Annotated in this window: 107 protein-coding genes and 4 pseudogenes (2 of these 111 cut by a window edge); 49 read left to right on the plus strand and 62 right to left on the minus strand. The window is 70.4% G+C overall.

What is annotated here, in order from left to right; genetic code table 11:
• The 3 genes from AB0L71_RS04740 to AB0L71_RS04750 all read left to right on the plus strand — a co-directional run.
• On the plus strand, window positions 1-69 hold the 3' end of the coding sequence (locus tag AB0L71_RS04740) for a helix-turn-helix transcriptional regulator (protein ID WP_365237815.1). Its footprint begins 810 nt before the window's first position; 69 of the gene's 879 nt are visible here — the last part of the coding sequence; its start codon lies off the left edge, out of view; the stop codon is at window positions 67-69.
• Window positions 66-275 (plus strand): DUF397 domain-containing protein, encoded by a 210-nt coding sequence (locus AB0L71_RS04745; RefSeq protein ID WP_365237818.1) that lies wholly within the window; start codon window positions 66-68, stop codon window positions 273-275. The genes AB0L71_RS04740 and AB0L71_RS04745 overlap by 4 nt, the downstream gene beginning before the upstream one ends.
• Window positions 276-409: 134 nt before the next feature.
• Window positions 410-1,015, plus strand: a complete 606-nt coding sequence (locus AB0L71_RS04750; protein ID WP_365238355.1) for a flavin reductase family protein — start codon at window positions 410-412, stop codon at window positions 1,013-1,015.
• Here the strand turns inward: AB0L71_RS04750 and AB0L71_RS04755 are convergent.
• From AB0L71_RS04755 to AB0L71_RS04765, 3 genes are all read right to left on the minus strand, one after another.
• A complete protein-coding gene (locus AB0L71_RS04755) occupies window positions 1,005-2,342 on the minus strand; it encodes an MFS transporter (protein ID WP_365237821.1) in 1,338 nt (445 codons plus the stop codon). The genes AB0L71_RS04750 and AB0L71_RS04755 overlap by 11 nt on opposite strands.
• Before the next feature lie 182 nt (window positions 2,343-2,524).
• The gene (locus tag AB0L71_RS04760; protein ID WP_365237823.1) at window positions 2,525-2,905 is read right to left on the minus strand and encodes a VOC family protein; all 381 of its coding nucleotides are present in this window, start codon (window positions 2,903-2,905) and stop codon (window positions 2,525-2,527) included.
• Window positions 2,906-3,120: 215 nt separating this feature from the next.
• Complete coding sequence (locus AB0L71_RS04765) at window positions 3,121-4,365, minus strand: MFS transporter (protein ID WP_365238358.1); 1,245 nt, start codon at window positions 4,363-4,365, stop codon at window positions 3,121-3,123.
• 171 nt (window positions 4,366-4,536) lie between these two features.
• Here AB0L71_RS04765 and AB0L71_RS04770 point away from each other — a divergent pair, with 171 nt between their 5' ends.
• From AB0L71_RS04770 to AB0L71_RS04780, 3 genes are all read left to right on the plus strand, one after another.
• Complete coding sequence (locus AB0L71_RS04770) at window positions 4,537-5,523, plus strand: helix-turn-helix domain-containing protein (protein WP_365237826.1); 987 nt, start codon at window positions 4,537-4,539, stop codon at window positions 5,521-5,523.
• 271 nt (window positions 5,524-5,794) lie between these two features.
• Window positions 5,795-6,046, plus strand: a complete 252-nt coding sequence (locus AB0L71_RS04775; RefSeq protein WP_365237828.1) for a DUF6400 family protein — start codon at window positions 5,795-5,797, stop codon at window positions 6,044-6,046.
• The gene (locus AB0L71_RS04780) at window positions 6,030-6,275 is read left to right on the plus strand and encodes a hypothetical protein (RefSeq protein WP_365237831.1); all 246 of its coding nucleotides are present in this window, start codon (window positions 6,030-6,032) and stop codon (window positions 6,273-6,275) included. The genes AB0L71_RS04775 and AB0L71_RS04780 overlap by 17 nt, the downstream gene beginning before the upstream one ends.
• A 64-nt stretch (window positions 6,276-6,339) precedes the next feature.
• Here AB0L71_RS04780 and AB0L71_RS04785 read toward each other — a convergent pair whose 3' ends face one another.
• Together AB0L71_RS04785 and AB0L71_RS04790 are read right to left on the minus strand one after the other, a co-directional pair.
• Entirely contained in the window at window positions 6,340-7,389 is a 1,050-nt protein-coding gene (locus AB0L71_RS04785) for a Zn-dependent alcohol dehydrogenase (RefSeq protein ID WP_365237835.1), read from the minus strand.
• 118 nt (window positions 7,390-7,507) lie between these two features.
• A complete protein-coding gene (locus AB0L71_RS04790; protein WP_365237837.1) occupies window positions 7,508-8,422 on the minus strand; it encodes an SDR family oxidoreductase in 915 nt (304 codons plus the stop codon).
• A gap of 83 nt (window positions 8,423-8,505) precedes the next feature.
• Here AB0L71_RS04790 and AB0L71_RS04795 point away from each other — a divergent pair, with 83 nt between their 5' ends.
• Window positions 8,506-9,432 (plus strand): cyclase family protein, encoded by a 927-nt coding sequence (locus AB0L71_RS04795; RefSeq protein WP_365237840.1) that lies wholly within the window; start codon window positions 8,506-8,508, stop codon window positions 9,430-9,432.
• Between the two features lie 98 nt (window positions 9,433-9,530).
• Here AB0L71_RS04795 and AB0L71_RS04800 read toward each other — a convergent pair whose 3' ends face one another.
• The 4 genes from AB0L71_RS04800 to AB0L71_RS04815 form a co-directional block, all read right to left on the minus strand.
• Window positions 9,531-10,070 (minus strand): ATP-binding protein, encoded by a 540-nt coding sequence (locus tag AB0L71_RS04800; protein ID WP_365237842.1) that lies wholly within the window; start codon window positions 10,068-10,070, stop codon window positions 9,531-9,533.
• A 517-nt stretch (window positions 10,071-10,587) separates the two neighbouring features.
• Window positions 10,588-11,526 (minus strand): acyl-CoA dehydrogenase family protein, encoded by a 939-nt coding sequence (locus AB0L71_RS04805; protein ID WP_365237844.1) that lies wholly within the window; start codon window positions 11,524-11,526, stop codon window positions 10,588-10,590.
• Between the two features lie 7 nt (window positions 11,527-11,533).
• Window positions 11,534-12,694: an acyl-CoA dehydrogenase gene (locus tag AB0L71_RS04810; protein ID WP_365237847.1), complete on the minus strand. Its 1,161-nt coding sequence runs from the start codon at window positions 12,692-12,694 to the stop codon at window positions 11,534-11,536.
• Between the two features lie 7 nt (window positions 12,695-12,701).
• Window positions 12,702-13,895, minus strand: coding sequence for an amidohydrolase family protein (locus tag AB0L71_RS04815; RefSeq protein ID WP_365237850.1), 1,194 nt, complete (start codon window positions 13,893-13,895; stop codon window positions 12,702-12,704).
• 157 nt (window positions 13,896-14,052) lie between these two features.
• Here AB0L71_RS04815 and AB0L71_RS04820 point away from each other — a divergent pair, with 157 nt between their 5' ends.
• Complete coding sequence (locus tag AB0L71_RS04820; RefSeq protein ID WP_365237853.1) at window positions 14,053-15,630, plus strand: AMP-binding protein; 1,578 nt, start codon at window positions 14,053-14,055, stop codon at window positions 15,628-15,630.
• 61 nt (window positions 15,631-15,691) lie between these two features.
• Here the strand turns inward: AB0L71_RS04820 and AB0L71_RS04825 are convergent, their stop codons facing one another.
• Together AB0L71_RS04825 and AB0L71_RS04830 are read right to left on the minus strand one after the other, a co-directional pair.
• The gene (locus tag AB0L71_RS04825; protein ID WP_365237855.1) at window positions 15,692-16,213 is read right to left on the minus strand and encodes an EF-hand domain-containing protein; all 522 of its coding nucleotides are present in this window, start codon (window positions 16,211-16,213) and stop codon (window positions 15,692-15,694) included.
• A 77-nt stretch (window positions 16,214-16,290) separates the two neighbouring features.
• Window positions 16,291-16,665 (minus strand): STAS domain-containing protein, encoded by a 375-nt coding sequence (locus AB0L71_RS04830; protein WP_365237858.1) that lies wholly within the window; start codon window positions 16,663-16,665, stop codon window positions 16,291-16,293.
• 241 nt (window positions 16,666-16,906) lie between these two features.
• Here AB0L71_RS04830 and AB0L71_RS04835 point away from each other — a divergent pair, with 241 nt between their 5' ends.
• Together AB0L71_RS04835 and AB0L71_RS04840 are read left to right on the plus strand one after the other, a co-directional pair.
• Complete coding sequence (locus tag AB0L71_RS04835) at window positions 16,907-17,497, plus strand: sigma-70 family RNA polymerase sigma factor (protein ID WP_365237861.1); 591 nt, start codon at window positions 16,907-16,909, stop codon at window positions 17,495-17,497.
• Window positions 17,494-18,831 carry a zf-HC2 domain-containing protein gene (locus AB0L71_RS04840; protein WP_365237864.1) on the plus strand — a complete coding sequence of 446 codons (1,338 nt, stop codon included), beginning with the start codon at window positions 17,494-17,496 and terminating at the stop codon, window positions 18,829-18,831. Before AB0L71_RS04835 ends, AB0L71_RS04840 begins: the two co-directional genes overlap by 4 nt.
• Window positions 18,832-18,862: 31 nt before the next feature.
• Here the strand turns inward: AB0L71_RS04840 and purU are convergent, their stop codons facing one another.
• From purU to AB0L71_RS04860, 4 genes are all read right to left on the minus strand, one after another.
• Window positions 18,863-19,741 carry a formyltetrahydrofolate deformylase gene (gene purU, locus AB0L71_RS04845; RefSeq protein WP_365237867.1) on the minus strand — a complete coding sequence of 293 codons (879 nt, stop codon included), beginning with the start codon at window positions 19,739-19,741 and terminating at the stop codon, window positions 18,863-18,865.
• Between the two features lie 28 nt (window positions 19,742-19,769).
• Window positions 19,770-20,216, minus strand: coding sequence for a hypothetical protein (locus AB0L71_RS04850; protein WP_365238361.1), 447 nt, complete (start codon window positions 20,214-20,216; stop codon window positions 19,770-19,772).
• A 279-nt stretch (window positions 20,217-20,495) separates the two neighbouring features.
• Window positions 20,496-21,953, minus strand: coding sequence for a hypothetical protein (locus AB0L71_RS04855; RefSeq protein ID WP_365237869.1), 1,458 nt, complete (start codon window positions 21,951-21,953; stop codon window positions 20,496-20,498).
• A gap of 299 nt (window positions 21,954-22,252) precedes the next feature.
• Window positions 22,253-23,635, minus strand: a complete 1,383-nt coding sequence (locus tag AB0L71_RS04860; protein WP_365237872.1) for a transcriptional regulator — start codon at window positions 23,633-23,635, stop codon at window positions 22,253-22,255.
• Between the two features lie 559 nt (window positions 23,636-24,194).
• Here AB0L71_RS04860 and AB0L71_RS04865 point away from each other — a divergent pair.
• Window positions 24,195-25,298: a hypothetical protein gene (locus AB0L71_RS04865; RefSeq protein ID WP_365237875.1), complete on the plus strand. Its 1,104-nt coding sequence runs from the start codon at window positions 24,195-24,197 to the stop codon at window positions 25,296-25,298.
• A 334-nt stretch (window positions 25,299-25,632) separates the two neighbouring features.
• On the opposite strand, the gene AB0L71_RS04870 is transcribed toward AB0L71_RS04865, so the two are convergent.
• The 4 genes from AB0L71_RS04870 to AB0L71_RS04885 form a co-directional block, all read right to left on the minus strand.
• Window positions 25,633-26,676, minus strand: coding sequence for a hypothetical protein (locus tag AB0L71_RS04870; RefSeq protein ID WP_365237878.1), 1,044 nt, complete (start codon window positions 26,674-26,676; stop codon window positions 25,633-25,635).
• 31 nt (window positions 26,677-26,707) lie between these two features.
• A complete protein-coding gene (locus tag AB0L71_RS04875; RefSeq protein ID WP_365237881.1) occupies window positions 26,708-28,369 on the minus strand; it encodes a DNA/RNA non-specific endonuclease in 1,662 nt (553 codons plus the stop codon).
• Window positions 28,370-28,880: 511 nt separating this feature from the next.
• The gene (locus AB0L71_RS04880) at window positions 28,881-31,094 is read right to left on the minus strand and encodes a S1 family peptidase (protein ID WP_365237884.1); all 2,214 of its coding nucleotides are present in this window, start codon (window positions 31,092-31,094) and stop codon (window positions 28,881-28,883) included.
• 55 nt (window positions 31,095-31,149) lie between these two features.
• On the minus strand, window positions 31,150-31,692 hold the full coding sequence (locus AB0L71_RS04885) for a hypothetical protein (protein ID WP_365237887.1): 543 nt from the start codon (window positions 31,690-31,692) through the stop codon (window positions 31,150-31,152).
• A 394-nt stretch (window positions 31,693-32,086) separates the two neighbouring features.
• Here AB0L71_RS04885 and AB0L71_RS04890 point away from each other — a divergent pair, with 394 nt between their 5' ends.
• Complete coding sequence (locus AB0L71_RS04890; RefSeq protein WP_365238363.1) at window positions 32,087-35,452, plus strand: ALF repeat-containing protein; 3,366 nt, start codon at window positions 32,087-32,089, stop codon at window positions 35,450-35,452.
• Window positions 35,453-36,282: 830 nt separating this feature from the next.
• On the opposite strand, the gene AB0L71_RS04895 is transcribed toward AB0L71_RS04890, so the two are convergent.
• Window positions 36,283-37,170, minus strand: coding sequence for an alpha/beta hydrolase (locus AB0L71_RS04895; protein ID WP_365238365.1), 888 nt, complete (start codon window positions 37,168-37,170; stop codon window positions 36,283-36,285).
• A 765-nt stretch (window positions 37,171-37,935) separates the two neighbouring features.
• Window positions 37,936-38,628, minus strand: a complete 693-nt coding sequence (locus AB0L71_RS04900) for a metal-dependent transcriptional regulator (RefSeq protein WP_365237889.1) — start codon at window positions 38,626-38,628, stop codon at window positions 37,936-37,938.
• 200 nt (window positions 38,629-38,828) lie between these two features.
• On the opposite strand from AB0L71_RS04900, the gene AB0L71_RS04905 reads away from it, so the two are divergent.
• Window positions 38,829-39,590, plus strand: a complete 762-nt coding sequence (locus tag AB0L71_RS04905; RefSeq protein ID WP_365237892.1) for an SIS domain-containing protein — start codon at window positions 38,829-38,831, stop codon at window positions 39,588-39,590.
• A gap of 90 nt (window positions 39,591-39,680) precedes the next feature.
• Here the strand turns inward: AB0L71_RS04905 and AB0L71_RS04910 are convergent, their stop codons facing one another.
• Together AB0L71_RS04910 and pdxH are read right to left on the minus strand one after the other, a co-directional pair.
• Complete coding sequence (locus AB0L71_RS04910) at window positions 39,681-41,048, minus strand: PAS domain-containing protein (RefSeq protein ID WP_365237894.1); 1,368 nt, start codon at window positions 41,046-41,048, stop codon at window positions 39,681-39,683.
• Between the two features lie 363 nt (window positions 41,049-41,411).
• On the minus strand, window positions 41,412-42,038 hold the full coding sequence (gene pdxH / locus AB0L71_RS04915; protein ID WP_365238367.1) for a pyridoxamine 5'-phosphate oxidase: 627 nt from the start codon (window positions 42,036-42,038) through the stop codon (window positions 41,412-41,414).
• A 219-nt stretch (window positions 42,039-42,257) separates the two neighbouring features.
• Between pdxH and AB0L71_RS04920 the strand changes: the two genes are divergently transcribed.
• From AB0L71_RS04920 to AB0L71_RS04930, 3 genes are all read left to right on the plus strand, one after another.
• On the plus strand, window positions 42,258-43,367 hold the full coding sequence (locus tag AB0L71_RS04920; RefSeq protein WP_365237897.1) for a citrate synthase 2: 1,110 nt from the start codon (window positions 42,258-42,260) through the stop codon (window positions 43,365-43,367).
• A 191-nt stretch (window positions 43,368-43,558) separates the two neighbouring features.
• Window positions 43,559-44,881 carry an ATP-binding protein gene (locus AB0L71_RS04925; protein ID WP_365237899.1) on the plus strand — a complete coding sequence of 441 codons (1,323 nt, stop codon included), beginning with the start codon at window positions 43,559-43,561 and terminating at the stop codon, window positions 44,879-44,881.
• 55 nt (window positions 44,882-44,936) lie between these two features.
• Window positions 44,937-45,455 (plus strand): RloB family protein, encoded by a 519-nt coding sequence (locus tag AB0L71_RS04930; RefSeq protein ID WP_365237900.1) that lies wholly within the window; start codon window positions 44,937-44,939, stop codon window positions 45,453-45,455.
• 37 nt (window positions 45,456-45,492) lie between these two features.
• Here the strand turns inward: AB0L71_RS04930 and AB0L71_RS04935 are convergent, their stop codons facing one another.
• The 9 genes from AB0L71_RS04935 to AB0L71_RS04975 form a co-directional block, all read right to left on the minus strand.
• A complete protein-coding gene (locus AB0L71_RS04935) occupies window positions 45,493-46,071 on the minus strand; it encodes a TetR/AcrR family transcriptional regulator (RefSeq protein WP_365237902.1) in 579 nt (192 codons plus the stop codon).
• Window positions 46,059-46,793 carry an enoyl-CoA hydratase family protein gene (locus AB0L71_RS04940; RefSeq protein ID WP_365237905.1) on the minus strand — a complete coding sequence of 245 codons (735 nt, stop codon included), beginning with the start codon at window positions 46,791-46,793 and terminating at the stop codon, window positions 46,059-46,061. The genes AB0L71_RS04935 and AB0L71_RS04940 overlap by 13 nt, the downstream gene beginning before the upstream one ends.
• Window positions 46,790-48,370: a 4-coumarate--CoA ligase family protein gene (locus tag AB0L71_RS04945; RefSeq protein ID WP_365237907.1), complete on the minus strand. Its 1,581-nt coding sequence runs from the start codon at window positions 48,368-48,370 to the stop codon at window positions 46,790-46,792. The genes AB0L71_RS04940 and AB0L71_RS04945 overlap by 4 nt, the downstream gene beginning before the upstream one ends.
• 103 nt (window positions 48,371-48,473) lie before the next feature.
• Window positions 48,474-49,637, minus strand: a complete 1,164-nt coding sequence (locus AB0L71_RS04950) for an acyl-CoA dehydrogenase family protein (protein ID WP_365237910.1) — start codon at window positions 49,635-49,637, stop codon at window positions 48,474-48,476.
• Complete coding sequence (locus tag AB0L71_RS04955) at window positions 49,634-51,670, minus strand: biotin carboxylase N-terminal domain-containing protein (protein ID WP_365237912.1); 2,037 nt, start codon at window positions 51,668-51,670, stop codon at window positions 49,634-49,636. Before AB0L71_RS04955 ends, AB0L71_RS04950 begins: the two co-directional genes overlap by 4 nt.
• Window positions 51,671-51,678: 8 nt before the next feature.
• Entirely contained in the window at window positions 51,679-53,277 is a 1,599-nt protein-coding gene (locus AB0L71_RS04960) for a carboxyl transferase domain-containing protein (RefSeq protein ID WP_365237914.1), read from the minus strand.
• On the minus strand, window positions 53,274-54,995 hold the full coding sequence (locus AB0L71_RS04965) for an acyclic terpene utilization AtuA family protein (protein ID WP_365237916.1): 1,722 nt from the start codon (window positions 54,993-54,995) through the stop codon (window positions 53,274-53,276). Before AB0L71_RS04965 ends, AB0L71_RS04960 begins: the two co-directional genes overlap by 4 nt.
• The gene (locus AB0L71_RS04970; RefSeq protein WP_365237917.1) at window positions 54,992-55,798 is read right to left on the minus strand and encodes a TIGR03084 family metal-binding protein; all 807 of its coding nucleotides are present in this window, start codon (window positions 55,796-55,798) and stop codon (window positions 54,992-54,994) included. Before AB0L71_RS04970 ends, AB0L71_RS04965 begins: the two co-directional genes overlap by 4 nt.
• A gap of 175 nt (window positions 55,799-55,973) precedes the next feature.
• Window positions 55,974-56,555, minus strand: coding sequence for a winged helix-turn-helix domain-containing protein (locus AB0L71_RS04975; RefSeq protein WP_365237920.1), 582 nt, complete (start codon window positions 56,553-56,555; stop codon window positions 55,974-55,976).
• A 103-nt stretch (window positions 56,556-56,658) separates the two neighbouring features.
• Here AB0L71_RS04975 and AB0L71_RS04980 point away from each other — a divergent pair, with 103 nt between their 5' ends.
• Together AB0L71_RS04980 and AB0L71_RS04985 are read left to right on the plus strand one after the other, a co-directional pair.
• Window positions 56,659-57,903, plus strand: coding sequence for an MFS transporter (locus tag AB0L71_RS04980; protein ID WP_365237923.1), 1,245 nt, complete (start codon window positions 56,659-56,661; stop codon window positions 57,901-57,903).
• Window positions 57,904-57,945: 42 nt separating this feature from the next.
• On the plus strand, window positions 57,946-58,644 hold the full coding sequence (locus AB0L71_RS04985; protein ID WP_365237926.1) for a class I SAM-dependent methyltransferase: 699 nt from the start codon (window positions 57,946-57,948) through the stop codon (window positions 58,642-58,644).
• A 67-nt stretch (window positions 58,645-58,711) separates the two neighbouring features.
• On the opposite strand, the gene AB0L71_RS04990 is transcribed toward AB0L71_RS04985, so the two are convergent.
• The gene (locus AB0L71_RS04990; protein ID WP_365237929.1) at window positions 58,712-59,614 is read right to left on the minus strand and encodes an EamA family transporter; all 903 of its coding nucleotides are present in this window, start codon (window positions 59,612-59,614) and stop codon (window positions 58,712-58,714) included.
• A 261-nt stretch (window positions 59,615-59,875) separates the two neighbouring features.
• Between AB0L71_RS04990 and AB0L71_RS04995 the strand changes: the two genes are divergently transcribed.
• Window positions 59,876-60,808, plus strand: coding sequence for a LysR family transcriptional regulator (locus AB0L71_RS04995; RefSeq protein WP_365237931.1), 933 nt, complete (start codon window positions 59,876-59,878; stop codon window positions 60,806-60,808).
• A gap of 37 nt (window positions 60,809-60,845) precedes the next feature.
• Window positions 60,846-61,163 (plus strand): DUF6221 family protein, encoded by a 318-nt coding sequence (locus AB0L71_RS05000; RefSeq protein ID WP_365237934.1) that lies wholly within the window; start codon window positions 60,846-60,848, stop codon window positions 61,161-61,163.
• A 465-nt stretch (window positions 61,164-61,628) separates the two neighbouring features.
• Here the strand turns inward: AB0L71_RS05000 and AB0L71_RS05005 are convergent, their stop codons facing one another.
• Window positions 61,629-62,306 carry a class I SAM-dependent methyltransferase gene (locus AB0L71_RS05005; protein ID WP_365237936.1) on the minus strand — a complete coding sequence of 226 codons (678 nt, stop codon included), beginning with the start codon at window positions 62,304-62,306 and terminating at the stop codon, window positions 61,629-61,631.
• Between the two features lie 92 nt (window positions 62,307-62,398).
• Window positions 62,399-62,857, minus strand: a complete 459-nt coding sequence (locus AB0L71_RS05010; RefSeq protein ID WP_365237939.1) for a hypothetical protein — start codon at window positions 62,855-62,857, stop codon at window positions 62,399-62,401.
• A 335-nt stretch (window positions 62,858-63,192) separates the two neighbouring features.
• Between AB0L71_RS05010 and AB0L71_RS05015 the strand changes: the two genes are divergently transcribed.
• Both AB0L71_RS05015 and AB0L71_RS05020 read left to right on the plus strand, forming a co-directional pair.
• Entirely contained in the window at window positions 63,193-63,972 is a 780-nt protein-coding gene (locus tag AB0L71_RS05015) for a helix-turn-helix transcriptional regulator (protein WP_365237941.1), read from the plus strand.
• Window positions 63,973-64,119: 147 nt separating this feature from the next.
• Window positions 64,120-65,016 carry an aminoglycoside phosphotransferase family protein gene (locus tag AB0L71_RS05020; RefSeq protein ID WP_365237944.1) on the plus strand — a complete coding sequence of 299 codons (897 nt, stop codon included), beginning with the start codon at window positions 64,120-64,122 and terminating at the stop codon, window positions 65,014-65,016.
• A gap of 283 nt (window positions 65,017-65,299) precedes the next feature.
• Here AB0L71_RS05020 and AB0L71_RS05025 read toward each other — a convergent pair whose 3' ends face one another.
• A complete protein-coding gene (locus tag AB0L71_RS05025) occupies window positions 65,300-65,815 on the minus strand; it encodes a DinB family protein (RefSeq protein ID WP_365237946.1) in 516 nt (171 codons plus the stop codon).
• 103 nt (window positions 65,816-65,918) lie between these two features.
• Window positions 65,919-66,206 (minus strand): annotated as a pseudogene (locus tag AB0L71_RS05030) (nucleotide disphospho-sugar-binding domain-containing protein); the annotation flags it as partial.
• Window positions 66,207-66,418: 212 nt separating this feature from the next.
• Between AB0L71_RS05030 and AB0L71_RS05035 the strand changes: the two are divergent.
• The 4 genes and pseudogenes from AB0L71_RS05035 to AB0L71_RS05050 all read left to right on the plus strand — a co-directional run.
• On the plus strand, window positions 66,419-68,176 hold the full coding sequence (locus AB0L71_RS05035; protein ID WP_365237948.1) for a protein kinase: 1,758 nt from the start codon (window positions 66,419-66,421) through the stop codon (window positions 68,174-68,176).
• A 184-nt stretch (window positions 68,177-68,360) separates the two neighbouring features.
• Window positions 68,361-68,723: pseudogene (locus AB0L71_RS05040) on the plus strand (transposase); the annotation flags it as partial.
• A 168-nt stretch (window positions 68,724-68,891) separates the two neighbouring features.
• Complete coding sequence (locus AB0L71_RS05045) at window positions 68,892-69,275, plus strand: peptidase inhibitor family I36 protein (RefSeq protein ID WP_365237950.1); 384 nt, start codon at window positions 68,892-68,894, stop codon at window positions 69,273-69,275.
• A gap of 263 nt (window positions 69,276-69,538) precedes the next feature.
• Window positions 69,539-69,736 (plus strand): annotated as a pseudogene (locus AB0L71_RS05050) (IS5/IS1182 family transposase); the annotation flags it as partial.
• A gap of 25 nt (window positions 69,737-69,761) precedes the next feature.
• On the opposite strand, the gene AB0L71_RS05055 reads toward AB0L71_RS05050, so the two are convergent.
• Window positions 69,762-70,379, minus strand: a complete 618-nt coding sequence (locus AB0L71_RS05055; protein WP_365237952.1) for a transposase — start codon at window positions 70,377-70,379, stop codon at window positions 69,762-69,764.
• Between the two features lie 261 nt (window positions 70,380-70,640).
• Between AB0L71_RS05055 and AB0L71_RS05060 the strand changes: the two genes are divergently transcribed.
• Window positions 70,641-72,212 carry an amidohydrolase family protein gene (locus tag AB0L71_RS05060; protein ID WP_365237955.1) on the plus strand — a complete coding sequence of 524 codons (1,572 nt, stop codon included), beginning with the start codon at window positions 70,641-70,643 and terminating at the stop codon, window positions 72,210-72,212.
• Here the strand turns inward: AB0L71_RS05060 and AB0L71_RS05065 are convergent.
• From AB0L71_RS05065 to AB0L71_RS05075, 3 genes and pseudogenes are all read right to left on the minus strand, one after another.
• Window positions 72,199-72,432: a hypothetical protein gene (locus AB0L71_RS05065; RefSeq protein WP_365237958.1), complete on the minus strand. Its 234-nt coding sequence runs from the start codon at window positions 72,430-72,432 to the stop codon at window positions 72,199-72,201. The two genes, AB0L71_RS05060 and AB0L71_RS05065, sit on opposite strands and share 14 nt — an antisense overlap.
• Before the next feature lie 353 nt (window positions 72,433-72,785).
• Window positions 72,786-73,136, minus strand: a complete 351-nt coding sequence (locus AB0L71_RS05070; RefSeq protein WP_365237961.1) for a hypothetical protein — start codon at window positions 73,134-73,136, stop codon at window positions 72,786-72,788.
• A gap of 59 nt (window positions 73,137-73,195) precedes the next feature.
• Window positions 73,196-73,300, minus strand: a pseudogene (locus tag AB0L71_RS05075) (AraC family transcriptional regulator); the annotation flags it as partial.
• Between the two features lie 167 nt (window positions 73,301-73,467).
• Between AB0L71_RS05075 and AB0L71_RS05080 the strand changes: the two are divergent.
• Both AB0L71_RS05080 and AB0L71_RS05085 read left to right on the plus strand, forming a co-directional pair.
• Window positions 73,468-73,752 (plus strand): hypothetical protein, encoded by a 285-nt coding sequence (locus tag AB0L71_RS05080; protein WP_365237964.1) that lies wholly within the window; start codon window positions 73,468-73,470, stop codon window positions 73,750-73,752.
• Complete coding sequence (locus AB0L71_RS05085) at window positions 73,749-74,147, plus strand: PIN domain-containing protein (RefSeq protein ID WP_365237967.1); 399 nt, start codon at window positions 73,749-73,751, stop codon at window positions 74,145-74,147. Before AB0L71_RS05080 ends, AB0L71_RS05085 begins: the two co-directional genes overlap by 4 nt.
• Before the next feature lie 736 nt (window positions 74,148-74,883).
• Here the strand turns inward: AB0L71_RS05085 and AB0L71_RS05090 are convergent.
• Genes AB0L71_RS05090 through AB0L71_RS05100 form a run of 3 tightly spaced genes read right to left on the minus strand, consistent with a single transcriptional unit; the run spans window position 74,884 to window position 76,474 of the window.
• A complete protein-coding gene (locus tag AB0L71_RS05090; RefSeq protein ID WP_365237971.1) occupies window positions 74,884-75,723 on the minus strand; it encodes a helix-turn-helix transcriptional regulator in 840 nt (279 codons plus the stop codon).
• Window positions 75,720-76,256 (minus strand): DUF6879 family protein, encoded by a 537-nt coding sequence (locus AB0L71_RS05095; protein WP_365237973.1) that lies wholly within the window; start codon window positions 76,254-76,256, stop codon window positions 75,720-75,722. The genes AB0L71_RS05090 and AB0L71_RS05095 overlap by 4 nt, the downstream gene beginning before the upstream one ends.
• On the minus strand, window positions 76,256-76,474 hold the full coding sequence (locus AB0L71_RS05100; RefSeq protein WP_365237976.1) for a hypothetical protein: 219 nt from the start codon (window positions 76,472-76,474) through the stop codon (window positions 76,256-76,258). Before AB0L71_RS05100 ends, AB0L71_RS05095 begins: the two co-directional genes overlap by 1 nt.
• 389 nt (window positions 76,475-76,863) lie before the next feature.
• Here AB0L71_RS05100 and AB0L71_RS05105 point away from each other — a divergent pair, with 389 nt between their 5' ends.
• Window positions 76,864-77,436 carry a S1 RNA-binding domain-containing protein gene (locus AB0L71_RS05105; protein ID WP_365237979.1) on the plus strand — a complete coding sequence of 191 codons (573 nt, stop codon included), beginning with the start codon at window positions 76,864-76,866 and terminating at the stop codon, window positions 77,434-77,436.
• A gap of 78 nt (window positions 77,437-77,514) precedes the next feature.
• On the opposite strand, the gene AB0L71_RS05110 is transcribed toward AB0L71_RS05105, so the two are convergent.
• Window positions 77,515-78,528, minus strand: a complete 1,014-nt coding sequence (locus tag AB0L71_RS05110; protein WP_365237981.1) for a zinc-binding dehydrogenase — start codon at window positions 78,526-78,528, stop codon at window positions 77,515-77,517.
• Window positions 78,529-78,638: 110 nt separating this feature from the next.
• Here AB0L71_RS05110 and AB0L71_RS05115 point away from each other — a divergent pair, with 110 nt between their 5' ends.
• Window positions 78,639-79,223 (plus strand): TetR/AcrR family transcriptional regulator, encoded by a 585-nt coding sequence (locus tag AB0L71_RS05115; protein WP_365237984.1) that lies wholly within the window; start codon window positions 78,639-78,641, stop codon window positions 79,221-79,223.
• 179 nt (window positions 79,224-79,402) lie between these two features.
• Here AB0L71_RS05115 and AB0L71_RS05120 read toward each other — a convergent pair whose 3' ends face one another.
• Window positions 79,403-80,278, minus strand: a complete 876-nt coding sequence (locus AB0L71_RS05120) for a MarR family transcriptional regulator (RefSeq protein ID WP_365237987.1) — start codon at window positions 80,276-80,278, stop codon at window positions 79,403-79,405.
• Between the two features lie 408 nt (window positions 80,279-80,686).
• Window positions 80,687-83,548: an FAD-binding and (Fe-S)-binding domain-containing protein gene (locus tag AB0L71_RS05125; RefSeq protein WP_365237990.1), complete on the minus strand. Its 2,862-nt coding sequence runs from the start codon at window positions 83,546-83,548 to the stop codon at window positions 80,687-80,689.
• A 350-nt stretch (window positions 83,549-83,898) separates the two neighbouring features.
• On the opposite strand from AB0L71_RS05125, the gene AB0L71_RS05130 reads away from it, so the two are divergent.
• From AB0L71_RS05130 to AB0L71_RS05165, 8 genes are all read left to right on the plus strand, one after another.
• Window positions 83,899-85,425: an ATP-binding protein gene (locus tag AB0L71_RS05130; protein WP_365237993.1), complete on the plus strand. Its 1,527-nt coding sequence runs from the start codon at window positions 83,899-83,901 to the stop codon at window positions 85,423-85,425.
• Window positions 85,422-85,850 carry a roadblock/LC7 domain-containing protein gene (locus tag AB0L71_RS05135; protein WP_365237995.1) on the plus strand — a complete coding sequence of 143 codons (429 nt, stop codon included), beginning with the start codon at window positions 85,422-85,424 and terminating at the stop codon, window positions 85,848-85,850. The genes AB0L71_RS05130 and AB0L71_RS05135 overlap by 4 nt, the downstream gene beginning before the upstream one ends.
• Window positions 85,847-86,209 carry a DUF742 domain-containing protein gene (locus AB0L71_RS05140; protein ID WP_365237997.1) on the plus strand — a complete coding sequence of 121 codons (363 nt, stop codon included), beginning with the start codon at window positions 85,847-85,849 and terminating at the stop codon, window positions 86,207-86,209. Before AB0L71_RS05135 ends, AB0L71_RS05140 begins: the two co-directional genes overlap by 4 nt.
• Window positions 86,190-86,840: an ATP/GTP-binding protein gene (locus AB0L71_RS05145; protein WP_365237999.1), complete on the plus strand. Its 651-nt coding sequence runs from the start codon at window positions 86,190-86,192 to the stop codon at window positions 86,838-86,840. The genes AB0L71_RS05140 and AB0L71_RS05145 overlap by 20 nt, the downstream gene beginning before the upstream one ends.
• A complete protein-coding gene (locus AB0L71_RS05150) occupies window positions 86,837-88,111 on the plus strand; it encodes a cytochrome P450 (protein WP_365238002.1) in 1,275 nt (424 codons plus the stop codon). The genes AB0L71_RS05145 and AB0L71_RS05150 overlap by 4 nt, the downstream gene beginning before the upstream one ends.
• Window positions 88,108-89,316 carry a cytochrome P450 gene (locus AB0L71_RS05155; RefSeq protein WP_365238005.1) on the plus strand — a complete coding sequence of 403 codons (1,209 nt, stop codon included), beginning with the start codon at window positions 88,108-88,110 and terminating at the stop codon, window positions 89,314-89,316. The genes AB0L71_RS05150 and AB0L71_RS05155 overlap by 4 nt, the downstream gene beginning before the upstream one ends.
• A gap of 94 nt (window positions 89,317-89,410) precedes the next feature.
• On the plus strand, window positions 89,411-90,529 hold the full coding sequence (gene serC / locus AB0L71_RS05160) for a phosphoserine transaminase (protein WP_365238007.1): 1,119 nt from the start codon (window positions 89,411-89,413) through the stop codon (window positions 90,527-90,529).
• Window positions 90,530-90,686: 157 nt separating this feature from the next.
• On the plus strand, window positions 90,687-91,289 hold the full coding sequence (locus tag AB0L71_RS05165; protein ID WP_365238010.1) for a Uma2 family endonuclease: 603 nt from the start codon (window positions 90,687-90,689) through the stop codon (window positions 91,287-91,289).
• Window positions 91,290-91,322: 33 nt separating this feature from the next.
• On the opposite strand, the gene AB0L71_RS05170 is transcribed toward AB0L71_RS05165, so the two are convergent.
• Window positions 91,323-91,838 carry a GNAT family N-acetyltransferase gene (locus tag AB0L71_RS05170; RefSeq protein ID WP_365238013.1) on the minus strand — a complete coding sequence of 172 codons (516 nt, stop codon included), beginning with the start codon at window positions 91,836-91,838 and terminating at the stop codon, window positions 91,323-91,325.
• A 219-nt stretch (window positions 91,839-92,057) separates the two neighbouring features.
• Between AB0L71_RS05170 and AB0L71_RS05175 the strand changes: the two genes are divergently transcribed.
• A complete protein-coding gene (locus AB0L71_RS05175) occupies window positions 92,058-92,480 on the plus strand; it encodes a hypothetical protein (RefSeq protein ID WP_365238016.1) in 423 nt (140 codons plus the stop codon).
• Between the two features lie 583 nt (window positions 92,481-93,063).
• Here AB0L71_RS05175 and AB0L71_RS05180 read toward each other — a convergent pair.
• Both AB0L71_RS05180 and AB0L71_RS05185 read right to left on the minus strand, forming a co-directional pair.
• On the minus strand, window positions 93,064-93,471 hold the full coding sequence (locus tag AB0L71_RS05180) for a DUF4259 domain-containing protein (protein ID WP_365238019.1): 408 nt from the start codon (window positions 93,469-93,471) through the stop codon (window positions 93,064-93,066).
• An 80-nt stretch (window positions 93,472-93,551) separates the two neighbouring features.
• Window positions 93,552-94,556, minus strand: coding sequence for a WD40 repeat domain-containing protein (locus tag AB0L71_RS05185; RefSeq protein WP_365238022.1), 1,005 nt, complete (start codon window positions 94,554-94,556; stop codon window positions 93,552-93,554).
• A 58-nt stretch (window positions 94,557-94,614) separates the two neighbouring features.
• Between AB0L71_RS05185 and AB0L71_RS05190 the strand changes: the two genes are divergently transcribed.
• Window positions 94,615-95,301, plus strand: coding sequence for a GDSL-type esterase/lipase family protein (locus AB0L71_RS05190; RefSeq protein ID WP_365238025.1), 687 nt, complete (start codon window positions 94,615-94,617; stop codon window positions 95,299-95,301).
• Between the two features lie 52 nt (window positions 95,302-95,353).
• Here AB0L71_RS05190 and AB0L71_RS05195 read toward each other — a convergent pair whose 3' ends face one another.
• Window positions 95,354-95,980 carry a helix-turn-helix domain-containing protein gene (locus AB0L71_RS05195; protein ID WP_365238027.1) on the minus strand — a complete coding sequence of 209 codons (627 nt, stop codon included), beginning with the start codon at window positions 95,978-95,980 and terminating at the stop codon, window positions 95,354-95,356.
• A 454-nt stretch (window positions 95,981-96,434) separates the two neighbouring features.
• On the opposite strand from AB0L71_RS05195, the gene AB0L71_RS05200 reads away from it, so the two are divergent.
• Window positions 96,435-97,244: a class I SAM-dependent methyltransferase gene (locus AB0L71_RS05200; RefSeq protein WP_365238030.1), complete on the plus strand. Its 810-nt coding sequence runs from the start codon at window positions 96,435-96,437 to the stop codon at window positions 97,242-97,244.
• Window positions 97,245-97,259: 15 nt separating this feature from the next.
• Here the strand turns inward: AB0L71_RS05200 and AB0L71_RS05205 are convergent, their stop codons facing one another.
• The 4 genes from AB0L71_RS05205 to AB0L71_RS05220 all read right to left on the minus strand — a co-directional run bounded on the left by AB0L71_RS05205 (window position 97,260) and on the right by AB0L71_RS05220 (window position 100,177).
• Window positions 97,260-97,976, minus strand: coding sequence for a hypothetical protein (locus AB0L71_RS05205; RefSeq protein ID WP_365238032.1), 717 nt, complete (start codon window positions 97,974-97,976; stop codon window positions 97,260-97,262).
• A gap of 230 nt (window positions 97,977-98,206) precedes the next feature.
• Window positions 98,207-98,860 (minus strand): hypothetical protein, encoded by a 654-nt coding sequence (locus AB0L71_RS05210; RefSeq protein WP_365238035.1) that lies wholly within the window; start codon window positions 98,858-98,860, stop codon window positions 98,207-98,209.
• Window positions 98,861-99,059: 199 nt separating this feature from the next.
• The gene (locus AB0L71_RS05215; protein ID WP_365238038.1) at window positions 99,060-99,641 is read right to left on the minus strand and encodes an isochorismatase family protein; all 582 of its coding nucleotides are present in this window, start codon (window positions 99,639-99,641) and stop codon (window positions 99,060-99,062) included.
• Window positions 99,642-99,757: 116 nt separating this feature from the next.
• On the minus strand, window positions 99,758-100,177 hold the full coding sequence (locus tag AB0L71_RS05220; RefSeq protein WP_365238039.1) for a hypothetical protein: 420 nt from the start codon (window positions 100,175-100,177) through the stop codon (window positions 99,758-99,760).
• Window positions 100,178-100,295: 118 nt separating this feature from the next.
• Here AB0L71_RS05220 and AB0L71_RS05225 point away from each other — a divergent pair, with 118 nt between their 5' ends.
• Together AB0L71_RS05225 and AB0L71_RS05230 are read left to right on the plus strand one after the other, a co-directional pair.
• Complete coding sequence (locus AB0L71_RS05225; protein ID WP_365238369.1) at window positions 100,296-101,066, plus strand: helix-turn-helix transcriptional regulator; 771 nt, start codon at window positions 100,296-100,298, stop codon at window positions 101,064-101,066.
• Window positions 101,063-101,242: a DUF397 domain-containing protein gene (locus tag AB0L71_RS05230; RefSeq protein ID WP_365238042.1), complete on the plus strand. Its 180-nt coding sequence runs from the start codon at window positions 101,063-101,065 to the stop codon at window positions 101,240-101,242. Before AB0L71_RS05225 ends, AB0L71_RS05230 begins: the two co-directional genes overlap by 4 nt.
• 42 nt (window positions 101,243-101,284) lie before the next feature.
• Here AB0L71_RS05230 and AB0L71_RS05235 read toward each other — a convergent pair whose 3' ends face one another.
• The 4 genes from AB0L71_RS05235 to AB0L71_RS05250 form a co-directional block, all read right to left on the minus strand.
• Complete coding sequence (locus AB0L71_RS05235; RefSeq protein WP_365238044.1) at window positions 101,285-102,148, minus strand: ABC transporter permease; 864 nt, start codon at window positions 102,146-102,148, stop codon at window positions 101,285-101,287.
• The gene (locus AB0L71_RS05240) at window positions 102,108-102,992 is read right to left on the minus strand and encodes an ATP-binding cassette domain-containing protein (RefSeq protein WP_365238047.1); all 885 of its coding nucleotides are present in this window, start codon (window positions 102,990-102,992) and stop codon (window positions 102,108-102,110) included. Before AB0L71_RS05240 ends, AB0L71_RS05235 begins: the two co-directional genes overlap by 41 nt.
• Window positions 102,989-103,444 carry a MarR family transcriptional regulator gene (locus AB0L71_RS05245; RefSeq protein WP_365238049.1) on the minus strand — a complete coding sequence of 152 codons (456 nt, stop codon included), beginning with the start codon at window positions 103,442-103,444 and terminating at the stop codon, window positions 102,989-102,991. The genes AB0L71_RS05240 and AB0L71_RS05245 overlap by 4 nt, the downstream gene beginning before the upstream one ends.
• A 99-nt stretch (window positions 103,445-103,543) precedes the next feature.
• A complete protein-coding gene (locus tag AB0L71_RS05250; protein ID WP_365238052.1) occupies window positions 103,544-104,065 on the minus strand; it encodes a hypothetical protein in 522 nt (173 codons plus the stop codon).
• Window positions 104,066-104,131: 66 nt separating this feature from the next.
• Here AB0L71_RS05250 and pip point away from each other — a divergent pair, with 66 nt between their 5' ends.
• From pip to AB0L71_RS05265, 3 genes are all read left to right on the plus strand, one after another.
• Window positions 104,132-105,127 (plus strand): prolyl aminopeptidase, encoded by a 996-nt coding sequence (gene pip, locus AB0L71_RS05255; protein ID WP_365238055.1) that lies wholly within the window; start codon window positions 104,132-104,134, stop codon window positions 105,125-105,127.
• A gap of 407 nt (window positions 105,128-105,534) precedes the next feature.
• Window positions 105,535-107,820, plus strand: a complete 2,286-nt coding sequence (locus AB0L71_RS05260; RefSeq protein WP_365238058.1) for a peptidoglycan recognition protein — start codon at window positions 105,535-105,537, stop codon at window positions 107,818-107,820.
• Between the two features lie 125 nt (window positions 107,821-107,945).
• On the plus strand, window positions 107,946-108,941 hold the full coding sequence (locus tag AB0L71_RS05265) for an aldo/keto reductase (RefSeq protein ID WP_365238061.1): 996 nt from the start codon (window positions 107,946-107,948) through the stop codon (window positions 108,939-108,941).
• A gap of 139 nt (window positions 108,942-109,080) precedes the next feature.
• Here the strand turns inward: AB0L71_RS05265 and AB0L71_RS05270 are convergent, their stop codons facing one another.
• The gene (locus AB0L71_RS05270) at window positions 109,081-109,611 is read right to left on the minus strand and encodes a PadR family transcriptional regulator (protein ID WP_365238063.1); all 531 of its coding nucleotides are present in this window, start codon (window positions 109,609-109,611) and stop codon (window positions 109,081-109,083) included.
• Window positions 109,612-109,700: 89 nt separating this feature from the next.
• Here AB0L71_RS05270 and AB0L71_RS05275 point away from each other — a divergent pair, with 89 nt between their 5' ends.
• Window positions 109,701-110,489 carry an alpha/beta hydrolase gene (locus tag AB0L71_RS05275; RefSeq protein WP_365238066.1) on the plus strand — a complete coding sequence of 263 codons (789 nt, stop codon included), beginning with the start codon at window positions 109,701-109,703 and terminating at the stop codon, window positions 110,487-110,489.
• 139 nt (window positions 110,490-110,628) lie between these two features.
• Here the strand turns inward: AB0L71_RS05275 and thpR are convergent, their stop codons facing one another.
• Complete coding sequence (gene thpR / locus AB0L71_RS05280; protein ID WP_365238371.1) at window positions 110,629-111,192, minus strand: RNA 2',3'-cyclic phosphodiesterase; 564 nt, start codon at window positions 111,190-111,192, stop codon at window positions 110,629-110,631.
• Window positions 111,193-111,304: 112 nt separating this feature from the next.
• Here thpR and AB0L71_RS05285 point away from each other — a divergent pair, with 112 nt between their 5' ends.
• Window positions 111,305-111,898: a Uma2 family endonuclease gene (locus tag AB0L71_RS05285; protein WP_365238069.1), complete on the plus strand. Its 594-nt coding sequence runs from the start codon at window positions 111,305-111,307 to the stop codon at window positions 111,896-111,898.
• 81 nt (window positions 111,899-111,979) lie between these two features.
• Here the strand turns inward: AB0L71_RS05285 and AB0L71_RS05290 are convergent, their stop codons facing one another.
• Window positions 111,980-112,058, minus strand: partial view of an MFS transporter gene (locus tag AB0L71_RS05290; RefSeq protein WP_365238072.1) — the 3' end only. 1,256 nt of this gene lie beyond the right edge of the window; the window shows 79 of its 1,335 coding nt (coding positions 1,257-1,335); its start codon lies off the right edge, out of view — the gene reads right to left on this strand; it ends in the stop codon at window positions 111,980-111,982.

Genomic DNA, 112,058 nt, shown 5'->3' on the forward strand with positions numbered 1-112,058 from the left:
ATCCGGGCGGAGGCTCTGAGCGCACGGGAGTCGCTGACCTTCATCGAGCGAGCGCTGGGAGAAACATGATTCGCAAGCCCTCTGCCGAGGACGACTCCGAGCTGGCGTGGTTCAAGAGCAGCTACAGCGACAGCAGCAACCCCAACGACTGCGTCGAGGTCGCCGCCACCCCCGGCTCGGTCCACGTCCGCGACTCCAAGAACGCGCCGGGCCCCCGGTTCGCCGTAACCGCCGAGGCCTGGGCCGACTTCGTGGCGTACGCCGCCCGGAGCTGACACCGCAGACACCACAGGCACCGCAGGCACCGCCCCACGCGGCGCCACGCCTCCGGTCCGCACTGGACCCCTCCCCGGCCTTCCGATCTGACGCAACGTCAGTTTCAATGGGAAGCGTGATGGGACACGCAGGCATGGCCGCCACCGCCGTCCGGTACCTCAGGTCCGTCGGCGCCGCCACCTCCGCAGGGCCGGCGCCGGTCGAACCGCTGCCGCGCCCGGATCTGCGGGCCGTCGCCGACGGCGAGCGGGCGCCCGTCGACCCGGCCGAATTCCGCCGGGTACTGGGGCACTTCGCGAGCGGGGTCACGATCGTGACCGCGCACGACCCGGAGGGCGTGGGCGCACCGGCGGGCTTCGCGTGCCAGTCGTTCGCCTCGCTCTCGCTCGACCCGCCGCTGGTCGCGTTCATGGTCGCCCGTACGTCGACGACCTGGCCGCGCATCGCCCGCGCCGGGTCCTTCTGCGTCAACATCCTCGGGGCGGACCAGGGTGCGCTGTGCCGGGGCTTCGCGGTGAGCGGGGCCGACAAGTTCGCCGGGGTGGTGTACGAGGCGGCCCCCGTGACCGGGTCGCCGCTGCTGGACTCCGTACCGGCCTGGATCGACTGCCGCATCCAGGCCGTCCACACCGGGGGCGACCATCTGATCGTGGTCGGCCGGGTGGAGGCGCTGGGGGCTGCGGACGAGGGCGAGCCACTGCTGTTCCACCGGGGGAAGTTCGGGCGCTTCAGCGCGTGAGCGGAACCCCGTCCGTCATCACCTCGGGCCGGCGCCGGATCACCAGCGCCATCAGCGCCGCCATCGCGCACAGCGCCCCCGCCGCGTACCAGACCACGTCGTACGAGCCGAACACATCGCGGGCCACGCCGCCCAGGAACGCCACCGCTGCCGCTCCCACCTGGTGCGAGGCGAGGACCCAGCCGAAGACGATGGCGCTGTCCTCGCCGTACTGCTCGCGGCACAGGGCCAGCGTCGGCGGGACGGTGGCGACCCAGTCCAGTCCGTAGAAGACGATGAAGAACACCATCGGCGGATGCACCGAAGGCGCCATCAGCATCGGCAGGAACAGCAGCGAGACACCGCGCAGGGCGTAGTAGGAGGCGAGGAGACGGCGTGCGTCGAAGCGGTCGGTGAGCCAGCCGGAGAAGACGGTGCCGATGATGTCGAAGACGCCGATGACGGCGAGCAGCGAGGCCGCGGCCGTGATGGGCATCCCGTGGTCGTGGGCCGACGGCACGAAGTGCGTCCGGATCAGGCCGTTGGTCGAGGCCCCGCAGATCGCGAACGTACCGGCCAGCAGCCAGAACGGTCCGGTGCGCGCCGCGTCGAACAGGACGCGCACGGCGCGCCTCGCCGCCCCGCGCGCCGGCGCGGGCTTCTCGACGTACGTGCCGCCGTACGGGGCGAGGCCCACATCGGCCGGGTGGTCGTGCAGCAGGAGCCAGGTGAACGGGGCGACCACCAGGGCCGCGAGCGCGACGGTCACCGAGGCGGGCCGCCAGCCGTGCTCGTCCACGATCCAGGCGCACAGCGGCAGGAAGACCAGCTGGCCGGAGGCGCCCGCGGCGGTGAGGATGCCGGTCACCAGGCCGCGCCGGGCGATGAACCAGCGGTTGACGACCGTCGCGGAGAAGGCCGTTGCCATCGAGCCGGTTCCGAGGCCGACCAGCAGGCCCCAGTAGAGCATCAGCTGCCAGGCGGCCGTCATCCAGACACTGGCCAGGGCCCCCGCCGCGACCACGGACAGGGCCACCACGACGACCCGGCGGATACCGAAGCGGTCCATCAGGGCGGCGGCGAACGGTGCGGTCAGCCCGTACAGCGCCATGTCGAGGGAGACGGCGAGTCCGATCTCCCCGCGCGACCAGCCGAACTCCGTGTGGAGCGGGTCGATGAGGAGACCGGGCAGGGAGTTGAAGGCGGCCCCGCCGATGATCGTCAGAAAGGTGACGGCGGCGACGATCCAGGCGCGGTGGATGCGCCGTCGGGAGGGCCGCGGTGTCGGAGTGCGGGCCGCCCGGGGGTCGTCGTCCCGGGCGGCGGCGCTTTCGGTTGTCTGTGTCACGTCACTCAGCATCGGGTCGGGGAACAGGTCCTCACGAGTGGCCGGAGGGACGCGCTTCGCAGGAATCGGGCCACGACCGAGGGCGGGGAGCTCGGCCTCCCGGCCCGTCCGAGGTGCGGCGCTGTCCGCCGCACCTCCTCGGCCCCCTCAGGCACAAGGCCCACACCAGGGGCGCGGAGCCGTCAGAGCGGGTTGAGGCGGGCCTTGAGCAGGCAGAACTCATTGCCCTCGGGGTCGGCGAGAACGTGCCAGGACTCCTCGCCGGTCTGGCCGATGTCGGCCGGGCGCGCCCCGAGCCTCAGGAGGCGTTCGAGCTCGGCGTCCTGATCGCGGTCGGTGGCGTTGACGTCGATGTGCAGCCGCGGCTTCCCCTGCTCCGGTTCTTCCCTGCGGCTGAGGATGATCGTCGGCTGCGGGCCGCCGAACCCTTCGCGCGGCCCGATCTCGAGCGTGCCGTCCTCTTCGCGATCGAGCACCACGAAGTCCAGGACCTCGCACCAGAACCGCGCCAGCACCTCGGGGTCGCGGCAACCGAGCACGAGCTCACTGATACGACATGCCATGGACGAAACCTGCTTTCAGCGTGGGAACTTGCCGGGGCGGTCGCGCGCGGACCTCTTGGGCCCCCGCAGTGGAAACACGCTCGGGACCGTACCGGGCGGGGTGAGCAGGTGCGAAGGGGTTTTCGGAGCCCCCGCCCGTCGGCGACCGCCGACAACGCGGCGAGGTGCGGCACTGGGGCACGCTCCCTGATCCGGCCTGATCCGAACGAGGACCCCTAACCGATCCGCTCCAGCCGCCGGATCGGCCGGGCGACCAGCAGTGTCGCCACCACCAGCGTGTTGATCACCGCTCCGGCCAGCAGTACTTCCGGTGCGCCCACCCGGTCCGCCACCGGTCCCGCCAGGGCCCGCCCCGCTGCCAGCATGAGCAGGGAGCCCGCCACGTCGTACGCGTGCAGACGGTTCAGTGCCTGGGGCGGCACATGGGTCTGGACCGTGGTCGACCACATCACCAGCCAGAACGCGGCCGCCGCACCCGCCACGAACTGCCCCGCCCCGAGCGCCGCCACCGGCAGCCCGAGGCCCAGCGCCACCAGGTTCAGGCAGACCGCGCTCAGTGCGATCGCTCCCGCCGCGAGCGGGCGGCGGGGTCGCAGGCGCAGGGCGACCAGCCCGCCGAGGACGCTGCCCGCACCGTTCACCGCCATCATCACGCCGTACATCCCCGAGCCATGCGCCTCGGTGACCTGGACGGCGGTCAGCGGGAGCATCGGGCCGACCACCGCGAAGCCGTACACCGTCCAGATCGCGATCACCCCCCACAGCCAGCTGCGGGCCCGGAACTCCCGCCAGCCGTCGACCAGTTCGGCGACGAAGGTGCCTCGCTGTGCCTCGTCCGACGGGGCCGGGGCGAGGCGCATCAGGAAGAGGCAGAGGCCGGAGACCAGGAACGTCGACGCGTTCGCCACGTACACCGCCCCGGCACCGGTCAGTCCGACGAGCATGCCCGCGAAGGCCGGGCCGGCCATGGTCATCAGCGCCTCGGAGACCCGGAGCACCGCATTGGCGCGCTGCACGTCCGAGGACACCCGCGGCACGGTGGAGGCGACGCCCGGCTGGAAGAGCGCGGCCCCCACGCCGGCCACCGCGCTGAGCGTGTACACCGCCCACAGCGGAGGGTTGCCGGTGGCGAAGGAGACCGCCAGGACCGAGGCCCCGACCAGGCGCAACGCATCCGCGAGGATCATCATCCGGCGCGGGGTGAAACGATCCGCCAGTACGCCGCCGAAGAGTACGAAGAGCGCCAGCGGCCCCATCCAGGCCGCCAGTGCGTACCCCACCGAGGAGTGCGGCCGGCCGGCGCCCAGCAGGCCCGCGGTGAGCGCCACCGGAATCATGCCGTCGCCGAAGAGCGCGATGGTCCGGGCGACGAAGAAGAGCCGGAAGTTGCGGTTCCAGAGTTCGACCGGCCCGCCATCGCCCCCACCGAGTCCCAGGTCACCCCCCAGGCGGTGTCCCAGGTCTCCCGCTCCTCCATCCAACGACCCCGCGCTCGAAGGGCGGGGAACAAGAGGCGTCACCTCTCCACGGGCGGCGGCGGGAATGCGCACGTGCTCTGCTGACTTTTCCTTCACATCAGTGACATGTACCAGTTCAAGGTCTATACCACTAGAGGTGAAGGGAGCCCGCCGATGCCGCACCGCGTCGTCGTCCTGGCCCTCGACGGTCTGCTCCCCTTCGAACTGGGCATCCCACAAAGGATCTTCGGGCTTTCCCGCGCGTCCGAGCCGCACGGGCAGGGCCGCAAGCTCTATGAAGTCGTGACCTGTTCCGTGCGCCCTCCCGGGCCGGTCCGCACCGACGCGGACTTCACGGTCGTGGTCGAGAACGGTCCCGAGATCCTGGCCACCGCCGACACGGTCGTGATCCCCGCGTCGTACGAACTCGGCCCGGTCCACGCGGAGGGCCGGCTCACCGACGAACTCGCCGCCGCTTTCGCCCACATCAGACCCGGCACCCGGATGGTCTCCATCTGCACGGGCAGCTTCGTCCTGGCCGCCGCCGGGTATCTCGACGGGCGCCCGGCCACCACCCACTGGGCGTCGGCCGACCACTTCCAGCGGCTCTTCCCCCGTGTCCGGGTCGACCCGGACGTCCTGTTCATCGACGACGGGGACGTCCTGACCTCCGCCGGGGTCGCCGCCGGAATCGACCTCTGCCTGCACATCGTGCGCCGCGACCACGGCGCCGCCGTCGCCAATGACGTGGCCCGCCGCACGGTCGTGCCGCCGCACCGGGACGGCGGGCAGGCGCAGTACATCCGGCGCCCCGTTCCCGAGACACGGTCGGCGACCACCACCTCCTCCGCGCGCGCCTGGGCACTGGGCAGGCTGGACCGCCCGATCCTGCTGCGCGACATGGCCCGGCAGGAGTCGATGAGCGTACGGACGTTCACCCGGCGGTTCCGGGAGGAGGTCGGCGTCAGCCCCGTCCAGTGGCTGACCGGACAGCGGATCGAGCGGGCCCGTCACCTGCTGGAGTCGACCGACCTGTCGATCGACCAGGTGGCGAGGGATGCGGGCTTCGGGACGCCCACGTCCCTGCGGCAGCACCTCCAGACGGCGCTGGGGGTGTCCCCCACGGCATACCGGCGCACCTTCCGCGCCCAGAGCGCCTGACCCCCGCCTGCCCCCTGTCCCCCGCCCCGGATGTTCCGGCCGTTTCCCCTCGCGCCGGGTCATGAGCTTCCTCACAGTGCCGCACCCGGAGCGTGCCGACGGCCGAGGCCCCCGACCCCCGTAACACCCCATCCATGCCGTCCGATCCGAGGGGTTCCTCCCTCCGAGGAGGAAGATCACTCCCCCGCAGAGCGACTTAGGTCACCCTTCCCCGGAACCCCGTGCGCCTGATAAGCAGGTGGAGCCCCACCGACACATCGGAAGTTTCGCCATGAACAAGGGAAATCAAGACAGTCTCATACCTTTCGCCATCGATCTCACGCTGGAGGAAGTGCGACGCCGGGCCGAGGTCGTGGCCGCACTGGGACCCGACTGGGATCCGGTCGCCGCGCTCCAGGGCGAGGAGGAGGCGTACGCCCTCCTCTACTCGGGCCTCGACGCCGAACAGCAGCGCACCTACGACCTGCTGGTGACGAACGGCGTCCTGCCTCACGAGGGACCGGGCCGTGCGACTGCCCATTGATCCGCAGGCGGACGCGGCCCGTCGCGCCTGGATGCCGTGTCCGGTCTGCGACGACGCCCGTCACTGCCAGACCTGCGCCGACCTCCGTACCTGCGGTGAGCACTGGCGCTATCTGATAGCCAACCAGGGGCCGGTCGTCCACCTCCAGTGCCCGCGGTGCACCCATATGTGGTCCGTGAACACACGGCCCGGCGTCACCCGCCGGGACAGCGGCCCCTGCGGCGACTGACCGGCCGAGGGCACCGGCCCGCGCCGGCCGCGGCAGGGACCCGGCCCGGGCCGTGCGCGAGTCCTCAGAACACCAGCACCCCCCGCGCCACCCGCCCGTGGTGCGCGTCGTCCGCCGCCTTGGCGAAGTCCTCCAACGGATAGGTCTCGGTGATGAGTTCGTCCAGCAGGAGCCTGCCCTGCCGGTACAGGTCCGCGTAGAGCGCGATGTCCCGCTGCGGACGCGAGGAGCCGTACCGGCAGCCCAGGATCGACTTGTCCAGGTACATCGACGAGACGAGGAACGACGCCTCGGCCGTCGCGGGCGGAACACCCAGCAGGACCGCCTGGCCGTGCCGGTCCAGCAGGTCGATCGCGGTACGGATGAGCTCCGTACGGCCCACGCACTCGAAGGCGTGGTCCGCGCCGTGCGGCAGGATCTCCCGCACGTCCTGCGCGGAGGTCAGGAAGTGGGTCGCGCCGAACCGCCGCGCCACCTCCTCCTTCGCCGGGTTGGAGTCGACCGCGACGATGGTCAGGGCGCCCGCGATCTGTGCGCCCTGGATCACGTTGAGTCCGATGCCGCCGGTGCCGATCACCACGACCGTGTCACCCCGGTCCACCCTGGCCCGGTTGAGCACGGCCCCGACCCCCGTCAGCACCCCGCAGCCGATCAGTGCCGCCGAGGTCAGCGGCAGAGCGGCCGGGATCTTCACCGCCTGCACGGCCTTGACCAGGGTCCGTTCGGCGAAGGCCGAGTTGGACGCGAACTGGTACAGCGGCCTGCCCTTCCGCGAGAACGGCTGTGCCGGCATCCCGATCGCCTTGCGGCACATGGTCGGCCGGCCGCGGTCGCAGTGCGCGCACGCCCCGCAGTTGGCCAGCGTGGACAGCGCCACATGGTCGCCGGGCACCACATGCACGACGCCCGCGCCGACCGCCTCCACCACTCCCGCACCCTCGTGCCCGAGCACCACCGGCGACGGGAACGGAATCGTCCCGTCGATCACCGACAGATCGCTGTGGCACAACCCGGCGGCGGCCACCGCCACCAGCACCTCGCCGGGGCCCGGATCGCGTACCTCCAGGTCGTCGACGACCTCGGTCTGCTTGCCGTCGAAGACGACACCTCTCATCTCGGCTCCCTCGGTAGGCCGAGCACCCGCTCGGCGATGATGTCCCGCCGGATCCCTTCCGCGCCGCCGTGGCGGAGGCCGGGCCCCGCGCCGGAGCGCGGCGGCCTCTGGTCCGGCCTCACGCGTTGGGCCTCGCCTTCGCCGCCGCGGCGGCCGCCATCTCCTCCAGCCGAGCCAGCATCGGCATCGGGTCCGTGCCCACCGTCCCCGGCAGGAAGTCCGCGATCCGTTCCGGGGTCCAGGCCCCCTCCGCGTACCCCGCCCGCAGCTCCCTCGGCTGGGCCCAGACCGCGATCTTCGGGCCGGCGATCGTGTAGACCTGCCCGGTGATGCCCTCCTCGCGGGCCCGTTCGCTGAGCAGGTAGACGACGAGCGCCGCGACGTCCTCGGGTTCGCCGATCTCCTTCAGCTCCATCGGCACGTTCGCGGACATCCGGGTCCGGGCGACCGGCGCGACCGCGTTCGCCGTCACGCCGTACTTGTGCAGGCCCAGCGCCGCGCTGCGCACCAGCGAGATGACCCCGCCCTTCGCCGCGCTGTAGTTGGCCTGGGCGACGCTGCCCTGGTGATTGCCGCTGGTGAAGCCGATCAGCGTGCCGCCGCCCTCCTGCTTGCGCATCACCGCCGACGCCGCCCGGAACACCGTGAAGGTGCCCTTGAGGTGGGTCGCGACGACCGGATCCCACTCCTCCTCGGACATGTTGAACAGCATCCGCTCGCGCAGGATCCCGGCCACGCACACGACGCCGTCGATCCGCCCGTACCGCGTGAGCGCGGTGTCCACGAGCCGTTGCCCGCCCGCCATCGTCGAGATGTCGTCGGCAACGGCGACCGCTTCGCCGCCCGCCGCCTCGATCTCCTTGACGACGGACTCGGCTATCTCGCTGCTCGGCTCGTCGCCCTCGATGGACACTCCGTAGTCGCCCACCACGACGCGCGCACCCTCGGCCGCCGCCGCGAGCGCCACCGCCCTCCCGATGCCGCGCCCGGCACCCGTCACGGCCACCACCTTGCCTGCCAAGAAGTTCCCCACGCCCGGCCCCTTCCCGCGGTTTCTGACGGTCCGTTAGATTCTATGGGCCATCAGGTCCACGAACACAAGCCCCGGGAGGTCCCATGTCACTGCCCGCCGAGTTCCACGAGATGGCCAAGCGGGTCAGCAACTGGGGCCGTTGGGGGCCCGACGACGAGATCGGCACGCTGAACCTGATCACCGACGCGGTCGTACGGGAGGCGGCGGCCGCCGTCCGCACCGGGCGGCGCGTCCCGCTCGCGCTCCCGCTCCAGGAGAACGGCGTCCAGAGCGGGCTGATCCCCGGGCGGATCAATCCCCTGCACACCATGGTCCAGATCAATCAGGAGATCTTCGGCCCCGGCACCGTCGCCACCAGTGACGACACCGCCGTGCTGGGGCTGCAGGCGGCCACCCACTGGGACGCCCTCACCCATGCCTCGCACTCCGGGAAGATCTACAACGGCCGCCCGGCCGCCACGATCACCGCGCACGGCGGCGCCCAGTTCAGCGGGATCGACAAGGCACCGCACATCGTCTCGCGCGGGGTGCTGCTCGACGTGGCACGCGCGCACGGCGTCGACCGGCTGCCCGGCGGCCACGCGGTCACTCCCGAGGACCTGGAGGCGGCCGAGGAACTGGCGGGGGTCCGGGTCCGGGCCGGTGACATCGTGCTGGTACGGACCGGGCAGATGCAGCTCTACCTGGCGGGCGACACCCACGGGTACTCCCATCCGTCACCCGGGCTCTCGATCCGGACGCCGGAGTGGTTCCACGCGCGCGATGTGGCCGCGGTCGCCAATGACACCCTGACCTTCGAGATCTTCCCGCCCGAGATCGAGGACCTGTGGCTGGGGGTGCACGCGCTGGACCTGGTCGAGATGGGGATGCTGCAGGGCCAGAACTGGAATCTGGAGACGTTGTCCACAGCCTGTGCGGAAGAGAAGCGGTACAGCTTCCTGCTCTCCGCCATGCCGGAACCGTTCGTCGGCGCGACCGGCACCCCGGTCGCCCCGGTCGCCGTTCTCTGAAGTCGCCGTTCTCTGAAGTCGCCGCTCTCCGAGGGAGAGGAGCGGACCGACGCGGACCGCGCCCCGGACCGGGCGCGTCCCCCCGGGGCGCGAGGTGGCTATCCGCGAGGCGTGATGACCCGTGACGGCTCGTACGCCGCACGGCCCTGGTCCGCCGTCCCCGGCGCCTGCGCCGCGCCGGGGGTGTCCGCGGTGCTCCGCCTGCGGCCACCCGGTGCCGGGACCCGGTGCGCCAGCGGGGCGCTCCGGTCGACCTCGCACCAGATGCGCTTCCCCGCACCCTCCGGCTGCCAGCCCCAGCGGTCCGCGAGACCGTCGACGAGCTCCAGGCCCCGGCCGCCGGTGTCCTCGCCCTTCGCGTGCCGCGGCTGCGGCGGACGGCAGCTGACGTCGGCCACCTCGACCCGCACGGTCCCGGCCGCCTCGGCCGCACCGAACAGCATCCGCAGCACGGCCGGACAGCCGGTGTGGACCACCGCGTTGGTGACCAGTTCAGAGATCAGCAGGATGAGCGTCTCGGCCAGCGGCTCGTCGTCTCCTATCCCGGACCCGACCAGCCTCGACCGCGCCCATCTCCGAGCCCTCCCGACTTCCGCGGGATCCGGACCGACTTCCAGCTGAACCTGAAGCACCTGCACCGCTCACACCATCCGAACCGGCGGACACATCGCCTCGCGCCTCCTCAGGGTCACGGAACGTGATTCCCTTACGAGACAGCTTGGTTGACGTACAGTCACCGCAACAAGCGCTTCGGGCATATTCCAGCGCGAAGGAGTACGCGTGCCGCATACTGTGCGACGCGCGCTGCGGGGAGTCGAACAGAGGCACTTCGAGACCGCGGGAGCCACCCCCCGGACCGGACCGGCGCCCGCACCCGGAAGGCGCGCAGGGCAGCCCTCCCGGACCGGAGCAGCCCCCTGGGCAACATCCGGACAGACCGGTTCCAATACCTCTCGCACCCCACGGAGCGTACCCGAGCCCGGCGGCGGCTCCGGCCCGTCACGAATAACGCAAAGGACACAAGCCGGTATCAGCGAGCGCCGACTGCACTGGGTGACTGCGCAGCGTGAGGCTTGGCGGGCTGTCTGTAGCATGCACACGCTCCGTATCCGCTCTCCCCCGCGTGTGCGAAGCCTCCACGGAACCCGCGCACCGTCACCGCAGGTCGGCCGCGAGCACCTCCTCGGCCGCCGCCGCCGTCAGCCACTGCCCGGAGCGAAGCCAGGCCCGCTTGAGGTGCAGATGGACGTCTGCTTCCCAGGTGAAGCCCATGCCGCCGTGCACCTGGAGACAGTCGCGCGCATTGCGGACGGCCGCTTCGTCGGCGAGCAGCTTGGCGCTCGCGATCTCGGTCCGGTCCGCCGTCACGGCCGCCGCGTAGACGGCGCTGCGGGCCAGCTCGGCACGGACCAGCATCTCGGCGCACAGGTGTTTGACCGCCTGGAAGGACCCGATCGGTGAACCGAACTGCTCCCGTGCACCGGCGTGTTGGACGGCCATCTCGATGGTCCGGGCGGCGCTGCCGAGCTGTTCGGCGGCGGCGAGCAGGGTGCCCTCCTCGCGCAGCCGCGGCCCACCGGGCAGGATCTCGCCGGCTCCGACCGGGCCGGTGAGCCGCCACAGGGGTGTGAGGGGATCGAGCGAGCGCACCTGCCGTGCCGTCGCCGGCAGCGGGTGCGCCGGGACCACCGACCGTGCCTCCTCCGGTCCGAGCACGAGCACGCCGTCCGCCTCACCGAGGTGCCCGGCCGGCCGGCCCTCCTCCAGTACGGCAACGACCGCCTCGCCCTCGGCCGCCCCCTTCACCGCACCGGCGGCGAGATGGGTGGCGATCAGCGGTCCGGGCAGCAGCGACCGCCCCGCCTCCTCGAAGAGGAGGACCGCTTCGGGCAGCCCGAGCCCGGCACCGCCCCGGGACTCCGGCAGCCGCAGCGCGAAGAACCCGGCCTCGCCGAGCTCCCGCCACAGCGCCCGGTCGACGCCTCCGCCGTCGTCGAGGGCCGCCCGCATCCGGTCCCTGCCGAACCGGCCGGCGAGGAGTTCCCGCATCCCCTGGCGCAGGGCCCGCTGGTCGTCCGAGAGCTGGAAGTCCATGGCCGCGTCAGCGCCCCTTCGGCAGGCCGAGGATCCGCTCGGCGACGATGTTCCGCTGGATCTGTGAGGTGCCCGCGGCGATGGTGTACGAGAGCGAGGAGAGCCGGTCCAGGACCCACTCCCGGTCCAGGTCGGCGGCGTCCGCGCCGAGCACCTCGGCCGCCGCCTCGTACAGCTCCTGACGGGCCTGCGAGTAGCGCAGCTTGAAGACCGAGCCACCGATGCCCGGCACGCCGCCGCCCCCGGCCGCCTGCGCCTCGCTGACGTTCCACTGGGTGAGCCGCCACAGCGCCCGGAACTCGGCGTTCAGCCGGCCCAGCCTGCGGCGCAGCACCGGGTCGTCCCAGCGGCCGTTCGCCCGCGCCTCCTCGGCCAGGGCGGTCAGGGTGCGGCGGCAGGCGACGACCTCGCCGACGAACGCCGTGCCGCGCTCGAAGGAGAGGGTGACCATGGTGACCCGCCAGCCGTCGTTCTCCGCGCCGACCCGGTGCTCGACCGGCACCCGCACCTCGTCGAGGAACATCTCGGCGAACTCGGTGGACCCGGCGAGGGTGCGCAGCGGGCGGACGGTGACGCCGGGGGCGTCCATCCTCATCGCGAGCCAGCTGATCCCCCGGTGCCGGGGCGCCGCCGGGTCGGTGCGCACCAGTAGTTCGCACCAGTCGGCGACCTCCGCGTGCGAGGTCCAGATCTTCTGTCCGCTGACCACGTAGTGGTCGCCGTCGCGTACCGCCCGGGTCCGCAGCGCGGCCAGGTCCGAGCCGGCGCCGGGCTCGCTGAACCCCTGGCACCAGATCTCCTCGCCGCGCAGCACCGGCGGCAGCCAGCGCGCCCGCTGTCCGGCCGTGCCCTCGGCCGCGATCGTGGGCCCGGCGTGCAGCAGACCGACGAAGTTCGCGCCGACGTACGGTGCCCCGGCCCGTTCCGTCTCCTCCAGGAAGATCAGGTGCTGGGTCGGGGTGGCGCCCTGCCCGCCCGCGTCGACGGGCCAGTGCAGGCCCGCGTAGCCGGCGTCGTACAGCATCCGCTGCCAGGCGGTGTCGTACGCGCGACGGCCCGGCCAGTCGTCGGGGCGCGGCTTCGCGGGCAGCGAGGGCAGCACCGACGTCAGCCACACGCGCAGCCGTGCCCGGAACTCCTCCTCGGCCTCCGTGTACGCGAGGTCCATCGCGCGCCTACTTGTCCAGGTCCAGGTCCAGCATGCGGATCGCGTTCCCGCGCATCAGTTTGTAGACGGTCTCGTCGTCCAGTCCCTCGACGTGTTCGAGGGCAACCTGCTCGGTGTGCGGGAAGGTCGAGTCGACGTGCGGGTAGTCGGTCTCGAAGGTGGCGTTGTCCCGGCCGACGACGTCGATCGACGCAACGCCGTGCTTGTCGCGGAAGAAGCAGCAGAAGATCTGCCGGTAGTAGTACGTGGACGGCGGCTCGGGGATCAGGTCGCGCACCCCGCCCCACGCCCGGTGCTCCTCCCAGACGTCGTCGGCGCGCTCCAGGGCGTACGGGATCCAGCCCATCTGGCCCTCGCTGTAGGCGAGCTTCAGCCGGGGGAAGCGCACCAGGACGCCGCTGAACAGGAAGTCCATCATCGAGGCCATGGCGTTGTTGAAGGAGAGGCTGGCCTGGACGGCGGGCGGGGCGTCCGGGGAGGCGGCGGGCATCTGGGAGCTGGACCCGATGTGCATGTTGACGACGGTGCCGGTCTCCTGGCAGGCGGCGAAGAACGGGTCCCAGTAGCCGGTGTGGATCGACGGCAGCCCGAGGTGGGTGGGGATCTCGGAGAAGGTCACCGCGCGCACACCCCGGGCCGCGTTCCGCCTGATCTCCGCGACGGCCAGGTCGATGTCCCAGAGCGGGATGATGCAGAGCGGGATGAGCCGGCCGCCGCTGTCGCCGCACCACTCCTCCACCATCCAGTCGTTGTAGGCGCGCACGCAGGCGAGCGCGACCTCCTTGTCGTGGGCCTCGGCGAAGGTCTGGCCGCAGAAGCGCGGGAAGGTGGGGAAGCAGAGGCTCGCCTCGACGTGGTTGAGGTCCATGTCCTTGAGGCGCTCGGCCGGGTCCCAGCAGCCCGGCCGCATCTCGGCCCGGGTGATCCCCTCCAGCGTCATGTCGTCGCGGTCGAAGCCGACGGCGGCGATGTTCCGCTTGTACGGGAACTTCAGGTCCTCGTAGATCCACCAGTCGGTGGGCGGCCCGTCCGGGTCCATCGTGATCACGTACTTGCCGCCGGTGTAGGCCAGTTCGCCGATGCCCGCGGTGAGCGGCTGCGGTCCGCGGTCGCGGTAGCGGGCGGGCAGCCAGGTCGAGAAGAGGTGCGGCGGTTCGATCACGTGGTCGTCGACGCTGACGATCCGAGGCAGTTCCGTCATGGTGTCCCCTCCGGCGCACACTGCACGCATCTGATGGTCCGTCAGATTCAGTTCAGGCCCTCAGGCTAGCCCCGCACCCCTGGACCGACAAGGCGCGGAGCCCTACGCTCTGCACAAGATCTGACTACCCGTCAGTTACGAGGGAACGGGGTACGCAGTGAACGAGACCGCACACTCCCTGGGCGCGTCCGGCACCCTCTGGGAACTCATCGAACGCCGGGCCGCACTGACCCCGGACCGCCCCGTCCTGATCCAGGACGACCGCACCCTCACCTTCGCCGAGCTGCGCGACCGCTGCGAGCGGGTCGCGGCCGGGCTGTGGGGCATGGGCGTGCGCCCCGGCAGCGTCGTCGCCTGGCAGCTGCCGACCCGTCTCGAAACGGCGCTGCTCTCCTTCGCCCTGACCCGCATCGGAGCCGTGCAGACGCCCGTCATCCCGTTCTACCGGGACCGCGAAGTGGCGTTCGCGCTGCGCGAGTCGAAGGCCGGCTTCTTCGCGGTGCCCGGCACCTGGCGCGGCTTCGACCACACGGCGATGGCGCACCGGCTGGCCGCCCGGGCACCCCACCCGCCGCTGGTCTTCGAGGCCTGGGCGACCCTGCCGGACGGCGACCCGTCCGTACTGCCCCCGCCGCCCACCGACGGGACGGCGGCACGCTGGATCTACTGGACCTCGGGCACCACCTCCGATCCGAAGGGGGTCCTGCACACCGACCGCAGCCTGATCGCGGGCGGCTCCTGCCTGGCCCACGCACTGCACCTGTCGGCCGACGACATCGGCTCGATCGCGTTCCCGTTCGCCCACATCGGCGGCCCCGACTACACGGTGATGCTGCTGCTGTACGGCTTCCCCGCGGTCCTCTTCGAGCACTTCGCGATGCCGGACGCGCTGGAGGGCTACCGCCGGCACGGGGTGACGGTCGCGGGCGGCTCCACGGCGTTCTACTCGATGTTCCTCACCGAGCAGCGCAAGACGCCGGACCGGAAGCTGATCCCCACCCTGCGGCTGCTGGCGGGCGGCGGCGCGCCGAAACCGCCGGAGCTCTACCACGCGGTGGTCCGGGAGATGGGCGTCCAGCTCACCCACGGATACGGCATGAGCGAGGTCCCCATGATCACCATGGGCGCCCCCGACGACACCGTGGACCACCTCGCCGGGACGGAGGGACGCCCGCCCGAGGGCATGGAGATCCGCATCACCGACGAGGACGGCAAGCCACTGCCGTACGGCACGGACGGCGAGGTGCGCCTGCGCGGGGAGGCCGTCTGCCAGGGCTATCTGGACCCGGCCGCGACGGCGGCGGCCTTCGACGCGGAGGGGTTCCTGATCACCGGTGATGTCGGGCATGTCGAACCCAGCGGACACCTGGTGCTCACCGGCCGGCTGAAGGACATCATCATCCGCAAGGGCGAGAACATCTCCGCCAAGGAGATCGAGGACCTGCTGCACCAGCATCCGGGCGTCGCGGACGTGGCGGTGATCGGCCTTCCGGACCCGGAGCGCGGCGAACGCGTCTGCGCGGTCGTGGAACAGCCGGCCGGCGCCGCCCCGCTGACCCTGCCGGAGATCACCGGCTACCTGCGGGCGGAGGGCCTGGCCGTGCACAAACTGCCGGAGCGGCTGGAGCTGATGGCGGCGCTGCCGCGCAACGAGACCCTGCGCAAGGTGCTGAAGTACCGGCTGCGGGAGCAGTTCTCCGCCCCCGGTGCGTCCGGTGACGGAGAGCTTCCCTGAGGCCGCCGGGCGGAAGGGGCGTACCCCGCAGTCCGGCCCGGCGTGATCCAGAGGAGAGGTCCTACGCGTCCGGGGCGACCACCGTGAAGTAGTCGGCGAGCGCGGCCACCGCCTCGTCCTCGGCGATTCGGCCGTCCTGGTCCGCGTCCAGGCTCCGTGCCGCGAGAGCCGCCGTCTCCGCGCTTGCGCCCAGCACCCTCAGCGCCCGCTCGACGGCGGGGACGGCCGCCGTTCCGCTGCCGTCCCCGTCCGCCACGGCGATCGCCGCGCGCAGGAACGGGCGGGCGATCTCCGCGAAGCGTTCCGGGCTGTCGCGCAGCCGTTTCACGGCCCCGCCCACGAACTCCTCGCGCGTGACGCGCTGGTCCCCGTCGACGTCGGCGATGCCCGCCATGCCCTGCCAGAGGGCCTCGGCCCCGGTGTAGAGCGCCTGGCCCCGGTCACTGCGGGCCGCCGTGCCGAACTCGGCAAGCAGCCGGGCCGCGGCGGCACTGAAATCCGCGCGATCGATGTATCCGTTGCCGTCCTGGTCGAAGGCGGCGAAGCGGAAGGCGATCTTGCGCTCATATTCTGCGCTGTCCATGCGGGGAGCGTACGACGCCGGCAGCCGCCGTGGACCCCTTACGCGCGTCACCGGTGCGACAACCCGGTGCGGACGGTTCACGCCGGGAGCGGACGGGCCTCGTCGTCGACGGCCGCGAGGCGGTCGGGGTAGACGTCGAAGAGTCTGCGCACCCCGAGGGCGGCGAGCACCCGGTTGACGTGGGAGCCCTCTTCCGCGCCGCGGGACGGCAGGATCAACCGCAGCCGGCCGCCGCAGGAGTGCATCAGACGGCGGGCCGCGATCAGTACGCCGACGCCGGTGGAATCGCAGAACTGGACCTCGGAGAGATCGAGCACCACGTCGTGGCGGCCGACGGCGACCGCGTCATGGACGGACTGGCGGACGGCGTGCGACGTCAGCAGATCCAGCTCGCCGCGTATGCACAGCACCGTCCAGTCCCGGTGCACGGTCTCGGCCACTTTCAAGGTCACGGACTGGGCCTCTCGTTCCGTGGATTCCGACGTTCCGGAATTCTCCGTTCCTTCTCGCGGCTGCCCTCGCCGCGGATTCATGAAACACCGGGTGCCCAGGAGCACACCACCAGGACCGTCGCCAAACGGCGTGTTCCCTACCATCCCGGGCCCCATCCCGGGCGGACTTGCCGCAAAGGGCACGCATCGCCGCTGCCGCCGACTACATTCGGTGTGACGAGGGGAACAGGCTGGGGGTCGCATGACGAAGAACGCACCACCCCGCTGGGACCGCAAGATGCAGCAGCGGCTGGCGCGCGGTGAGGCGGCTGCCCTCGGCGAGCTCTACGACCGGTTCGCCGCGCTCGTGCACAGCCAGGCCCACCGGATACTCGACGACGAGACCGCCGCCGATCTGGTGACCCGCGACGTGTTCGGCTACGTGTGGGAGAACCCGGACGCCTACGACCCGAAGCAGGGCTCGATGCGGTCCTGGGTGGCCCGGCTCACCCACCGCCAGTCGGTACGCCGGCTGCGCGAGGACGACGGTCTCCTCGGCCGCACGGACGAGGAGACCGGCCCCACGGCCGACACCGGTCTGGAGGAGCGGGTGCGCCGGGCGACGGCCGCGGCCCGTGCCGACTACATCGTGGCGTCCATGCCCGCACCACTGCGGGCGGCACTGGAACTCGCGTACGTCCAGCGCCGGGACTACCGGCAGACGGCCGCCGATCTCGGCGTCACCGAGGACGAGGCCCGCCGCCGGCTGCGACTCGGACTCCAGCTGCTCTCCACCGCACATACCCTCCCGCTGGAGGGGGCGTCGCCGCCCGGATACGGACGGCCGCTGTGACGGACGACGGCACGAACCGACACGAGGGCGACGACGAGGTGCGGGGCGCGCCGCGGCTACCGGGACCGCGGGCCGCCGCGGACGACCTCGGCCTCGGCGCCCTGCCCCTGCCGCCGCCCATGGAGCAGGGGACGGTCCCGCGGCCGACGCCACCGGAACCGGAATCCGCCCTGAGGCCACCGGACTCGTCGGGCCGGCCCACGGCACCGCCGCCGGTACTGTCCCACCGCGTTCTCAAGGCCCTCCTCGGCGCCTGGGCCCTGGCCGCCTGCTCGGCGGAGGAGACCGAGGCCGTCGAGGCGCACCTGACCGAGTGCGCCGCGTGTGCGGACGAGGCCCTGCGGCTGCGTGACGCGGTCGGCCTGCTGCAGACCGACCGCAGTCTGGACCTCGACCCGGCGCTGCGCTCGCGAGTGATCGACACCTGTCTGAGCCGCCGCCCGGCCGGCATCCCGGTGCCGGACTGGGCCACCCCGTTCGACGCGGAGACCGCGCGGCTCGACGCGCTGCTGCGTGACTTCGGCGACTCGGAGTGGCACGCCCCGGTCCGGCTGAAGTGGTTCGAGAACGAACGGCAGGTCCATCGCAAGACGACGGTGGCGGGCGTCATCGGCCATCTCATGACCGTCGACGGGCTGGTCGGCACCGCCCTCGGCCTGGACGTACAGCTCGGCGAAGGCACCACGGGCCGAGGCGCCGACTGGCCGCTCCTGCCCGGCGCGCGCACGGAGGCGTACTGGTCGGCGGCCCGGCGGCCGCCCACCCGTGCGGTCCGCGAGCCATGGCGCGCACAGAGCCACACCCTCATCCGCACGGTGTCCTTCGCCGGCCGCAACATCGCCGAACGCTCCGTCTCCTACGGGGACTTCGCGCTCCCGATGCGCGACTCGATGCTGGACCGCGCCTTCGAATGCTGGGTGCACGGCGGCGACATCGCGGAGGCGGTGGACTATCCGTACCCGGAACCGTCGGCCGCCCATCTCCACCGGATGACCGACCTGGCGGCCCGGCTCCTGCCCGCGGCGCTCGACGGGCGCCGCAGATCGGGGCTGGCCGGGCCCGCCCGTCATCCGGTGCGTGCGGGATCGCCGGGCCGTTCGCTGCGCCTGGAGATCGAAGGCTCGGGCGGCGGTGACTGGTACATCCCGCTGGACTCCGCGACGGCGGCCGGCTCGCCCGAGCACACGGTGGCGCAGGTCGCGCTCGACACCGTCGAGTTCTGCCGCCTGGTGGCCGGGCGGGTGTCACCGGTGGAGGCCGCAGCCGGGCAGGAAGGCGATCGTGAGGCGATCCGCGACGTCCTGTCCGCGGCGGCGTCGCTGAGTCGTCTCTGAACAGCTGTGCCCTGACCGGGGTTGTCCCGCCCTACGAGAAGACCACCGTGCGGCGGCCGTTGAGCAGGATGCGGCGCTCGGCGTGCCACTTCACGGCCCGCGCCAGCGCCTGGCACTCCACATCACGGCCGATGGCGACCAGCTGATCGGGGGTGACGCCGTGACCCACCCGCTCGACCTCCTGCTCGATGATCGGTCCCTCGTCGAGGTCGGCGGTCACGTAGTGCGCCGTCGCACCGATCAGTTTCACCCCTCGGGCGTGTGCCTGGTGATACGGCTTCGCGCCCTTGAAGCTCGGCAGGAAGGAGTGGTGGATGTTGATGATCCGGCCGCTGAGCTGCTTGCACAGATCGTCCGAGAGGACCTGCATGTAGCGGGCGAGGACGACCAGCTCGACGTTCTCCTCGCGGACCAGTTCCAGCAGCTCCGCCTCCGCGGCGGCCTTGGTCTCCCTGGTCACCGGGATGTGGCGGAAGGGTACGTCGTACGAGGCGACGAGTTCCGCGAAGTCCGTGTGGTTGGAGACGACCGCGGCGATGTCGATCGGCAGCGCCCCGATCCGGGACCGGAACAGCAGGTCGTTCAGGCAGTGCCCGAACTTGCTGACCAGCAGGACGACCCGCATCCGCTCCGAGGAGCGGTGGATCTGCCAGTCCATCCGGAAGGAGTCGCCGACCGCGGCGAAACTGGCCCGCAGCTTCTCCACGGTCACCGGGGTGTCCGCCGAGAAGTGGACCCGCATGAAGAACAGACCCGTGTCGTGGTCCCCGAACTGCTGGCTGTCCTCGATGTTGCAGCCGGTCATGAAGAGGTAGCTCGACACGGCATGCACGATGCCCTGTCGGTCCGGACAGGAGAGAGTGAGGACGTACTGCTCGGGGGTGGTCTCAGCAGGCTGCGGCACGGTCATTCTCGTAGCGTGCCACATCCGGGCCCGGTCAGGCCGCCCTGATCAGTATGCGGAGCACGTCCAGGGAACGCGGCGGAGTGTCGGGGTCCTCGCCGTCGTTGCCGGCGAGCAGCACATGGGCCTCACGGGCGGCCCGGACGGCCTCCGGCCAGCCGTGGTGCTCCATGTACGCCGACACCGGGGCGTCCGCGCCGACCTGGTGCATGATGCGCAGCACCCGGAGCACGGCGACGTCGACGAGGGCGCACTCGTTGGAGTCACGGAAGATCGTCCCGACGTACTTCTCGGCGGACCAGTTGTCCAGCCAGGTGTCCTCGACCAGGCGGTACACGGCGTCGGTGACGTCGCCGTAGCCTTCCCGGCCGGCCAGCCAGCACTCCTGGTGGAAGACGGGGTCGGAGAGCATGTGCAGCGCCGAGCGCACGTTGCTGCGCCAGCGCCACCACGGCATGTCATTCAGCGGCATGACGCCCATGGTGGAGGAGCGGCGGCCGCGACGGGAAGTGTTCTCCGAACCTTGCTGCACGATTGTCGATCGTACGTTCCCTTTTCAGCCTCCCGGACGGGCCCCTGCACTTCACCCGGATGTCACCGACCGTTGCGCGGCGTGCACACCGGCGTTACCCCGCGCGGAAATGTTCACGCCCATGAGCCGGAGGACGGTGCACTCCCTGGGGCCACGGGGGGGCTCCAGGGTGCAGCTCACCGTCGAGACCCGGACGCCGGGCGGGGCCCGGGGCCCGGTACCCCGCCGTCAGAGGTCGACGGCCGTACGCCGGGTCAGCCCGTACTTCGTCGCGATCGAGTTCCACAGCCCCGCCGCCTGCTGCTTCGCCTTGCTCGCCTCGCCGCTCTGGGCGGCGGCCTGCCGGGTCTCGGAGGTCTCCCGGGCCTTGCCGTGCTTGCAGACCTTCTTGCCGTCCTTGGCCTGGCCCGCCCACGCGGCGTAGTGTTCGTCGGCCGCGGCGGACGCCTGCCAGGCCTTGGTGAGGGAGGAGGCCAGCTGCTCGTGGTTCGGCAGCTGGTCCACGGCCAGCCCCTGGAGCCGAGTCACCAGATCACGGCGCTGCTGGGCGGCGCTCTTCAGATCCGTCCTGGCCTGGTCCAGGTCCTTGCAGTTCTTGGTCTTCTCCACGGCGCTGATGACCGCGGCCCGGCTGTTGTTGCTGTCCGCCAGCAGCTTGTCGAGCGCCTCGGCCTGCGGCTTCGCCGGATCGACCGGGGCCTGGGTGGTGGGCTCGACGGCGGGTGAACTCGCGGAGGCCACCGGCTGCTTGTTGTCCGTGCTCGTGTCGTCGCCGCCACCGCTCATCAGCGCACCCGCGCCGAGACCGACGACCGCGCAGCCGAGGACGACCGCCGCGATGAGGGTGATGTGCGCCCGGTTCTTCACCGGCCTCTGCGGGCCTTCGTCGTCCAGCGGCTCGTACCGGGGCTCGTACGGGGGCTCGTACGGCGGCTGCGGGGACTGGTAGGCGCCCTGTCGCTGCTGGGCGGGGTCCAGCCGGGGCATCTGCTGGGTGGCACCCGCGGTCGCGTCGTGGCGGAAGAGGTTGTCGAACTCCGCGGGCGGCTGCCGGTCGTCAGGGGCCCCGGGCCGGATGCCGTAGGGCTCGCCGCCGGGGACCGGCGGGATGTACTGGGTCGCCTCGGCGTCGCCGCCGTGCGCGGGCGCCTGGGGCTGCTGGTACGCCTGCGGCTGCGCTGCGCCGTTGCCGAGGAACTGGGTGGCCTCCGCGGGACTCTCCGGCGGCAGCCCGCCAGGACCGGGAGAGCCCGGCACCGGCGCCATGAACTGCGTGGACTCCGAGTCCCCGCCCCCGCCGTGCCCGGCTTCGGGCGGCAGCGGCTGCGCGTACGGCGGTCGCGGCTGTCCGTACACCTGGGGCGGCTGCCCCTGGCCGTACTGGCCCTGCCCGTACTGGCCCTGCCCGTACTGGCCCTGGCTGTACTGGCCCTGCCCGTACTGATCCTGGTCGTACGCGCCTTGTCCCTGTGCAGGCACATGTGGCTGCGGCTGCGACGAGGCATCCTGGTGCGCCGACTGTGGCCCCCACGGCTGTCCCCACGGCTGGCCGCCTGCCGGGGCGGCCTGATCTGCGGGCCCTCCTGATATCCAGGGCTCGCCGCCACCCGCGGGCAGCACGACACCTTCGTGCGCGGGCCGTACAGCAGGGAACTGCCGCTCGTCACCCTGTCCGCTCTGCGTCACCGGGACTCCTACGTGTAAACCTACGGAATCGTCGGCTCACGCTATCGGGTGGCTGCTGCCGTTCGCCAAGCGCGTGGTCCCACTCACCAGCCCTTCACAGAAGGTGTGACGTACTCCTCGCCCTCAGGGGGCGGGGATTCCGGCCCGGCCCGTCCGGTCCTTCCGGTGGCTTCCACGCCGGACCCGGCGCCCTCACGCCGCAGTCGAGGCAGGGCCCGGACGCGGTCCCCGGGTCCGGTGAGCCGGTCGGACCACGGTCCGGAGAGTCCGTCGGATCACGGTCCGGCGAGCCGGTCGGATCACGCCGCCTGGAGTTCCAACCGCGCCCCGAACTCCCGTACCGCAGGCTCTTCCTGATAGGGCATCAGCCGTTGCTGAAGATCGTCCAGGTACTCCACTCCACGGCTCGAACGCACCGAACCCAGCAGCTCCAGGGCCCGTGTACCGGTGTGGCAGGCCTGCTCCACCTCGCGCATCTGGACCTGGGCGGTGGCGAGGAGCACCAGGCCGATGCCGCGGCGGCGGGTGCGGGACTCCGGGTGGCCGTCCAGGGACTCCTTCGCCCGGCGGGCGGCCGCCTCCGCCTGGCCGAGGTCGCGGTGGCAGTGCGCCAGCTCGTCGGCGAGATAGGCGTGGTCGAAGTGGGCGATCCAGTCGGGGTCGTCCCCGGAGTCCTGTCCGGCGTGTTCCAGCGCGGCCAGCGCCCGGCCCGCCACCGCCTGGCAGGTGCGGACGTCACCGAGCAGGGCGTGTCCGCGCGCCTCCGCCGCACAGAACATCGCCTCCGCCCGCGGGGTGACCCGCCCGCGTGCGCCTTCCTGTGCGGCCCGGGCGAGTTGGGCGATCTCCCGCGGATTGCCGAGCTGCGCGGCGAGGTGGCTCATCGACGCGGCCAGGACGTATCCCCCATAGGCCCGGTCGCCCGCCGCCTGCGCCAGGCGCAGCGCCTGGATGTAGTACCGCTGCGCGAGCCCGGGTTGGCCGGTGTCCACCGCCATGTACCCGGCGAGTTCGGTGAGCCGGGCGACCGCGGCGAACAACTGCCGCCCGACCGATTCGCGGTACGCGCCCGAGAGCAGCCCGGAGACCACGCTGTTCAGGTAGTGCACCAGGACCGGCCGCACATGTCCGCTGCCGAACCGGTGGTCCAGGTCGACGAGCGCGGCCGTCATGGCCCGCACCGCCGCCACGTCCGACATCCCGACGCGGGTACCGGCGGCCCGCGCCACCTGCGGGTCGGCGCCGGTGATCAGCCAGTCGCGACTGGGCTCGACCAGCGCCGACGAGGCGATCGTCGAACCGGAGAGGAAGTCGCGGCGGCCGACGTCACTGCGCCACAGCTCACAGACCTGCTCGATCGCCCCGATCACGGTCGGGGAGAACTGCAGGCCGACGCCGGATGCCAGGTTCTTGCCGTTGGCCATGCCGATCTCGTCGATCGTGACCGTCCGGCCGAGTTTGCGGCCGAGCGCCTCGGCGATGATTCCCGGTGCTCTGCCGCGTGGTTGCTGTCCCCGCAGCCAGCGAGCCACGGAGGTCTTGTCGTACCGCAGATCGAGCCCGCGCTCGGCGCCGACCATGTTGACCCGGCGGGCGAGGCCGGCGTTGGAGCATCCGGCTTCCTGGATGAGCGCCTGGAGCCGTTCGTTCGGCTGGCGGGCGACGAGAGGCCTGGCTGCCATGTTTCCCCCTGAGGCCGCAGTGAGAGTTGACCGGATCACTGCCCGGCACATACGCGGAAAATGCACACATCCACCGAGAACATCACGTCCGTTATGTTCTTTGCTTTTCGTGTCGGCCTATGACAGAGGCCGACCGTTCGTGAGTTGCCGGTATAGGGCTACCCACCCATCGAGCACCGCCTCGCGCGCGCCCCCACCCATGCCTCCATGCGCCCCGCATGCTGGACCGACGAGCCGTGACCACGTCCGCCACTCCGGAAAGCCCGGCCGATGGCGGGAGTTGGGTCGGGAGCGGAAGAACCCAACGGGAGACCCGTACCGCGACCAGCTGCGACACCAGGCCACCCAGCCGTATCGCACATACCACCAGGATGACGTAGCCAACCAACCAACGCCACAGACCGGTTGAGCCATCACCGGCTGCGAAAACCCTGGAAGACCATGATTCAGGACTCTCCCACCGGCGGCTCATCACGGAGCCAATCCGAACTGTGTGATGATGCGCGGAAGTTGACCGGCCCTGGGGAGGAGCCGGGTGGGTGAGAAGGGTGGGGGAATCGTGGGAAAGGGTGGGGAGTCCATACCGGACGAAGAGTGGGAGCGCTTTCTTCGTGAAGCCGAGGCGGGTGCCGAGGGTGCGCCCGAGGAGCCGTCGGCGCGGGCCCGGATGGTGGCGAGGCGGCTGCGGGAGGAGACCGGCCGACCGGAACCGTGGCGGAGTCACCAACCGGCCCGGCGGCAAAGAGGCAAGGGCTGGTACGCGATCGGTCTGCTGGTTGCGGTAGCCCTGCTGGTCGTGGCAGTGGCTCCAGGGCGGGTGGTCGGATGGTTCGGAGGCGGAGGCGGAGGCGGCGAGAACGCGCCGCTCGCGGTGGAGTCGGAGCTTCCGGATCAACCGCCGCCGACGGAGGCGGCAGCTTCACGTCCGACCCTGGAGCAGCCGTTCAGAGGGTCCCCCGCGGCGCAGTGGGGTGACGGGACGGCTGGGATCGGTCTGCCCGAGGCACGGGCGACCGGGTGGATGAGCAAGGGGCGGGTCGCGCAGGCGCTCCAGAAAACACGGGACTTTCTCGCCGCGTCCAGTCTGGATCCTGGTGTGCTGCGCGGGGAGCGACCGGGGAAGGCAATCGCGTTGATCAACCCTCATCAGCAGGATGTCCAGGACTACCTGACGACCGCGTTCCGCGCACCCAGTCGCAAGAACGATCCGCTGCTGCTGTTCAGCCGGTTCGAGAAGACGAAGGTCCGGCTTGTCGGGGATGCGGTCAAGGCTCGAGGGCGGATCACGTACCGAGAAGGCAAGCGCGGTGCGGTCGAGGTGACCACCGATGTCACGTACGTATATCCGGTCGTACGCGCTGCGGCGGGAAGCGACGAAGTCGCGCGCACCATCGTGCGCCGCGAGGTGGTGATGAGTTGGGACGATCCGGCGAAGGTCGTCGTCGAGCCGGGTACGTTCTCCCTCGTCTCCTACAAGGTGGACACCACCAACGGCGGCTGCGATACCTTCACCGGCTACCTCACCCCCGAGTTCAGCGCAGAGCGCGCGGCCTCGCCCCCGGGAGACGGCCCCGAGGTCGACCCGTACGACCGGAGCATGTCGATGGAAACGCGCATGCGCGAGGCCGGCGATGCGGGGTGCGGGACTGCCACACGGTCATGAGCGGCAGTTGCAGGGAGTCAGAACTGCATCATTGGCCCACTTCGCCCCTCTGGGTACCCTCCGCTTCGACGACCCCGATGACACGGCAGATCGGCTGATATCCATCTGACCCGGCGGGCCGAGCAGTTGGGTCATCACGGCGCTCGACTTCGCGGCGGCGATCGCCTTAGCCGGCGCTGGCCTGTCCACGTGCACCGGCCCGGGTGACCGCACTTGGCCATCGGCCCGGGCCGGGAGGCCTGCAGCGCCTGCAGCGCCTGCAGCGCCTGCGAGGAGAGCCCACAACCCCGCATGAAAGTTCCTCTGCCTGCGGTTATTTGCGCGTCGGACTCGCTCACTGAATCAGTTCGATGTGCGGATGGTCGGGCGACTTCGGGCAGACGTGGAGTTGCAGGTCGTAGCCGCTGGCGATGTCGATGAGAGTGAAGTTCGCGGGCGGGGTGCCGATCAGGAGCGGAGTCGGGTTCGTCCGTTCCTCCTCGGGGGTCCAGCTCTCGCTGCTGGAGTCCCATTCCGAGCCTGCAATGGTGAGGAGCGGGATTGCCTCGGTGCCGCACTCGGGACAGGGGCGGGGCATGGGGTCGGTGAGGCCCCAGCGGGTCCAGCCGCCGGTCTTCCACCCGGGGGCGTGGCACAGCTTGTTGAAGTAGAACTCCTGCGAGGCGGCCGTGCAGGCGCTGTCCCATGCCGCTCCGGCTGTCTCCCACCGGCTCACGTCTCCCAGTTGCTGCTGCAGTTCCTCGCTCAGCTCCATGGGGTTGGGGTACTCGGTGACCTGCTCCGGTGAGAGCAGGCACGGTTCCGGGAGGTACCAGTCGAACTGGATCACGGGCGGCTCGGGCGGGGAGTCGAGGATGTCGGTGACGGTGGCGGAGGAGCGCCAGAAGAGGGTGGTTCGGGGGTGTGCCTCCGCGTGGTCGCAGGGGCACCACAGGACCTGGAGGAGATCGGCTTCAAAGGGGTGGCTCGGAAGAGGGACGTCGCGGGCGTAGAGCTGGGCCACGGGAATCATGGGAATCGGGCCGTCGAACCACGGGCGGCCCGCACTGAGCTTCTTCTCGGTCTCCAGTTCCTCGGGCGTGATCGTGGGTGCCTGGGGGTCGCGGAGCCGCCGCTCGGCCGCTGCTGCACGGTTGCGACGCAGGAGCCGGATGTCGTCCGGAGAGTGCATCACGCTTGCCGCGCGACTGTCGTGCGGCTCTTCGCAGTGGGGCCAAGGCTCGCCGGAGGGCCACAGGAGCGGCCCGCCGACGGAACTGTCACGCACGGACGGAGACCCAGGCCGGGGATGCAGCCGGGTCGCCGTACGCGCCAGCGGGGCCAGTTGAGGGAAGAGCGCGATCACGTCGAGTGGCCGCGGCGGGGTGGAGAAACTCATTCTGGCTCCCGATGGCACGAACGGGGTGGGATCAATTACCCAGGTTGAACAACCCAGTGTCGCTCTTGGTGTTGGGGACGTAGACGTTAGGGAACAGCTCCTCAACCGTCCCGTTCACCCGTTCGACATCAGCGTTCATGGTGACTCCGACAGGGATCGTGCTGGTTTCGTCCTTGTAGACGGGCGTCACCTGGTAGAAAATCGCGTCGTCCACTCCGAAGAGGGCAACGCTGCCTTGGATCATGTTCTGCGCAATGGACTCGTAGGTCCGCATGCTAGGCGTGCCGGTGTTCATCCCCACCTGCCAGCACGGGACGAGGTTGTTACTACTCGGACTCCCCTTGCCGCCGAGGATGTTCGCGATCAGGTGACACCTGGCCTGCCCGGAAGTGGGCGGGTTGTCCGTGTTGAACTTCTGCGCGTCCTGCCATCCTGTGATGTCTCCCGAGGCAGGACTGCCCTTGACTGTCGACCTCCCCAGGCAGGCCTGCGCCTGGGTCGGTCGCGTGCCAGCAGGGCCGATCGGGGTGATCGTCTTGTTGACGTGGGCGACCGGTTCGGCGGTGTTCGAGATCCACCCGTCGCCGTTGGGAAGCGAACCGGCTGGCGTGGTGTCCAGGCAGCGGCCGTGCGGGCCGGTGTCCGGCGTAGTGAACTTCACCTCGAACGGGTCGGCGTCGATCACTCGCTGGTCCACGAAGCCCTCGGCGAGCTGAGCGTCGGCAAACTGCTTGTCGGCGGCGGGGACATGGGCACGCACACAGGGCCGGGTCCGATCCAGATCCCGGCTGTCGCCCAGTATGTACGTGTCCCACTCGCCGTTGCCGAGGTTGGGGATCACCTCGACGCACTGGGCGCCGTCGAATCCCCCTTCCTTCGCCTCGGCGAAGGGGAACTCGCCGCAGGTGTCGGTGTCGACGAGCTCCGTCAGGGCCTCGAAGCCTCCGCAGGTGTGGGCCGCACGGTCGGCCACGCCGCTCGTCGACCGGGTCAGCGGCTTGCCCTTGCCCCAGGCGTCGTTGAGGTTCTTCTGCGCCCACTCATAGGCGGCCACGGCGCCGCCAGGGTCGGAGCCCTGCGCGCTCATCGCCACGACGGGCATGACCGAGGGGATGACACAGCCCGCCGACGAGGTGCCCCCGACCGCATCGTCACAGCGGATGTCGCGGGGGTTGTCCCACGAGGCGTTCGGGTCGACGGCCGTGGCGCCCGGGGAGGTCACGTACATCTTGTACGAGGTGGCGAACTCCACGTTGGTGTCCGAGGCGGGCGTCGAGGAATAGGAGACGGTGCCGCTGAGAGACTGACCCACGGTCAGGTCGCCGCCATACCAGGGCGCGGTCTTCGTCGCCGTGCAACCAGTCCCACAGGAGACCCTCAACTTGGCGTTGAGGGCGGTGACATCACCGCTCGCAGCGGACATCGTCACCGTGACCTGCTCGTTCCAGGTCGTGCCGCTCTGGGGCAGGGTCGCGCTGGTCGAGACCTCCAGAGTGCCGCGTCCGATTTCCTTGTCGTTGCTGTCACGCAGGATGTAGACAACGTTCACCCCGGTCACGCAGTACTCGAAGCGCTTGTAGGAGTAGGTGCCGGGGCTGGTGATGTCACAGCTGCCGGCGTCGGTGGCAGCGACCGTGGCAAGGGTCTGCTGTTGTGCCGCCGTGCGCTTGGCCGGGGTGGGGCTCGTGCTCACACATGCCTTGACGGCGCCTGCCCGACGTTCCTTCGAGCGTGCTCGCGTGGGCTCACAGTGCTCCCTGGAGTACGCCGGGACAGCCTGGGTCCTGGTGAGGGGCGCGGACGCCGGCAGATCCGCCGAATCAACCCTGCCCACTTGTCGCGGCTTCGCTTCCTCCCCCTGCTGCGCATAGCTCACGCCGGGCGTGGTGAGCCCCAGCGTCACCACGGTCAGCAGGGTCAGTACGGCCGATCTGACACGTATTCGTCCAGGCCGTTCAGGTCGTATCGCATGCTTGATCGTCATACCTCTCCTCTTGGCAGGGGACACCAGGCAATTGCCGATATCTCAAAGGACCTTGACCAGCTACAACGGCGGCACCACCCCAGCGTCAAGCGCCGAGGTGGTGCCGCCGGAGTTGAAGAGGGGCACCGTCGGCGGCGAAGTCTCGGCGCGTTCGACGACGCCCGGCACCGGATGAGCCCCCTGGGAAACGGCCGTCGCCGGACCCCAGGGGGCTCATGGGTTACCGTGCCGAGTGGCCGAAGCGATCGCCGGCCGCCGGGAGGCCTCCCACGCCGGGTTGGTACGTGGTGACGGGGGCCACCGTGCCGCCGGCGGTGACGTTGGACAGCGGCAGGGCGTACAGGATGCCGTAGGTGCTCGGGCCCAGCGGCATGCCGACGTACAGGTTGGTGCCGGTGTAGTGGATGCTCGTGCCGAGCTTCTCGCCGGTGCCGGGGGCGGTGGGGATGCCGTCGCCGTCGCCCGCCCTCAGCCAGCGGTCGTTCGCGCCCGGGGCGTCGAGGAGCGAGAAGGTGTGGATCGCGCCCGCGTCGACCACCGAGTCGATGTCCTCATTGGGAACGCCCACGGCCAGCTTCATCGTGGCGGTGGTGCTCAGGGCCCGCGGGGCGGTGTTGATCGCGGCCAGGGAAGTACCCATGCCGTCGCCGGGCTCCGCGGTGTCGGCCACGTCGTCGTCGTGGATGCCCTGGGTGATGGCGTAGAGCTGGGTGTAGGTGCCGTCGGCGGTGATGTGGATGGTCCGGACGGTGCCTACGTCGGCTTTGGCGACGCCGCCGATGGTGAGGTCCTCACCGGGGGAGCCGACCGCGAGGATCGAGTCGGTGGCGCTGGCCGCGCCCGACGGGCGGTACGGCGCCAGGGCCAGCGAGAACCCGAACTGGTCGCCCGCCTCGGCGCCGCCGGAGAGGGTATCGACGTTCTGGTCGAGTCCGAACATCGGCGTGGGCAGGCCCGCAGAAGTCAGGGTGTGGCTGAAGACCTCAAGGTTACCCGCGCCCTCCTCGGCGTCGATGGCCTCGTCGGGCGCGCCGACAGCGAAGAAGTTGGTGTCGGCCGCAACCGCGCTGCCGAAGCCGTCGTTCGCCTCCGGTACGCCAGGCACGCCGGTGCTGTCCTGGTGGACGATGATGTTGGTGTCGCCGTGGATGTAGAAGGCCGCACCGGCCTTCGCCAGGCCACGGACGGTCTCGCCCGGCGCGCCGCTGACCACGAACGGCTCACCGTCAGCGGTGACGCCGGCCGCGACGCAGTCGCCGAACCGGTCACTGTCCTCCGCGACCGCAGTGGCCAGGGAGCCGGTGCCGACGCCCTCCTGGAAGTGGGTGGCCTTGACCGCGCCGGTGCCGAGGCCGCCGGGGGCGCCGTGCAGGATGTCGAGCATGCCCGCGTTGAAGACGCTGTCGATGTCCTCGGCGGGGGTGCCCACGACGAGGTCGGTGCAGCCGTCCTCGTCGTAGTCGACGGTATCCATGGACTCCCCGTACAAGTCGCCGGCCTCGGCGACACCGGGAACCCAGTCGAGGTTCTGGTTGATCTCGGCTGTGCCCTTGCCGTTGCCGTAGACGATCCGGATCAGACCGGCCACTTCCACACCGTCTACGGTCGCCCGCTGGTCGGAGATTGCAATGTCCTCGACGCCGTCGCAGTTGAAGTCGGTGACGCGAACCGCGCCGGTGGTGGCGCTCACCCAGGAGGCGAGGTCGTCCACTCGGGTGACCACGCCTGCGGTGCTGGTCACACCGGCGGCGGTGCCGAAGCAGCCGCCCTGGTACGACTGGCTGGCGAGAGCGGCCAGTTGGGCGGTTCCGCTGCCGGTCCGGACCAGGGGACCGCCGGTGTCGCCCATGCAGGCGGCCGTGCCGCTCGTGCCGGTGACCGAGGCGGTCGTGGTGGCGGCGGAGTCCACGGTGAAGGCGCCGGTGTGCAGGCTCAGCGGTATCCATTCGCTCGCGGTGCGACCGTATCCAGCGAGGGTGAGGGTCTCGCCTGCGGTGGGCGCGGCGGTGGCCAGCGAAATCGGGGTGACGCCCGTGACCGGGCGGTTGAGGCGTGCCAGGACCGCGTCGCGGTCGGCGCGCGGGACCAGTTCGACGATTTCGCGGTCCGCGCCGGCGGTGCCGGTCAGGTCGGAGCGGCCGATGACGGCGGTGGTCTTCACGGCCGGCTTGCCCGCGGACACGCTCAGGCTGGTTTCCGGGTCGGCGGCGAAGCAACTGGCCGCGGTCAGCAGCCACTCGCGGTCAACCAGGACGCCGGAGCAGCCGCGGTCGTGATCGCCGACAGTGATCTGCGCGGTGTAGGCATAGGTAGTGTCGGCGGCGGTGACTGCGGGGCCGGTGACGGCGGCTGCGGGGGCGGCCGCGAGCACGGCGGCGCCGAGGGTCAGGGTGGCGACCAGTGCGGCGAGGCGCACAGGTCTGGCGTAAGTCATGGAGTCGGTCCCCTGGTGGATCGTGGCGGATTCGGGCAGAAGGCTTCGCGGGGCGCTACTTGGAGGTCCGAAGCTCCAGGAGCGTCCACTCACGGGCCTGTTCGTCCGAGCTCTCGCCCACCGAGGTCCAGGCGTTCTTGGTGATGTCGTACGACTGCTGCTCGGTGCCGACCGTCATGTCCGCCTGGGTCGTGTAGTCGTTTCCGCGGATGAGGTAGACCGACGGCAGCTCCAGGGTCAGCCAGCCGGAGTTGCCCTTGACGTCGAAGCAGACCTTGCTCTTGTCCCGCGCCTGGACCTCCAACTGGCCGGTGCCAGTCGCGCAGTCAGCGAGCATGATGTGGCCGTCGCCCCGCTTGAGCAAGATGTTCTTCTCAGCGAGGATCTCGTCCGCCTGCGGGTAGTCGAAGTTCTCGACGACGTAGCCGGGGGCACTGTCCGCAACGGTCGTGGCGGTGCCAGCCTCGGCGTGGGATCCACCGGGGACGCCCACCGCCAGTGCGGACCACGCCAGGGTACCGACCGCCGCCGTGCCCAGGGTGCGGGCCAGGAATCTCTTGCGCTGCGGCTGTGCCGCAAATCTGGTACGCGACTTCATCACTTTCCTAAACTCGTTGCTTCCGAATCGATGTCAGTGACGCATTTCAAGGCAAACGCGAAGGAAAATGACAAAGCCGCGAGTGCTTCCGAATCGCTTTCCCCCGCCTAGATACCACCCCGCTCTCTCAGGTTTGTCCACTCCTACAACCCCCGTAAAACGGGCGACAGTTGGAGGTCCGCTGTGACGCCCGTCACACCCCCGGGAGGGTTGTGCGAGCCGCGGCAAAGAAAAGGCAAAGAACACCTGGAGTGCGAGTTTCGGTGCGGATTTTGATCCACGTTGCCAATTTGATCGCCAAAAGGGAATGCATTGATATGGTCGCGCCATTAGGCAGGCAACGCATACGCCTCACCGGGCCACACAGAAACCAGGGGGACAAAAACATATGCAGATGATCTTCTGGAGCCGGAGACGAGTCCTCGGCTCGCTCGCCGCTGTGGCGGCCGCCGCCGCCACACCCTTGACGTGGGCGCCCGTAGTCCGCGCGGCCGACGCGGCAGCGACCACGACTGATCCACTTACACTGCCGAACACCGACCGTGCCAAGGTGGTCAGGGCCTGGATGACGGGCGGAAAGGCCACCAAGGCGGCAGCGGCCTACGCCCTTTCCGGCACCGACACCGACATCAGCGCTTTTCTCGCTCAGACGCTGCCGACGGTGACGTCGGAGGACAACCGCGTCGCGATCGCCAGCTACCTCGCCCGCTCCGGCAAGGGCCTGCGCCGCGAGGCCGTTGCCGCTCTCGACAACGGCGACAGCGCCATCGCCGCCTTCCTCGCGGACGGTTACAAGTCGGCCCTCCTGGAAGACCTCCAAGTGGCGACTGCCATCCTGTCGGCCACCGGTGGAAAGGCGGTCCAGCGCGAGGCGTCCGCCGCGCTGGACACGGGCACGCAGGCGGCACTGGAAGCCTTCCTGACGGATGGTCAGTACAGCGCCCGACTGGAGGACTCCCAGGTCCAGGTCGCCGCCATGCTGGTCAATGCCGGTCTCGAAGTGCAGAAGTACGCGAACCGCGCCCTGAACGGCTCTGCTACCGACATCCAGTGGTTCCTCGACACCGGCCAGCACATCGCGCGCGCCCGCGACCAGGAGTCGGCGACCATCGAGGAACTCGTCGCGGTCGTCGACCGGGAGGGCAAGCGCGCCCAGGCCGAGACCGACCTGGCCGTCGAGGCGTCCGAGCGTGCCCAGACCGCCGCAGCGGAGGCTAAGAAGGCAGCGGAGAAGGCAGCGGCCGAGGCCGCGGCCGCCAAGGAGGACGTACAGAAGTCCGCTGCGGCGGCCCGCAAGGCGGCCAGCGCGGCCACGGGCGCGGCGAACGCCGCCCGCATCGCCATCAATGCCTCCAACGCGGCCGTAAACGCCTCCCGCCGCGCCTCCTGGGCGGCTGCCGCCGCGTCCCAGGCCGCGTCCGTCGCCGGAGGCGCCGCCTCCCGTGCCTACAACGCGGCCATCGCCGCCTCCAAGGACGCCAGCAAGACCCAGGCGGCCAAGGACGCGGCGGTCGCGGCGCGCAACTCCGCCGCCAAGGCCCGTACCGCGGCGAGGGCCGCCGACTACGCGCGGGCCGCCTGCGCGCAGTCGGTCACCGCCAGTGCCTCGGCCGCCTCCGCGGCCCGTAACTCCGCGGCCGCCGCTGCCGCCGCCGCACAGGCCGCAGCCGCGTCCGGAGTCGCCCAGTCGCAGGCCGCCGAGGCCAGGCGCCAGGCCGACATAGCCAGCGCCGCCGCCAACCGCGCCACCAACGCCGCCTCCACCGCTCAGGCGCTCGCCAACACCGCGGCCTCGGCCGCGAGCCTCGCGCGGGATGCCGCCAACTCCGCCGCCGCCCATGCCGAGAAGGCGGCCGACGCTGTCGACGATGCCGTGGCGAACGCAGGCAAGGCCATCGACTTCGCGAACAAGTCCACCGCCCACGCCGCCGAGGCCGTGAAGGCGGCCGACACCGCCACCAAGGCCGTGACGGACGCCATGGCGGTCGCCAAGGCGGCCCGGGACGCGGAGTTGGCGCGCCTGGAGCAGGAGCGACTGCAGGGAATAGACGAGGCCCGGCTGCTGTCCGAGATCGAGGCGGAGGAGCAGGCCGAGTACGCGAACAAGCGGGCCCAGGAGACGCAGACGGATCAGGCGACCAAAGACCTGATCAGCGCGGCCGAAAAGGCCCTGTTCACGGACGGCGACCTGTCGCTCGCCGCCACCCTGGGCCGCAAGGCCGCCATCGCGCTGCTCCACGCCAAGGGAGCCTGGACGCGGGAGGCCGCCCAGTTCGCGCTGTCCGGCACCACCGACGACGTTCTCTCCTGGATCGACCTCGACCGGTCCCTCGCCCAGAACCAGGACAACCGGGAGACGGTCCTCTACATAGCGCAGATATCCAACCCGGCCATCGCCTCGGCGGCGCACGCGGCTCTGGCGAGCAGCAGCTCCACGGCGGTGGGCGACTTCCTCACGTCCGGGGTGATCCGCGCCTCGCAGGATGACAACCGCGTGCAGATCGGCCGCATCCTCGGCCAAAATCCTGGCAAGGCCGTCACCGAGGCGGCCAACGACGCACTGGACAAGAACACCCCGGAGGCGTTGCAGGACTTCTTCGACCGGACCTACCCGGAGGCCGCACGGGAGGACGACGCGGTCGAGACCGCGACCTTGGTGGCGAACGGAGGCGACTACACCAAGGCCTACGGGGACGTTGCCTTGGAGGGGCCGACGTGGATGCGCCGGAACTTCGTCCAGGTCGTGCAGTACTCGGCGGCCCAGCTCGACCACGACTCCGCCACCCATGTCGCCGCGATCCAGGGGGCGATCGCCGCAGCGGCCAAGACCGCCTACGCGGCGCAGCAGACCGCGGCACTGGCGTCGCAGGTGGCGGCGACCGCCCGCGACGCCGCCGAAGAGGCGGAGGCCTGGGCCGACACGGCCGTGGCGGCGGGGGTGAAGGCCGGCCAGTACTCCGACCAGGCCCGGCAGAACGCCGACGCGGCGGACAAGTCGGTCGCGGACGCCCAGGCCTCGGCGAACAAGGCCTCGGCCGCCGCGACGACGGCGCGCAGCGCCTCCCGCTCTGCGAACTACTCCGCAAACAAGGCGATCGATGCGGCTCGTTCGGCCCTGGCCTCCTCCTACAGCGCCCAGGCATCCGCAGCCAGCGCGCGCCAGTCCGAACTCGAAGCGGGCCGGGACGCGGCCGCGGCGGCCGCCGCGGCGAACCAGGCGCGCGCAATCGCCGCCCAGAAGCGCCAGGAGGAGGTCCGCGAGGCCGCCCGTGAGGCCGCCGAGAAGGCACAGGAAGACCGGAACAACGGCAGCAACCCGGCTGACAACGACGCCAACGACGACGTCAACCATAACGGCAGCGGCGGCGACAACGACGAGTGGTACTCGGACGCTGGTTGGTGGGCCGACGCCTTCAACTACGTCAGTATCGGAGCGGGGTTCATCTCCGCCGGCCTCGGGCTCGCCAGCCTCGTCTTTCCACCATTCGCGGCCGTCGGCGTACCAGCCGCGGCGATCTTCGGCGGCATCGCGATGGGAGCCGGCGCTCTGAGCACCCTGTTCACCGGCATCGAATACGGCTTCACCAGCAGCAAGTTCCTGTGGGCCGCGAGCGGCACCGTGCTGGGCCTGGTCACCTACGGCCAGTCCAGGTGGATCACACCGGTCGCCAAGAGAGTGGCGCCCGTGGTGAAGCAGGTCGCGGAGGAGGGCAAGGAGCTTGTCTCCTCGATCACCAGCGGCCTGTCGTCGCTGTTCTGACCACCGTCCCGTGAGCCGTCGCGGCGTTCCCGTCAGGTGATAGGCCTGGTGTTCGACCTCGACTGTTCACCTGCCCCACTGATCTTGGTTCGTCCCCGGGACAGCAGGGCGGCCGTTCTTCACTCTTCGAGGTGTCGAGCAACGTCGTGTGAAGGAAAGGCCGCTGGTGAAGCGGCCCGCCCCTGAACGGCCCGAAGATGCCGCGCTGGGCATCCCGTGGTAAGAAGCCGTTGCCGTACGAGAGGTTCGGTCGCGGATCGAACTTGGTCCCGGTCGGTGATCGGCCTGTGGCCAGCATGAAGGCAGGGCCTCCTGCACAGCTCTTGGGTGTTGAAGTCCATTCGAGCGTCAGGAGGCCCTGTGCCTCAGTGTTCCGTGCCGGTGTCCATGGAGTCCAACCTGGACACCGCATCGTGCGACTGTCTCACCCATGTGTACGGGAACGCGGTTCAGCTCGACGGCATCCACCCACTAGGGCATCGGCGGCAGAGGGGCGCCCCAGCCGGTCATCACCGTGGGCACCGGCCCCGTCCTGCTTCGCCACCGACTCCAAAAGAGCAGCCACCTCGAGGGGCCATCACCCAAGGTACGAATCACGTTGCCGCGCACGGGCAGGGCGGAATCGGATGGCTTCTTGGGCACGGTGCCGAGCTCAAGGGTGCGGTCGGCCGGTGCATGCCTGCTGCTGAAACGCCCTGTCCCGCAGCCCCGCCGACTCGATCCCTTCGGCAGCACATAGCAGTCCGACGGCACCATGCGGGCGGTCCGGTGAGCTCGTGTCTGTGTTGGCGCGGGGGACGGAGTTGTCGGCGCCGGCTGGTGCTGCGGCACTAGACACGCTCGCGGTAGCCCCGGGGCCCATCGGCGAACTCCTTCAAGAAGGGTTCGACCACCGCGCGCCAGCTCTCCGGCCGGTCGTAGTGGACCAGATGACCGACGTCGGCCACCTCCGCGTACTGCCCGAGCGGCAGTACGCGGACCATCTCCTGGGCCTCGGCCCGGCCCAGCTCGCCGTCGATACCGCGGAGCACCAGGGTCGGGCACCGGACCTGCGCCAGTTCCTCCCAGTGCGCGTCGAACACCCAGGCCGCGCGGGACCGGAGCATCTTGCTGCGGGAGAAGACCGGGTGCCAGCCGTCGGCCCGCTCGGCCATCACCTCGGCGAAGAACTCGCCGCGGGCCGGGTCGGGCCGCTCCACCCAGGGGTCGTCCTCGCCGAACCACTTCCGCGCGTCGGCGAGGGTCGCGAACGGCACCGGCCAGGAGGTGAACCAGTCCTCCCACTCCCGCTGCGAGGCCGCGCCAAGCGCGGAGGCCCGCATCTCGCAGACGACCAGTGCACGGACGAGATCGGGGCGCTTCGCGGCGAGCTGCCAGGCGGTGAGCGCTCCCATCGCGTGCCCGACCAGGGTGACGGGGGCGAGGTCGAGCTGTTCGATCGCCGCCTCGGCATCGGCGACGTACGCCTCGCGGGTGTACGGGCCTTCGGCGGGCTTCTCGCTGTGGCCGTGACCGCGCTGATCGAGGCCGACGGCCCGGAACCGCTGGGCGATCCAGCGGGTGGCAGGGCCCCAGTGCGAGGCCCGCCCCATCAGTCCGTGGAGCAATAAGACCCCGGGGGTGCTCGGGCCTCCCCTGCGCTTTGTGGGCGGGTCGGAGAACTCCCAGGCCGTAAGGCGTACGCCGTCGGTCCCGGTCACATCGATGCGCCGCACCATGTGGTCTGGCACCCCCTTCGGGTCCTCGATCACCGCTGGATCACCACTGGATCACCGCTGGATCAGCACTGAATCACCGCTCGGTCGCCGTGTCGCCCTCCGGCCGTATGGCCGTGTGGCCGCGTCACGGCACACTATCGAACCTTTATTCGAAAATGAGCTTCTGCCGCCCAACACCCCTCGTTCGAGTGACCGGCTCCCAGGATTGACGGCGGCCGAGGAGGGGAGATCTTCTGCAGGAGGCGGGCCACTCGGGGATGAGGGCCCGTGGGGATCGACCTTGAGAGCTCGGGGCTCCGGGTCGAAGCAGGGGAGGACAGGCCCCGGCGCCGTGAGGCGCCGGGGTCCTCTGCTGCCCGGGGCACGGCCGGCTCCGGAACGCGGGCGGAGGCGACTCGGGCAGAGGCGACGCCCGCGGAGACAGGGGCGGCGGTCTCACGCAGGGCGCCACGCGGTCCGCGGACGGCCGGGACCGTGACAGCAGCCTCGTGGCAAACGTGCCGGGGCTGCCGGGCATGCGCGTACGACGGGCGCATCCTTCTGCTCCCTCCCTGACCGCGCGGCCACATGGCCGGCACTCCCAGGTGTCCGGGCCACAGCCTGGCACGCGATCCGTCCGGGCGCCGCACTTCCGTACGGAAAGGCGCCGCACTTCCGTACGGAGAACAGCGAGCGGACGACGCGCGGCAGCGGCCGGTCTGCCGGTGTCCCCCGTCCGTCGCACGGCCGACGGCGCCCGTCAGCAGTGCCTCCCGGCGATGCGGGTCAGCGCTTGGCCACGAACACGTGCGAGGCGATCTCGACGTCGAGCTCGGCCGCCTCTCCGCTGCTGCCGACCAGCACCCCGCCGGGCGACTGGGTCACGCTGACCACGGAGCCGGGCTGCACGCCCGCCCGCCGCAGCGTGTACATCAGCTGGGCGTCCGTCTGGATCGGCTCACCGATGCGGCGCACCACCACGGTCTTGCCCTCGGAGCCCGGTTCGAGCTCCGACAGGCTCACCATGTTCTCGTCGAGGAACGGGTCGGCCTCGGCCTTCTCCCCCAGCTCCTCCAGGCCCGGGATCGGGTTCCCGTACGGGGACTCCGTGGGGTGGCGCAACAGCTCCAGCACCCGCTTCTCCACGGCCTCGCTCATCACGTGCTCCCAGCGGCACGCCTCGGCATGGACCTGCTCCCACTCCAGGCCGATCACGTCGACCAGCAGGCACTCGGCGAGCCGGTGCTTGCGCATGACGCGCGTCGCGAGGCGGCGCCCCTCGCTGGTCAGCTCCAAATGGCGGTCGCCCGCCACCTGCACCAGGCCGTCGCGCTCCATGCGCGCCACGGTCTGGCTGACCGTCGGACCGCTCTGGTCCAACCGCTCCGCAATCCGGGCGCGCATGGGGACCACGCCTTCCTCTTCGAGTTCGAGGATGGTGCGGAGATACATCTCCGTGGTGTCGATCAGTCCGGACATTCGTGCCCCTCGATGCTGTGACATGAAAAACGTCGTGCGCTGGCCCTGGTGCAATTCTGACGCATACCACCGACAACCGTGCCCCGGCGGCCGAACACCGTGCGGCGGGGCGGCACGGGCGGTATTGACAGGCCACCGGTCCGGACCGCACCGTGATCGGCGGCGCGGACACCTCACCCCGCCGGAAAGGGCCCTTGGCGATGAGCGACAGCGAGCTGGCCGGTCAGTTCTTCGATGCGGCGATCGGGCTGCTGAAGCGGGTACGTGACGAGGAGTCCGCACACATCGCCGCCGCAGGGGCCGCGATCGCCGACACCGTCGCCGCCGGCGGCAGGCTCTTCGCCTTCGGTGCCGGGCACTCCTCGCTCGCCGCGCAGGACGTCGTCTACCGCGCGGGCGGACTCGCCCTGATGAACCTGCTGGCCGTACCGGGGACGGTCGGGGTCGATGTCATGCCGGCGACGCTCGGCTCGGCACTGGAGCGGGTCGAAGGACTGGCGGGCGCGGTGCTCGACTCCAGCCCGGCCAGGGCGGGCGACGTCCTCGTGATCATCTCGCTCTCCGGGCGCAACGCACTGCCCATCGAGATGGCGGTGAACGCGCGGGCGCTCGGGCTGAAGGTCATCGGTGTCACCTCGGTGGCCTATACGGACGGCACCCGTTCCCGGCACCGCTCGGGCGGCTTTCTGCGGGACCACTGCGACATCGTGCTCGACAGCAAGATAGCCATCGGGGACGCGGAGCTGACCGCCGACGGGGTCGAGGCACCGTTCGCGCCCGCGTCGACGGTGGTCACCAGTGCGGTGATGCAGGCGATGATGGCCGCCGCCGTGGAACAGCTCGTGCAGCGGGGGATCGAGCCGCCGATGCTGCGGTCGGGGAACGTCGACGGCGGTCACGAGTGGAACGGACGTGTCATGACCGAGTACCGGGACCGGATCTTCTACCGCCACGGCAGCTGACCCGCGGTCCGGCCGCCGTCCCCGAAGCGATGCCGGACGGACCTGCCCAAACCTGCCCACACCTGCGCGGACCCGCCCGGACCCGCCTCGTCACCCGGACGTCGGCGCCAGCGCCCGGGCCAGGTCCACCGCGGCGGCGACCCGGACCGCCACGCTCTCCGCGTACACCGCGTCGGCGCGTCCGAAGGCCGTGCGGTGGGCGGAGCGCAGAAACGTCACCACGCCCAGCGTGCGCCCCCTGCTCCGGAGCACCGTGCACAGGGCGTGCACCGAGTCGTCCGGCCACTGCCGTTCGGCGGCCCACTCCGCGGCCCCGGGCCCCGGGTCCGGGGCGCTGGAGCGCACCGAACCCGTGCGGTCCACCGCCTGAAGCGCCGGGTGCCCCGCCGCGTACCGCAACGGGATGCCGCCGCCGGCCACCCTCAGGCACGGGCCCGGCTCACCGGACGGGGTCGCCGCCACCCGCACCAGCCGCTCCCCCGCCACCAGGTCGACCAGCGCATGGTCGGCGAAGCCCGCGAGGGCGTAGTCCAGATGCGCCATCGCCGCCTCCATCGGGTCCTCGCACTCGGAGGCCGACCGCGAGGCCCGGTGCAACTGGTTCGCGCGGAACCGCACCCGGTCCGCCTCCTGCGCCGCGAGGCGCTCCGCCGTCACGTCCCGGAACAGCCAGGCGACCCCCAGCGGAACCGGTTCCTCGGCCAGCGGCGACGCCAGCCGCAGAAAGCCGCTGTACCAGCAGCGCCGCCGGTCCTTCTCCCCCGCCGTCCGCAGAGTCACCCACAGCTCTGCGGGCTCCGGTGGTGCGCCCTCGGCGAGCACGTGCTCCAACGCGCCCTCCAGGTCCTCGACGCCCTGGGCGACGAGTTCGCCCAGCGGGCGCCCCAGCAGCGTCGTACGGCCGCCACCCAGCGCCCGTGCGGCATACGCGTTGACCACCGTCGGCCGCAGATCGGCGTCGACCAGCACCACGCCCCACGCCGCGTCCTCGAGGAGTGCCTCACTCAGCGCGATCGACCGCTCCAGATCGATCTGCGCGTGCACCTCGCCGAACGCGCAGTACACCCCGGCGGGCTTCCCGTCCGCACCCCGAACCCCCGCCGCCTGCGTCCGTACGAGCACCCGGCCACCGTCCTTGCGCAGCAGCGCGAACTCGTGGACTTGGCGACCGGTACCGTCCATGGCGGCCATCAGCCGCTCCTGCACCTCCGCCGCGTCCGCCGGCCGCACCGCCCACCCGGCCAGTCCGGGCCGGCCCACGGCCTCCTCGGCGGACCAGCCGAGAAGCCGCTCGGCCTCACGGTTCCAGTGGGTGACCATGCCGTCCGTGTCGAACGCGCAGAACGCCGCGTCCATCCCGTCGAGCAATGCCGCGAGCAGGGGGACCCCGGGCCCGGGCCCCGGCCCCTCACCGGGCCCGAGCGCGCCGGCCGTTCCACTGCTTGTGGACGCGTTCATCCCCGTACCCCCGCAGGACGTATCCGGCATTACCGCACGTCAGACCATTGAACTCGAACGTGACCCGGTGCACACCGACTTCGTGGAAATAGGCCCGCCCATTAATTCCCTTGTGCGGTCCCCGAGAGGTTCCTAGGCTGCTGTCAGCGATGAAAGGAGGTGATCCGAGAAGTGAAGTCTTATCGGATTCGTGAGGTGGCTGCGGGCTGACACCCGTCGTCGCACACCGTGCACCTCGGCAGGCTGTCTGCCGAAATCCAAGCAGTCACCGACCCGCAGGCTCGCCGGTAAGTCCGGCCGGCTCCTCCGCAAGGAGGGACCAGAGCCTGCGGGTTTCCGCTTGTCCGGGTTGCCCGGGCTCCTTCACGGGCACAGGCGCTCGACGCGCCAGCCCTCGCCCTCGCGGACATACCTCAGCCGGTCGTGCAGCCGGTTCGCGTGACCCTGCCAGAACTCGATCGTCTCGGGCACGACACGGAAACCGCCCCAGTGCGGCGGCGCGGGGACGTGTTCGCCCTCGGGGTAGCGGGCCGCCAGCTCCTCGTAGCGCGCGATCAGCTCCTGCCGGGAGCCGATCACCGTCGACTGGGCGCTCGCCCATGCGCCCAGCTGGGAACCGTGCGGACGGGTGCGGAAGTAGGCGACCGTCTCGTCGCGGCCGACACGGGCCGCCGTTCCGGTGACGATGACCTGGCGGGCCATGGGGTGCCAGGGGAAGAGCAGCGAGACGTGCGGGTTGGCGGTCAGCTCCCGGCCCTTGCGGGATTCGTAGTTGGTGAAGAAGACGAAGCCGCGGGCGTCGTACTTCTTCAGCAGCACCGTGCGCGAGGACGGCCGGCCCTCCGGGGTGGCGGTGGACACCACCATGGCGTTGGGCTCATGGAGCAGCCCTCCGACGGCGACCTGCCGGAACCAGTGGGCGAACTGCTGCATCGGGTCGGCGGCCAGCGTGTCCTCGGTGAAGGCCTCGGAACGGTACTGCTCGCGCATCGCGGCCGGATCGGTGATGGAATCGGAGGGGGAGTCTGCGGTGGGCACGGGTTCATCCTGCCGCAGAGGCCGAGTGCGCCAGGTGAGGAGGGCATCGATCCGACTCCGTCCGATCGGGGCGCTGTGCCGGATGTCACGCTTCCCCGCATCGTGAGAGCCCGCCAATATCGTGGATAGGCCACTGTCGCTTGGGTACAGCCGTCCACCGAGGGAGCCGCCATGTCCGACTTCGTACCGGGACTAGAGGGAGTCATCGCCTTCGAGACGGAGATCGCCGAACCGGACAAGGAAGGCGGTTCACTCCGTTACCGCGGGGTCGACATCGAGGATCTCGTCGGCCACGTGTCGTTCGGAAACGTCTGGGGTCTGCTGGTCGACGGGGCGTTCAATCCCGGCCTGCCGCCCGCCGAACCGTTCCCGATCCCGGTGCACTCGGGGGACATCCGGGTGGATGTGCAGTCGGCGCTGGCCATGCTCGCCCCGGTCTGGGGCCTGAAGCCGCTGCTCGACATCGACGAGGAGACCGCGCGCAACGATCTGGCGCGGGCCGCCGTGATGGCGCTGTCGTACGTCGCCCAGTCGGCGCGCGGACAGGGGCTGCCGATGGTTCCGCAGAGCGAGATCGACAAGGCGCAGTCCGTGGTCGAACGGTTCATGATCCGTTGGCGCGGTGAGCCGGACCCCAAGCATGTGAAGGCCGTCGACGCCTACTGGACGTCGGCCGCCGAGCACGGCATGAACGCGTCCACGTTCACCGCCCGGGTCATCGCGTCGACCGGGGCCGACGTGGCCGCGGCGCTGTCGGGTGCGGTGGGTGCGATGTCCGGACCGCTGCACGGCGGTGCGCCGTCCCGGGTCCTCGGCATGATCGAGGAGATCGAGCGGACCGGCGACGCCACCGCGTATGTGCGGAAGGCCCTGGACAAGGGCGAACGGCTAATGGGCTTCGGGCACCGGGTCTACCGGGCGGAGGACCCCCGGGCGCGTGTGCTGCGGCGTACGGCCGAGGAGTTGGGCGCACCGCGCTTCGAGGTGGCGCAGGCGCTGGAGCGGGCCGCGCTGGAGGAGTTGCACGCGCGGCGCCCGGACCGGGTGCTGGCGACGAACGTGGAGTTCTGGGCGGCGATCATGCTGGACTTCGCGGAGGTTCCGGCGCACATGTTCACCTCGATGTTCACCTGCGCGCGGACAGCGGGCTGGTCGGCGCACATCCTGGAGCAGAAGCGCACGGGCCGGCTGGTGCGGCCTTCGGCACGGTACGTCGGGCCCGGGGCGCGCAGTCCGCGGGAGATCGAGGGGTACGAGCAGATCACGGACCTGGCGACCTGAGACCGCCCGGCCCGCCCCGTGCCGTGAGGCCCGGGGCGGGCGTGCCAAACGCACGGAAGGCGGGCGTGGGGATCTCATCAGGTGGGCCTATTACCTCGGTCGTGCGGTATTCCCCGTGAGCGGTTGCCATCCACCAGTCCGCGCGATTCACTTGCACGCAGGTCCGGTAAATCGGCGGGGGGAGGGTGCACATGCTGTTGAACTTCAGGGTGTCGAACCATCGCTCGATCCGGGAGGAGCAGGAACTCCAGCTTCACCCCGCCTATGACTCGGACCGGCCCCCTGGCACGGACTGGCAGGCCGTGCCCGTGGCGGGCTTATTCGGCGCCAATGCAGCCGGCAAGTCGAACCTCGTCGGCGCGCTGGAGTACATGGCCCGGATGGTGGTGAACTCGCATCGCGACGCGGAGCCCGGCGACGGCATCACTCGCAGTCCCTTCCGTCTGGACAACGCCTCAGCCGATGAGCCCTCGTGGTACGTGGTGGACCTGCTGCTCCGTGGTGTCCGCTACACCTACGGTTTCAGCGTCGACGACGAGAAAGTCCTCGACGAGTGGCTCTACAGCTATCCGCATGGCAAGAAGCGCAAGATCTTCGAGCGCCCCGACGGCGACGTACGGCCCGGTGACTCACAGGCCAAACGCGAACTTGAACTCGTCGAGAACATCACCGAACCCAATGTGCTGTTCCTGACCATGGCGGCACGTTCCAGGCAGATGGACTTCCGCCCGGTCTATGACTGGTTCCTGACCGACCTGAGGTTCGGTCGGCAGGGACGTGGACGCTTCGTCGGCCCCGAGGTGGGCCGGATGCTGGAGACACCGGAACGTCATCCCGAGCTCATGGCCCTCTTGCGCGCGGCCGACCTGGGCATCGAGGAGTGCGGCACGGAGCGCGTGCTCCTGGACGAGGACGCACTGCGACAGCGGTACGGCAGACGCGTTCCGCAGCGTCTGCTCGCCCAGCTGGAAGAAGACGGCCCGCAGGAACAGGTACGTCCATGGCTCGGGCATCGCGGTCGTACCGGCGTGGTGCGGATGGACGTGCACGAGCAGTCCGCCGGCACCCGGGCGCTTCTGGAACAGGCTCCACGGTTCATGTCGGTCCTGCGGCAGGGCGGCACCTTCGTCGTGGACGAGATCGACTCCAGTCTCCACCCGTTGCTCACCGCACAGCTCATCGGCCTCTTCCAGGACCCGGCCACCAACCCGCACGGAGCGCAACTGGTCTTCACCACCCACGATGCCAGCCTGCTGGGTCGCATGGGCGGGGAGGACATCCTCAAGCGGGACCAGGTGTGGTTCGTGGAGAAGAACCAGTACGGGGAGACGGAGTTGTTCGCCCTGTCGGAGTTCAAGCCACGCATCGGGGAGAACCACGAGCGCCGTTACCTGGGCGGCAGCTACGGCGGCGTGCCCTTCATCGACGACAGTTTCGCCAGAGCTCTGGCGGGCCGGGGGGAGCAGGATGGCGAGGACACCGAAGCCGAGCGGCCGGAATCGTCCCTCTTTTGAGTCCCACCTCGACAGGCGAACCGGGCGTCGTGACGCCCGGCAGCGATTACTGGTCGTGTGCGGCACCGAGGTGACCGAACGGGACTATGTGCAGGGGCTCAAGAGCTCTGCGAGAAATCCGGCGGTTTCGGTCAAGGTCATCGAGCGCCCCAAAGCGCCTTCTCAAGTCGTCTCGTACACAGTGAAGTTACTCAATTCGACGGCCGACGAGTACGACCAGGCGTGGTGCGTCTTCGATGTCGACGAATTCACGGACATCGACCAGGCCATGGCTGAAGCGGGCCGCCATGGCGTTGCTGTGGCGCTGTCCAATCCATGCTTTGAGCTGTGGCTGTTGCTGCACTTCACCGACCACCGCAGTCACGCCCCGTCGTATGCCCATCTCGTGCCGCACCTGGACCGACACACGCCGGGCGGATACAGCAAGACCGGCCTCGACTTCCGCCTCTACAAGGACACCTGGCGCGAAGCCGTCCGCCGCGCGAGAGGACTGGCCCCGGAGGGCAAGGAGCCGGAGGTGAACCCCTCCACCGGCATGTGGCAGCTCGCCCTCACCATCGGCGGCCCGGCGTAGCGGCACAAGGTCCGGGGCCGGTGCGCCGGCCCCGGGCTCAGCCCAGGGCCTCGTCCAGCAGCGCCGCCCACTGGGCCACGACCCTGCGGCGGCGGGCGGTGTCGTCGGTCAGGAGGTTGGCGAGGCCCAGGCCGCGGGCCATGTCGAGGAGGCCCTGGACGGTTTCGCGTACGCCGGGCTTCGTCTCGTCGGCGCCGAGGAGTGCGACGGCGATGCGATGGGTCTCACGGCCGACGCGGGCTTCCAGTTCGGTGACGCGGGGGCGGAGTTGCTCCTCGTTGGAGGCGGCGACCCAGAGCTGGAGCGCGGCGCGGAAGAGGGGGCCGGTGTAGAGGTCGACGAGCGCGACGACGACCTCGGCCCGGCCCTGGACGGGCAGGGCGCGCAGCGCGGCGGAGCGTTCCTCGGCGACATACTCGACGGCGCCGGTGAACAGGTCCTCGCGGGTGGGGAAGTGGTGCTGGGCGGCGCCGCGCGAGACTCCGGCGCGTTCGGCGACGACGGCGACGGTGGAGCCCGCCCAGCCGTGTTCGGCCAGGCAGGCGACCGCCGCTTCGAGGAGTTTCTGCCGGGTGGCACGGCTGCGGTCCTGCTTGGGGGGTGTCACAGCAGCCATGCGGGGTCCCGTCGTTCGAGGAAGGCCGTCATCCCCTCCCGTGCGTCGTCGGAGGCGAACAGGGCCGCCGAGCGGGCGATGAGGTCTTCCGAGTGCTGGTCGAAGCTCCGCAGCACACTAGCCGTGACCAGCTCCTTCGATGCGGCCAGCCCCTGCGGGGAGGCCCGGCGCAGCCCGTCCAGCACGGGCACCAGCGCCTTGTCCACGTCCTCGGCGGCCAGGGTGACGAACCCGGTGCGGGCGGCCTCCGTCGCGTCGAAGCGTTCGCCGGTGAGGTAGTAGCGGGCGGCGGCACGGGGGTCGACGCGGGGCAGCAGCGGCATCGAGATGACGGCGGGGGCCAGGCCCAGCCGCGATTCGGTGAGGGCGAACGAGGCGCCGGGGCCCGCGACGGAGATGTCACAGGCCGCGAGCAGGCCGAGCCCGCCGGCCCGGACATGGCCGGTGACCCGGGCGACGACGGGCTTGGGCAGGGCCACGATGTGACGCATCAGGGCCACGAAGGCGTGCGGGTCGGGCGGTGCGGTGAGGTCGGCTCCGGCGCAGAACGTCGTACCGGTGTGGGCGAGGACCACGGCGCGTACGCCGTCGTCGGCGGCGCAGGCGTCGAGGGCCTCGGTGAGTGCGCCGACGAGCCCGGCGCTCAGGGCGTTGCGGTTGGCCGGGGAGTCGAGGGTGAGGGTGGTGATGCCGCGCTCGTGGGCGGCGGGGGCGAGGGTCATGACTGCTTCTCCCGGTCGCGCAGTTCACGGCGCAGGATCTTCCCGGAGACCGCGCGCGGTACGGCCTCGATGAAGGCGACCTGCCGGACCTTCTTGTACGGGGCGACGCGTTCGGCGACGTATGCCATGACGTCGTCGGCGGTCAGGTCTCCCGCGGACGGCTGGCGGACGACGTAGGCCTTGGGGACCTCGTTGCGCTCGGTGTCGTACACCCCGATGACGGCGGCGTCGGCGATGTCCGGGTGGGTGAGCAGCAGGGCCTCCAGGTCGGCGGGGGCGACTTGGTAGCCCTTGTACTTGATGAGTTCCTTCACCCGGTCCACGACGAACAGCCAGCCCTCCTCGTCGACCCGGCCGACGTCGCCGGTGTGCAGCCAGCCGTCGGCGTCGATCATGGCGGTGGTGGCCTCGGGGCGGCCGAGGTAGCCCTTCATCACCTGGGGGCCGCGGATGAGGATCTCGCCCTCGGCGCCGGTGCCGAGGTCGGTCGTGGGGTCGTCCAGCGAGACGATCCGCATCTCGGTGCCGGGCAGCAGCTTCCCGACGGCGGCGGCCGGAGGGTTCTCCACCTCCAGGGGCACGACGTGGGTACCGGGCGAGAGTTCCGTCATGCCGTACGCCTGGCGTATGGGCGGGATGCCCAGGCGGGTGGAGCAGGCGGCGGCGAGTTCGGCGTCCAGCGGGGCGGCGGCGCTGACGATGTACTCCAGCGACGACAGGTCGTAGTCGTCGACGGCCGGGTGTTTGGCGAGGGCCAGGACGATGGGCGGGGCGACGTACAGCCCGCTGATGCGGTGCTCCTGGATGGCGCCGAGGAACTGGTCGAGGTCGAAGCGGGGCAGCACCACGACGGTGGCCCCGCAGCGCAGCGGGACGTTCATCAGGGCGGTCAGCCCGTAGATGTGGAAGAACGGCAGGACGGCGAGGATGCTGTCGCCGGGCTTCAGCGGGATGAAGGGGCGCAGCTGCTCCAGGTTGGTGCCGATGGAGCGGTGGGTGAGCATGACGCCCTTGGGTGCGCCGGTGGTGCCGGAGGAGTACGGCAGGGCGGCGAGGTCCTCGGCCGGGTCGATGACCCTCGCCGGTTCGGGGGCGGTGGAGCCGAGCATGTCGAGGACGGAGATGTGTCCTTCGGCCTGGTCGCAGACGAAGATCTGCTCGATGCCGCCGGCGCGTTCGGCGGCCTGCCGGGCGACGTCCAGGAAGAGGGAGACGGTGACGATCCAGCGGGCGCCGGAGTCGGTCAGCTGTTTGGCGAACTCCTCGGCGGTGGCCAGCGGGTGGACGGTGGTGACGGCGGCGCCGGCCCGGGTGGCCCCGTAGAAGACGGCGGGGTAGGCGATCGTGTTGGGGCTGTGCAGGGCGAGGACGTCGCCCTTGCGCAGGCCGGCCTCGGCGAGGTGGGCGGCGATCCGCCGGTGGAAGGTGTCGAGCTGGGCGTAGGTGACGCTCATGCCGTTGGTGCCGTCGACCAGGGCGACGGTGTCGCCGAACTGTTCGGTGGCATGGCCCAGGACGGCGTCGTGGATGGGTAGGTCCAGGGCCGGGACGTCTGCGTACTCGCTGTGGAACACCATGGCGGTTCCCTTCGGCGCGGGGTGCGGACAGGGGGGTGCGCTCCCGCCTCCGGGGCGGGGCCCGGGGAGGGCCCCGGACGGTGGTGCCTGCGGTGGGGCGTGTTCAGTACGACTTGGGCAGTCCGAGGGTCTGGTGGGAGACGTAGTTCAGGATCATTTCGCGGCTGACGGGTGCGATCCGGGAGACGCGTGCGGCCGTGACCAGGGACGCAAGGCCGTACTCGCGGGTGAGGCCGTTGCCGCCGAGGGTGTGCACGGCCTGGTCGACGGCCCGGACACAGGCCTCGGCGGCGGCGTACTTGGCCATGTTCGCGGCCTCGCCCGCGCCGATGTCGTCACCGCTGTCGTAGAGCCGGGCGGCCTTCTGCATCATCAGCCGGGCCAGTTCCAGCTCGATGTGCACCTGGGCCAGGGGGTGGGCGATGGCCTGGTGGGAACCGATCGGGGCGCCCTTCCAGACGGTGCGTTCCTTGGCGTAGGCGACGGCGCGTTCGACGGCGTAGCGGCCCATGCCGATCGCGAAGGCGGCGCCCATGATGCGTTCGGGGTTGAGCCCGGCGAAGAGCTGGAGCAGCCCGGCGTCCTCCTCGCCGACGAGCGCGTCGGCGGGCAGCCGTACGTCGTCCAGGACCAGCTCGAACTGCTTCTCGGCCGCGAAGAGTTCCATGTCGATGGGGGTGCGGGAGAAGCCCGGGGTGTCGCGGGGGACGATGAAGAGGCAGGGCTTCAGGTTGCCGGAACGGGCGTCCTCGGTGCGGCCGACGATCAGGGTGGCGTCGGAGATGTCGACGCCGGAGATGAAGACCTTGCGCCCGTTGAGGATCCAGTCGTCGCCGTCGCGGCGGGCGGTGGTGGTGATGCGGTGCGAGTTGGATCCGGCGTCGGGCTCGGTGATACCGAAGGACATGGACAGGGTGCCGTCGGAGAGGCCGGGGAGCCAGGCGCGTTTCTGCTCCTCGGTGCCGAAGCGGGCGATGACGGTGCCGCAGATCGCCGGGGAGACGACCAGCATCAGCAGCGGACTTCCGGCGGCACCCAACTCCTCCAGGACGATGGAGAGTTCAGCCATGCCACTGCCCCCGCCGCCGTATTCCTCGGGGAGGTTGACACCGAGGTAGCCGAGCTTGCCCGCCTCGGCCCACAGTTCGCGCGGGTGCTCGCCCTTGCGGGCGAGTTCGCTGCTGTAGTTCCGGCCGTACCGCTTGCCCAGCGCGGCGACGGCGGCGCGCAGGGCGCGGTGCTCTTCGGTTTCGAGGACGGTGCTCATGCGTTCTCCTCCGATGCGGTGGTCGCCGGCTCGGCCTGTCCTGGCTCACTCTGTCCCGGCTCGGTGTTGTCCGGTTCGGCCTGTCCCGGTTCGGTGTTGTCCGGCTCGGTGACGACGGCCAGCAGGGCGCCGACCTCCACCTGGAGGCCGGGGGCGGCGTGGAGTGCGGTGAGGGTGCCGGAGGCGGGGGCGAGGATGCGGTGCTCCATTTTCATCGCCTCCAGCCAGATCAGCGGCTGCCCGGCCTCGACCGCGGCCCCGGGCGCGAGGCCGTCCGCGAGGCGCACGACGGTGCCGGGCATGGGGGCGAGCAGGGAGCCGGGTTCGGTGCGTTCGGCGGGGTCGGTGAAGCGGGGCAGGGCGGTGAAGGCGTACGAGCCGGTGGCCGTGTCGACGTACACCTTCTCGCCGTGCACCGCGAGGGCGAAGTGCCGGGTGAGGCCGCCGGTTTCGAGGGTGACCCGGTCCGGCCGGGCGCTGACGACGCGTTCGCCGGTCTCCGGGAGGAGCGCGCCGCGCAGGGTGCGGTAGGCGATCTCGTACGGGGTGCCGTCGGGTTCGGCGCGGTAGCTCCGGGTCTGCGGGGCGGAGGGGACGTTGCGCCAGGCGCCGAAGCGGGCCGGTCCCGTGGCGGGCCGGTTGACGGCCTGGGCCAGGGCCGCGGCGGTGGCGGCGAGACGGCGGGCGGGCTCGTCGGCGGTCCGGCCCGCTTCGGTGAGGGCGGCCAGGTGGCGGTCGTAGAAGCCGGTGTCCAGGCGGGCGGCGGTGAAGTCCGGGTGGCGCAGGGACCGTACGAGCAGCTCCCGGTTGGTGACCGGGCCGTGGATCCGGGCGCGTTCGAGGGCGCGCGTGAGCAGGCGTACGGCTTCGGCGCGGGTCGGGGCGTGGGCGATGGCCTTGGCGAGCATCGGGTCGTAGTGCACGCCGACGGTGTCACCCCCGGTGTACCCGGTGTCGAGGCGGAGGCCGGGCTCGTCCGGTACGTCGAACGCGAGCAGTGCTCCGGTCTGCGGCTGCCAGTCCCGGGCCGGGTCCTCGGCGTACAGCCGGGCCTCGACGGCGTGCCCGTGCGGGGCGGGCGGTCCGTCGGCGGGCAGCGGTTCACCTTCGGCGACGCGCAGTTGCAGGGCGACCAGGTCGAGCCCGAACACCGCCTCGGTGACGGGGTGTTCGACCTGGAGGCGGGTGTTCATCTCCAGGAAGTACGGGCGTCCCTCGGCGGACACCAGGAACTCGACGGTGCCCGCGCCCCGGTAGCCCACCGCCTGCGCGGCAGCGACCGCGGCGTCGTGCAGCCGGGTCCGCAGTGCGTCGTCCAGGCCGGGGGCGGGGGCCTCCTCGATGACCTTCTGGTGGCGGCGCTGGAGCGAGCAGTCACGGGTGCCCAGCGCCCAGACCGTCCCCCGGTCGTCGGCCATCACCTGGACCTCGACGTGCCGGCCCCGCTCGACGTACGGCTCGGCGAACACCTCGTCGTCGCCGAACGCCGACCTGGCCTCGGCGCGGGCGGCGGTCAGCTCACCGGGCAGGTCGCCGAGGTCCCGGACGATCCGCATCCCGCGCCCGCCGCCGCCCGCCGCCGCCTTGAGCAGCAGCGGCAGATCCTCGGTGGTGGCGGTCGCCGGGTCGACGGGCGCCAGGAGCGGCACGTCGGCGGCGGCCATGAGTTCCTTGGCGCGGGTCTTGGAGGCCATCAGCTCGATGGCCTTGACCGGCGGCCCCACCCACACGAGCCCGGCGTCCTGGACCGCCTGCGCGAACCCGGCGTTCTCGGAGAGGAAGCCGTACCCGGGGTGCACGGCGTCGGCACCGGCCGCGAGCGCGGCGGCAACGATCAGGTCCCCGCGCAGATAGGTGTCGGCGGGCGCGTCGCCCGGGAGCCGTACGGCGGTGTCGGCCTCCCGGACGTGCAGGGCACCGGCGTCCGCGTCCGAGTACACCGCGACGGTCGCGATGCCCAGGGCGCGGCAGGTGCGGAAGATCCGGCAGGCGATCTCGCCCCGGTTGGCGACGAGGAGCGTACTGATGGTCATGTGGGTCCTCACATCCGGAAGACGCCGAAGCCGCCGCGGGCGCCCTCGACCGGTGCGGTGTGGATCGCGGACAGGCACATCCCGAGGACGGTCCTGGTGTCGCGCGGGTCGATGACTCCGTCGTCGTACAGCCGCCCCGACAGGAACATCGGCAGCGACTCCGACTCGATCTGCTGCTCGACCATGGCGCGCAGTCCGGCGTCGGCCTCGTCGTCGTAGGGCAGGCCCTTGGCGGCGGAGGAGGCGCGGGCGACGATCGACAGGACGCCGGCGAGCTGCTGGGGGCCCATGACGGCGGACTTGCTGCTGGGCCAGGCGAACAGGAAGCGCGGGTCGTAGGCCCGCCCGCACATGCCGTAGTGACCGGCCCCGTAGGAGGCGCCCATCAGCACGGACAGGTGCGGGACGCGGGAGTTGGACACCGCGTTGATCATCATGGCGCCGTGCTTGATGATGCCGCCCTGTTCGTACTCCCTGCCGACCATGTAGCCGGTGGTGTTGTGCAGGAAGAGCAGCGGAATGTCGCGCTGGTTGGCGAGTTGGATGAACTGCGCGGCCTTCTGCGACTCCTCGCTGAACAGCACGCCCTGCGCGTTGGCGAGGATGCCGACCGGGTAGCCGTGCAGCCGCGCCCATCCGGTGACCAGGCTGCTGCCGTAGAGCGGCTTGAACGCGTCGAAGTCCGATCCGTCGACCAGCCGGGCGATCACCTCGCGCGGGTCGAAGGGCACCTTGAGGTCGCCGGGCACGATCCCGATCAGCTCGTCCTCGTCGTACTTCGGCGGCTCGGCAGGCCCCGGATCGGCGTGTGCCTTGCGCCAGTTGAGGCGGGCGACGACCCGGCGGGCCTGGCGCAGCGCGTCGTGCTCGTCGAGGGCGTAGTGGTCGGCGAGGCCGGACGTACGGGCGTGCATCTCGGCGCCACCGAGGGACTCGTCGTCGCTCTCCTCGCCGGTGGCCATCTTCACCAGGGGCGGGCCACCGAGGAAGACTTTGGACTGCTCCTTGATCATCACGGTGTGGTCGGACATCCCGGGCACGTACGCACCGCCCGCGGTGGAGTTGCCGAAGACGACGGCCACGGTCGGGATGCCTGCGGCGGACAGCCGGGTGAGGTCGCGGAAGAGGGCCCCGCCCGGGATGAAGATCTCCTTCTGCGAGGGCAGGTCGGCTCCGCCGGACTCGACGAGGCTGATGCAGGGCAGCCGGTTGGCGAAGGCGATCTCGTTGGCCCGCAGGGCCTTCTTCAGGGTCCAGGGGTTGGAGGCCCCGCCGCGCACGGTCGGGTCGTTGGCGGTGATCAGGCACTCGACGCCCTCGACGATCCCGATCCCGGTGACCAGCGAGGCACCGACCGCGTAATCACTGCCCCAGGCGGCGAGCGGCGACAGTTCCAGGAACGGGGTGTCCGGGTCGACCAGCAGCTCGATCCGTTCCCGGGCGAGCAGCTTGCCGCGTTTGCGGTGCCGGGCCAGGTACTTCTCGCCGCCGCCCGCGAGGGCCTTGGCTTGTTCCGCGTCCAGTTCGGCGAGCTTGGCCAGCATCGCTTCGCGGTGGGCCGCGTACTCGGGTCCGGTGGTGTCCAGCGCGGTGGGCAGGACGGTCATGCGGGCACCTCCATGCGGTCGAGCAGGGCGACGGGGACGGGGAGGTGCCGCGAGCGCAGCCACTCCCCCACCGCCTTGGCCTGCGGGTCGAAGCGGGCCTGCGCGGCGACGCCCTCGCCGAGCAGGCCCTGGACGACGAAGTTCAACGCCCGCAGATGGGGCAGGACATGGCGTACGACGGTGAGCGGGGCGGTCTCCGGCAGCAGCTCCTGGAAGCGCTCGACGGTCAGCTCATGGACCAGCCACCGCCAGGCGTCGTCGTCCCTCACCCACACCCCGACGTTGGCGTCGCCACCCTTGTCACCGCTGCGGGCCCCGGCGAGCAGCCCGAGCGGGACGGTACGGGTGGGCCCGGCGGGCAGCGGCTGGGGCAGCGCGGGTTCCGGGACCGGAACCAGCTCCCGGTACGGCCCGGTGACCGTCACCGTCTCCCGCGCCCCGTCCGGCCCCACGGCCACCTGGCCGACCTCGCCCGCGTCCACCGTCCCGGCCTCGAACACCCCGTAGGGGGCGCCCTTTCCGGGCGGGGCGGTGACATGGAAGCCCGGGTAGCTGCCGAGGGCCAGCTCGACGGCCGCGCCGGACACCGCACGGCCGACCGCCTCGGCGTCCTGGTCGCGCACCACGAGCCGGAGCAGGGCGCTCCCGGTCTCCTGGGTCGCGGCGTCGGCCCGGTCGGTACGGGCCAGCTCCCACCGCACCTCGGCCGGCGGGTGCGCGGCGCGGGCGAGGGCGTCGGCGAACTGGTCCCGGACGAGCCGGGCCTTGGCCTCGATATCGAGACCGGTGAGCACGAAGACGACCTCGTTGCGCCAGCCGCCCAGCCGGGTCAGTCCGGTCTTCAGCGTGGGCGGGGGCGCCTCCCCGCGCACCCCGCTGATCCGCACCCGGTCCGGCCCGTCCTGCGTCAGGGTGACGGTGTCCAGGCGGGCGGTGACATCGGGCCCGGCGTACCGTGCCCCATGGGTCTCGTACAGCAGTTGGGCGGTGACGGTGCCGAGGTCGACGACACCGCCCGTCCCGTCGTGCTTGGTGATGACGCTGGAGCCGTCGGCGTGAATCTCGGCGAGCGGGAAGCCGGGACGTCGTACGTCGTGCTCCCCGAAGAAGGCGTAGTTGCCGCCAGTGGCCTGCGTCCCGCACTCCAGTACGTGCCCTGCGACGACGGCACCGGCCAGCGCGTCCAGGTCGTCCGGCCCCCAGCCGAAGTGCGCGGCGGCGGGGCCGGTCACGAGGGCGGCGTCGGTGACCCGCCCGGTGACCACGATGTCGGCCCCGGCCCGCAGGCAGGCGGCGATCCCGGCGCCGCCGAGGTAGGCGTTGGCGGTGAGGTACCCGGCGGGCACGGGCAGGCTGTCGCCCTCGACATGGGCGACCCGCACCGGGACATCGAGCTTCGCCGCCAACTCCCGGATGGCGTCGGCGAGTCCGGCCGGGTTGAGCCCTCCGGCGTTGGTCACGATCCGCACCCCGCGCTCCTGGGCGAGGTGGAGGTTCTCCTCCAACTGCCGCAGGAAGGTGGCGGCGTATCCGCGCGTCGGGTCCTTGAGGCGGCTGCGCCCCAGGATGAGCATGGTGAGTTCGGCGAGGTAGTCCCCGGTCAGCACGTCCAGGGGTCCGCCGGTGAGCATCTCGCGGACGGCGTCGAACCGGTCGCCGTAGAAACCGGAGGCGTTCCCGATCCGCAGCGGCGCCGTGCCCTCTCCCGGCCGGGTCACCGTTCCCCCTTCCGGGGGCGTCCGGTACCCGCCGGGCCGGCGAAGGCCTGCGCGATGTCCAGCCACCGCTCGGCGTCCGGGCCGACGGCGGTGAGGGCGAGGTCGTCGCGGTGAGCGCGCTGGGTGACCAGGAGGCAGAAGTCGAGCAGCGGCCCGCCGATCCGCTGCGCGGCGCCCTCCGGACCGTAGGCCATCAACTCACCGTCCAGCCCCTGGAGTTCCACCCGGAACTGCTCGGCGGGCGGCTGCTCGCCGCGGACGAAGTAGGCGTAGTCCCGGGCCCGTACGCCGATCCGGGCCACATGCCGCAGCCGGCCGGTCGGCTGCCGGGTCACCCCGAGGGCGTCGGCGATGTCCTGGCCGTGTGCCCAGGTCTCCATCAGCCGCGCGGTCGCCATGGAGGCGACGCTCATCGGCGGGCCGTACCAGGGGAACTTCACCCCGGGCGGCGCCGCCCGCAACGCCTCGTGCAGCTCGTTGCGCCCCTCCCGCCACCGTACGAGCAACTCCTCGGCGGGCAGCAGCGAGACGATCTCCCGGGCCGCCTCGTCCACGAACGTCTCGGGCCGGGCGAGCGCCTTCTCGACCTCGGCGCCGAACGCGTCCGGCTCGGTGACGGCGATCAGGGCGACCTCGTCGGTCCAGAGCAGATGGGCGATCTGGTGGGCGACGCTCCACCCCTCGGCAGGGGTCGGCGCGGCCCACTGCGCCGGACCAGCCCCGGCGACCAGCAGGTCGAGTTCCTCGCTCTCCTGGCTCAGGTCGTCGAGTACGGCGACGGTCACGGCCGATGCTTCGGACACGGTGCACTCCCTCGGGGCGTGGCGGTGTGCCCGGGAGCATGCCAGCGCTCAAGAAAACAAGCAAGCATGCTTGCATGATTTTCTTACCGGGGCCCGCCTGGGTTTCCCGGACCTGGGAGTGTGTCCGAACGGTCGTCGCTCCCGCGGATCACCCTTCCCTGGCCCTGCTCAGGAATCAGGATTCGGTCGATTCCTGAACGGGATGGGTGGTGGGGCCCGACGGCCGGGACGGCTCGCCCGGGATTCCGGCGGGCGACGCCTCCCGCATCGGGAAGGCCATCAGGGTCATACCCACGGGCATCGTTCCGGGCGAACGGGGCAGGCGGGCGGCGTCATGCAGTTCCCTCGCGATGTCGGCGAGCTTCTGCCGGGCCGCGTCCCACACCTCTGGCTCCACCCACAGTTCCGCATCGACCGTCACCCCCCTGCCTCCCGGATCCCGGCGCACGGCACGCTCCTTGAGCGTGTGGGCCAGGGTGGCTCCCAGCAACTGGGCCCCGTCGTGCCGGTCGGACAGCGGCGAACCGTGGACGGTGCGGTAGCGGCGCTCCCGGCCGCCGCGGCGGGTGCGTTCCTCGGCCAGTTCGACCAGCCCGACGGCGTCCAGGTTCCGAAGGTGCCGGCTCGCCAGGGCGTGGGAGATGTCCAGCTCCCGGGAGAGTTCGGCGGCGGACATCGGCCCGGGCCACATGAGCGTGAGCATCCGCAGCCGCAGGGGGTGGGCGAGTGCTCTCAGAACGGGGTCCGTGTCGGTCACCCCGCCAAGTAAAGCGCATGCCTCGTGGCCGAGTTCTACCGCCAACGAAATGGTTGGGGGTAGGGTGCCGAAGCCTGACACGACGTCACGGAGGGGGCGAGGAATGACTGTCGGCTTATTCACCGTACTGAGGGACCGCAATGCGCGCGTCTACATGACGGGCGTGATCATCTCCGGCTTCGGGGATTCGGCCATGCTGCTGGCCGCCGGGGTCTGGGTGAAGGAGCTCACCGGCTCCAACAGCCTTGCCGCCCTGGTGGGTTTCTGCTCCTGGGCACCGACCCTGGCCGGACCGTTCATCGGCACCCTGGCCGACCGGATGCGCCGCCGCACCCTCCTGATCGCCACGAGCCTGACTCTGGGCCTGATCATGATGGCGCCGCTCGCCGTGCGCTCCTCGCAGGATGTCTGGCTGCTCTTCGCGGCGCCGACCTCGGTGGGCGTGGGAACGGTACTCATGGATGCCGCCGAAACCGCGTTGATCGCATCCGCCATACCGAGCAAGCTGCGCGGGGACTTCAACGGCCTGGTCCGGACCGCGATCGAGAGCAACAAACTGATCGGCCCCCTGATCGGTGCGGGCCTCTTCACCCTGTTCGGCGGTCCCACCGTCGCGCTGCTGAACGCACTGTCCTTCCTCCTGGCCGCGGCCGCATTCGCGCTGATCCGCGTGCGCGAAGCCGTGCCCGCACGCCGGGCAGGGCAGAAGTGGACCGCCGAGACCGCGGAAGGGATCCGCTACCTCTGGCGGCATCCGATGCTGCGCTCCTTGGTGGTCGCGGGTGGTTGCGCCATGGCGGCATCGAGCCTCAGCAGCACCGCCACCTACGCGCTCCTGGACATCGGCCTGCACCAGCCCGCGGCATACGCCGGCGTCCTCACCTCCCTCCAGGGGGTCGGATCGATCATCAGCGGCCTGGCAGCCGGCGCGCTCCTGCGCCGGCTTCCGGCACGCGCCCTGTCGGTCGTCGGACTGATCGTCTTCACACTCGGGGTCCTGACCCGGCTCACCGACCTCATTCCCGTCGTACTCGGCGGCAGCCTGCTCATCGGCCTGGGCCTGCCCTGGCCGCTCATCAGCGCACTGACCGCGGTCCAGAAGGAAACGCCGAACGAACTGCTCGGCCGGGTCGCGGCCACCGCCAATACCCTGGTCTTCGCCCCGACCGGACTCGCCCTCCTCGCAGGCTCGGCCATGGTCGCGGTCCTCGACTACCGGATGCAGCTACTGGCGGCCGGCGCGCTGGGGCTGGTCACGGCCCTGCTGCTGACGGTCGGCGCTCGCGCCGCGAAGACACCGGATCCCGAGGCTCCGCGAACGGACATCTCGCACGCCGACGCTCGGTGAAGGGCAATGGACAAGAGCGGGTGGGCACTAAGGTCCTCAGCCATGACCGAACCAGCCTGCCTGCCCGCCATCCGCGCGGCCTACGACACCGTTGCCATCAACTACGCCAAGCTCGTGCCCCCGAGGTTCGGGGACGACGTCTACGGCCGCGCGATGATAAGCACGTTCGCCGAACTCACGCGGGCCCTCGACGCCGGACCCGTCGCCGACCTCGGCTGCGGGCCCGGCCACGTGACAGCACACCTTCAGTCCCTCGGGGTGACCGCGTTCGGCATCGACCTGTCCCCGGAGACGGTTGCGGTTGCCCGTCGCAGGCATCCGGACCTGCGATTCGACGAAGGGTCGATGACCGACCTGGACCTGGCTGACGGCAGTCTTGGCGGCGCCATCGCCTGGTACTCCATCGTGCACACCCCTCCGGAGCTGCTGCCGGTTGTCTTCGCAGAGTTCCACCGCGTGCTGGCTCCAGGCGGCCATCTACTGATCGCTTTCAAGGCCGGTGACAAGCTCCGGCACCTGGAAAACGCATACGGGCACGAGCTGTCCCTCGACGTCTACTGGGTCTCTCCCGACCGCATCGCCGAGCTGCTGAGTCAGGCCGGGCTGATGGTGGATGCCCGGCTGATCCGCGAGCCGAATGAGCAGGAGAAGCCCCGGCAAGGTCAGCAGGCGTACCTCCTGGCCCGAAAGCCGGAGACGCCGGAGACGCCGGGAGCAGGAGCTGCCGACACCACCGCGTAACTCGGCCCAGTAGCCCGCGGCAGCAGCAGATCACCCGGCCGCCGCCAACGCCCGGCCGGGACCGCGGTCAGGCGTCGGCGCCCGCCGCCTGACCCGTGCCGTGCCGCTCGCCCTTCTCCCCAGCACCTTGCTTGGTGGTGGCGCGCACCGCGCCCATGCTCGCCCCGATGACCAGGGCGATGGCCAGGGCGTCCGTCGCGGAGAGGGCCTGGTCGAGGACGAGGAAGCCGGCCGTGGCCGCGATGGCCGGCTCCAGGCTCATCAGGATCGCAAAGGTGGGTGCGGGCATGCGGCGCAGCGCGATGAGTTCGAGGGTGTACGGCAGAACCGAGCTGAGCAGCGCCACCGCCGCCCCGAGCCCCAGGGTGGACGGGACCAGCAGGCGCGAGCCGGATTCCAGGATGCCGAGGGGCAGCGAGAGGAGCGCGGCAACCGCCATGGCCAGGGCGAGGCCGTCCAGTTGGGGGAAGCGACGGCCGGTGCGGGCGCTGAAGACGATGTACGCCGCCCACATGGCACCCGCGCCCAGTGCGTACGCGGCACCTGCGGGATCGAGGCGGTCGAAGCCTCCCCCGCTCAGCAGCACCACACCGCCCAGCGCGAGGCCCGCCCACACCACGTTGGCCGCCCGGCGCGAGGCGATCACCGACAGGGCCAGCGGGCCCAGCACCTCCAGGGTGACGGCAGCGCCCAGCGGGATACGGGCGGCAGCCTGGTAGAACAGCGCGTTCATACCGCCCATGGCCAGCCCGAACGCGAGGACCGTGCCCCAGTCGGCCGATGTGTGGCCGCGCAGCTTCGGACGGCAGACGAGCAGCAGGACGAGTGCGGCGGCGGCCAGTCGCAGGGTGACGACGCCGAGCGCTCCGGCCCGCGGCATCAGCAGGACCGCGATCGCGGAGCCGAACTGGACGGAGATGCCGCCCGCGACCACCAGCGCGACCGGGGCGAGCGCCGCCCTCCGACCCATGGGTCGTACCGGACCTGCCGCCCCGGCCGGGGCGGACACCGCCTCCGGTACGGCGACGGCTGCGACCCGTTCCGTGACCGCCACTCCTGCTGCCCTGCGCCGGCCGTTCACCTGGGGTGCCCCTCCCGAGCCTCTTGGTTCATTTCAATGCACTGCACGATCCAATGCACTGTACTCCCTTCACGGGACGTCTCTCCCTACGGTAGGTATCGGCGCGTAGCCCGTGAAATGCCTGCCGTACTCCCGTTATGCTTCCCGCGCATGAGCCTGGGACGCGGCGGCGACGGCCGCGAAGAGAGCCCGGCGGGGCGCGGGCCCGGCCGCGGCATCGAGGTCCGCCATCTGCGCGCCTTCCTCGCAATCGCCGACGAGGGCAACGTCACCCGCGCCGCCGACCGGCTCGGCCTCACCCAGCCCGCGGTCTCCCGCACCCTCGCCACCCTGGAACAGCGCCTCGGCATCCGGCTCGTCGACCGGTCCACCCACCATCTCGTCCTCACCCCCGAGGGCGTCGCCTTCCGGGACCGGGCCGCCGCCGCGGTCGCCGCGTTCGACGCGGCACTCGACCCCGCCGGGCTGCACCACTGGCCGCTGCGGCTGGGGCACGCCTGGTCCGCGTTCGGCCCCTACACCACACCGCTGCTCCGCCGCTGGCAGGAGCGGTATCCGCAGACCCCGCTGGAACTGCTGCGGATCGACGACCGCACCGCCGGACTCACCCGGGGCGAGGTCGACGCCGCCCTTCTGAGAGGCCCCGTCGAGGCACCGGGGCTGGTCACCGAGGTGCTGTTCGACGAGGGCCGGGTGGCGGCAGTGGCCGCGGACGGACCGCTCGCCGACCGCACCACGCTCCGGCTCGCCGATCTCGCGGGCGGCACCGTCGTCCTCAACACCGTCTCCGGCACCACCACCCTCGACCTCTGGCCCCCGGACGCCCGGCCCGCCGCCACCCTCACCGTCGCCAACACCGACGACTGGCTGACCGCCATCGCCGCCGGGCGCGGCACCGGCGTCTCCACCGCGTCCACCGCCGACATGCACCCGCACGCCGGAGTCGCCTTCCGCCCGCTCAGCGACGCCCCGACCGTCCCCGTCCTGCTGGCCCGACGGGACGCCCCCGGCCACCCCGCACTGCCGAACCTGGTCGCGCTGGCACGCGAGGTGGTGGGGCGGCGCGGCGCGGGGGGAGGCTGAGGTCCCGACCGGGGCGGCCGAGGTCGAGAATGCTCCTATGACCAAAGAACTGGTGAGGTTCCTCAAGGCCCGGCTGGATGAGGAGGCTGCCTTGGCCCAGCGCTGCGACGGTGACGGGTGCGGGGAGTGGTCCGCCCAGGGACACACGGTCGACTTCTGTCAGGTTGACCTCTCCGGTTTTCACCCCACGATTGCCCTGCATGTGGCGCTGCACGACCCAGCCCGCGTCCTGCGCGAGATCGAGGCCAAGCGACGCATCCTGGCCCGTCACGCCCGCGACCCCTGGCCGTGCCGCGACTTGCGTGACCTCGCTTCGCCCTACGCCGACCATCCCGACTTCCCCGCACGGGCCTGAAAAACCGCCGCACACGAGCAGAGCGCCCGACGAGGCAGCGTGCCGGTACCGAGCCTCGCCCAATGAAGATCGTTCGCCTGGCAGCCGTTAAGGACTTGCCCGGTCGTCACGTTCGGATCCACATCGTGAGGACTGCGGCGGTTGCGGTGCCAAGGAAGAGGAGCCTCGCAAGTTTCAGTAGTGCATGGCCACCACTACGTACATGACCGCCACGACTGCAACGAATCCGAGCGCGACCAAGATAATCAGTGCGCAGCCCAACGCTCCTGTCGTACCGACAATCGCCGCCCAGCCGACTCGCGTTGCCTGCTCGGCCCGTTGGAGTGCGTCTTGGTACTCACCGTCGTCGTACCAGCCACGATCAGTCATGGTCACCCCCGGCCGAACCCTATAGCTCGACCATCTCGCCCCAGCATTCGTCGGCGCGAATGCCGTGGGGGATAAAGCGTGATCGCCCAACAGCTCCTAGCCTCCGTGGACGCCCCGGACGAACAAAGTGCCCGTACGCCGACTGCCCGGGGGCGGGGCGATCACGGATGCCGACACGTCCACGTAACCGTGTTCCTTGAGCATCAGCACCCACACATCGGGTTCGAAGTCCCACCGCTTGACGACAGCGGGGTCTTCGTCGGACCCGCGCGGGATGTACGACGCCTGGCAGCCGTAGCACCCTTCGACCGGAGGCCGCTGGGAGAAGGCGAACACCCCTCCGGGCCTGAGGTTGGCGTGGATGACCGGCAGCAGCAGCCCGGGATCGGTGAACCAGACAGCACCGAACACGCTGTAGACCGCGTCGAAGATCGTGAGCGAGTCCCCGAGGTAGGTGAGGGCATCGGCCTGGTGGAGTTCCATTCCGTCCGTGCCCAGCCACCGCTCGCGTGCCTTGCCGAGTTGTTGGGCGGAGAGATCGACACCGGCGGCCTTCATGCCGAGCGTCGCGAGGTGAGCGGCATTCCCTCCAGCCCCGCACCCGAGGTCGAGCACACTGTCTCCGGAGCTGAGGTTGAGCACGTCGGCCCCCGGGCCGTGGTCCGGGTACTGGGTCCAGTTGAACCACGTGGTCTCGTCCTTGGCGTTCGTTTTCCGCCGTTGGGGCTTGCTCTGCGCGTACGTGTCCCAAGCGGTGCTGCGAGAGTCAGTCACTACCTGTCCGTTCTCGTTCACGGCGACAGCCGCCCGGCACGATACCGGGCGGCTGAAGCTCTGGCGGGTCCGTTGCTCCGCTTGCGGCAGCGCTACTTGGCAACGGGGCTGTCGGAGCAGCCCGCATAGCTCTGGGTGCAGTCGGCCGCGCCGTTGATCGGCCAGAACTCCGGGTCCACGTCGAAGCCGGCCGATCGGATCATCTCGGCCGTCCGACGCATCGCGGCTCGTCCCTCGGCGGGGCTGTGACCGCTGCTGCGGTCGGGGACGTGATGGATGAACCCGCCGCCGAGCGCCTCGCAGAACTCGGCGTAGTGCTTGGTGTGGAGCACGAACGCGTGCCAGAAGAGGTCCACGCGAAGGCTGGGCGTGGCCCTCTTTGTGGTGTTCGCGGCGACGGCGAGGAAGGCCGCCACCTGGTTGATGCCGCGCTCGCCCTGGTCGTCGGTCATCTCCGGCCAGGAGTCCTCGCGGACCATGGCGAGGAGGCCGTCCCTCAGTTCCGGAGTGATGAGGTCGTACACGGTCTTCGTCGTGCCGGTGATCGTCACGTCTGTTCCTTCCTGGTCGGTGAGGAGCATCGGGGGCACTTGCAGGGAGGCCAGACCGCAGAGGCCATCGGGGTCAACGGCTTCTCGGCGGTGCTGCTGGGGTAGATCACCTCGGCGCCGAACGTCTGGCCGGAGTCGCGAGACACCCGCACGGTCATGGTCATCGTTTGCCTTCCGCTGCCCGGTCCGGTTGGTGAAGCGATGTTCCCGCCGCCGACCGGTCGGAGCGACGACGCTTCGGGCGTCGCCTGGGCGTCCCTCGGTGGGGTGTCAATGACACCTCCGGGGCGTCAAACCGGTGTCATTACAAGGTGGTTCGGTCTAGCTTTGACGTCATGACGACGACCGACGTGGTGCCGAATGATGTGCTGCGGGCCGTACGTATCAGCCTGCGCTTAAGCCAAGACGACTTCGCCAAGGCACTCCGCCGGGCAGGAACGGAACTGGGGGAGCCGAACGAGGCCTCCAAGCGGCTGGTGCAGCGCTGGGAGTCCGGCACGAGCAAGACACCTCGAGGTGTGTACGCCAGGGCCTTGGAACGGGTCACTGGCCGTCCGGTCGAGGCACTGGGGTTCGCCCTGCCGGTGCCGATGGCACGAGTCCAGGCAGACGGCAAGGGAGGCCATGACATGGAGACCGGCGCAACAGGTGTCGCGTCTACCGCAGTAGGCGCGCAGCCCGCCGCGCAGACGGGTGAGGAGACGTTTTCGGGGGTGTGGCTCAGCCGCTACGAGTTCTTCTCTTCGAGCCGGGACGACTCGTACGAGGGCAAGCACTACGTAGTGCTCGTCCAGCACGGGAACCGGCTGACCGTTCAGAGCCTGCCCGGGGCGAGCAGCAACCCCGACAGCCCGCTCACGCTGGACCTGACCGTTGATCGCAACGTAGTCACGGGGACGTGGGTCGAGCAGACTGCCGCAGACGGCTACTACAACGGGGCCCGCTACCACGGGGCCATTCAGCTCCTGGTCGAGCCGACCGGCCGACGGATGGCCGGGAAGTGGGTGGGGTTCGGCAAGGACTTCGACGTGAACACCGGGCCGTGGGAACTGCACCTTGTCGACCGGTCCACGAGCAAGGCGGCGTTGGAGCGGTACGGCCGACCTCCAGAGTGACGCGCCACCCCACACCAAGAGGCGGAGACCCGTGGGTACAGGTCATGTGAGTGGGCCTCTGAGCGGATCCGTCGGGACCGGGATCACGGCGAGATATCCGGAGAACGAAAGCCCTCTCCATCTGCCGCCCGACTACGGTGACTTCGCATGACCGGCACAGAGATCGAGATCACCGCAACCCTGGTCCGCGATCTGCTGCGGGAGCAGCATCCAGACCTTGCAGGGCTGTCCATCCGCGAGGTGGCGGGCGGATGGGGCAATCAGATGTGGCGCCTCGGCGACGAGTTGGCCGTCCGCATGCAGCGCATGGACCCCACCCCGGAGCCCCAGCTCAAGGAGCGGCGGTGGCTACCCGTGCTGGCCCCGCGCCTGCCGCTCCCGGTGCCGACGCCGGTACGGTTCGGCGAACCGTCCGAGCGCTTCCCCAAGCACTGGACCGTGATGACGTGGGTTCCCGGCGAGCCGCTGGACCACAGCTCGATCAGCCGCGGCGCCCACGCAGCCGACACACTGGCGGGTTTCCTCCGGGCGCTCCATGGGGAAGCGCCCGCCGAGGCGCCGGTCCCTACGGACCGCGGCGCCCATCCCAGGAACTGCACGGACGGCTTCGAGCACTTCTTCCAGGCCGTTACCCCCGACGACATCGCTGCCGACGTCCGGGCCGTCTGGGACGACGCCGTGGCGGCCCCGGCATGGGAAGGTCCGCCGGTGTGGGTGCACGGCGACCTCCATCCCGCGAACGTCGTCGTCTCGGACGGAACGCTCTCGGGCATCGTCGATTTCGGTGACCTGTTCGCCGGCGATCCGGCGTGGGACCTCGCCGCCGCGTGGGTGCTGCTGCCCGCGGGCACGGCCTCGCGGTTCTTCGACATGTACGCGCAGGCAGACAAGGCGACGATCCGGCGCGCCCGCGGGCTGGCCGCTATGAAGAGCCTCTTCCTGATGCTCATGGGGCAGAACGGAGATCGGGGCCTTCCCGGCGGCAAGCCGAACTGGGGGCCTGCGGGCCGGGCGGCACTTGATCGTGTTCTGAAGGGGCTTTGAGGCGACTCATCGAACGGACCGGACGCACCCGCCCGAACCGCCCCCCAGCCGCTCCCGCACTGCCGAACCTGGTCGTACTGGCGCGCGAGGTGGCACAGGCGGCTGAGGTCCCGCCCGGGTCGGCCGAGGTCGACGGTCCAGGCGAGGTGGAACGGACGATCAATGCCCTCAAGAGCTTCCGAACTGTGGCAACGAGGTTCGACAAACGTGCCTACGTCTTCCACGGAACGGTCACCGTTGCCTCGATCCGCCCATGGCACCAATCGCGACCCAGCGGGGAGAGCTAGTAGTACCCCTTCGCTCCGTCGAGCAGTTCCCTCAGGATGTCCGCGTGCCCCGCGTGCCGTCCGGTCTCTTCGACCAGGTGGATGAGCATCCACCGAAGGTTGGCTTTGCCGGAGCGGTAGTCGGGGTGGCGGCCGACGTCGTCCAGGGAGGCCGCGGCCACGATCTCGTTACTGCGGACGCACTGGGCCTCGTACTCCGCGAGCAGTTGTTTCAGAGAGACGCCGTCGGTACGCCAGTCGGCATCCTCGTCCGTCTCGTCGAAGGACGGGTTCTGCGTCTTGTCACCGCCCAGGAACATCACCTCCAGCCAGGTGTGTTCGACCCACCGCATATGACTGATGAGCCCAGCCATCGTCATCGCCGGCGAGGTCGGGATGACGGAGCGGTGCGCGTCAGCCTCGCTCAAGCCCTCGCATTTCCATCTCAGGATCTGCCGTTGCAAATCCAGCCAGCCAAGGAGCGCGGTGCGTTCGTCGGCCTGCAAAGGGGGACGCTCAAGTGAAGGTTCCATGCCTGCACGTTAGGGGGCTCGGTCCCCAGCTGCCGCCTGATTTTCGAATCAAGATCCGCCGGACAGAACATTCAGAGACATCAACAGGCTCCATCGGAACGGATCAGCATCGTCCATCGGCCAGCTGCTGGATGGTCTTGAGTGTCTGACCTGCTCCGTTCTCGGTCACCAGATGTTTCGCCGCTCGTGCGGCGGCTCGGCTGTATGCCTGCTGCTTCACCACGTGGTCAAGTGAGTCGGCAAGCCGTTCGGCGGTGAGGGACCGGAAGGGGATCGGGTCGGTGGCGGCGCCGAGGTCGGCGAGTCGCCCCGCCCAGAACGGCTGGTCTGCGGTCACCGGCACGGTGACCGCGGGCGCTCCTGCGCGCAGCGCGGCAGCCGAGGTGCCGGCGCACGAAGACCGGTCACGGCCTGCTGCTGAGGGTCGACGCCCGCGCCGCGCGCCGACACGATCACGCCGAGCCGGTCGCGGACCAGCACCGGCGCGAAATCGGCACCGCCCGTGACCGTTGCCGCCGGTTTCCGTTCCGGCACTCCCCGAGGTCCCTTAGGTTGAGGCCCACCCCGGAGCAACCCCCGGGGTTCCTGGGGGAAGGGGCGGGCATGGCGGGTCATGTGCTGGGCGGGCGCTACGAGTTGACGGAACGCATCGGCGCCGGCGGCATGGGCGTGGTGTGGTCGGCGCGGGACCGGCTGCTGCATCGGACGGTGGCGGTGAAGGTGCTCTCGGGGGCCGGGGGCACCCCGGACGCCGCGGTCCGGCTGGAGCGCGAAGCGCGGGCGGCGGCCGGCCTGTCGGAGAACCGCCACGTCGTCACCGTTCACGACTTCGGCCGGGACGGCGACACGGTCTACGTGGTCATGGAGCGGGTGTCGGGCCGCACCCTCGACGCCTTCCTGCGGGCGGAGGGCCCACCCGGCCCAGCCCTCGCGGTGGAATGGGTGCGCCAGGTCTGCGCCGCCCTGGAGGCGGCCCACGCGGCAGGGGTGGTGCACCGCGACATCAAGCCCGCCAACGTCATCCTCACCCCGGACGGAACGGTGAAGGTGCTGGACTTCGGGATCGCCTGGTTCCACCCGATGCACGGCCTGGAGCGGATCAGCCGGGACCTGGTCGCGGGCAGCGCCCCCTGGATGTCACCGGAGCAGATACAGGGCGCCCAGATGGACCACCGCAGCGACCTCTACTCGACGGGCTGCCTGCTGTACGAACTCCTCACGGGGCGGACCCCGTTCGGGGACCGGGACACCTACTCCCTGTTCGTGGCCCATGTGACGGAACCGGTCGTGGCGCCGGGTCTGCTGCGTCCGGGCATCCCGGCCGCCCTGGACACGCTGACGCTCCGCCTCCTCGCCAAGTCTCCGAACGACCGCCCCGGCTCGGCCTCGGAGGTGGCTGCCAGGCTGGGGGCGGTGGGCCGGGACCTGGGTGCGGTGGCCACGACCCCGTACAACCCGTCGGCCCCGCCCACGGGTCCGGGCTCCGCGGTGCCCGCAGCCCTGTCGCCCGCCCCGGGGCCGCCACCGGCTGTGGACCCGGCCGCCTTGGCATCACCTTCCGCCACAGGCGGCGGCAGGCGGTGGCCGGCCTCCCGGCGCACGGCGCGCACGGCGGCGCTCGGCGGCGCGCTCGCGGTGCTGGCCACCGCGGGCGTCCTGTGGCTGAACCACCCGGACGGCAGCGACGACTCCGGCGCCCGGGCGGCAGACCGGACGGACGGAAGCCACACCTCTGCACCCGCGTCAGGGGCGGACCCCGACACCACCCCGGGCTCCGCGACCCCGGCCCCGGCCGCCCCGTCGCCGACGCCGTCCACCACATCCGGCACCGGGAAGGCGGCCGACATGCGGTTCCCGCGCACCGCGACGGGCACCTCCCCGCTCCCCTCCGGGTGGCGCCTGGCGCACGAAACCCGCTACCGCATGGACCTGCCCGTCCCGGCCGACTTCACCGGCTCCGACAACGACGGCAAGGGCATGATCTACGAGGGTCCCGGTGGCCAGATCGTGATCAGCGTCTATCACGATTTCGACGTCGCCAAGGCAACGCGGACGAGTCTGCAGGAACAGCTCGCCTGGTACAGAAAGGGCGCCGACGGCACCATGAGCGAGGCCCGGAGCGACGGAATCAAGGACGTCATCCTGCTGGGACTCCCGGGCGCGGGCTTCGAGGTGACGTACCACAAGACCGACTCCAGCCAGACCGGCTCCCGGCACCACCGCATCGAACGCGGAGTTCAGGACGCGGAGAAGGAGGAGCTGTACTTCCGTGTGGAGTACCCCGACACCCCGGAGTACGACGCCCGGGCCCGCAAGGTCCTGGCCACGATGCAGGACCGGATCGTGCTCCACCCCCGGTAGCAGCAGGACGCCCGGCCGCCCGCCGCCGCAATCGCCGCGGTCGACGCGGCGATTGCGGCGGCCGGCGGGCGACTGACGGGGGGCCTTCGTCGGTTCAGGCCGATGCCACCAGCCTCTGGACGTGTAACTGATCATTTCAGAATGAGCTTGGTGTAGGGCTTGGCTGTGGGCGGGGCCGGCGGCAGACTCTGTCACCCAACTCATGCCTCTGCTGGACGCGATCCCCCGCATCCGGGGCTTGGTGGGCAGGCCACGTCACCGACCACGGCGGCTGTTCGCCGACCGCGGCTACGACTACGACAAGTACCGTCGTCTCCTGCGCGCTCGTGGCATCACGCCGAAGATCGCACGCAAGGGCACCGCCCACGGATCCGACCTGGGCAAGACCAGGTGGGTCGTCGAGCGGACCTTCGCCTGGGTCCATCAGTTCAAACGCCTGCGGACCCGCTACGAGATACGCGCCGACCTCCACCTCGGACTGCTCCAACTCGCCTGCAGCATCATCTGCTTGCGACGACTCCGAATCCCATGCCGAAACGATCGGTAGGCCGCGAGAACGCCATGGCCCACCTCTTCCGGAGACTGTGACCTATGTCATCTCTGTGAACCACATGCGGGCGGGGACCGTCTTACGGCCGGATTCCTTCGAGGAATGACAGCTGGGCGCGGCGACCGTGGCCGCGCTTCCACGGGCAGCAACGGGAAAGAGGTAGGCATGAAGCTGACAGTCAAGACCGCGGTATTGGGAGCAGTCCTCGCCTCCACCGCCGTACTGGCGGGTCCGGGAACCGCATCGGCTGACCCCACCAAGGACGGGATCGTGAGCAGCTGTCAGGAAGGCATGATCTGCTTCTTCGACGGCCACAACCTCACCGGGGACGTCGTGCAGCTCTTTCCGGTGAACACCCCCAACATCGGCTGGGTGTGGAACGACCGAGCCAGCTCGGTGTGGAACCGCAGCGGCGATGAACTCTGCATCTGGACCGATATCGACTACAACGGCCGCTCCTACCCCATCCCGGCGGGTGCAACACAGGAACTTCTGTTCCTCTACGACAACGCGGTGTCCGGCTTCTCGATCAATCAATGCGGAGGCTGAACCGGCCGGTTGACCGAACCCGCCATCCGCCCGCGCTTCGCGGGAGGATGGCGGGATTCGGCCCGGTGGCGTCCCGTGAGGCACCGTGGGCGCATTCGGCGGTGGCCGCCGGATGACCTCGCGCGAGACCGTGACTGATCGCTTCATCAGGTCTGTGGCGGGTCTTGGTATCCCGGCCGCATAGCGGGACGGTTCTGCAGGTGCCGGACGATCTTGCGCCTGATGACCTGGGGGAGCGCATCACCCCGCTGCTCCCGCCCCGCCCTCAGATCGCCCGCCGTGACGCTTCGCACGGCTCAGGGCCGGGCAGGACCCGCTGGGTCGCCGAGCAGAACTTCGCCTGGCTCCACCAGTCCGGACGGCTGCGCACCCGCTACGAGATACGCGCCGGCCTCCGCCCCGGTCTCCTCCAACTCGCTTGCGGCATCATCTGCTCGGGACGACTCCGAACCTCGTTTTGAAACGATCAGTAAGTCCGGTCTCCGGTCAATGGTCGTAGGCGATCAGTGATCGGATGATCGGCGCGTTGGTTGCGTTGTTGTGCCAGATCGCGGCGGCCATCGCGAGAACGCGCTGGGCGACGCGGACGGCGACCCCTTCGAAGGAACGGCCGCCGTGGTCTTCCAGGTCGAACTGGCCCTTGAGGGTGTCGTTGACCGACTCGATGAGCTGGCGGACCTTCTTGAGCATCAGCTCGCCGTAGCGGGCCTTCTCATCCTTGCGGGACGGCCGCAGCATCGTGATGCCGCACTCGCCCGGAAGCGTCTCGAAGTCCCGGCCCGCGAACCCCTTGTCGCAGATCAGGAGGACACCGTCGTGCTCGGCCGCCACACCTGCATCGACTTCGAGCATCGCAGCCAACACCTCCCGCTCTCCGATCTTCGGGTCGGCCGGCGCCCACAGGATCGGCATCCCCGCCGGAGTGCACACCAGGTACAGCTTCAGCCCCCAGTAGAACCGCGAGTGGCTGGCGCAGTATCCGTAGCCCGCCCGTCCGGCCAGGTCCGAGCGCTTCACCGTGGGCCGGGACATGCCGCAAGGCACGGGGGTGGAGTCCACGATCCAGCAGTCGTCGAGCCAGAAGTCGCTCGATCTCGCGAGCACCCGGATGACCCGTTTGACCAGCCCGAGCGAGGCCCGCAGCCGTTCGGAATTGGCCTGCCGTGACCGCTAAAAAGAATGTTCGACGAATCATGTGAAGCGTCAAACAAAACGGTCCGCCATCGTGGTGAGAGTGCTTGGGATGAGCCTTCCCGGTCCACTTGTTGCCGCCCCTCCGGCCCATACTGCAGAAATCGGGTTCCTGCTGGATGGAATTTCAGCAATATGAATCGCGATGACACGGGCGACCGAAGGGAAATATCCATGACCGACAGTCAGCAAGAAATCCAGATCGAGCACCCAGAGCTGCCGAACGAGCCCGGCCCGTACGATGTCGTACTCACCGGCGGGCGCGTGGTGGACCCTGAGAAGCGCCTCGACAAGACCCTCAACGTGGGGATCACGGGGGGCCGGATCGCGGCGATCTCGGGCGAGCCGCTGGAGGGCGCGAAGGTGATCGACGCCGTCGGCCTGGTCGTCGCTCCCGGGTTCATCGACCTCCACGCGCACGGTCAGCAGCTGCCCGCCGCGTGGATGCAGGCATTCGACGGCGTGACCACCGCACTCGAACTGGAGTCGGGCCTGCTGCCGATCAAGACCTTCTACGACAAGGTGGCCAAAGAGGGCCGCCCGATCAACTACGGCGCCTCCGCCGCGTGGACGTATGCCCGTATCGCGGAGAAGCTGGACGAGGAGCCCACAGGTGATCTGGCCTGGTTCCAGGACGCGTTCTCGCACGAGGAGTGGCAAAACAGCCTGGCCGACGACGACGAGGTGAAGAACATCATCGCCCGCGTCGAGGAGGGGCTGGAGGAGGGCGGTCTGGGCATCGGCATCAACGCCGGCTACGCACCGGGGTACGGCCGCAAGGAGTACTACGCGCTCGCGAAACTCGCCGCCAAGCACGGGGTTCCGACCTTCACACACATCCGCTATCTCTCCGTCAAGGAGGAGGAGAGCGGCTTCGAAGCGCTCGGCGAGCTCATCTCCCTCGCCGCTGCGACCGGCACGCAGATGCACATCTGCCACCTCAACAGCGTCGCGGGCCGGGACATCGAAGCCTGTGCGCAGCTCATCACCGACGCACAGGAACGCGGTGTACCGATCACCGTCGAGAGTTACCCCTACGGCGCGTGTTCGAGCACGGTGGGCGCGGAGGTATTCCGCGGCGAATGGCTGGAGCGCTGGGGTGTGGACGACGCCTCGGCGATGGAGCGCGACGGCATTCCGCTGGATCAGGACGAGATCGACCGGCTGCAGAAGGAAGAGCCCGGCGCCGTCATCGTGATGCATTTCCTGCGCCCGGACGAAAAGTCCGAGGACGCCGATATGCTCAACCGCTCCGTGCTGTATCCCGGGGCCGCGATCGCCTCCGACGCGATGCCGTGGGTGGGGACGGACGGCAAGCTCGTCGAGGGCAATGTCTGGCCGCTGCCGTACGGCGCCTTCGCCCACCCGCGTTCGGCCGGATGCTTCTCCCGCTTCCTCACCGGCTGGGTGGACAAGACGAACAAGGGGGATAAGTCGGCCAAGCCCGGAAAGCTGTCACTGGTCGATGCGATCGGCAGGATGACCCTCGTCCCGGCACAAATCCTTGAGGGCTCGGTGCCGCAGATGAAGCAGAAAGGCCGGATCCGGGTCGGTGCGGATGCCGACATCGTGGTGTTCGATCTCGCCACCGTGAAGGACAACGCGACATACACGGACCCCGCGCAGTGCTCCACCGGCTTCCACCACGTACTCGTGAACGGGACCCCCATCATCGAGAACGGTGAACGGATCCCGCAGGCACACCCCGGCCGGCCGATCCGCCGCCGCACCGTCACCGAAGACTGACGCGACCCCCGTCTCCCGGGAGAGCACGCAATCTCGTGGTGCCGGCCGGGTCGCACAGCCACCCGGCCGACGCCTCGGACACGCGCCCGCCGCCGTCGATGACGACCGTCTCGGGCTCGGGTTCGGTCCTCCCGCCGACTGAGGCAATCTTGCGGTCCTGGATGAGTACCGACGTCGACTCGGTCAGCGCGGAGTCGACGTCGTCGCTGCTGTTGAACACGCGCACATCGTTGATATGAATCGGCGCGGAGGCCAGGTGCCGGGTCACGATCTTCCTCTCATGCGGGATGGGGCAGCCGGCAGCAGACACTGCCGGATGGGAGCCAGGGCGCGGCAGCGCCACCCGGTCACCTGACGGCACGACCGTGAGCACAACGGGCGCAGAGTGGCACGGCCCCGGTAAGAAGCCGGGAACCTTAGCTCGAACGCGGTGTGTCACCGTCTCGACGATGACGGCTCCCCTTACCCGTCGGGAACGACACCCCTCTGCCGTCCTGGCCGCCGCCCCTTGCTCCGCCCGGCATAACCAGCCACCAGCCACGCTCGGCCAAGGAGTGCCCGTGTACGGCACGGTCAGGGGTACACCTGCGTGTCAGCACCACCCCCGCCGTCCACTGTGAGCTCCTCGGGGCAGACAACTTCGCTGCCACCGACCCGCCACGTCGCCGCCCAGTCCGGACGAGGGGCGAGAGCCTCCCCACACACCACCGTGTACGGCACGTACCAGATCATCGAACCCGCAGCAGTGATACCTGACCGTCGGCCATCGAAAGTGATGAACTGGGGCACGTCCACGGGCTCCTTGGGGCCGAAGTTCGCGAGCAGCCCGCGCGGGACGACGACAGCCCCCTCTTCGGCGGTGAGGTTGTCGAGCTCGTCGAGTTCGGCCGCGTCGGTGACACGGTCACCCTGCGGTCTTCTCATACACGGTCTCCTCAGCGCGGTCTCCTCATACGCGGTCTCTTCCCGCGGGCCGGTCCGGCTCAGGGCAGGACGCCAGCGGGGGTGCGCGTGGTGGTCCGCAGACGGGCCGCGCCCCTGTTGGGAGGCGCGCCGAACTGGCGGCGGCACTCGCGACTGAACAAAGAAATCCGCAGGTCAGCGGCACATGAGGCGTAATACGGACGCAAGCTCCATGTGCATTGCGTGCGCTATGGGCACTGCGTACGACCTCTGACGCACATCGGAGACGAACCCCTGACCCTCCTTGGACAAGGATCTCGCTGTATGGCATTCGAAATGCCATAATCGTGTCGTGGCTGACAACGACACCGACTTCCTTCCCGGCGACGGCCCCAGCAGTGGCATTTCCGTCTCCCTGTCCGCCGGCACTCTGCAGGCGATCCGTGAGCGGGTCGGCAAGCGAGGCGTGTCCGCGTACCTGGAGAAAGCCGCCCAGCGGCAGATCGAACGCGACAACCTCGACGAGCTGATCGCCGACTTCGACAAGGCTCACGGGCCGGCCGACCCGAGGGCCGTGGCCGCCAAGCGGGCCAAGCTCACCGGCGGCCCCGCGTCCGATGCCGGGGCGGCCGCGTGAGCGGCGCCCTGATCCTGGACAGCGATGGCCTGGCCAAAGCCGTCCAGCGCGACCGCGAGGTCCACGAGTGGCTCACCGCCGCCCGCGACGCCGACCTTCCGGTGATCACCTCCGCCGCAGTCCTCGTCGAGGTGATCCACCCCCGGATCAACGACGCCGCGCTCAGATGGACCCTTTCCCGACTACGCGTCGAGCCCGTCACCCAGCCCATCGCCCAGTCCGCCGCCGCCCTGCTGCGCGCGGCCCGCCTGCACGGTCACAAGTACGCCATCGACGCCATGCTCTGCGCCACCGCCCTCGCCCAGCCGGGCCGGGTCACGGTCCTGACCTCCGATGTCGAGGACATCACCCTGCTCACCACCGACCACCCACGGGTGACCGCTGAGAAGGTCTGACCCCTATCGCTTCACATCTACGGCTCACGCATGAGCCGACATTGAAGCGAGCGGCCTCCAACACGTCGCGCTGGGCAGTACCCGTCGGCGCACATCGCCGTCAGGCAGCCGCAACTGTTCGGCCTGCACAGGGGTGAGCGACGTACCCGCAGCGGCTCTCCCGCCGCCATGCCGTGTGCCGGAACTCGCGGACGGATCGTGATGCCGGGCCCGGTCACTCCAGGCATGTCGTACGCCTTGGACTCCCGCATCACGATGGGACGTTGGCAGCAATCACGCATCACCGACGGACTTCTCGCCACACGCGGGCAAGGCGTATCGCGACCGGACACGGCGTCCACCGGCAGGCGGCGCACGCGCAGGTGTGGTCGAGGAGTGTGCGGTACGCCTCGTCGCCGCGCGAGCGGACGGCTTTCGTCAAACGGATCACGTCGGCATGTCCTTCCGGCAGGACCGGGGGAACCAGTGAACGGTGGATCCGAACACGTCGATCTCCCGGGGGCCGAGGTCGACGACGTTTCCGGCGGACAACGCAATGCCGCAGAACACGCAGCACACGCCGCGCTGTTGGGCGTCCGACAGCGACACGACCGGGGGAAGCTCCGAGGAGCAGGCCGGTCCGTGCCCGGATTCTGTGTCCGCAAGGCCATGACCAGCACCGTAGAAGCAGATGTTGCAGTGCTGCGCTCGGATTTCCCCGGTTTTCCGAGGCGCCCCCGCGCGTTCTCGCTGTTGCTCACATCGAGGCGAGGGACGCCCGCGCACGGGCTATGAGCCGGTGTGCCTCCCGCCCGGTCACGGCCACCTCGTGAAGCTCACGCCATACCGTCCGGTACAAGCCGGTCTCGGCAGCGTCCGTGAGGCGCAGTTCCGCACCGATCGTCTCGACCATGACGAGTTGCTCGTCGAAGATCCAGAATCCGTGGGTGGGTACGACGGTCAGCGCCGCACCGAGGGGGACGACGGCCAGGTGCACGGTCGGCATTCCGAAGACCCCGGCGAGCCGGTCCAGCTGTTCGGCCATGACATCCCGCGGGCACAGAATCATGTGCAAGGCCGGTTCCCAGATCATGAAGTGGAACGTCCGGCCCGGCGCGTAGAGAGCCTGTTGCCGTTGCATGCGCGCGTTCACACCGGCGTCGATGTCCTGCACCGTGCGGTGGAGTGTGGTCGTGCGAAGGGACATGTGGCGCGCGTACTCGGCAGTTTGCAGCAGGCCGGGAATCACGGCGGACTCGAAATTCCACACCGTGCCGGACGCGTCTTCCGTCAGCTGCCACGCTTCCTGACGCGCCCGGACTCCGGCTGCCAACTGGCGGCGCCACGATGCGTAGTGGGTTTCGAGCGACCGCAGCCGCCCCGTCAGTTCGCCCATCGTCTCGGGCACGTGGAGCGCGTCCGCCCAGGCGCGCACGTCGCTGTCGGTCGGGCTCTGCTTGCCCGTCTCGATCTTGCTGACCTTCGATGCCGGCCACCCGAGCCGGGCCGCCAACGACTTGCCGGTCAGCCCGCCCTCGACGCGCAGCTCACGAAGTCGCGCGCCGAGTGCAATCCTGGACATCTGGTAGTCGCTCACAGGGGCAGCTCATGCTCCTTGCGGTACGTCTCGAAGGCGATCGCATGGTGCCATGCCGCCTCGCGCCACTGCACGTGACGCAGGACGTCCTCGGGGTCGTCCGAAAGCACGACACCCAGGAACCGGTCGTGCTCGCCGAACCGGAGCCGGGCCACGACCTGGGCGTCGAACAGCCAGAAGTCGTCATCCGGCAGTCCAGCGGCCTCGGCCAGGTCCCGGTCGAGGTAGCGAATGTCCTCACCGGCCGCGAGGTTGTGGGGTGTCCCCCACAGCTCGAAACGCAGGTAGTCGGACGGCGGGGCATCGATCACCCTGACCCGCTCAACTGCCTTGCCCTTCCCGGTCTCCGTGCGCATCAGGTCGAGCCACGGGGCAAACCAGTCCAGCCCCGGTTCCTCTCCTGCGAGGAAGCGCCGGTACGGTTCGTCCTCGTCCGGGATGCCATAAGAGGTACGGACTTCCAGGCGGAACGCGGAGTACGCAAAGTTCCTGAAGAGCCGGAGGAACGCCTCACCGCTGACCAGGTCAGGCATCAGGCACCGGTCACCTTCGCGGCGTGATACTCGAACAGGACAGCCGGTACGACGACGAACTCCTCGCCCGGTTTCACCTTCAGGAGCTGAGCAATCTTGTCGGGGTCCGTGAGCTTGTTTCCTTGAACGACGATGTCGCCCGTTTCGGTGTCACGGTAGAAGGAAGGGCAACCGCCGCCCTGCGAGGTGTTGCTGCTGCCAAGGAACTCAAGTGCCATGGTTCCAGCCCTCCGTCGTGGTGGACGACCAGTGTGCTCACTATGACGCTTTCACTGGCCTCGATTGCTCGAAATTTCGCCTACGGGTGTGACTCCGGTCGAATTTCCCCGCCGCAGGTCCGGATCCGGACATACGAAGTCGCCCCTGGTGCTCTGACCGCATAGGCACCTCAGGCGCTCAACACGTCACGCTGCCGCGGCGAGTTCGACGGGAAAGGCGGTGTGCTCGTCGAACAGCTTGCGTTGTTGAAGGCAGTGGTAGAGCTGGCCGAGCATGCGGTTGAAGAGGTTCCTCCGGGCGGCTGCATGTCAGGGGCGGACGTCCCTTCAAGACCGCAGCGTGAGCACACTCCCTACCCAGTGCGCAGCTCTCGTGAAAGGCTGGGAGCATGATGGGTGGACAGTCTGAGAACCCAGAACTCTGGGCATTCCTGGAGTCACTGCACTACGGCGATTTCCTTTCCGGCACGGTCACAGCAATCGAACGGTTCGGTGTGTTCGTTGCGCTGGACGACGGACCCGCCCATCCGGTCTTCCCCGGCGTCGGGTTCATCTCCTTCCCTGAACTGTCCTGGCGACGTTTCGAGGAAGCCTCCGACGTCGTGCAGGTTGGACAGCGCGTCTCATGCGAGTTCCTCCAGTTCGACACGTGGAACCTGGAGGCCAGACTGTCCTTGAAAGCCACACAGCCGGACCCCTTTCAGCTATTCGCCGACACCATCGCGGTGGGGCAGAAACTGCCTGGCCAGGTCACCGCGCTGACCCCAATCGGCGTCTTCGTCCAGGTCGCCGACGGAATCGAGGGGCTGGTTCACCTGCCAGAGCTCGCCTGGACACCGGTGGAGACTCCATCAGATGTCGTCCAGGTCGGCGACAAGATCACGGTGGTCGTCACCGAGATCGACCGAGAGCGACGCAGGATAGCCCTCTCCCGACGACAAGGCTCATCCGCTGGCCTGTGATGCGCTGCGTTCCTGCGACAGTCCCCCTGCGCGAGTGGTCCTGAACGTCACGAACCGCCCACTCAGCTCTCCCCCACCTCACGGGCGCAGGACCAGCCGTATCGGGTCGCCCTCCTTCTTCTCCAGCCGGGCGACCGCCGCGGCGACCTCGGCGAGCGGCAGCACCCCGCTGACGGAACCGGAGAAGTCCAGCCGTCCGCCCTGGATCAGCCGAAGAAGCTGGGGCAGGGCCACCGGCATGTCGGAACCGTAGTGGCCGAGGATGCGCTGCTGGAAGTAGCTGAATCGGGTCCCGTCCGTGACGGTGAGCGGCTTGTCGGTCAGGCCGACCAGGACCAGCCGCCCCTTGGGCGCGAGGACGGAGACCGCCTGCTCCCGCACGGGCGGCACGCCCGCGAAGTCGAAGGCGGCGTCGAGGCCCACGCCGCCGGTCGCCGCACGGACCGTCAGGTTCAGCTCGGGGTCGGCGGAGTCCAGGGCGAGGTCGGCGCCCGCGGCCAGGGCGCGTTCGCGGGCGACGGGGTTGGGGTCGACGGCCACGACCGGACAGGCACCGATCGCCCGGAGCAGCTGCACGGCGTGGATGCCGAGCCCGCCGACGCCCCACACGCCGACCGCCTCGGCGGGCCGGACCGCCCCGGTCTCGGTGATCGCGCCCCACGGAGTGGACACGGCGTCCGGGATGATCGCGCCCTGCTCGAAGGGGATGGAGTCGGGCAGCGGCGTCATCGCGTCGGCGGCGCAGAGGGCGTACTCGGCCCAGCCGCCGTCGTAGTCGACGCCGCGGGTGTAGGTGACGCCGTCCCGTGTCTCGCCGGCGTGCAGTACGACCCGCTGCCCGGGCGACCAGGCGGTGACGCCCGCCCCGGTCTCGGCGACGGTGCCGGAGACCTCGTGGCCGAGGGTGACCGTGTCCCCCCGGAGGAGGAGCGGGGTGAGGGTGCCGTCGATGAGGTGCACGTCGGACAGGCAGACACCGGCCGCCTCGACCCGAACCAGCACCTCCCCAGGGCCGGGCTGCGGGCGGGGCACCTCTTCGAGCCGCAGGGTGCGACTCGGGACGTGCAGGCGGGCGGCGAGCATCTGCGCCATGACATGACCTCCTCGGTGCGGCGAACCCGGACGGCCCCCAGTGGTCCATCGCAGTTCGACTTGCGTTAACTGTACCCGCAACGCATGGGGACTTGCTTTACGCTGTTCCCATGAGCTCACCGGAACCCGTCGCCCCGCCCCTGCGCCGCCGTGGGGAGCGGATGCGGCGGGCCGTGCTGGCCGCCGCGGTGGACCTGCTGTCGAGCCAGGGACTGGCGGGTGCGACGGTCGGCGCCGTTGCCCGCGCGGCCGGGGTGCACGAGACCTCCGTCTACCGGCGGTGGGGCACGCGCGAGAACCTGATCCTGGACGCGCTGACCACGGAACTGGACGCGGCGCTGCCGGTGCCGGACACCGGGCAGGTCCGGGACGACCTGCTGGAGTTCTTCGCCGCGCTGGCCCGGATGCTGGGCACCGCGCAGGGCCGGGCGCTGCTGCGGCTGAGCGTCGAGCACGACGACACCCTCGAGGACCGGCGCGGCCCCTACTGGAGCGAGCGTCTCGACCGCGCCAAGGTGATGGTCCAGCGAGGTGTCGAGCGGGGAGAGCTGGCCGCCGGCACCGATCCCGGGCTGCTGATCGAGGCGGTCAGCAGCCCGCTGTTCGTGCGGGTGCTGCTCAGCGGCGGACCCTTGGACGACGCGCTCGTCCAGGGGCTCGTGGACCAGGCCCTGGACGGGGCCCGCCCGCGGTGAGCGTCCGGTCGAGCCGGATGCCGGGGTGAACGCCCGGACCGGGGGAACCCGGCGCCCGTCAGGTGCGGGTGCGCCGAGGACGGAAGAACCGTGGCCGGGGCAGCGCGCAAACCCCGGCACAGGCCGTCAGGCAGGCGCCTCAATGGGCGGTTCGTGATTCTTTGAGCCAGGTGTACCGGTCAGTCCTGCCCGGGTTCGCGGCATGGCCTGCACAGGCCGTCGCGGAACACCTCGGGCCTTCCCGGGACACCGCACTCGGTGCACTCGACCATCAAGCGGCGTACGGGAGTTCCCGGTACGGCCGGGGCTGCGGCAGGCAGGAGGGGCGGGAGCTTGTCGCGGAGGCGGCGGCGGACGAAACCGAAGGGCGAGTCGACGGACGCGGGAAGCCCGGCGGTGAGCACGCGCGTCAGGTAGTCGGCGTCCACACCGCGCGCGAACCACTCGGCAGCCGCCTGCTCCAGTGCCGCACAGTCCGCTGCCGAGAGAGCCAGGCGGGCGTCGGTACGGCCGAGACGGGCCAGGGCGAGGAAAGCGGGCGAGGGCCGGTCCACTGCCGCGTTGGTTCCCTGCTGCGACTGGGGCTGTGGCTGCGGCTCTGCGGTGCGCTGCTGCGGCACTGTTGCGGCGGGCGACTGCGCCGGTACGTGCACAGGCGCGGGTACGGATACGGATGCAGCGGGCCCTGCGGCCTCCTGCGTCCCGAAGCGGCGCTCCTCGGCGGCGAGGAAGGTGTTCCACCACTCGTTGTCACGGGCGGTCCGGGACCAGAAGGTGCGGGTGACCCAGCGGACCTGGCCGTCCTCGCCGCTCAGGCACCGGACACGCCGCAGATGACCGGCCACACCCAGGGCCCGCAAGGCGCTGCCGACGGCCATCTGCCCGTACAGGGGCAGGCTGCCGGCCAGCGATTTGATGTCCACCGCCGCACCCTCGGACAGCACGTCGATGTAGCCCGCGATGTGCCGTTCGCGCTCCGGGAGCATCGCGAAATCAGCCTGACTGGGCGGATGTTGGTCCGGAACGGCGCGCTTGCCGTATCCGGGATTGGCCATCGGGTGGGAGCGCGGGGATGCGGGCGCGCACGGGGCGAAGCTAAGGTTTGAAACAGCCACGGGATCGCTTTCTCATTGGGTCGATCTTGGGGTCAGACCCCGGCCGGTGCGGAGAACACCGCGTCGGGGTCGTTACGTTCGGCACGGTAGACAGCCGCGACTCCCCGCCACAAGTCGATCACTATTAGTCATACTTGCTGACCGTGACGGGTTGGGGAGGGCGGGGAGGTTTCTCCAACCCCCTTCATTTACCGACCGGTTGTACAACACCGCTCGAATCCCGGCCCCCGAATCCCGGCCCTCGAAACCCGAAGCTCAAGCCCCGAGTCCGACCCCCTCCTGGTACCCACGAAAGAGTGAACGCCCTCTCCCTGTAGCTCGAAGCTCGGGTTCCGGGCGCCCCGCACCTCAGCCACAGGAAGTGCCCGGTTCCGGCGGCAGGCCCTCCGCCAGTACCTCCGCCAGGTGCCGGGCCCGTACGCCGCCCAGCTGTTCCAGTTGGGTCCGGCAGGAGAAGCCGTCCGCCAGGATCTCCGTGCCGGGTTCGGCGGAGCGTACGGACGGCAGCAGGGTCTCCTCCGCGCAGGCCGCCGACACGGCCCAGTGGCCGCGTTCGAAGCCGAAGTTCCCGGCCAGTCCGCAGCAGCCTCCGCTCAACTCTCCGGTCAGCCCGGCTCGTTCGCGTAGTCGCCGGTCGGCCTCGTCGCCCAGGACGGCGTGCTGGTGGCAGTGGGTCTGGCCGGTGACGGGGCGGTCCAGGCGGGGTGGCTTCCAGTCGGGGGCGTACTCCTCCAGGTACTGCGCCAAGGTCCGGACCGACGCGGCGAGTTCGGCCGCGCGGGGGTCATCGGGGAGGAGTTCGGGCAGGTCGGTGCGGAGCGTGGCGGCGCAGCTCGGTTCAAGGACGACGAGGGGATCGCCGAGGCGGGCGCCCATCCGCTTCAGCGTCCGGCGCATGACCCGGCGGGCCTTGCCGAGCTGGCCGGTGGACACGTAGGTGAGGCCGCAGCACACGCCCCGGCCGGGATACACGGCGGTACGGCCCGCCGCGGCCAGGACCCGGACCGCGGCCTGTCCGGCCTCCGGCGAGAAGTACGTGGTGAAGGTGTCCGGCCAGAGGGTCACCGTCGCGACCTCCGGCACCCCGCCCGGACGGGCCCCCCGCACGCCGCGCGCCCGCCCCTTCCGGCCCCTGTGGGTCCACCGGGTGAACGGCTCGCGCGCCAGGACCGGGAGCGCCCGCTCCGGGGCGATACCCGCCAGCCGTTTGACCAGGGAGGCCAACGGGCCTACCCGAGCGAGGGCGTTCAGTACGGGTGCGAACGGGGCCGCCGCACGCAGCCAGCCCGGCAGCCGCCCCATGGTGTAGTGGGCCGCCGGGCGCAGCCGGCCCCGGTAGTGGTGGTGCAGGAACTCCGCCTTGTAGGTGGCCATGTCGACGCCCACCGGGCAGTCGCTGCGGCAGCCCTTGCAGGACAGGCAGAGGTCGAGCGCGTCACGCACCTCGGGCGATCGCCAGCCGTCGGTGATCACCTCGCCCGCGAGCATCTCGTGCAGCAGCCGGGCCCGGCCGCGGGTGGAGTGGGCCTCCTCGCCGGTCGCCCGGAACGACGGGCACATCACCTGGGCGCCCGCCGGCTTCGCCGTACGGCATGCGGCGACACCCACGCACCGGCGTACCGCTGCGGAGAAGTCGCCGCCGTCGTGCGGGTATCCGAAGGCGACGTCGACCGGGCGCTTCGGCAGCACCTCGAAGCGGAGGTTCTCGTCGAGCCGGGCGGGTCGGGCGAGGATGCCGGGGTTCATGCCGCCGTGCGGGTCCCAGATGTCCTTGAACCGGGCGAAGAGCGCGACCAGTTCGTCCCCGTACATACGGGGGAGGAGTTCGGCGCGGGCCTGGCCGTCACCGTGCTCCCCGCTGAGGGAGCCGCCGTGCGCGACCACCAGATCCGCGAGCTCCTCGGAGAACCGGCGGAAGCGGGCCACCCCCTCGGGGCGGAGCAGGTCGAAGTCGATCCGGACATGGACGCATCCGTCGCCGAAGTGCCCGTACGGGGTGCCGCGCAGGCCGTGGGCGGCGAGCAGTGCGCGGAAGTCGCGCAGGTAGGGGCCGAGGCGGGCCGGTGGCACGGCGCAGTCCTCCCAGCCGGGCCAGGCCTCCGTACCGTCGGGCATCCGGGTGGCGGTGCCGGCGGCGTTCTCGCGGATGCGCCACAGGGCCCGCTGTCCGGCCGGGTCGGTGACGACGGCGCCGTCCAGCGCGTCGGCCGCCCGCAGGATGCGCTCGGCGTGGGCCCGCGCCTCGGCCGGATCGGCGCCGCCCGTCTCGACGAAGAGCCAGGCGCCGCCGCGCGGCAGCCCGGCCGGCTCCCGTACGAGGTCGGCGGCCATGCCCTCCACGGTCAGGGGGTGGTACGGGAGGAGGCCCGGGGCGGCTTCGGCGGCCGCGGACTCGTCGGCGTACCCCAGGACGGCGAGCGCGCGGGCCGCCGGTGCCTCGACCAGGCGTACGGTCGCCTCGGTCACCACGCCGAGGGTGCCCTCGCTGCCGCAGAAGGCGCGCGCGAGGTCCGTCCCGCGCTCGGGCAGGAGCGCGTCCAGGGCGTATCCGGAAATGCGGCGCGGGAGTTCGGGGAATCCGGTGCGCAGGAGCGCGAGGTTCGCGTCGACGAGTGCGGACAGCCCCGGGAGTTCCCCGGGCGGCAGGGGGGTCTTCCGGTCCAGGCGCAGGGTGCCGCCGCCGTAGCGGGCCACGGTCAGGGCGTGCACGTTGTCGGCGGTGGTGCCCCAGGCGACGGAGTGCGCGCCGCAGGCGTTGTTGCCGATCATGCCGCCCAGGGTGCAGCGGCTGTGTGTGGAGGGGTCGGGCCCGAAGGTGAGTCCGTGCGCGGCGGCTGCGGTGCGCAGGTCGTCCAGGTTCACGCCGGGCTGGACGAGTGCGGTACGGGACGCCGGGTCCAGCCGGACGATCTTCCGCAGGTGGCGGGTGAGGTCGAGGACGACGCCGGTGCCGGTGGCCTGGCCGGCGATGGAGGTGCCGCCGCCGCGCGGGACCACGGGCACCGCGTGCTCGCGGCAGACGGTGAGGGCGGCGGCCACGTCGTCGGCGTCGCGCGGGGCCACCACCCCCAGGGGTACGCGGCGGTAGTTGGAGGCGTCCATCGTCGTCAACGCCCGTGCGGAGGGACCGAAATCGACCTCGCCGCGGACCGCGGCGCTCAGGTCCTGCGCGAATGCGACGCGTTCCGTCGGTGTCTGATGTGCGGCCATGGGTCCCAGGATGTCGCTGATCCGGCCGTGCGGCGGACGCATGCCCGGCGAGTCCGCCGAAGTACGCCCATACGTCGAAATACGCCCGCGGGGCAATCACATGTGTGTAAGGGAACGCCATAGGCGCTTCCCAAACTGAGCGTCAATTCTCATATAGTGACCCCGACTTGCCTGGGAATTGTCAGCTCCAGTTGTCGCGTTCACCCCCCGTCGTACCGAACTGTCCCGATCGGACCGGGTGCCGGCCCGCCTCGCGCGTACCGTCCCCGGAGCGCAGCCCCCCGCCCCATCCGCCCCATCCGCCCCGCCCAGATCTGTCCCGCCCGCCTCGTCCGTCCCAAGGACTCCACTTGAGCGCCTCATCCCGGCCGACCGCACTGGCCCTGCTGATCTCACTGGCCGTCACCGGTTCCCTGTGCGTGTGGGCGGTCGTCTCCGCTTCGGAATCGATACGCACCACGGTGGCCTGGGGGGCGGGCTCCGCCGCCGTGCTGCTGTCCGCCGCCGTGGCCACCGCCGTCCATGCCCGCGCCACCTCGAACCGGCTGCGCGCCCGCCTCTCCGCGGAGACTCAGCGGTTCACCGGCGAGATCAGCCGTCTCGTCTCCACCTCCGCGGCCGACGGGCAGCGGTTCACCGCCGAGACCGGCCGGATCAAGGCGACGGCCGAGGCCGAGACCGCCCGGATCAGGGCAACGGCCGAGGCCGAGACCGCCCGGATCACCGCACAGGCCGCCGCCGACACCGAACAGCTCACCGCCGAGGCCAAGCGGCTCCGCGCCCGCGTGGCCCGCAGCGAGACCGAACGCTCCGCCGCGGTCGCCGCCAGCGCCAACGCCGCGGGGCGGATGCAGGCCCTGGCCACCAGCATGCTCGCCGACCTGCGCCAGATGGAGGACCGTCACTCCTCCGACGACGTGCTCGCCGACCTGCTCCACCTGGACCACCGCACCGCCCAGGCGGGCCGGCTCGCCGACTCCATCGCGGTGCTGACCGGCGCCCGTTCCGGGCGGCGCTGGGCGAAGCCGATCGTGATGGAGTCGATCCTGCGCGGCGCGATGGGCCGGATCAGCGGCTACCAGCGGGTGCGTCTCCACTCCACCAGCGACATCGCGGTCGCCGGGCACGCCGCCGAGGGCGTCATGCACGCACTGGCCGAACTCCTCGACAACGCCGCCAACTTCTCGCCGCCCACGGCCGAGGTCCATGTGTACGTCGAGGAGGTGCCGGCCGGCATCGTCCTGACCGTCGAGGACAGCGGCCTGGTCATGAGCGATGTGCAGCTGCGCCGCGCCGAGCGCGCCGTGTCGGCCACCGACCAGGGCCTGACCGGCATCTCCGGCACCCGGCTCGGCCTCGCCGTCGTCGGCCGACTGGCCCGCAAGCACGGTCTGACCGTGTCGTTCCGCCCCTCCGCACGCGGCGGCACCGGCGCCCTGCTGATGCTTCCGCAGGAACTCCTCACCCGGGTCGCGGCCCCCGAGCCGTCGACCGGCACCGCCTCCGAGCCGGAGCCCGCCCACGAAGCGGTGGCCGCGGCGGACACCACGGACGCACGCCACCCGCGCGACACGGCGGTCCCGGACGACCGGCACGCCCCGGAAGCCGCCCCGGACTCCCCCGCTTCCTCCGCCTCCTCGGACTCCCCGATGTCCGAGACCACCGGCCATCTCCCCCGATTCGGTGAGAGCGGACTCCCCAAGCGTCCCCGCGGACGCACCCTCGCCGCCGCCGAGGCCCGCGCCCAGACCGGCGGCACCCCCGCAACTCCCCGGCCTCGTAACGCCGATCCCAAGGAACAGGCAGCCCGCTTCAGCAGCTTCCGCCGGGCTGTCCGTGCCAACTCCCCGCACCCGGAAGAAGGCAACACCCCATGACCGCGACCACCGACGAGAAGCTCAACTGGCTGCTGGAGGGGCTCCTGGAACGCACCCCCGGCGCCCGGCACGCCCTCGTCCTGTCCCGGGACGGCCTCAAGCTGTGCCGTACCCCCGAGCTCTCCGTCGACCAGGCCGACCAGCTGGCCGCCATCTCCGCCGGTATCCAGAGCCTGTCGCACGGCGCCTCCGTCGAGTTCGGTGACGGCACCGGCGGCGTCCGGTCCGCGATGGCCGAGTTCTACGGCGGTGTGCTGTTCATCATCGAGGCGGGCGACGGCGCCCATCTCGCCGTCGTCGCCGGCGAGAACGCCGATGTCGGCCTCGTCGGCCACAACATGAGCGAGCTCGTCGAGCAGCTGGGTGAGCACCTGAGCGCCCCGCCGCGCTCGTCCTCGGCCGCCGACGTGCCGGCGAACGTATGACGCGCCCCCGCCCCGGCCGGGACGACGATCCGGACCGGCTGTACACCCTCACCGGTGGACGCAGCCGGTCCGATTCGGACGCGTTCGACCTGGTGACGCTGATCGTCTCCGAGTGCGAGCCGACCCCCGGCATGCAGTCGGAACACGCCACGATCCTGCGGATGTGCACCCTGCCCACCGCGGTCGTGGAGATCGCGGCGGGCCTCGGCCTGCCCGTCGGCATCGTCCGGATCATGCTGTCCGATCTGCTGGACACCGGCCGGATCAGCGCCCGCCACCCCCGTACCGCCCGTGTCGCGGACCGGCTCCCCGACCCCGACATCCTGGAACAGGTGCTCGTTGGACTCCGCAACCTCTGACCGAGTCGCCCTGCAGGCGACGGCCGACAACGGACTGAAGATCGTCGTCGTCGGCGGCTTCGGGGTCGGCAAGACCACCATGGTCCGCTCCGTCAGCGAGATCCGTCCGCTGAACACGGAAGAGACCATGACCCGTGCGAGCGAGGCCGTCGACCGCCTCGACGGCGTGCAGACGAAGACCTCCACGACCGTCGCCTTCGACTTCGGCCGGATCTCGCTCGACGAACGCTCGGTGCTGTACCTCTTCGGCGCACCCGGCCAGGAACGCTTCTGGTTCCTGTGGGACCGGCTGTTCTCCGGGACGCTCGGCGCGGTCGTCCTCGTCGACACCCGCAGGCTCGCCGACTCCTGGTACGCGATCGACCGCCTGGAGCACCACGGCACGCCGTTCATCGTGGCGTGCAACGACTTCGGCGGCCCGCTCCACACCGAACAGCAGATCCGGGAGGCGCTCGACCTCTCGGACCACGTGCCCCTGGTGGAGTGCGACGCCCGGGACCGCTCGTCCAGCAAGTACGTACTGATCACGCTGGTCGAGTACCTGCACGCCCTGTCACAGGGCAAGGCATCGGCCCCGTCCGCCGCCCGTCCGGAGACCACGCCGGAGAAGACCCCGGAGCCCACCCCGTGACCCAGCCCCCGGCACCGCCCGCCGGCTGCCCCGTGTCCCATGACCGCGCGCCGCTCTCCGGCCCCCGGTTCCAGACCGAACCGACCCGCCTGTACCGGGAGATGCGCCGCGACCACGGAGCCGTGGCCCCCGTCGTCCTCGACGGCGACATCCCCGCCTGGCTGGTGCTCGGCTACCGCGAACTGCACCAGGTCACCGCCGACCCGGTGCTGTTCAGCCGCGACTCCGACCTGTGGAACCAGTGGGACAACATCCCCGACGACTGGCCGCTGCTGCCGATGATCGGCCGCAAGCAGCCGTCGATCCTCTACACGGTCGGCCCGCGGCACACCGAGCGCGCCGCCATGATCGGCAACGCGCTGGAGGGCGTCGACCCGTTCGTCCTCAAGCGGTACTCGGAGGAGTTCGCCGACGGCCTCGTCGACCGGTTCTGCTCCACGGGCTCCACCGACATCATCGCCGAGTACGCGATGCTGCTCCCCGCCCTCGTCCTGGCGAAGATCTACGGCTTCGACAACACCCTCGGCGCGGAACTCGTCGGCTCGATCAACGACATGATCGACGGCCGGGAGCGGGCGCTGGCCGGACAGCAGCACCTCGCCTCGTCCATGATCCAGCTGCTGGTCGACAAGCACGCCGAGCCCGGCGACGACGTCGCCTCGCGGATGCTCGCCGACCCGGGCGGCTTCACCGACGAGGAGGTCGTCCAGGACCTGATGGTCATGATGGCCGCGGGCCACCAGCCGACCGCCGACTGGATCGGCAACTCGCTGCGGCTGATGCTCACCGACGACCGGTTCGCCGCCTCCCTCGCGGGCGGCCGGCACAGCGTCGCCGAGGCGATGAACGAGGTGCTCTGGGAGGACACCCCGACCCAGAACGTCGCCGGCCGCTGGGCCTCCCGCGACACCCACCTCGCCGGGCGCCGCATCCAGGCGGGCGACCTGGTGCTGCTGGGCATCGCCGCCGCCAACTACGACCCGCAGGTCCGCACCGACGGTTCCCAGCTGACCGGCGGCAACAACGCGTTCCTCTCCTTCGGCCACGGCGAGCACCGCTGCCCCTTCCCGGCCCAGGAGACCGCCGAGGTCATCGCCCGTACCGGCATCGAGGTGCTGCTGGACCGGCTGCCCGACATCGACCTCGCCGTACCCGCCGAGCAGCTCACCCGGCGCCCGTCCCCGTGGCTGCGGGGCCTCACGGACCTGCCGGTGGTCTTCACCCCGACCCCCGCACTCGGAACCGAACCTGCCACCGGAGGCCAGAGATGACCCGGATCGCCCTCGACCCCTTCGTCGCCGACCTCGACGGCGAGAGCGCACGGCTGCGGGCCGCGGGCCCGCTCGCCGAGGTGGAACTGCCCGGCGGGGTGCCCTGCTACGCGGTCACCCACCACGCCGAGGCGCGCCAGCTGCTCACCGACAGCCGGGTCGTGAAGGACATCAACGTCTGGAACGCCTGGCAGCGCGGCGAGATCCCGATGGACTGGCCGCTGATCGGCCTCGCCAACCCGGGCCGCTCCATGCTCACCGTCGACGGCGCCGACCACCGCCGCCTGCGCACCCTGGTCGCCCAGGCGCTGACGGTGAAGCGGGTGGAGCGGCTGCGGGCCGGCATCGAGGCGCTGACCACCGCGAGCCTGGACCGGCTGGCCGCCCTGCCCAAGGGCGAGACGGCCGACCTGAAGGCGGAGTTCGCCTACCCGCTGCCGATGAACGTGATCAGCGAGCTGATGGGCGTGGACAGCGCGGACCACCCCCGGCTGAAGGTGCTGTTCGAGAAGTTCTTCTCGACGCAGACGCCGCCGGAGGAGGTCCCGCAGATGATGGCGGACCTCGGCGCGCTCTTCACGAAGATCGTCGACTCCAAGCGCCAGAACCCGGGCGACGACCTCACCAGCGCCCTGATCGCCGCCTCCGAGGACGGCGACCAGCTCTCCGACGAGGAGATCGTCAACACCCTTCAGCTGATCATCGCCGCCGGTCACGAGACCACGATCAGCCTGATCGTGAACGCGGTCGCCGCCCTCCAGACCCACCCCGAGCAGCGCAAGAAGGTGCTGAGCGGCGAGGTGCCGTGGGAGAACGTGATCGAGGAGACCCTGCGCTGGAACACCCCCACGTCGCATGTCCTGATCCGGTTCGCCACCGAGGACATCGAGGTGGGCGACAAGATCCTGCCGAAGGGCGAGGCGCTGATCGTCTCGTTCGGCGCGCTCGGCCGCGACGAGGCGCAGCACGGGCCGACGGCCGGTGACTTCGACATCACCCGCTCCCCCAACCGCCACATCGCGTTCGGCCACGGCCCGCACGTCTGCCCGGGCGCGGCGCTCTCCCGACTGGAGGCCGGTGTGGCGCTTCCGGCGCTGTACGAGCGGTTCCCGGACCTGGAACTCGCCGTCCCGGCGTCCGAGCTGCGGAACAAGCCGATCGTCACCCAGAACGACCTGTACGAGCTCCCGGTCGACCTGGGCTGACCGGCCTCGCGCACGCGGTCCACGGGCCGGAGCGGGCGTCTCATCCGACGGACATGGTCCTCGACCGTGTCCGTGAGGGACTACGCTCCGGTTCGTGGCCGATATCCAGATCCCCGCTGACATCAAGCCCGCCGACGGACGCTTCGGCGCCGGTCCTTCCAAGGTGCGGACGGAGGCGCTCGACGCGCTGGCCGCCACCGGTACGTCTCTTCTCGGTACGTCCCACCGCCAGGCCCCGGTCAAGAACCTGGTCGGCGCGGTGCGTCAGGGCGTGCGCGACCTCTTCTCCCTCCCCGAGGGCTACGAGGTGATCCTGGGCAACGGCGGCTCCACCGCCTTCTGGGACATCGCGACGCACGGACTCATCGAGACGAAGTCCCAGCACCTGACCTTCGGCGAGTTCTCGTCGAAGTTCGCGAAGGCCGCCAAGCTCGCCCCGTGGCTGGCCGATCCGACGCTGGTCTCCTCCGACCCGGGCACCCACCCGGAGCCGCAGGCCGAGGCGGGCGTCGACGTCTACGCACTCACCCACAACGAGACCTCGACCGGTGTCGCCGCCCCGATCAAGCGCGTCGCGGGCGCCGACGAGGGCTCCCTCGTCCTGGTCGACGCCACCTCCGGTGCGGGCGGCCTGCCGGTCGACATCACCGAGTCGGACGTCTACTACTTCGCCCCGCAGAAGTCCTTCGCCTCCGACGGCGGCCTCTGGATCGGCGTCTTCTCCCCGGCCGCCCTGGAGCGCGCCGCGCGCGTCCACGCCTCGGGCCGGCACATCCCGGAGTTCTTCAGCCTGCCGACGGCGATCGACAACTCCCTGAAGAACCAGACGTACAACACCCCGGCCCTGGCCACGCTCTTCCTCCTGAACGAGCAGCTGAACTGGCTGAACAGCCAGGGCGGTCTGGACTTCTCGGTCGGCCGCACGGCCGCATCGGCGCAGAACCTGTACGGCTGGGCGGAGGAGTCCAAGTACGCGACCCCGTTCGTCACTGACCCGGCGAAGCGCTCGCAGGTCATCGGCACGATCGACTTCGCGGACGAGATCGACGCCGCGGCCATCGCCAAGGCGCTGCGCGCCAACGGCATCGTCGACACCGAGCCGTACCGCAAGCTCGGCCGCAACCAGCTGCGCGTGGCGATGTTCCCGGCGATCGACCCGGCGGACGTCCAGGCACTGACCGCCTGCATCGACTACGTCATCGAGAAGCTGTAGCGCGAACGCATCCACCCGAGGGGCCCCGCCCGCCTGGTACGCCAGGTGGGCGGGGCCCTTCGCGTTCACTCGGTGGAGTGGTGCGACGCCTTCCCGGCCCGGCCCGCCGGATCGACCACGACGATGGCCTCGGAACCACTCACCCAGGAGGCCCGCAGTGCCCGCAGCAGCGTCCGGTCACCCCTGCGACGGCGAGCTGCTCGCAACGGCGAACAGACTCATGGAGCACCATCCGAGGTACCGCTTCGAGATCATCGGCGGCGTCATCACCGTGGCCCCACTCCGAGTTGCCCCGCACGCCCGAGTGTTGACCAGGATCATGCGCCCCTTCATGGCAGCCGGTCTCGACGACGGGGAGACGGAGGTCCTCCAAGGCATCGGCATGTGGCTGCCCAGCGGGCCAGAGGACCACGTCATCCCCGACCTGGCGATCGTCGACGCCGATCTCGACGAGCATCTGGCGGAAAACAACTGCTACGACCCCGCCGTCTTCCGTCTCGTCGTAGAGGTCACGTCCAGCGACTACAACAACGACCTGCGCAACAAGGTCGCCGCCTACGTCGAGGCCAAGATCCCGGTGTACGTGATCGTCGACCGCAAACACGGCCGGGTACATGTCCTGACCGAGCCCGTCGGCGGCAGCTACGACAGCCACCAGGTGTACGCCCCCGGGCAGACCGTCACGCTGCCCGACTCGATCGGCGCCCCAGCGACACTCGACGTCGCCGAACTGATCCGGGCCGGCCGCCCCAAGGCCTGATCACACCGCCCTGCCACCTACCGACAACGGCGGTCAGTCCCTGCCGCTCCCCCACCGCCAGCGCCGTTCTCCCTCGCACCACTCGTGCGTGGGCACCAGCCCCGCCGCGGCGGCCACGGCCGCGGAGGCGGCATGGTCCGGATGGATGTGGGCGACGACTGTCTCCACCACCGGCAGCCCCGAGAGGTGGGCCACCAGACCCGCCGCGGCCTCCTTCGCGTACCCCCGCCCCTGCCACGGCGCCCCGACCACCCAGGCGATCTCCGCCTCGGCATCCCGCGCGTGCACCGTCGCCTGCACGTAACCCACCAGGCGGCCCTCGTCCCGTACCCGCAGCACCCAGTTCCACCAGCCCACCCCGGGGTCCGGCGAACCGGCGGTCTGGCGCTCGTAGCGGGCCCTCAGCTCATCGGCGGTCTCCGGAGCGCCTCCGGTGTAGGTGTGCAGGGCCGGGTCGCCGAGCACCGCCGCCATCTCGTCCGCGTACGCGACCCGCAGTGGCAGGGCGTCCAGCCGGGCGGTGGCAAAGGACTCGGGCGCAGCGGTCATTCGGCTCTTCATCGTGGCCCGACCCTACGCACGTGCCACGGCCAGCCACAATGGATGGCACCACAACCGGGCAGGCAGCAAGAAGCACTACGGTCCCTGGGACGCAGGTAGGGACGGACTGCGCAATATATGACGCTGGAGCACCCGCAGCTAGATTCTTCGCTCGCGGGGGCCGGGTTCAGCCCGACTCCCGTACCCAAGCCAACACACGAAGGAATCATGAAGTTCACCACTTCCACGGATGAGGACATGGAAATCTTCCTGTCCGTCGTCGGCAAGCATTTGGGTGCTATTGGCGCAGAAGGAACGATCGATCTCTACACTGACGAGCCGATCGAGAACCCAGAGTCCAATCAGGTCTTCCTGGAGATGAGGCAGGAGATTCAGTTGCGACATTCGGGCAAGGGCGACTATTTCATGGGAGCGCCCCTTGACTTTGCCTCCCAGGCGGATCTACGACGCTTCACCCTGCTTGGACACCGCACCATCGACTGCGAAGCATATGTCGACGGGAAGCTCGTCTTCAGCTCAATCGAGAACGAGCGCATCATCTGGCTCGACATTTCAAACGCGGATGCTTCGTCTCTAGAAAATTCCGCACTCGCGACAGGCGCTCACAGCCTCCGCCGTCTGCCTGACTGATCCTGAGTTCACTAGGCTGACCCTGTCGCTCTTCGCGAGATAGCCGAGCCCCTACGCCCAGTTCTAGGGGACGGCAAGCGACTTCGATACGATCGTGGCTTCTCAGCAGAAGCTGACGTCTGATTAGGCAGAAGTCGAGATGCGCTCCACCGACACAACGATCAAGCCCTAGCCTGATAATTATCAGGCTAGGGCTTGATTGCACTTCGCCGAGCTCTACCCGATTCTCCGGGCAATAATTTTTTGAACTCCGCGACGAGGCGGGGCAGATTTTACGGCCGATTTACCGCATGCGCTTTTGCTGATATTCACTTGTGTGCAAATCCTGCAACACTTTTCGATTTACATGCAGGGGAGCCGCCGCCCCGATAATGGGTGTATTGACGGCATGCCGACTGCTTGCCCGATCCCGTAAGGAACGCGTTGCACCACCGGCGCCCGTAGAGGTCAAATTTATTGGCGGGGTAGGCGGTGACGTATTCGTAGGTGTTGGCGACATCCGGCCCGGCTGTCAGTCCGCCTTCCGTTCATCACCAATCCGGGCAGGCCGCCCCAAGGCCTGATCACCGCCATCCGCAGGACATCACCCGCCCGCCGTCACCAGCACCTCCCGCAGCCTGCCGACGCCCTGCGCCCAGTCCTCGCCCCCCGCGTCGTCCCACAGCTCACGCAGCTCCGACTCCGCACCCAGCACCGCATCGAGCGCCTTCACCGCGAGCGGGCGCAGGTCCGCAGGGAGTGCGGGCAGCGGCTCGTCGGGGCCGTAAGCGGTCGTCACGGCCTCGCCGCCCGGGCACTGGGAGCCGACCAGAGCAGCCGCCGCCACCGCGACCGCCCCGTCGTCGCTGTCCAGGTAGCCCGTCGTCGCGACCGCGCGGTTCAGGGCGTCACGGATCAGCGCTTCCCGCTCGGCCTCGGGAACATCGTCCAGAGCTCCCGAGAAGTCCGCAGCGGTGTCGTTGTCGAAATGGCCGATGTCCCAGGTACCCACGGGATCCCCTTTGCGAGTGGTGTACGCCGGTGCCCCCACCGACGGACGTCATCCTCGCAACCCCCACTGACAACGGCGGCTCAGTCCCTGCCGCGCCGCCGCCCCAGGAACACCAGGGCCCCGATCCCGGCGAGCACCAGGACACCGGTCAGGGTCGTGCCCTTTCCGTTCCCGGTGTCCCCGGTGTCCGCGCGGTCCGCTCCGGCGGAGGGCGTCGACGAGTCGCCGCTCCGGGACGGCGACTTCGCGTCCGCTGTGCCGGATCCGCCCAGGTCCACCCGGACCACGTCGCTCCGCTCGCCCTCCGAGCCGTACATCAGCGCCGAGCCGTCCGCCGTGTACGTCACCGACTCCGCCTGCCGCTGGAGCGGCGCCCGGACCGCGTGGTCGGCGCCGAGCCTGCCGTTCGCGAAGGCGTACCCACGGGCGCTGAAGTACGAGCGCAGCACCAGTTCCTTGCCGTCCGGCGAGAACGCCCCATCCGTCACCCACGGCACCTCCCCCACCCGCCGGAAGACATTGGTGGCGCCGGTGGTGAGCTTCGCGGGGCCCTCGTAGAGCCCGCCGCCGTCCTCGTTCTTCGACGCGATGTAGACGCGCCCGGTCGTGGGGTGGACCATCAGCGCCTCGGCGTTGCGCGGCCCGTCCGCGTACTTCACGTCGAACTGGGTGGCGCGGACCGTCGCGTCCCGCAGCTCCTTCGGCTCCGGGAAGCGGTAGATCCACACGTGGTCCCAGCTGCCGTTCAGGTTGTCGCCGATGTCACCGACGTACAGATTGCCGTCGGGGCCGAGCGAGATGGCCTCCACATCGCGGGGCCGGCCCACCCCCTGCATGGTGATCGTCGCGACGGTCCTGCCGGTGCGGGAGTCGACGGCGTAGACGTACGGCCCGTCGTCGCTGTCGTTGTGCGTCCAGTAGATGCCGGGGTGGGTGCGGCTGGCGGCGAGGCCGCTGGACTCGGTGATCCGCGGGTCCTCGATCGTGAAGCTCCGGTCGGCTCCGTCTCCGGACGCCGCGGCGGGCACCGTGCCGGAGAGGAGGAGCAGTGCGGCGGCTCCGAACGCAGTCAGGTACGCAGGCATGGCCCCAGTGTCCATCGTCACGTCGCAGGCCGGACGGAAGATCCGCGATGATGACGCCATGCGTTACACGTTTGTCGGCGACTCCATGACGATCGGCTGCGCCGGCGACTTCACCTGGCGCTACCGGATGTGGCAGCACCTCGCCTCGGATCCCAGCACCCCGTTCGCGATCGTCGGACCGCGCAGCGAGCTGTACGACATGGAGGCGAACGCCCCCGTCTCGCACGCGTACGGCGCACCGGAATTCCCCACTGAGGCCCGCGCCCATCTGGCCGGCTGGGGCGAGGGCTGGCTGCACATGGCCCCGGTGATCGCCGACACGGTCGCCGAGCACCGCACCGACGTCCTGCTCGTCTCGCTCGGCCTGATCGACCTCGGGTTCTACACGGACAGCGGTCAGACCGCGCTGAACGTACGGGCGTTCATCGAGGCGGCCCGCACCGCGAACCCGCGCGTCAGGATGGTGCTGCTGCCGGTGATACCGAATGTGCGGGCCGAGTCGGACGCCCCGTTCGCCGCCGAGTGCGACCGTTTCAACGAACTCCTGGCGAAGGCCGTCGCCGACCTCGACGACCCGAAGTCGCCGATCCTGCTGGCCTCCACCCCTCCGACGTACGACATCCACCGGGACACCTACGACGGCACCCACCCCGGCCCCACCGGCGAGCACAAGCTGGCCGCCGCCTTCGCCGACGCGATGCACCAGGCCTGGGGCCTGGGCGGCCCGTACACGGTCCAGCCGTAGCGTCTCGCGGCCGGCCGCCGCTCGGCCGGCCGGTCCGGCAACGAGACGCGGGTCAGGACGGCAGGATCATGGCCAGGGAGAGCCGGGTCAGCTCGTCGGTCAGCCACTCGGCGTCGACCTGCCGGGGCCGGCGGCCGTGGTGGGCCATGAGTTCGTCGACCGCGTGGTTCAGCACCGTGACGGTCACATGGTGGTCGCTCGGCACCGCCTCGCCCCGTCGCACGGCGCGCTCGGCCTCGGAGCTCAGGAACTCGATCCACATGGCCCGCCAGGTGGCGAGGTGGTTGTCCACCTCCCGGCTCACCCCCAGCACCTCGACGAACGCCACTCGCGCCGCACAGGGGTCCTCGGTGACCGCCTTCACATAGGCGTCGAAGAGCAGCCGGACCCGCCGCTCCGTCGGGCAGTCCTCCATGCCCTCGGCCATCAGGGCGTTCTCCGCGGCGCGCAGCCCGTGCGTCGCCACCTCGTCGTAGATCGCCATCAGGAGCACCTCCCGCGAGACGAACTCCTGCTGGAAGACATGAACGGGCACCTTCGCGTGCTCGCACAGGTCCTCGACGCTTGTGCGCGCGTACCCGTAGGCGGCGAACAACTGACGTCCGGCCAGCAGGAGTCGGTCCCGCGCCCCCGGGCCCTCCTGCGGCTGTCCGACCGCCCTGTTCCGCTGGTTCGCCATGACACCCACCATCGGTCCTCCTTCGTCGTCCGTACCGCTGCGCTCCCACTCTCCACGCTCGGCGCCACCGGCGGGGCGTGCGCCACGCACTCGGGCACGCGTAGGGCGGCACCTCGGTCAAGTCCGATTGCCCATCGAACCGTTGCTGCTACGGTCGGAATTTTGGACCCGCTCCCGCGCCCGTACCGGAACCGAAGGACCGTTCGGAACAGGACGCACGGAGCCCGCGGCGCACTCCCTCGAAAAAAGACCCTGGGGTCACCCGTAAAGACCCCCTCCAGACCCCTCCATGCACACATACACACCCGAACCACCCGCCACGCAAGGGGGGTTACCGGGACGCCGCCGCCGGTCCGCCAGGAAGTCGTCAGCGGCTTTCATCGCCACGGTCCGGCCTGGTCCCCCCTGCCGAACAGTCCTACTGTTCCCCTCCTGAAGAGGGGAACGGAACCACATGGACCGGAACATACGCACGGTGGACGACGTACTGAGGCTCCTGGACGGCCTGTTCACACGGGAGGCCGACCGGTGGACGGCGGACGGGGCGTCCTGGTGGGACAGCTTCTACGCGGACCGGACCAGGCCGGTCCCGTTCTTCGTGGCGAAACCCGACGAGAGCCTCGTCTCATACGCGGAGCGCGGCCTGATCACCCCGGGCCGTGCCCTGGATCTCGGCTGCGGACCGGGTCGCAATGCCCTCCATCTCGCCTCGCTGGGGTTCGAGGTCGACGCGGTGGACCTGTCGCGGGAGGCCATCGCCTGGGCCGAGGACCGCGCCCGCGAGGCCGGGGCCGACGTACGGTTCCACTGCGGCGACGCCTTCGCCCTCGCGGCGAGCGAGCTGACCGGCCCGTACGACCTGATCTACGACTCCGGCTGCTTCCACCATCTGCCGCCCCACCGCCGCGTCAGCTACCTCGCTCTCCTCGACTCCCTCCTCGCCCCCGGCGGCCACCTCGCCCTCAGCTGCTTCGCCGCCGGTGAGGCAGGCATGGGGTCCGAACTCCCCGACGCCGCCTTCTACGACCGGGCCGGCCTGCAGGGCGGCCTCGCTTACACACCGGAGTCGTTGCGCTGGATCTTCTCCGACCTGACCGAGATCGAACTCCGCCGCATGCGCGACGAACCACCGCACTCTCCGTACTTCGGTGAACCCTTCCTCTGGACGGCCCTGTTCCGCGCCACCGGTGAGCGCCGCGGCGAGGAACATCCGGTGGCGCCCACGGCTGCGTCGTGCGACGAGGCGCGGGCGGACCTCACCTGATGCGGCACCGGACCGTCACGAGTGGTAGAGCACCCGCACGATCATCGTGTCGCCGGGCAGGCCGTCCAGGTAGGCGTTGAACATCCTCTCGTAGTCGGGGCCTCCGCCCTCCACCCATCGTCCGTCGAGGGTGAGCAGGGCGGGGGTGGGCAGCACGGCGGTCACATGGCGGGTCACATAGGTCTCGAGGTCCGCGTCGAAGTGGTGCGCGGGGTCGGAGGCGAACCGCTCCTCCAGGGCGGGGTCGGCCTCGATCACCTGGATCAGGGGCTGTTCACGGAAGGCGGCCACGGCCGCCTCCCTGGCGTCCTCCGGATCCAGGGTCCTGGCCCGCTCTTCGAAGTGGTGGAAGGGCAGCGCGGGCGGGTAGCGGTCGGCGAAGGCCTGGTACGCCGTCCAGGTGTCGGCCCTCCGGCGGGCCTCGGCAGCGCGGGGAGTGTCGAGGTCGAGGATGCCGCGCGGGCCGCCGTGGCAGCGGGAGGGTGGTAGGTCCTCGGGGTGTTCGGTCCAGTCGTCGTACCTCACGAGCCGGGGGTCGCCCTCGTGGCCTGGCAGTACGTCGAAGAGACAGTTCGCCCCGGAGACGAACCAGTAGCTCCACTCCCCCACCCAGTCAGGGTGGGGGCGGTCCTCACGGTCGTACCAGAAAGGGGCCATCGCCTGCTCGATCGCCTGCTTCAGCCCGTCGGGTCCGACGGGCGGCAGACAGACGGTGATGCGCTGTTTGCCCATGGTGTCCCCTCCTGTGGTGCGGTCCGTGCTCGGTGCGCGGTCGTGTGGAATGGTGCGTGACCCGGCCCGCCTTCAGGGCGCTCCGACTCCACTGGACGGCTCTGTTCCGCGACGCCGGTGAGCACCGCGTCCAGGAGCCCCCAGCGTCGCAGAACACCGGGAAGACGCGCACAGCCGCTGACACACACGTCACCGGCTGCGCCGCGGACGGGGCTCGACGAGGGTGGCGGTCAGGCCTTGGTGGTGCAGATCGCGTTGTACGGCCTGCCCACACTCGGGAACAGCTCCAGGGGCTCGTCGGTGCCGGCCGGGCAGTCCTCGGCCGTCTTCGTCAGGTCGAGCACCTTGTACACACCACTGCCCCCGCTGCCGCAGGCGACTTCCTTGGCCTGCTCGTCCACGCAGTCACCCTTCACCAACTGGCCCCCGCCCGCGCCCGCGTCACCGGGGTGGTCGCCGGAGAGGTTGCGGCCACAGATGGTCTTGGTGGGGATGCCGGTACTGGCGTTGCCGCCGTAGGAGACCTTCACGGAGATGATCTCGTCCGTCCCGGCCGGGCACTGGATGGAACCGGCGAAGATGGCACCGTCCTTGATGGCGAGGGCCTTGATCGTCGCCTTGGAGTCGTCGCAGTCCATGGCCTCGAAGCCGTCCTTCGACTCGCTGGTGTCGGGCCCGGCGCAGTCGCCGACCTTCCAGTCCTTGGCCTTGTGGCTTCCGTCGTCGGACGAATCGTTGCAGGCGGTGGCGGCACCCAGTACGAGGCCGAGGACGAGCACCGCCTTGGCCCCGTGCAGGAGAGCCCCACGAGAACCGTGCCGGGATCGGGCTACGGCAACGGTGCCGCTGCCGCTCGGGGCTCGGGTACTGCCATGGATGCTCATGCTGCTCCTCAGGTGTTTCGGCGGGGGGAGTGCCCCCGGTGTGACGCGCCTGAGGACGACAGGACCGAGCACCGCGGTTCCCGGCATGGCCCCGCCGTCCACGAAGGCCGACGGGGAAGCGGGCACCGGGCCCTGGCACCGAACTCTCCTACTGGGCAACGGTGTTCGCGCTCCTGTATGGGGCCGATGCCCAGGGGCTTCAGCGCTGCCGGGGCACGGCGGCGAACGTGACATCCGCGGCGTGTGCGATCACTTCGAGCGCACTGCCGAGGGCCCATTCGGCGACCCGTGAGACCGCCGCGGCCGGGACGGCGCCGCTGATCCCGGGTGCGGCCGGGATGTCGTGCGTCGCGTGGGCATCGTGCGGCATGACGACCCGGTACCCGAGCGCCAGTGCGGTACGGGCCGTCGCCTGCACGCATATCTCGGACATCACCCCACAGATGGCGAGCCCCCGCACCCCGGATTCCGTCAACAGGCTTGCCAGCGCGGTGCGTTGAAAGCCGTCGGCCTCGGTCTTGCGGATCACGGCTTCCGTGGGACCGGTCTCGACGGGGTGGTGGAGTTCCCACCCGGGCGTGTGGGGCTCGTCGCCCGCTCCGGGCGCCCCGTCGTTCTGAACGTGCACGACCAGCGCCCCGTCTCTTCGTGCTCGGGCGATCAGGTCCGCCGTCCGGTCCACGAGCCTGGCCGTATCGGGCACGGCCCTGTCGCCGGAGACGGCGGCCTCCTGAACGTCCACAACCAACAGGGCCTCTACGGGGTTCGCATGCTCGCTCATCGCCGACCATCATGACCGTCGGAGCTACGTGCCTCCAGATGTTTTCGGCTCCGGCGCAGACGTACCGGCCGGCCTCCAGTAGTGGGGCGGGTCTCCCCTGCCGACCGGTCACGCCGCTACCCTTCGCGTGCCGTCACCTCAAGAACCAGTTCGTGCAGGAGAGCACCGTCGACGAACGGCGCCTCCGTCGTGGGCAGTGAGCGCCAGTCGAGCGGCCAGGTCAGTCCGTCCAACGCCGGGACCCCGACGAACGCCGCGCCCTGCCCGTAGCACCCCATCACCCGCGCCCCCGAAGGCCACCGGTGCGCGCGGGCGCTCCGCGGCGGCAACAGGAAGTACATGCTGCGCTCCCCGATCCCCGACCGCACGATCGGGCCCGCCTGGAAGTCGGTGAACTGCATGATCTCGTAGGCGACTTGTTCGCCGAGTACGCCGGAGATCCGTACCGCGTCGAAGTGCACGCCCACGTGTCGCAGGGCGTGCCCGGACGTGGGCACCCACGAGGGCACCGGACTGAGTGAACTTTTCCGTTCCATGAGGAAAGCGAACCGGCCGAACACCTACGGTGACCAGGGACACAGGGCTTCTGTGCACTGTTGTGTACGCAGGGGAGGGAATGTGCGCTCCAGTGACCGGAGCGGCAGCAACGTCGAAATGTTCGGCAGACTGCTGCGCTTCTACCGCGAACGGGCCGGGCTCTCGCAGGAGACCCTCGGTTCAAGGATCGGCTACTCCAAGTCACAGGTAGCCATGGTCGAACGAGGGCAGCGGCCTCCCAAGGAAGAATTCATCGCACAGGCGGACAAGGCGCTCGGTGCACAAGGTGCACTCGACGTCGCGGGCGAGAAGCTGAGCTTCACCCATCTGGCCTTGTGGTTCGAGCCGTTCGCGGAAGCGGAGATCACAGCATCGGCCAGGCATGAGTACGAGACTCATGTCGTACCCGGACTGTTGCAGACCGAGGACTACGCGCGCACGGTGTTCAACGGCGCTCCGGTCGACGACGACGTGGTCGAAGGTCGCGTCCTGGCACGCCTGGCCCGCCAGAAACTCTTGACGCGAAAGCCCCTGGCGGACATCAGCTTTGTCCTGGAGCTCGGCGCTCTCACCCGTCCCATCGGGGGCCGCCGCGTACACAAGGGCCAGATCGCCCGCATCCTGGAGGTCTCGGAGCTACGGCATGTGCAGATGCAGGTGATGTCGCCGCATCGGGAAACTCACGCCGGACTCGGTGGCCCGTTCGTTCTGTTGGAGACCCAGGAGCGACGCCAGCTCGCCTACCTGGAAGCGCAGGGACACAGCTTCCTCATCAGCGAACAACCGCATCTGAGCCAGCTGTTCGGGAAATATGGCACGCTTCGAGCACAGGCGCTCAGCCCCGAAGAGTCCAGAGACATGATCGAGCAGGTGGCGAAAGACCTATGAACACCGGCCTCAACTGGTTCAAGAGCAGCTACAGCACCGAGGACAGCGGCAACTGCGTCGAGGTGGCCGCCTCCCCCGGCCGCGTCCACGTGCGTGACTCCAAGGACCTGTCCGTCCCCGCCCTCTCGCTGTCCCCCGCCGCCTGGGCCGACTTCCTTCCGTACGCGGCGCGGTAGCGCTGCCGGGCCAGCCGTACGCCGCCCCGCCGCCCCGACCCCTCAACGCGCAAGCCGCCCCAGCAGGGAGCCGGCGACGGCGATACCCACCAGCGCCGCGAAGGCGAGGACCGCGAGGTCCAGGCCGAGGTGTGCGGGGGTGCCGATGAGGAGTCCACGCAGCGCGTCGACCTCGTAGCTCAGCGGGTTCACTCTGCTGATGGCCTGGAGCCAGCCGGGCATCAGGGCGACCGGGTAGAGCGCGTTGGAGGCGAAGAAGAGCGGCATGGTGATGGCCTGGCCGATGCCCATCAGGCGGTCGCGGGTCAGGACGATCCCGGCGATCGACATCGACAGGCAGGAGAAGAACGCCGAGGCGAGGACGACCACCAGGACCACGCCGAGCAGCCGCAACGGGTTCCAGGTCATGCCGACACCGATCAGTGCGGCGATCACGATGACGACCGCCGCCTGGATCGTGGCCTTGACCCCGGCGGCGAAGGCCTTGCCGGTCACCAGGGCGGTCCGGGGCGTCGGCGTGACCATCAGTTTGGTGAGGACGCCCGAGTCCCGCTCCCAGATGATCATGATGCCGTAGAAGATCGCGATGAACATGGCCGACTGCGCGATGATGCCCGGCGCCAGGAAGTCCAGATAGGGGACGCCGCCGGTCGGGATGGCGTGGATCCGGGAGAACGTCACGCCGAAGATCAGCAGCCAGAGCGCGGGCTGGACGGCGCGGGTGTAGATCTCGGTGCGGTCGTGGCGCAGCTTCTGCATTTCGACGACGCACATCGCGACCACTCTCGCCGGCACCACGCGCCAGCCGGTGCGAGGCGGAGGCGGAGTCCTGAGCAGCGCGAACCGCTTTTCCGCCGGGACGGACTCAGCCGAGGCGGGATGCGGTGCGACGGGTACGGCGGACATCTCGGAACGCTCCTTTCCCTTCGCGGGAACGAGAACCGGAATCGGAACCCGGGCCGGGGTCGTTCAGGCCGCTTCCGGAGTGGTATCGGAAGACGTCCTCCAGGGTCGGCGGTGGAAGGCCCCTCTCCCCCGCTTTTCGCCAGGCGGCGACGAGTTCGCCCTTGAGCCGGGCCGGGGTGCCGAGCGCCCGGAGTTTGCCGAGGTGCATCAGCGCGAGCCGGTCGCAGCGCTGGTCGGCCTCGTCCATGGAGTGGGTGGTGACGAGCACGGTCATGCCCGTGCCGTGCCGTATCTCGGTGATGCGGTCCCAGACGCTGTCCCGCGCGATCGGGTCCAGGCCGATGGTCGGCTCGTCCAGGATCATCAGCCGGGGCGCGCTGACGAGTGCCTGTGCGAGTTCGAGGCGGCGGACCATGCCGCCGGAGTACGTGGCGACGAGCCGGTGCGCGACCTCGCCGAGGCCGACCGCGTCCAGGGCCTGGGAGACCCGGGCGGCGCGCTCGCGGCGGGGCACGTCGAAGACACGGGCGAAGAGCTGGACGTTCTCCCGGCCGGTGAGGCTCGCGTCCGCCGACAACTGCTGCGGTACGTAACCGAGCATGCGGCGTACGGCCATCCTGTGGCGGGCCACGTCGTGGCCGAACACCTCGATGACGCCGGCCGGCACCGGAAGGAGTGTGGTGACCGCGCGCAGGGTGGTGGTCTTGCCCGCCCCGTTGGGTCCCAGCAGGCCGAACACCTCCCCCTGGCCGACCAGCAGGTCCAGGCCGTCGACGGCCTTCGCGTCGCCGAAGCTGTAGCTCAGTCCGGTGCAGTTGAGGGCGGGAATGGTTTCCGTGGTCATGCGATCTCCTCCCCTTCACGCAGCGAGGCGGCGAGTCGGCGCAGGGCCGGGAGTGCGGCGGCGAGTGCCGCCCGGTCGTCCCCGTCGAGCCCGGCCAGGTGTTCGCGGAAGAGCGCCTCGCGGCGGGCGTGCCAGTCACGCAGCCTCCCGATCCCCGCGGGGGTCGGATACAGCAGCGCGGCCCGTCCGTCTCCGGGGTCCTTCTCGCGCCGCAGCAGTCCCTCGGCGACGAGGTGGTTGACCAGGGTGCTGACCGAGTTGGAGGCGAGGCAGAGGCCGTGTGCGGCGGTCGAGACCCGGATACCGGGCCTTTCGGCCACCAGCCGCAGCAGTTCGGCGTGCGCCCCGCGCAGCCGGGGCGTCGGCAGGCCGCTCCACAGCCGTCGCCGGGCGAGCCTCTGGATACGGGGCAGAAGTCCGGCGAGCTCATCAGGCAGATCGCCCGCCGCCATGGGCCCATTTTATCTCCGTATGCGAGCTAAGGGCTCTCCCCGATCTCCTGTCCGTGCGCGGCTGCGCCCCGGTCCCCTCAGAGCCCTGGGGCGGCCCCGTCAGATCTCGGCGAACCGCTCCCCGCACCGGCTGCAGAACACCGGCTGCGGGTCCTGCGAGAGCCGGCCGCACGCGGGGCAGACCCGGTCCAGCATGCAGGGCGCCTCGCCGCCCTCGTGCGCCGTCGGGGGCGCGGTGAGCGGCGCGGCCGGGGCCGCGGCGGGAGGCTTGATGGTCAGGCCGGGGCGGCGGCGGTGCACGGTCACGTAGGCCAGCCCCTCCGGTCCGGCGGCAAGCGCACGGCGGGAGGTACGGGGCAGCCAGAGGACGGTGGTCGGGGTCAGGTCCAGCACGTCCCCGCCTGCCGTGACGACCCGGCCTCCGCCCGCGATGACGACGAGGAGGACGTCCAGGACGTCCTCCTGATGCTCACCGACCTCCGCGCCCGCCGGAAGGCGCACCAGATTGGCATCCAACTCCCGCCCCTGTTCGGCTAGTTGCCACAGGGCGCCACGGTCGTCAGGGGTGGCGGCGGTCAGCAGGTCGTCGAGTACGGCCAGGATCCGGGGTGCGGAATTCACAGCAGTCAGGCTACGCCCGCCCTACGCTGACCCCTTTGCCCGCCGAGCCGAAGGAGCCGTCGCACCATGGACCGCGAGCCCGACCAGCCGTACCCGCCGATCGAACCGTACGAGCACGGCATGCTCGATGTCGGTGAAGGCAACCTCGTGTACTGGGAGGTGTGCGGCAATCCGGCCGGCAAGCCCGCGCTCGTCGTGCACGGCGGCCCGGGGTCGGGGTGCACCGAGCGGCCCCGGCGGCTCTTCGACCCGGACCGCTACCGCGTCGTCCTCTTCGACCAGCGGGGCTGCGGCCGTTCCACCCCGCACGCGAGCGACCCGGCCACCGACATGCGATACAACACCACCGACCGGCTGATCGCCGACATGGAGCGCCTGCGCGTGCACCTCGGGATCGACAACTGGCTTCTGTACGGCGGGTCCTGGGGATCGACGCTGATCCTCGCGTACGCCGAGCAGCACCCGGAGCGGGTCACCGAGATCGTGATCCCGGCCGTCACGACGACCCGGCGCTCCGAGATCGACTGGCTGTACCGGGGCGCCGGCCGGATCTTCCCGGAGGCCTGGGAGCTGTTCCGGGCCGGGGTGCCGGAGGCCGAGGAGGACACGACCCCGGCCGTCCTCGCCGCGTACGCACGACGGATGGAGAGCCCCGATGCCGGGGTGCGGGAGAAGGCGACGGCCGACTGGTGCGCCTGGGAGGACGCGGTGCTCTCCCAGGAGGCGTACACCGGACCGCCGCCGTACAGCGGGCGCCCCGGCCGGGCACAACAGGCGCTGGTGCGGGTCTGCTCGCACTACTTCTCCCACGGCGCCTGGCTGGAGGAGGGGCAGCTGATCCGGGACGCGGGGCGGCTGGCGGGGATTCCGGGTGTGCTGGTGCACGGCCGGTTCGATCTGGGCGGGCCGCTGATCACCGCGTGGGAGCTCGTGAAGGCGTGGCCGGACGCGGAACTGACCGTGATCGACGGTGCGGGGCATCTGGGTGGTCCGGCGACGAGCCGGGCGGTGCTGGAGGCCCTGGACCGGTTCGCGCTCCCCTCCCCACCGGATGGTTCGTGACGGGTGGGCCCCGGGGGCCGTGACCCGCATGCGCCGGCCCAGGGGCGGCCCGCCGAGCCATTACTCACACACACTCGGCCAACTCCCTTTCGGCGCAGGGAAGTTCGTCTACCGAATCCCTTGGGAGGAATCGGCGCACTACCCGTCGACGGTGTGTGTTCCGGCCCGTCACCGCTCTGGGACGTGGCCGGATCCCGCCCCCCGGCGGTGACCGGATTCCCCTCGATACCACCCGCGTAGACATTCCGTGGCCCGGACATGGCAAGCTATGTCTTCGCTGCAGGCGCGCTTCAGCACACGTACCCCCCACTGGTCGTGTTCGTCCCCCCACTGATCCTGTGACGACCGATGCTGTCGCCCGATGCAGCGGCTGAACGCACGCACATCTGACGACGACGGGGTACGACGTGAGAGCGAAGAAGAGAATCTGGGCGACCGCCGCCCTGGCCACATCCGCCGTGGCGGGAGTCCTGGTCTTCGAGGGAATGACGGGCGACACCTCGGTGACCGCGGCTGCCAAGCCCGGTCCGGTCAAGGCCGAAGTGCACGCGACGGCGTTGAAGGTCGCCGGTGACGGCGCGTCCGCCGTACTGGGCAAGCGGGACACCAAGCCGTTCAGCATGCTGGGCATCACCTGGACCGACCCGGCGGCCAAGGTCACCGGAACCGTGGAGGCCCGGACCAGGTCCGCCGCCGACGGGACCTGGTCGTCCTGGCTGCCGCTGGAAACCGATATCGACGCGCGTGCGGAGACCGGCCGGTCCGACGTACGCGGCAGCACCGAGCCGCGCTGGGTGGGCCCGTCCGACGGGGTCGAGGTGCGCATCAACGCGGGTGGCAAGGTCTCCACGAAACTGCCCGCGGGGCTGCGGCTGGACACCGTGGACCCGGGCCGGAGCAACACCCTGGACGCGGACCCGGCCGCCTTCGCGGCCGACATCGAGGGCGAAGACCCCACCACCGATTCGGCGGAGACGCCCACGTCCGAGGCACCGGCACCGAGCGACAGCACGGACTCCGCTGCCGAGGACGCATCGTCCGACACGGCGTCATCGAGCCCGAGCGCCACGGCCACGGACCAGCCCGCTCTCACCGCGAGCGAGAGCTCCTCGCCGTCCGCGAGCACGTCCCCGAGCGCCTCTGCGAGCGACACGCTGCCGCCCGCACCGGTGTCGACCGTGCCCAAGCCGCCGATGACCTCGCGTGCGGGCTGGGGCGCCGACGAGTCGATGAGCCCGGAGGAGCCGGAGTACAACAGCACCCTCAAGGCGGTCTTCGTCCACCACACCGCCGGGACCAACGACTACACGTGCGCCGAGTCCGCAGCCGTGGTGCGCAGCGTGTACGCGTACCACATCCAGGCCGAGAAGTGGAAGGACATCGGCTACAACTTCCTGGTCGACAAGTGCGGAACGATCTTCGAGGGCCGTAAGGGCGGCGTGGACCGGCCGGTCCTCGGTGCCCACACCTACGGCTTCAACCGGGAGTCGACCGGTATCGCGGTCCTCGGCACCTACACGAGCACAACCGCCCCGAGTGCGGTGACCACCTCGGTGGCCCGGATCGCCGCGTGGAAGCTCGGCCAGTACAAGGGCGATCCGGCGGGCACCACCTTGCTCACCGCGGGCGCCAACGGCAACAACAACTTCGGGACCTCCTTCACCGCCGGCAAGACGTACACCTTCAACCAGATCTCCGGCCACCGCGACGGCTTCAACACCGAGTGCCCCGGCACGAAGCTGTACGGGCAGCTGCCCGCGATCCGCAGCCTCGCCGCGGGCCCCGTCACCGGTCTGGCCATCAAGTCGGTGACCGGCGCCGGGCTCTCCGGTACGACGTACTACACCAAGTCCGCCGTCACCGTGGGCTGGTCGGCGAGCACCCCGAGCGCGTTCATCTCGAAGTACGAGCTGCTGGTCGACGGCAAGTCCGTCGCCACCACCGCGGGCACCGCCACCTCCGCCAAGGCCACCCTCGCCGTCGGCTCCCACAAGGTCCAGGTCCGGGCCACCCACCAGTCGGGCAAGGTCACCACGTCCGCGGCGGCCACCGTGGTCGCCGACCAGACGGCGCCCTCCTTCAGCACCAAGCCGAACCTGGTCCTGCGCACGGGCACGGTGAACACCACGGCCGTCCCGATCACCCTGAAGTGGAAGGCCACCGACGCCGCCGCGCTCAAGGAGGTCAGGCTCACCGCCCCGGTCGCCAAGACCTACGGCCCGACGGTCACCAGCGCCTCGCACACCGCGAAGTCGGGTACCGCGACCAGCTGGGCCATGAAGGCGTACGACCAGGCGGGCAACACCGCCTCCGCGTCGGTCTCCGGCACCCCGGTCATCCTCCAGGAGAGCTCCGCGACCAAGAAGGGAACCTGGACGACGAAGTCCTCGTCCAGCTACCTCGGCGGCAAGTCGTACTCCAGCAAGTCGAAGAGCGCCAGCCTGAGCTGGACGTTCACCGGCCGCTCGGTCGCCCTGGTGGCGTCCAGGGCCTCGACCTCCGGCCAGGTGTACGTCTACGTGGACGGAGTGAAGGTCTCCACCGTGGACCTGAAGTCCAGCACCACCAAGTACCGCGACGCGCTGTGGACGAAGAGCTGGTCCAGCAGCGCCAAGCACACCGTCAAGATCGTCGTCGTGGCCACCTCGGGCCGCCCGACGGTCACCACCGACGGCATCGTGTACCTGAAGTGACCGCCCCGGGCCCTCGGCCCGCATAGGCACGCGCACCCGTCCTGCCCCCGGCACACCGCCGGGGGCAGGACACGTTCCGGGGCGGTCTTGCCTTGAGCGGGCTCGAAGGCGTTGGCTTGGCGCCCATGAAGTACACGCAGCTCGGACGCACCGGACTCAAGGTCAGCCGCCTCGTCCTCGGCACCATGAACTTCGGCCCGCAGACCAATGAGGCGGACAGCCACGCCATCATGGACTCGGCGCTGGAAACGGGTCTGAATTTCTTCGACACCGCCAATGTCTATGGCTGGGGCGAGAACAAGGGCCGCACCGAGGAGATCATCGGCACCTGGTTCGCCCACGGCGGCGGACGCCGCGACAAGGTGGTCCTGGCCACCAAGATGTACGGGAACATGGGCGCCGACGGCGAGGCCTGGCCCAACCACGACAAGCTCTCCGCCGTGAACATCCGGCGCTCGGTCGACGCGTCGCTGAAGCGGCTCCAGACGGACTACATCGACCTCTACCAGTTCCACCACATCGACCGGAACACTCCCTTCGAGGAGATCTGGCAGGCGATCGACGTCCTGGTCCAGCAGGGGAAGATCCTCTACGTCGGTTCGTCGAACTTCGCCGGTTACAAGATCGCCCAGGCCAATGAGCTGGCCGCCCGGCGCGGCTCGTTGGGCCTGGTCAGCGAGCAGTGCCTCTACAACCTGATGGAACGCCGCGCCGAGATGGAGGTCATCCCGGCCGCGCAGGAGTACGGGCTCGGCATCATCCCGTGGTCCCCGCTGCACGGCGGTCTGCTGGGCGGTGTGCTGAAGAAGGAGCGCACGGGCACGGCAGCGCGTTCGGCCTCCGGCCGCAGCGCGGACGCGCTGAAGAACTCGACGGAGCGCGAGAAGATCCAGGCGTACGAGGACCTGCTCGACAAGCACGGCCTGGAGCCGGGCGAGGTCGGCCTCGCATGGCTGCTCACCCGGCCGGGGGTGACGGGACCGATCGTCGGACCGCGCAACCAGGAACAGCTGGACTCGGCGCTGCGGGCACTGGAGCTGGAACTCCCCGATGACCTGCTGGCCGAACTGGACGAGATCTTCCCGGGCCCGGGTCCCTCGCCGGAGGCATTCGCCTGGTGACGCCGAGCTGACGGGCTGCCCGCCCGACAGGTCCGGGCCGCCGCCGCCCCGTCCCGGCATCGCCGGGGGCGAGGGCGGGGGCGGCCCGCTTGCGTTGCGTCGGGGCGGGGGTGGCGGCGGCCCGCTTGCGTTGCTCCCGTCAGAGCGCTGCTTCGAGTTCCTTGAGCGTCTCGCCGAGCCAGCGCAGTTCCGCCTGGCTGGTCGCGCGGGCGACCTTCAGCAGCCCGCGCCGGAACGGGTCCTCGAACGTCTCGGCACCGAGCGGCCGGTCGCCCTCGTAGAAGAAACTGCTCGGCTCCTCCAGGAACGCGAGCCGGCGCCGCAGCACCGCCGACTGCTCGGCCGGTGACGCCAGATGGCGGAGGAAGGCCAGCACGGTGAACCAGCGGTTCTCGTCGCTGATGTCCACGTCGTCGGCCTCCCGCAGCCGGCGCCGCAGTTCCTCGCGCCCCTGCTCGGTCAGGGTCAGCGTGTGGCGGGGGGCGGCCCTGGTGCCCGGCTCGGTCCGGCGCTCCAGCCATCCGGCTCGCTCCAGGCGCTTGATCGCCGGATACAGCGTGCCGTCGGCGATGGGGCGGACGTGTCCGGTGAGGTGGGCGACCCGTCGCTTCAGCTCGTAGCCGTGCAGCGGCTGTTCGTACAGAAATCCCAGGATGGCCAGTTCCAGCATGCGAGCATCCTCCCTCACCCCGTTATACATCGATGCCGATATATAGTGCCGCCAATGCTTTCCCGGTGATACGACACGGCGGAGGACACATGCGGAACGCCCAGGTGACGGCCGACGGTGCGCACATCCGGTGGGTGGAGCTCCCCGGGCGTCCGGGCACGTCCACGGGCACGTCCCGTACCCGGGTCTATCTGCACGGGCTCGGGGCCTCGTCCGGCCCGTACTTCACCGCGAGCGCCACGCATCCCCTGCTGGCCGACAGCCGGTCGCTGCTGATGGACCTGCTCGGCTTCGGGATCAGCGACCGCCCCACCGGCTTCGGCTACACGCTCGAAGAGCACGCCGACGCGGTGGCTGCGGCGCTGGAGGCGGCCGACGTGCACGGCGCGGACGTGGTCGCGCACAGCATGGGCGGCGCGGTGGCCATCGTGCTCGCGGCACGCCACCCGCACCTCGTGGCCCGGCTCGTGCTGGTCGACGCCAATCTGGACCCGATCGCCCCCGACCCCTCGCAGGCGGGCAGCAGCGGCATCGCCGCGTACACCGAGGAGGAGTTCCTGGCCGGCGGCCGGGAGGAGGTGCGCGACCGGGTGGGGGCCCACTGGTGGGCGACCATGCGCCTCGCGGGGCCCGAGGCGCTGCACCGCAGCGCGGTACAGCTCGCCCGCGGAACGACGCCGACGATGCGCGCACTCCTGCTGAACCTGAAAATCCCGCGCACGTATCTGCGCCCCCAGGACGACGGACCGCTGCCCGGCGAGGACGAGCTGACCGAGAACGGGGTGCGGGTCGTGGCGGTCCCGAAGTGCGGGCACAACATCATGCTGGACAACCCGGAGGCGTTCGCCGAGGAGACGGCGAACGCCCTCAAGGCGTGAGAAGCAAGGGCAGGCGACAGACGGCCGTCACTGCCCGACGGCGGCTGCCACGGCGACGACGACGAACATCAGCACGAGCGCGGCGGCCATGATGCGGTTTCTGGTCTTGGGATCCACCCTTCGAGCGTAACCGGAGCGCTCAATGGCCCAGCGACCAGGATGCGATCGTCTCGTACCGAGGCCGTGCTCCCGGCATCCGGCCGCCCGGCAGGTTGCTGCGGACGAGGGAGAGCTCGCCGACCTCCCACTCCGTGCCGTCGAAGTCCGCGAGCGCCGCGGCGTAGGGGCGCAGGTCGGCGTCGGTGCGGCTGCGGGCGAGGGTGAGGTGCGCGCTGTAGTGGCGGTGCTCCTCCATCGGGATGCCGGTGCGCCGGGCCGCGGCATCGGCGCGTCCGGCGAGGAGCCGCAGGGTGTCGACCGCCCCCGCGGCCCCGGTCCACAGCACCCGGCCGCCGAACCGGCCGGCCCCGTGGATGCGCAGCCGGAAGGGTTCGGTACGGCGGGCCGCCCGCCCGAGGCGCTCCTCCAGCTCGGGCAGCAGTTCCTCGTCCACCGACCCGAGGAACGCGAGCGTGAAGTGCCAGCCGGGCGTCCCGGTCCAGCGCAGCTTCCCCGCGCCGGGAAGCGAACGCAGCGGGTCCACCACGCGGTGCAGTTCCTCGAGCGCGTGGTCGGGCGGCAGAACGGCGACAAAGAGTCTCATGCTGCTCATGGGCCGAGTGTCGCACCGTACCTGGCGTGTCCCGGGGTCCGTGCGCGTCGTTGTCCTACGCGGCGGCCCGCGCGCCCGTGCGGCAACGGGAGGGAGCGGCACGATGACCGTCGTGGCGGACGACAGGACCGATATGGCCGAAGAGAGAGACGACGAGCGGACTCTGGACTCCATGTTCGAGTGGCTCGAGGATCTGCCACTCCCCGAGGGATTCAAGACCGAGATCGTCGAGGGGAACATCTACTTCACGCGGCAGCGGCGTACGCACTGGCGGATGATTCTCCAGATCATCGAACAGTTGCGTGAAAGATTTCCGCAGGAGCGCCTGCTGTCCGATGTACGCGTCGACTTTCCCGGGCACCTCAACGGCTTCGCGTCCGACGTGCTGGCACTGCGGGAGGACGCCCCGAAGGACACCAAGGGGAACCTGCTGTTCGTGGGTGTGGAGTTCGTGGCCGAGGTGATCTCCAAGGAAACCGTCGCCAACGACTACGGCCCGAAGAAGGACGCGTACGCCGCAGCCGGTGTGCCCGTCTATCTGATCGTCGACCCGTACAGCGGCGAGTGCCACGTCTTCCGGAACGCTGTGAACGGTGTGTACGGCTCCAAGCTGTCCGTGCTGTTCGGCACGGACATCGACCTCACCGACACCCCGGTGGGACTGGTCCTCCACACGGGCGAGTTCCCCCGCGACTGACGCTCCCCCGACATGCGTCAGGGCCTGGCCGGTGGGATACCGGCCAGGCCCTGTTGCCGTATGTCGGCGCCGGACCGAGGGTCAGGCCGCCGTGGCGAGTTCCTCGCGCGGGACGAACCGCAGGTGCGGGCGGCCCGGGCGGAAGTCGAGCTTCAGGCGC

Source organism: Streptomyces sp. NPDC052052, from assembly GCF_040680455.1.
GTDB lineage: Bacteria > Actinomycetota > Actinomycetes > Streptomycetales > Streptomycetaceae > Streptomyces.

Coding starts and splice junctions, on each gene's coding strand:
- AB0L71_RS04745 (WP_365237818.1), top strand. CDS start 66: ATGATTCGCAAGCCCTCTGCCGAGGACGACTCCGAGCTGGCGTGGTTC.
- AB0L71_RS04750 (WP_365238355.1), top strand. CDS start 410: ATGGCCGCCACCGCCGTCCGGTACCTCAGGTCCGTCGGCGCCGCCACC.
- AB0L71_RS04760 (WP_365237823.1), bottom strand. CDS start 2,905: ATGGCATGTCGTATCAGTGAGCTCGTGCTCGGTTGCCGCGACCCCGAG.
- AB0L71_RS04770 (WP_365237826.1), top strand. CDS start 4,537: ATGCCGCACCGCGTCGTCGTCCTGGCCCTCGACGGTCTGCTCCCCTTC.
- AB0L71_RS04775 (WP_365237828.1), top strand. CDS start 5,795: ATGAACAAGGGAAATCAAGACAGTCTCATACCTTTCGCCATCGATCTC.
- AB0L71_RS04785 (WP_365237835.1), bottom strand. CDS start 7,389: ATGAGAGGTGTCGTCTTCGACGGCAAGCAGACCGAGGTCGTCGACGAC.
- AB0L71_RS04795 (WP_365237840.1), top strand. CDS start 8,506: ATGTCACTGCCCGCCGAGTTCCACGAGATGGCCAAGCGGGTCAGCAAC.
- AB0L71_RS04805 (WP_365237844.1), bottom strand. CDS start 11,526: ATGGACTTCCAGCTCTCGGACGACCAGCGGGCCCTGCGCCAGGGGATG.
- AB0L71_RS04810 (WP_365237847.1), bottom strand. CDS start 12,694: ATGGACCTCGCGTACACGGAGGCCGAGGAGGAGTTCCGGGCACGGCTG.
- AB0L71_RS04815 (WP_365237850.1), bottom strand. CDS start 13,895: ATGACGGAACTGCCTCGGATCGTCAGCGTCGACGACCACGTGATCGAA.
- AB0L71_RS04825 (WP_365237855.1), bottom strand. CDS start 16,213: ATGGACAGCGCAGAATATGAGCGCAAGATCGCCTTCCGCTTCGCCGCC.
- AB0L71_RS04835 (WP_365237861.1), top strand. CDS start 16,907: ATGACGAAGAACGCACCACCCCGCTGGGACCGCAAGATGCAGCAGCGG.
- purU (WP_365237867.1), bottom strand. CDS start 19,741: ATGACCGTGCCGCAGCCTGCTGAGACCACCCCCGAGCAGTACGTCCTC.
- AB0L71_RS04850 (WP_365238361.1), bottom strand. CDS start 20,216: ATGGGCGTCATGCCGCTGAATGACATGCCGTGGTGGCGCTGGCGCAGC.
- AB0L71_RS04860 (WP_365237872.1), bottom strand. CDS start 23,635: ATGGCAGCCAGGCCTCTCGTCGCCCGCCAGCCGAACGAACGGCTCCAG.
- AB0L71_RS04870 (WP_365237878.1), bottom strand. CDS start 26,676: ATGAGTTTCTCCACCCCGCCGCGGCCACTCGACGTGATCGCGCTCTTC.
- AB0L71_RS04880 (WP_365237884.1), bottom strand. CDS start 31,094: ATGACTTACGCCAGACCTGTGCGCCTCGCCGCACTGGTCGCCACCCTG.
- AB0L71_RS04885 (WP_365237887.1), bottom strand. CDS start 31,692: ATGAAGTCGCGTACCAGATTTGCGGCACAGCCGCAGCGCAAGAGATTC.
- AB0L71_RS04890 (WP_365238363.1), top strand. CDS start 32,087: ATGATCTTCTGGAGCCGGAGACGAGTCCTCGGCTCGCTCGCCGCTGTG.
- AB0L71_RS04895 (WP_365238365.1), bottom strand. CDS start 37,170: ATGGTGCGGCGCATCGATGTGACCGGGACCGACGGCGTACGCCTTACG.
- AB0L71_RS04900 (WP_365237889.1), bottom strand. CDS start 38,628: ATGTCCGGACTGATCGACACCACGGAGATGTATCTCCGCACCATCCTC.
- AB0L71_RS04905 (WP_365237892.1), top strand. CDS start 38,829: ATGAGCGACAGCGAGCTGGCCGGTCAGTTCTTCGATGCGGCGATCGGG.
- AB0L71_RS04910 (WP_365237894.1), bottom strand. CDS start 41,048: ATGAACGCGTCCACAAGCAGTGGAACGGCCGGCGCGCTCGGGCCCGGT.
- pdxH (WP_365238367.1), bottom strand. CDS start 42,038: ATGCGCGAGCAGTACCGTTCCGAGGCCTTCACCGAGGACACGCTGGCC.
- AB0L71_RS04920 (WP_365237897.1), top strand. CDS start 42,258: ATGTCCGACTTCGTACCGGGACTAGAGGGAGTCATCGCCTTCGAGACG.
- AB0L71_RS04925 (WP_365237899.1), top strand. CDS start 43,559: ATGCTGTTGAACTTCAGGGTGTCGAACCATCGCTCGATCCGGGAGGAG.
- AB0L71_RS04935 (WP_365237902.1), bottom strand. CDS start 46,071: ATGGCTGCTGTGACACCCCCCAAGCAGGACCGCAGCCGTGCCACCCGG.
- AB0L71_RS04940 (WP_365237905.1), bottom strand. CDS start 46,793: ATGACCCTCGCCCCCGCCGCCCACGAGCGCGGCATCACCACCCTCACC.
- AB0L71_RS04945 (WP_365237907.1), bottom strand. CDS start 48,370: ATGGTGTTCCACAGCGAGTACGCAGACGTCCCGGCCCTGGACCTACCC.
- AB0L71_RS04950 (WP_365237910.1), bottom strand. CDS start 49,637: ATGAGCACCGTCCTCGAAACCGAAGAGCACCGCGCCCTGCGCGCCGCC.
- AB0L71_RS04955 (WP_365237912.1), bottom strand. CDS start 51,670: ATGACCATCAGTACGCTCCTCGTCGCCAACCGGGGCGAGATCGCCTGC.
- AB0L71_RS04960 (WP_365237914.1), bottom strand. CDS start 53,277: ATGACCGTCCTGCCCACCGCGCTGGACACCACCGGACCCGAGTACGCG.
- AB0L71_RS04980 (WP_365237923.1), top strand. CDS start 56,659: ATGACTGTCGGCTTATTCACCGTACTGAGGGACCGCAATGCGCGCGTC.
- AB0L71_RS04985 (WP_365237926.1), top strand. CDS start 57,946: ATGACCGAACCAGCCTGCCTGCCCGCCATCCGCGCGGCCTACGACACC.
- AB0L71_RS04990 (WP_365237929.1), bottom strand. CDS start 59,614: ATGGGTCGGAGGGCGGCGCTCGCCCCGGTCGCGCTGGTGGTCGCGGGC.
- AB0L71_RS04995 (WP_365237931.1), top strand. CDS start 59,876: ATGAGCCTGGGACGCGGCGGCGACGGCCGCGAAGAGAGCCCGGCGGGG.
- AB0L71_RS05000 (WP_365237934.1), top strand. CDS start 60,846: ATGACCAAAGAACTGGTGAGGTTCCTCAAGGCCCGGCTGGATGAGGAG.
- AB0L71_RS05015 (WP_365237941.1), top strand. CDS start 63,193: ATGACGACGACCGACGTGGTGCCGAATGATGTGCTGCGGGCCGTACGT.
- AB0L71_RS05020 (WP_365237944.1), top strand. CDS start 64,120: ATGACCGGCACAGAGATCGAGATCACCGCAACCCTGGTCCGCGATCTG.
- AB0L71_RS05025 (WP_365237946.1), bottom strand. CDS start 65,815: ATGGAACCTTCACTTGAGCGTCCCCCTTTGCAGGCCGACGAACGCACC.
- AB0L71_RS05035 (WP_365237948.1), top strand. CDS start 66,419: ATGGCGGGTCATGTGCTGGGCGGGCGCTACGAGTTGACGGAACGCATC.
- AB0L71_RS05045 (WP_365237950.1), top strand. CDS start 68,892: ATGAAGCTGACAGTCAAGACCGCGGTATTGGGAGCAGTCCTCGCCTCC.
- AB0L71_RS05060 (WP_365237955.1), top strand. CDS start 70,641: ATGACCGACAGTCAGCAAGAAATCCAGATCGAGCACCCAGAGCTGCCG.
- AB0L71_RS05070 (WP_365237961.1), bottom strand. CDS start 73,136: ATGAGAAGACCGCAGGGTGACCGTGTCACCGACGCGGCCGAACTCGAC.
- AB0L71_RS05095 (WP_365237973.1), bottom strand. CDS start 76,256: ATGCCTGACCTGGTCAGCGGTGAGGCGTTCCTCCGGCTCTTCAGGAAC.
- AB0L71_RS05100 (WP_365237976.1), bottom strand. CDS start 76,474: ATGGCACTTGAGTTCCTTGGCAGCAGCAACACCTCGCAGGGCGGCGGT.
- AB0L71_RS05105 (WP_365237979.1), top strand. CDS start 76,864: ATGATGGGTGGACAGTCTGAGAACCCAGAACTCTGGGCATTCCTGGAG.
- AB0L71_RS05110 (WP_365237981.1), bottom strand. CDS start 78,528: ATGGCGCAGATGCTCGCCGCCCGCCTGCACGTCCCGAGTCGCACCCTG.
- AB0L71_RS05115 (WP_365237984.1), top strand. CDS start 78,639: ATGAGCTCACCGGAACCCGTCGCCCCGCCCCTGCGCCGCCGTGGGGAG.
- AB0L71_RS05120 (WP_365237987.1), bottom strand. CDS start 80,278: ATGGCCAATCCCGGATACGGCAAGCGCGCCGTTCCGGACCAACATCCG.
- AB0L71_RS05125 (WP_365237990.1), bottom strand. CDS start 83,548: ATGGCCGCACATCAGACACCGACGGAACGCGTCGCATTCGCGCAGGAC.
- AB0L71_RS05135 (WP_365237995.1), top strand. CDS start 85,422: ATGACCGCGACCACCGACGAGAAGCTCAACTGGCTGCTGGAGGGGCTC.
- AB0L71_RS05140 (WP_365237997.1), top strand. CDS start 85,847: ATGACGCGCCCCCGCCCCGGCCGGGACGACGATCCGGACCGGCTGTAC.
- AB0L71_RS05155 (WP_365238005.1), top strand. CDS start 88,108: ATGACCCGGATCGCCCTCGACCCCTTCGTCGCCGACCTCGACGGCGAG.
- AB0L71_RS05170 (WP_365238013.1), bottom strand. CDS start 91,838: ATGACCGCTGCGCCCGAGTCCTTTGCCACCGCCCGGCTGGACGCCCTG.
- AB0L71_RS05175 (WP_365238016.1), top strand. CDS start 92,058: ATGAAGTTCACCACTTCCACGGATGAGGACATGGAAATCTTCCTGTCC.
- AB0L71_RS05185 (WP_365238022.1), bottom strand. CDS start 94,556: ATGCCTGCGTACCTGACTGCGTTCGGAGCCGCCGCACTGCTCCTCCTC.
- AB0L71_RS05190 (WP_365238025.1), top strand. CDS start 94,615: ATGCGTTACACGTTTGTCGGCGACTCCATGACGATCGGCTGCGCCGGC.
- AB0L71_RS05195 (WP_365238027.1), bottom strand. CDS start 95,980: ATGGCGAACCAGCGGAACAGGGCGGTCGGACAGCCGCAGGAGGGCCCG.
- AB0L71_RS05200 (WP_365238030.1), top strand. CDS start 96,435: ATGGACCGGAACATACGCACGGTGGACGACGTACTGAGGCTCCTGGAC.
- AB0L71_RS05205 (WP_365238032.1), bottom strand. CDS start 97,976: ATGGGCAAACAGCGCATCACCGTCTGTCTGCCGCCCGTCGGACCCGAC.
- AB0L71_RS05210 (WP_365238035.1), bottom strand. CDS start 98,860: ATGAGCATCCATGGCAGTACCCGAGCCCCGAGCGGCAGCGGCACCGTT.
- AB0L71_RS05215 (WP_365238038.1), bottom strand. CDS start 99,641: ATGAGCGAGCATGCGAACCCCGTAGAGGCCCTGTTGGTTGTGGACGTT.
- AB0L71_RS05220 (WP_365238039.1), bottom strand. CDS start 100,177: ATGGAACGGAAAAGTTCACTCAGTCCGGTGCCCTCGTGGGTGCCCACG.
- AB0L71_RS05225 (WP_365238369.1), top strand. CDS start 100,296: ATGTTCGGCAGACTGCTGCGCTTCTACCGCGAACGGGCCGGGCTCTCG.
- AB0L71_RS05230 (WP_365238042.1), top strand. CDS start 101,063: ATGAACACCGGCCTCAACTGGTTCAAGAGCAGCTACAGCACCGAGGAC.
- AB0L71_RS05235 (WP_365238044.1), bottom strand. CDS start 102,148: ATGTCCGCCGTACCCGTCGCACCGCATCCCGCCTCGGCTGAGTCCGTC.
- AB0L71_RS05240 (WP_365238047.1), bottom strand. CDS start 102,992: ATGACCACGGAAACCATTCCCGCCCTCAACTGCACCGGACTGAGCTAC.
- AB0L71_RS05245 (WP_365238049.1), bottom strand. CDS start 103,444: ATGGCGGCGGGCGATCTGCCTGATGAGCTCGCCGGACTTCTGCCCCGT.
- pip (WP_365238055.1), top strand. CDS start 104,132: ATGGACCGCGAGCCCGACCAGCCGTACCCGCCGATCGAACCGTACGAG.
- AB0L71_RS05265 (WP_365238061.1), top strand. CDS start 107,946: ATGAAGTACACGCAGCTCGGACGCACCGGACTCAAGGTCAGCCGCCTC.
- AB0L71_RS05270 (WP_365238063.1), bottom strand. CDS start 109,611: ATGCTGGAACTGGCCATCCTGGGATTTCTGTACGAACAGCCGCTGCAC.
- AB0L71_RS05275 (WP_365238066.1), top strand. CDS start 109,701: ATGCGGAACGCCCAGGTGACGGCCGACGGTGCGCACATCCGGTGGGTG.
- thpR (WP_365238371.1), bottom strand. CDS start 111,192: ATGAGACTCTTTGTCGCCGTTCTGCCGCCCGACCACGCGCTCGAGGAA.
- AB0L71_RS05285 (WP_365238069.1), top strand. CDS start 111,305: ATGACCGTCGTGGCGGACGACAGGACCGATATGGCCGAAGAGAGAGAC.